This window comes from Rhizobium sp. USDA 3886 (genome assembly GCF_056279785.1).
In genome coordinates, this window is record NZ_JBWCDC010000001.1 from 3595001 (window position 1) to 3710343 (window position 115343).

Annotated in this window: 92 protein-coding genes, 1 tRNA gene, 2 rRNA genes and 3 pseudogenes (2 of these 98 running past the window's edge); 45 read left to right on the plus strand and 53 right to left on the minus strand. The window is 59.8% G+C overall.

Annotated elements, in window-relative coordinates:
• From ACZ9BX_RS18140 to ACZ9BX_RS18160, 5 genes and pseudogenes are all read left to right on the plus strand, one after another.
• Nucleotides 1-2611: ribosomal RNA gene (locus ACZ9BX_RS18140) — 23S ribosomal RNA — on the plus strand; it begins 359 nt to the left of the window's first position.
• Nucleotides 2612-2732: 121 nt separating this feature from the next.
• A 5S ribosomal RNA gene (rrf, locus tag ACZ9BX_RS18145) occupies nucleotides 2733-2847 on the plus strand.
• A gap of 113 nt (nucleotides 2848-2960) precedes the next feature.
• Nucleotides 2961-3037: transfer RNA gene (locus ACZ9BX_RS18150), tRNA-Met, on the plus strand.
• Nucleotides 3038-3327: 290 nt separating this feature from the next.
• Nucleotides 3328-3429, plus strand: a pseudogene (locus ACZ9BX_RS18155) (transposase); the annotation flags it as partial.
• An 18-nt stretch (nucleotides 3430-3447) separates the two neighbouring features.
• On the plus strand, nucleotides 3448-3606 hold the full coding sequence (locus ACZ9BX_RS18160; protein ID WP_476220088.1) for a hypothetical protein: 159 nt from the start codon (nucleotides 3448-3450) through the stop codon (nucleotides 3604-3606).
• Between the two features lie 137 nt (nucleotides 3607-3743).
• Here ACZ9BX_RS18160 and ACZ9BX_RS18165 read toward each other — a convergent pair whose 3' ends face one another.
• Nucleotides 3744-4394: a TetR family transcriptional regulator C-terminal domain-containing protein gene (locus ACZ9BX_RS18165; RefSeq protein WP_476219353.1), complete on the minus strand. Its 651-nt coding sequence runs from the start codon at nucleotides 4392-4394 to the stop codon at nucleotides 3744-3746.
• On the opposite strand from ACZ9BX_RS18165, the gene ACZ9BX_RS18170 reads away from it, so the two are divergent.
• The gene (locus ACZ9BX_RS18170) at nucleotides 4393-4575 is read left to right on the plus strand and encodes a hypothetical protein (RefSeq protein ID WP_476219354.1); all 183 of its coding nucleotides are present in this window, start codon (nucleotides 4393-4395) and stop codon (nucleotides 4573-4575) included. The genes ACZ9BX_RS18165 and ACZ9BX_RS18170 overlap by 2 nt on opposite strands.
• Complete coding sequence (locus tag ACZ9BX_RS18175) at nucleotides 4575-5876, plus strand: amidohydrolase family protein (protein ID WP_476220061.1); 1302 nt, start codon at nucleotides 4575-4577, stop codon at nucleotides 5874-5876. The genes ACZ9BX_RS18170 and ACZ9BX_RS18175 overlap by 1 nt, the downstream gene beginning before the upstream one ends.
• A 19-nt stretch (nucleotides 5877-5895) precedes the next feature.
• Here the strand turns inward: ACZ9BX_RS18175 and ACZ9BX_RS18180 are convergent, their stop codons facing one another.
• The 15 genes from ACZ9BX_RS18180 to ACZ9BX_RS18250 form a co-directional block, all read right to left on the minus strand.
• Nucleotides 5896-6318: a VOC family protein gene (locus ACZ9BX_RS18180; RefSeq protein ID WP_476219356.1), complete on the minus strand. Its 423-nt coding sequence runs from the start codon at nucleotides 6316-6318 to the stop codon at nucleotides 5896-5898.
• Between the two features lie 15 nt (nucleotides 6319-6333).
• Nucleotides 6334-7674, minus strand: coding sequence for a thymidine phosphorylase (locus ACZ9BX_RS18185; RefSeq protein ID WP_476219358.1), 1341 nt, complete (start codon nucleotides 7672-7674; stop codon nucleotides 6334-6336).
• A 3-nt stretch (nucleotides 7675-7677) separates the two neighbouring features.
• Entirely contained in the window at nucleotides 7678-9210 is a 1533-nt protein-coding gene (locus ACZ9BX_RS18190) for an amidohydrolase family protein (RefSeq protein ID WP_476219360.1), read from the minus strand.
• Nucleotides 9211-9220: 10 nt separating this feature from the next.
• The gene (locus ACZ9BX_RS18195) at nucleotides 9221-10039 is read right to left on the minus strand and encodes an ABC transporter permease (RefSeq protein ID WP_476219362.1); all 819 of its coding nucleotides are present in this window, start codon (nucleotides 10037-10039) and stop codon (nucleotides 9221-9223) included.
• Nucleotides 10036-10959, minus strand: a complete 924-nt coding sequence (locus tag ACZ9BX_RS18200) for an ABC transporter permease (RefSeq protein WP_476219364.1) — start codon at nucleotides 10957-10959, stop codon at nucleotides 10036-10038. The genes ACZ9BX_RS18195 and ACZ9BX_RS18200 overlap by 4 nt, the downstream gene beginning before the upstream one ends.
• Nucleotides 10956-12044 carry an ABC transporter ATP-binding protein gene (locus tag ACZ9BX_RS18205; protein ID WP_476219366.1) on the minus strand — a complete coding sequence of 363 codons (1089 nt, stop codon included), beginning with the start codon at nucleotides 12042-12044 and terminating at the stop codon, nucleotides 10956-10958. Before ACZ9BX_RS18205 ends, ACZ9BX_RS18200 begins: the two co-directional genes overlap by 4 nt.
• A gap of 65 nt (nucleotides 12045-12109) precedes the next feature.
• The gene (locus ACZ9BX_RS18210; protein WP_476219368.1) at nucleotides 12110-13288 is read right to left on the minus strand and encodes an ABC transporter substrate-binding protein; all 1179 of its coding nucleotides are present in this window, start codon (nucleotides 13286-13288) and stop codon (nucleotides 12110-12112) included.
• A 378-nt stretch (nucleotides 13289-13666) separates the two neighbouring features.
• Entirely contained in the window at nucleotides 13667-14068 is a 402-nt protein-coding gene (locus ACZ9BX_RS18215; protein WP_476219370.1) for a hypothetical protein, read from the minus strand.
• Nucleotides 14035-14166, minus strand: coding sequence for a hypothetical protein (locus tag ACZ9BX_RS18220; protein ID WP_476219372.1), 132 nt, complete (start codon nucleotides 14164-14166; stop codon nucleotides 14035-14037). The genes ACZ9BX_RS18215 and ACZ9BX_RS18220 overlap by 34 nt, the downstream gene beginning before the upstream one ends.
• Nucleotides 14167-14206: 40 nt before the next feature.
• Nucleotides 14207-18154 (minus strand): alpha/beta fold hydrolase, encoded by a 3948-nt coding sequence (locus tag ACZ9BX_RS18225; protein WP_476219375.1) that lies wholly within the window; start codon nucleotides 18152-18154, stop codon nucleotides 14207-14209.
• Between the two features lie 1028 nt (nucleotides 18155-19182).
• Nucleotides 19183-19332 (minus strand): hypothetical protein, encoded by a 150-nt coding sequence (locus ACZ9BX_RS18230; RefSeq protein WP_476219377.1) that lies wholly within the window; start codon nucleotides 19330-19332, stop codon nucleotides 19183-19185.
• A gap of 457 nt (nucleotides 19333-19789) precedes the next feature.
• The gene (locus ACZ9BX_RS18235) at nucleotides 19790-21001 is read right to left on the minus strand and encodes an NAD(P)/FAD-dependent oxidoreductase (RefSeq protein WP_476219379.1); all 1212 of its coding nucleotides are present in this window, start codon (nucleotides 20999-21001) and stop codon (nucleotides 19790-19792) included.
• 10 nt (nucleotides 21002-21011) lie between these two features.
• Entirely contained in the window at nucleotides 21012-22250 is a 1239-nt protein-coding gene (locus ACZ9BX_RS18240; protein ID WP_476219381.1) for a flavin-containing monooxygenase, read from the minus strand.
• 67 nt (nucleotides 22251-22317) lie between these two features.
• On the minus strand, nucleotides 22318-22896 hold the full coding sequence (locus ACZ9BX_RS18245) for an OsmC family protein (RefSeq protein ID WP_476219383.1): 579 nt from the start codon (nucleotides 22894-22896) through the stop codon (nucleotides 22318-22320).
• On the minus strand, nucleotides 22893-23387 hold the full coding sequence (locus ACZ9BX_RS18250) for a LysR substrate-binding domain-containing protein (RefSeq protein ID WP_476219385.1): 495 nt from the start codon (nucleotides 23385-23387) through the stop codon (nucleotides 22893-22895). The genes ACZ9BX_RS18245 and ACZ9BX_RS18250 overlap by 4 nt, the downstream gene beginning before the upstream one ends.
• Nucleotides 23388-23789: 402 nt before the next feature.
• Between ACZ9BX_RS18250 and ACZ9BX_RS18255 the strand changes: the two genes are divergently transcribed.
• Entirely contained in the window at nucleotides 23790-24746 is a 957-nt protein-coding gene (locus ACZ9BX_RS18255) for an alpha/beta fold hydrolase domain-containing protein (RefSeq protein WP_476219387.1), read from the plus strand.
• Between the two features lie 229 nt (nucleotides 24747-24975).
• On the opposite strand, the gene ACZ9BX_RS18260 is transcribed toward ACZ9BX_RS18255, so the two are convergent.
• The 9 genes from ACZ9BX_RS18260 to ACZ9BX_RS18300 all read right to left on the minus strand — a co-directional run bounded on the left by ACZ9BX_RS18260 (nucleotide 24976) and on the right by ACZ9BX_RS18300 (nucleotide 37794).
• Nucleotides 24976-26310: a glycosyltransferase family 4 protein gene (locus tag ACZ9BX_RS18260; protein WP_476219389.1), complete on the minus strand. Its 1335-nt coding sequence runs from the start codon at nucleotides 26308-26310 to the stop codon at nucleotides 24976-24978.
• The gene (locus ACZ9BX_RS18265) at nucleotides 26307-28544 is read right to left on the minus strand and encodes a glycosyltransferase family 2 protein (protein WP_476219391.1); all 2238 of its coding nucleotides are present in this window, start codon (nucleotides 28542-28544) and stop codon (nucleotides 26307-26309) included. The genes ACZ9BX_RS18260 and ACZ9BX_RS18265 overlap by 4 nt, the downstream gene beginning before the upstream one ends.
• Nucleotides 28545-28561: 17 nt before the next feature.
• Nucleotides 28562-29293, minus strand: a complete 732-nt coding sequence (locus ACZ9BX_RS18270) for a hypothetical protein (protein ID WP_476219392.1) — start codon at nucleotides 29291-29293, stop codon at nucleotides 28562-28564.
• Nucleotides 29290-30552, minus strand: coding sequence for a glycosyltransferase family 4 protein (locus ACZ9BX_RS18275; protein ID WP_476219394.1), 1263 nt, complete (start codon nucleotides 30550-30552; stop codon nucleotides 29290-29292). Before ACZ9BX_RS18275 ends, ACZ9BX_RS18270 begins: the two co-directional genes overlap by 4 nt.
• A complete protein-coding gene (locus tag ACZ9BX_RS18280; RefSeq protein ID WP_476219396.1) occupies nucleotides 30549-31388 on the minus strand; it encodes a class I SAM-dependent methyltransferase in 840 nt (279 codons plus the stop codon). The genes ACZ9BX_RS18275 and ACZ9BX_RS18280 overlap by 4 nt, the downstream gene beginning before the upstream one ends.
• Nucleotides 31385-33640, minus strand: a complete 2256-nt coding sequence (locus tag ACZ9BX_RS18285) for a glycosyltransferase family 2 protein (protein ID WP_476219398.1) — start codon at nucleotides 33638-33640, stop codon at nucleotides 31385-31387. Before ACZ9BX_RS18285 ends, ACZ9BX_RS18280 begins: the two co-directional genes overlap by 4 nt.
• Before the next feature lie 65 nt (nucleotides 33641-33705).
• Nucleotides 33706-34365: a calcium-binding protein gene (locus ACZ9BX_RS18290; RefSeq protein ID WP_476219400.1), complete on the minus strand. Its 660-nt coding sequence runs from the start codon at nucleotides 34363-34365 to the stop codon at nucleotides 33706-33708.
• Between the two features lie 271 nt (nucleotides 34366-34636).
• Entirely contained in the window at nucleotides 34637-36037 is a 1401-nt protein-coding gene (locus tag ACZ9BX_RS18295; RefSeq protein ID WP_476219402.1) for an HlyD family type I secretion periplasmic adaptor subunit, read from the minus strand.
• The gene (locus ACZ9BX_RS18300; RefSeq protein ID WP_476219404.1) at nucleotides 36034-37794 is read right to left on the minus strand and encodes a type I secretion system permease/ATPase; all 1761 of its coding nucleotides are present in this window, start codon (nucleotides 37792-37794) and stop codon (nucleotides 36034-36036) included. Before ACZ9BX_RS18300 ends, ACZ9BX_RS18295 begins: the two co-directional genes overlap by 4 nt.
• Before the next feature lie 196 nt (nucleotides 37795-37990).
• Here ACZ9BX_RS18300 and ACZ9BX_RS18305 point away from each other — a divergent pair, with 196 nt between their 5' ends.
• The 7 genes from ACZ9BX_RS18305 to ACZ9BX_RS18335 all read left to right on the plus strand — a co-directional run bounded on the left by ACZ9BX_RS18305 (nucleotide 37991) and on the right by ACZ9BX_RS18335 (nucleotide 47746).
• Nucleotides 37991-38563, plus strand: coding sequence for a MarR family transcriptional regulator (locus ACZ9BX_RS18305; RefSeq protein WP_476219406.1), 573 nt, complete (start codon nucleotides 37991-37993; stop codon nucleotides 38561-38563).
• 43 nt (nucleotides 38564-38606) lie between these two features.
• On the plus strand, nucleotides 38607-39854 hold the full coding sequence (locus ACZ9BX_RS18310) for a glycosyltransferase family 4 protein (RefSeq protein ID WP_476220063.1): 1248 nt from the start codon (nucleotides 38607-38609) through the stop codon (nucleotides 39852-39854).
• Between the two features lie 180 nt (nucleotides 39855-40034).
• Nucleotides 40035-41516: a DUF6212 domain-containing protein gene (locus ACZ9BX_RS18315; RefSeq protein WP_476219408.1), complete on the plus strand. Its 1482-nt coding sequence runs from the start codon at nucleotides 40035-40037 to the stop codon at nucleotides 41514-41516.
• A complete protein-coding gene (locus tag ACZ9BX_RS18320) occupies nucleotides 41506-44184 on the plus strand; it encodes a glycosyltransferase (protein WP_476219410.1) in 2679 nt (892 codons plus the stop codon). The genes ACZ9BX_RS18315 and ACZ9BX_RS18320 overlap by 11 nt, the downstream gene beginning before the upstream one ends.
• A 39-nt stretch (nucleotides 44185-44223) precedes the next feature.
• Nucleotides 44224-45402, plus strand: a complete 1179-nt coding sequence (locus ACZ9BX_RS18325) for a polysaccharide pyruvyl transferase family protein (RefSeq protein ID WP_476219412.1) — start codon at nucleotides 44224-44226, stop codon at nucleotides 45400-45402.
• A 39-nt stretch (nucleotides 45403-45441) separates the two neighbouring features.
• Complete coding sequence (locus tag ACZ9BX_RS18330; RefSeq protein WP_476219414.1) at nucleotides 45442-46614, plus strand: polysaccharide pyruvyl transferase family protein; 1173 nt, start codon at nucleotides 45442-45444, stop codon at nucleotides 46612-46614.
• A gap of 4 nt (nucleotides 46615-46618) precedes the next feature.
• A complete protein-coding gene (locus ACZ9BX_RS18335) occupies nucleotides 46619-47746 on the plus strand; it encodes a glycoside hydrolase (RefSeq protein WP_476220065.1) in 1128 nt (375 codons plus the stop codon).
• A gap of 273 nt (nucleotides 47747-48019) precedes the next feature.
• On the opposite strand, the gene ACZ9BX_RS18340 is transcribed toward ACZ9BX_RS18335, so the two are convergent.
• The 6 genes from ACZ9BX_RS18340 to ACZ9BX_RS18365 all read right to left on the minus strand — a co-directional run bounded on the left by ACZ9BX_RS18340 (nucleotide 48020) and on the right by ACZ9BX_RS18365 (nucleotide 53890).
• Nucleotides 48020-48307 carry a hypothetical protein gene (locus ACZ9BX_RS18340; RefSeq protein WP_476219416.1) on the minus strand — a complete coding sequence of 96 codons (288 nt, stop codon included), beginning with the start codon at nucleotides 48305-48307 and terminating at the stop codon, nucleotides 48020-48022.
• Nucleotides 48264-49913 carry an ABC transporter ATP-binding protein gene (locus tag ACZ9BX_RS18345; protein WP_476219418.1) on the minus strand — a complete coding sequence of 550 codons (1650 nt, stop codon included), beginning with the start codon at nucleotides 49911-49913 and terminating at the stop codon, nucleotides 48264-48266. The genes ACZ9BX_RS18340 and ACZ9BX_RS18345 overlap by 44 nt, the downstream gene beginning before the upstream one ends.
• 73 nt (nucleotides 49914-49986) lie before the next feature.
• Complete coding sequence (locus ACZ9BX_RS18350) at nucleotides 49987-51309, minus strand: glycosyltransferase family protein (RefSeq protein ID WP_476219420.1); 1323 nt, start codon at nucleotides 51307-51309, stop codon at nucleotides 49987-49989.
• Between the two features lie 69 nt (nucleotides 51310-51378).
• Nucleotides 51379-51975 (minus strand): glycine-rich domain-containing protein, encoded by a 597-nt coding sequence (locus ACZ9BX_RS18355; protein WP_476219422.1) that lies wholly within the window; start codon nucleotides 51973-51975, stop codon nucleotides 51379-51381.
• 44 nt (nucleotides 51976-52019) lie between these two features.
• Nucleotides 52020-52625, minus strand: a complete 606-nt coding sequence (locus ACZ9BX_RS18360) for a glycine-rich domain-containing protein (RefSeq protein WP_476219424.1) — start codon at nucleotides 52623-52625, stop codon at nucleotides 52020-52022.
• 557 nt (nucleotides 52626-53182) lie between these two features.
• Entirely contained in the window at nucleotides 53183-53890 is a 708-nt protein-coding gene (locus ACZ9BX_RS18365) for a GGDEF domain-containing protein (RefSeq protein WP_476219426.1), read from the minus strand.
• Nucleotides 53891-54286: 396 nt separating this feature from the next.
• Between ACZ9BX_RS18365 and ACZ9BX_RS18370 the strand changes: the two are divergent.
• Nucleotides 54287-54508 (plus strand): annotated as a pseudogene (locus tag ACZ9BX_RS18370) (HigA family addiction module antitoxin); the annotation flags it as partial.
• Between the two features lie 113 nt (nucleotides 54509-54621).
• On the opposite strand, the gene ACZ9BX_RS18375 reads toward ACZ9BX_RS18370, so the two are convergent.
• The 7 genes from ACZ9BX_RS18375 to bglB all read right to left on the minus strand — a co-directional run bounded on the left by ACZ9BX_RS18375 (nucleotide 54622) and on the right by bglB (nucleotide 63694).
• Nucleotides 54622-55707 carry an ABC transporter ATP-binding protein gene (locus ACZ9BX_RS18375; RefSeq protein ID WP_476219428.1) on the minus strand — a complete coding sequence of 362 codons (1086 nt, stop codon included), beginning with the start codon at nucleotides 55705-55707 and terminating at the stop codon, nucleotides 54622-54624.
• Nucleotides 55708-55718: 11 nt separating this feature from the next.
• Nucleotides 55719-56771: a carbohydrate ABC transporter permease gene (locus tag ACZ9BX_RS18380; protein WP_476219430.1), complete on the minus strand. Its 1053-nt coding sequence runs from the start codon at nucleotides 56769-56771 to the stop codon at nucleotides 55719-55721.
• The gene (locus tag ACZ9BX_RS18385; RefSeq protein ID WP_476219432.1) at nucleotides 56768-57796 is read right to left on the minus strand and encodes a carbohydrate ABC transporter permease; all 1029 of its coding nucleotides are present in this window, start codon (nucleotides 57794-57796) and stop codon (nucleotides 56768-56770) included. The genes ACZ9BX_RS18380 and ACZ9BX_RS18385 overlap by 4 nt, the downstream gene beginning before the upstream one ends.
• 131 nt (nucleotides 57797-57927) lie before the next feature.
• Nucleotides 57928-59196 carry an ABC transporter substrate-binding protein gene (locus ACZ9BX_RS18390; RefSeq protein ID WP_476219435.1) on the minus strand — a complete coding sequence of 423 codons (1269 nt, stop codon included), beginning with the start codon at nucleotides 59194-59196 and terminating at the stop codon, nucleotides 57928-57930.
• Between the two features lie 84 nt (nucleotides 59197-59280).
• Entirely contained in the window at nucleotides 59281-61764 is a 2484-nt protein-coding gene (locus tag ACZ9BX_RS18395; RefSeq protein WP_476219437.1) for a hypothetical protein, read from the minus strand.
• The gene (gene kduI / locus ACZ9BX_RS18400) at nucleotides 61761-62597 is read right to left on the minus strand and encodes a 5-dehydro-4-deoxy-D-glucuronate isomerase (RefSeq protein ID WP_476219439.1); all 837 of its coding nucleotides are present in this window, start codon (nucleotides 62595-62597) and stop codon (nucleotides 61761-61763) included. Before kduI ends, ACZ9BX_RS18395 begins: the two co-directional genes overlap by 4 nt.
• Nucleotides 62594-63694, minus strand: coding sequence for a beta-galactosidase BglB (gene bglB / locus ACZ9BX_RS18405; RefSeq protein WP_476219441.1), 1101 nt, complete (start codon nucleotides 63692-63694; stop codon nucleotides 62594-62596). Before bglB ends, kduI begins: the two co-directional genes overlap by 4 nt.
• A 115-nt stretch (nucleotides 63695-63809) precedes the next feature.
• Here bglB and ACZ9BX_RS18410 point away from each other — a divergent pair, with 115 nt between their 5' ends.
• Complete coding sequence (locus ACZ9BX_RS18410; RefSeq protein ID WP_476219443.1) at nucleotides 63810-64913, plus strand: LacI family DNA-binding transcriptional regulator; 1104 nt, start codon at nucleotides 63810-63812, stop codon at nucleotides 64911-64913.
• A 435-nt stretch (nucleotides 64914-65348) separates the two neighbouring features.
• On the opposite strand, the gene ACZ9BX_RS18415 is transcribed toward ACZ9BX_RS18410, so the two are convergent.
• Nucleotides 65349-66260 carry a helix-turn-helix domain-containing protein gene (locus tag ACZ9BX_RS18415; protein ID WP_027507863.1) on the minus strand — a complete coding sequence of 304 codons (912 nt, stop codon included), beginning with the start codon at nucleotides 66258-66260 and terminating at the stop codon, nucleotides 65349-65351.
• A gap of 86 nt (nucleotides 66261-66346) precedes the next feature.
• Between ACZ9BX_RS18415 and ACZ9BX_RS18420 the strand changes: the two genes are divergently transcribed.
• The 5 genes from ACZ9BX_RS18420 (at nucleotide 66347) to ACZ9BX_RS18440 (ending at nucleotide 72543) form a co-directional block, all read left to right on the plus strand.
• Nucleotides 66347-67621, plus strand: coding sequence for an ABC transporter substrate-binding protein (locus tag ACZ9BX_RS18420; RefSeq protein WP_476219444.1), 1275 nt, complete (start codon nucleotides 66347-66349; stop codon nucleotides 67619-67621).
• A gap of 77 nt (nucleotides 67622-67698) precedes the next feature.
• The gene (locus tag ACZ9BX_RS18425) at nucleotides 67699-68559 is read left to right on the plus strand and encodes a carbohydrate ABC transporter permease (protein WP_476219446.1); all 861 of its coding nucleotides are present in this window, start codon (nucleotides 67699-67701) and stop codon (nucleotides 68557-68559) included.
• Nucleotides 68556-69398, plus strand: a complete 843-nt coding sequence (locus ACZ9BX_RS18430; RefSeq protein WP_476219448.1) for a carbohydrate ABC transporter permease — start codon at nucleotides 68556-68558, stop codon at nucleotides 69396-69398. The genes ACZ9BX_RS18425 and ACZ9BX_RS18430 overlap by 4 nt, the downstream gene beginning before the upstream one ends.
• A gap of 13 nt (nucleotides 69399-69411) precedes the next feature.
• Nucleotides 69412-70497: an ABC transporter ATP-binding protein gene (locus tag ACZ9BX_RS18435; RefSeq protein WP_476219450.1), complete on the plus strand. Its 1086-nt coding sequence runs from the start codon at nucleotides 69412-69414 to the stop codon at nucleotides 70495-70497.
• 42 nt (nucleotides 70498-70539) lie between these two features.
• On the plus strand, nucleotides 70540-72543 hold the full coding sequence (locus ACZ9BX_RS18440; protein ID WP_476219452.1) for an aldo/keto reductase: 2004 nt from the start codon (nucleotides 70540-70542) through the stop codon (nucleotides 72541-72543).
• Nucleotides 72544-72645: 102 nt separating this feature from the next.
• Here ACZ9BX_RS18440 and ACZ9BX_RS18445 read toward each other — a convergent pair whose 3' ends face one another.
• From ACZ9BX_RS18445 to ACZ9BX_RS18465, 5 genes are read right to left on the minus strand one after another with little or no spacing between them, the layout of a single operon-like run.
• Nucleotides 72646-74160 carry an ABC transporter substrate-binding protein gene (locus ACZ9BX_RS18445; RefSeq protein ID WP_476219454.1) on the minus strand — a complete coding sequence of 505 codons (1515 nt, stop codon included), beginning with the start codon at nucleotides 74158-74160 and terminating at the stop codon, nucleotides 72646-72648.
• A gap of 19 nt (nucleotides 74161-74179) precedes the next feature.
• Nucleotides 74180-75880: a dipeptide ABC transporter ATP-binding protein gene (locus tag ACZ9BX_RS18450; protein WP_476219456.1), complete on the minus strand. Its 1701-nt coding sequence runs from the start codon at nucleotides 75878-75880 to the stop codon at nucleotides 74180-74182.
• Nucleotides 75877-76728 (minus strand): ABC transporter permease, encoded by an 852-nt coding sequence (locus tag ACZ9BX_RS18455; RefSeq protein ID WP_476219459.1) that lies wholly within the window; start codon nucleotides 76726-76728, stop codon nucleotides 75877-75879. The genes ACZ9BX_RS18450 and ACZ9BX_RS18455 overlap by 4 nt, the downstream gene beginning before the upstream one ends.
• Nucleotides 76725-77663, minus strand: coding sequence for an ABC transporter permease (locus tag ACZ9BX_RS18460; RefSeq protein ID WP_476219460.1), 939 nt, complete (start codon nucleotides 77661-77663; stop codon nucleotides 76725-76727). Before ACZ9BX_RS18460 ends, ACZ9BX_RS18455 begins: the two co-directional genes overlap by 4 nt.
• Before the next feature lie 51 nt (nucleotides 77664-77714).
• Entirely contained in the window at nucleotides 77715-78605 is an 891-nt protein-coding gene (locus ACZ9BX_RS18465) for a proline iminopeptidase-family hydrolase (protein WP_132562916.1), read from the minus strand.
• A gap of 128 nt (nucleotides 78606-78733) precedes the next feature.
• On the opposite strand from ACZ9BX_RS18465, the gene ACZ9BX_RS18470 reads away from it, so the two are divergent.
• The 9 genes from ACZ9BX_RS18470 (at nucleotide 78734) to ACZ9BX_RS18510 (ending at nucleotide 88197) form a co-directional block, all read left to right on the plus strand.
• On the plus strand, nucleotides 78734-79516 hold the full coding sequence (locus tag ACZ9BX_RS18470) for a helix-turn-helix transcriptional regulator (protein WP_476219462.1): 783 nt from the start codon (nucleotides 78734-78736) through the stop codon (nucleotides 79514-79516).
• Nucleotides 79517-79569: 53 nt separating this feature from the next.
• Nucleotides 79570-80484, plus strand: a complete 915-nt coding sequence (locus ACZ9BX_RS18475) for a proline iminopeptidase-family hydrolase (RefSeq protein WP_476219464.1) — start codon at nucleotides 79570-79572, stop codon at nucleotides 80482-80484.
• A gap of 185 nt (nucleotides 80485-80669) precedes the next feature.
• Nucleotides 80670-82187 carry a glycerol-3-phosphate dehydrogenase gene (gene glpD / locus ACZ9BX_RS18480; protein ID WP_476219466.1) on the plus strand — a complete coding sequence of 506 codons (1518 nt, stop codon included), beginning with the start codon at nucleotides 80670-80672 and terminating at the stop codon, nucleotides 82185-82187.
• Between the two features lie 42 nt (nucleotides 82188-82229).
• Nucleotides 82230-83309, plus strand: coding sequence for an ABC transporter ATP-binding protein (locus ACZ9BX_RS18485; protein ID WP_476219468.1), 1080 nt, complete (start codon nucleotides 82230-82232; stop codon nucleotides 83307-83309).
• Between the two features lie 9 nt (nucleotides 83310-83318).
• A complete protein-coding gene (locus ACZ9BX_RS18490; protein WP_476219469.1) occupies nucleotides 83319-84389 on the plus strand; it encodes an ABC transporter ATP-binding protein in 1071 nt (356 codons plus the stop codon).
• 2 nt (nucleotides 84390-84391) lie between these two features.
• Complete coding sequence (locus ACZ9BX_RS18495) at nucleotides 84392-85258, plus strand: carbohydrate ABC transporter permease (RefSeq protein WP_132562904.1); 867 nt, start codon at nucleotides 84392-84394, stop codon at nucleotides 85256-85258.
• A 14-nt stretch (nucleotides 85259-85272) separates the two neighbouring features.
• The gene (locus ACZ9BX_RS18500) at nucleotides 85273-86100 is read left to right on the plus strand and encodes a carbohydrate ABC transporter permease (RefSeq protein WP_086995466.1); all 828 of its coding nucleotides are present in this window, start codon (nucleotides 85273-85275) and stop codon (nucleotides 86098-86100) included.
• Between the two features lie 12 nt (nucleotides 86101-86112).
• On the plus strand, nucleotides 86113-86394 hold the full coding sequence (locus ACZ9BX_RS18505) for a DUF2160 domain-containing protein (protein WP_027507881.1): 282 nt from the start codon (nucleotides 86113-86115) through the stop codon (nucleotides 86392-86394).
• A gap of 78 nt (nucleotides 86395-86472) precedes the next feature.
• Nucleotides 86473-88197 (plus strand): ABC transporter substrate-binding protein, encoded by a 1725-nt coding sequence (locus tag ACZ9BX_RS18510; RefSeq protein ID WP_027507882.1) that lies wholly within the window; start codon nucleotides 86473-86475, stop codon nucleotides 88195-88197.
• A gap of 96 nt (nucleotides 88198-88293) precedes the next feature.
• Here the strand turns inward: ACZ9BX_RS18510 and ACZ9BX_RS18515 are convergent, their stop codons facing one another.
• Nucleotides 88294-89061, minus strand: coding sequence for a TIM barrel protein (locus ACZ9BX_RS18515; protein ID WP_476219471.1), 768 nt, complete (start codon nucleotides 89059-89061; stop codon nucleotides 88294-88296).
• A gap of 192 nt (nucleotides 89062-89253) precedes the next feature.
• Between ACZ9BX_RS18515 and ACZ9BX_RS18520 the strand changes: the two genes are divergently transcribed.
• Entirely contained in the window at nucleotides 89254-90789 is a 1536-nt protein-coding gene (locus ACZ9BX_RS18520; RefSeq protein WP_476219472.1) for a phospholipase D-like domain-containing protein, read from the plus strand.
• On the opposite strand, the gene ACZ9BX_RS18525 is transcribed toward ACZ9BX_RS18520, so the two are convergent.
• Nucleotides 90739-91710 carry a lysylphosphatidylglycerol synthase domain-containing protein gene (locus ACZ9BX_RS18525; protein ID WP_476219473.1) on the minus strand — a complete coding sequence of 324 codons (972 nt, stop codon included), beginning with the start codon at nucleotides 91708-91710 and terminating at the stop codon, nucleotides 90739-90741. The two genes, ACZ9BX_RS18520 and ACZ9BX_RS18525, sit on opposite strands and share 51 nt — an antisense overlap.
• 65 nt (nucleotides 91711-91775) lie before the next feature.
• On the opposite strand from ACZ9BX_RS18525, the gene ACZ9BX_RS18530 reads away from it, so the two are divergent.
• From ACZ9BX_RS18530 to ACZ9BX_RS18550, 5 genes are all read left to right on the plus strand, one after another.
• Nucleotides 91776-92588, plus strand: coding sequence for an endonuclease/exonuclease/phosphatase family protein (locus ACZ9BX_RS18530; RefSeq protein WP_084606370.1), 813 nt, complete (start codon nucleotides 91776-91778; stop codon nucleotides 92586-92588).
• A gap of 202 nt (nucleotides 92589-92790) precedes the next feature.
• Nucleotides 92791-94047: an ABC transporter substrate-binding protein gene (locus ACZ9BX_RS18535; RefSeq protein ID WP_132562894.1), complete on the plus strand. Its 1257-nt coding sequence runs from the start codon at nucleotides 92791-92793 to the stop codon at nucleotides 94045-94047.
• Between the two features lie 84 nt (nucleotides 94048-94131).
• A complete protein-coding gene (locus ACZ9BX_RS18540; RefSeq protein WP_476219474.1) occupies nucleotides 94132-95085 on the plus strand; it encodes a carbohydrate ABC transporter permease in 954 nt (317 codons plus the stop codon).
• Nucleotides 95082-96029, plus strand: a complete 948-nt coding sequence (locus ACZ9BX_RS18545; RefSeq protein ID WP_476219475.1) for a carbohydrate ABC transporter permease — start codon at nucleotides 95082-95084, stop codon at nucleotides 96027-96029. The genes ACZ9BX_RS18540 and ACZ9BX_RS18545 overlap by 4 nt, the downstream gene beginning before the upstream one ends.
• A 3-nt stretch (nucleotides 96030-96032) precedes the next feature.
• Complete coding sequence (locus ACZ9BX_RS18550) at nucleotides 96033-97148, plus strand: ABC transporter ATP-binding protein (protein ID WP_476219477.1); 1116 nt, start codon at nucleotides 96033-96035, stop codon at nucleotides 97146-97148.
• 5 nt (nucleotides 97149-97153) lie between these two features.
• Here the strand turns inward: ACZ9BX_RS18550 and ACZ9BX_RS18555 are convergent, their stop codons facing one another.
• Entirely contained in the window at nucleotides 97154-99397 is a 2244-nt protein-coding gene (locus ACZ9BX_RS18555) for a glycoside hydrolase family 2 protein (RefSeq protein ID WP_476219478.1), read from the minus strand.
• 50 nt (nucleotides 99398-99447) lie between these two features.
• Nucleotides 99448-100359 carry an SMP-30/gluconolactonase/LRE family protein gene (locus tag ACZ9BX_RS18560; RefSeq protein ID WP_027507891.1) on the minus strand — a complete coding sequence of 304 codons (912 nt, stop codon included), beginning with the start codon at nucleotides 100357-100359 and terminating at the stop codon, nucleotides 99448-99450.
• Nucleotides 100360-100579: 220 nt separating this feature from the next.
• Between ACZ9BX_RS18560 and ACZ9BX_RS18565 the strand changes: the two genes are divergently transcribed.
• On the plus strand, nucleotides 100580-101797 hold the full coding sequence (locus ACZ9BX_RS18565) for an adenylate/guanylate cyclase domain-containing protein (RefSeq protein ID WP_476219480.1): 1218 nt from the start codon (nucleotides 100580-100582) through the stop codon (nucleotides 101795-101797).
• Nucleotides 101798-101799: 2 nt separating this feature from the next.
• Here ACZ9BX_RS18565 and ACZ9BX_RS18570 read toward each other — a convergent pair whose 3' ends face one another.
• The 4 genes from ACZ9BX_RS18570 to ACZ9BX_RS18585 all read right to left on the minus strand — a co-directional run bounded on the left by ACZ9BX_RS18570 (nucleotide 101800) and on the right by ACZ9BX_RS18585 (nucleotide 105137).
• Complete coding sequence (locus tag ACZ9BX_RS18570) at nucleotides 101800-102582, minus strand: SDR family oxidoreductase (RefSeq protein WP_476219481.1); 783 nt, start codon at nucleotides 102580-102582, stop codon at nucleotides 101800-101802.
• A gap of 92 nt (nucleotides 102583-102674) precedes the next feature.
• Nucleotides 102675-103073, minus strand: coding sequence for a DoxX family protein (locus tag ACZ9BX_RS18575; protein WP_086995433.1), 399 nt, complete (start codon nucleotides 103071-103073; stop codon nucleotides 102675-102677).
• A gap of 99 nt (nucleotides 103074-103172) precedes the next feature.
• Entirely contained in the window at nucleotides 103173-104321 is a 1149-nt protein-coding gene (gene dgoD, locus ACZ9BX_RS18580; RefSeq protein WP_476219482.1) for a galactonate dehydratase, read from the minus strand.
• A 30-nt stretch (nucleotides 104322-104351) separates the two neighbouring features.
• Entirely contained in the window at nucleotides 104352-105137 is a 786-nt protein-coding gene (locus ACZ9BX_RS18585) for a FadR/GntR family transcriptional regulator (RefSeq protein ID WP_476219483.1), read from the minus strand.
• A 292-nt stretch (nucleotides 105138-105429) separates the two neighbouring features.
• Between ACZ9BX_RS18585 and ACZ9BX_RS18590 the strand changes: the two genes are divergently transcribed.
• The 4 genes from ACZ9BX_RS18590 (at nucleotide 105430) to ACZ9BX_RS18605 (ending at nucleotide 110977) form a co-directional block, all read left to right on the plus strand.
• Nucleotides 105430-105861 carry an OsmC family protein gene (locus ACZ9BX_RS18590; protein ID WP_476219484.1) on the plus strand — a complete coding sequence of 144 codons (432 nt, stop codon included), beginning with the start codon at nucleotides 105430-105432 and terminating at the stop codon, nucleotides 105859-105861.
• A gap of 139 nt (nucleotides 105862-106000) precedes the next feature.
• On the plus strand, nucleotides 106001-106609 hold the full coding sequence (locus tag ACZ9BX_RS18595) for a TetR/AcrR family transcriptional regulator (RefSeq protein WP_476219485.1): 609 nt from the start codon (nucleotides 106001-106003) through the stop codon (nucleotides 106607-106609).
• Between the two features lie 57 nt (nucleotides 106610-106666).
• Nucleotides 106667-107803, plus strand: a complete 1137-nt coding sequence (locus ACZ9BX_RS18600) for an efflux RND transporter periplasmic adaptor subunit (RefSeq protein WP_476219486.1) — start codon at nucleotides 106667-106669, stop codon at nucleotides 107801-107803.
• A 27-nt stretch (nucleotides 107804-107830) separates the two neighbouring features.
• Nucleotides 107831-110977: an efflux RND transporter permease subunit gene (locus ACZ9BX_RS18605; protein WP_476219488.1), complete on the plus strand. Its 3147-nt coding sequence runs from the start codon at nucleotides 107831-107833 to the stop codon at nucleotides 110975-110977.
• A gap of 58 nt (nucleotides 110978-111035) precedes the next feature.
• On the opposite strand, the pseudogene ACZ9BX_RS18610 reads toward ACZ9BX_RS18605, so the two are convergent.
• Nucleotides 111036-111948: pseudogene (locus tag ACZ9BX_RS18610) on the minus strand (ROK family protein).
• A 311-nt stretch (nucleotides 111949-112259) separates the two neighbouring features.
• Between ACZ9BX_RS18610 and ACZ9BX_RS18615 the strand changes: the two are divergent.
• The 3 genes from ACZ9BX_RS18615 to ACZ9BX_RS18625 form a co-directional block, all read left to right on the plus strand.
• Nucleotides 112260-112838, plus strand: a complete 579-nt coding sequence (locus tag ACZ9BX_RS18615; protein ID WP_476220067.1) for an exopolysaccharide biosynthesis protein — start codon at nucleotides 112260-112262, stop codon at nucleotides 112836-112838.
• A gap of 117 nt (nucleotides 112839-112955) precedes the next feature.
• Nucleotides 112956-113909 carry a sugar-binding transcriptional regulator gene (locus ACZ9BX_RS18620; RefSeq protein ID WP_476219489.1) on the plus strand — a complete coding sequence of 318 codons (954 nt, stop codon included), beginning with the start codon at nucleotides 112956-112958 and terminating at the stop codon, nucleotides 113907-113909.
• A 144-nt stretch (nucleotides 113910-114053) separates the two neighbouring features.
• On the plus strand, nucleotides 114054-115343 hold the 5' portion of the coding sequence (locus ACZ9BX_RS18625; protein ID WP_476219491.1) for an ABC transporter substrate-binding protein. Its footprint extends 21 nt past the window's final position; 1290 of the gene's 1311 nt are visible here — the first part of the coding sequence; the start codon lies at nucleotides 114054-114056; the stop codon falls past the right edge of the window.

Consider the following 115343-nt stretch of genomic DNA (forward strand, 5'->3'; position numbering starts at 1 on the left):
TAATAAGGTATCTTCACCTGAATAAAATAGGGTGTAAGAAGCGAACGCAGGGAACTGAAACATCTAAGTACCTGCAGGAAAGGACATCAACCGAGACTCCGCAAGTAGTGGCGAGCGAACGCGGACCAGGCCAGTGGCAATTGAAGTTAAAGCGGAACATTCTGGAAAGTTTGGCCGTAGCGGGTGACAGCCCCGTACGCGTAGATACTTTGATTGTCCTAGAGTAGGGCGGGACACGAGAAATCCTGTCTGAACATGGGGAGACCACTCTCCAAGCCTAAGTACTCGTGCATGACCGATAGCGAACAAGTACCGTGAGGGAAAGGTGAAAAGCACCCCGACAAGGGGAGTGAAATAGAACCTGAAACCGGATGCCTACAAACAGTCGGAGCCTGAAAGGGTGACGGCGTACCTTTTGTATAATGGGTCAACGACTTAGTGTAACAAGCAAGCTTAAGCCGGTAGGTGTAGGCGCAGCGAAAGCGAGTCTGAATAGGGCGATTTAGTTTGTTGCATTAGACCCGAAACCGAGTGATCTAGCCATGAGCAGGTTGAAGGTTGGGTAACACCAACTGGAGGACCGAACCCGCATCTGTTGCAATAGATTGGGATGACTTGTGGCTAGGGGTGAAAGGCCAATCAAACTCGGAAATAGCTGGTTCTCCGCGAAATCTATTTAGGTAGAGCGTCGATCGAATACCCCCGGGGGTAGAGCACTGGATGGGCTATGGGGACTCACCGTCTTACTGATCCTAACCAAACTCCGAATACCGGGGAGTACTAATCGGCAGACACACGGCGGGTGCTAACGTCCGTCGTGAAAAGGGCAACAACCCTGACCTCCAGCTAAGGTCCCCAAGTCATGGCTAAGTGGGAAAGGATGTGAGGATCCCAAAACAACCAGGATGTTGGCTTAGAAGCAGCCATCATTTAAAGAAAGCGTAACAGCTCACTGGTCTAAATAAGGGTCTTTGCGCCGAAAATGTAACGGGGCTGAAGCCATGCACCGAAGCTGAGGATGTGTAGCAATACACGTGGTAGCGGAGCGTTCCGTAAGCCTGTGAAGGGACAGTCGTGAGACATCCTGGAGGTATCGGAAGTGCGAATGTTGACATGAGTAACGATAAAGAGGGTGAGAGACCCTCTCGCCGAAAGACCAAGGGTTCCTGCTTAAAGTTAATCTGAGCAGGGTTAGCCGGCCCCTAAGACGAGGCGGACACGCGTAGTCGATGGGAACCACGTTAATATTCGTGGGCCTGGTGGTAGTGACGGATTGCTCAACTTGTAAGGTCTTATTGGATTGATCTTGCAGGGACGCGGTTCCAGGAAACAGCTCCACCGTATAGACCGTACCCGAAACCGACACAGGTGGTCAGGTAGAGTATACCAAGGCGCTTGAGAGAACTATGTTGAAGGAACTCGGCAAATTGCACGCGTAACTTCGGAAGAAGCGTGACCCCATTTTACGCAAGTATGATGGGGTGGCACAGACCAGGGGGTAGCGACTGTTTATCAAAAACACAGGGCTCTGCGAAGTCGCAAGACGACGTATAGGGTCTGACGCCTGCCCGGTGCTGGAAGGTTAAAGGGAGAGGTGCAAGCTTTGAACTGAAGCCCCAGTAAACGGCGGCCGTAACTATAACGGTCCTAAGGTAGCGAAATTCCTTGTCGGGTAAGTTCCGACCTGCACGAATGGCGTAACGACTTCCCCGCTGTCTCCAACATAGACTCAGTGAAATTGAATTCCCCGTGAAGATGCGGGGTTCCTGCGGTCAGACGGAAAGACCCCGTGCACCTTTACTATAGCTTTACACTGGCATTCGTGTCGGCATGTGTAGGATAGGTGGTAGGCTTTGAAGCGGGGACGCCAGTTTCCGTGGAGCCATCCTTGAAATACCACCCTTATCGTCATGGATGTCTAACCGCGGTCCGTTATCCGGATCCGGGACAGTGTATGGTGGGTAGTTTGACTGGGGCGGTCGCCTCCGAAAGAGTAACGGAGGCGCGCGATGGTGGGCTCAGACCGGTCGGAAATCGGTCGTCGAGTGCAATGGCATAAGCCCGCCTGACTGCGAGACTGACAAGTCGAGCAGAGACGAAAGTCGGTCATAGTGATCCGGTGGTCCCGCGTGGAAGGGCCATCGCTCAACGGATAAAAGGTACGCCGGGGATAACAGGCTGATGACCCCCAAGAGTCCATATCGACGGGGTTGTTTGGCACCTCGATGTCGGCTCATCGCATCCTGGGGCTGGAGCAGGTCCCAAGGGTTTGGCTGTTCGCCAATTAAAGCGGTACGTGAGCTGGGTTCAGAACGTCGTGAGACAGTTCGGTCCCTATCTGCCGTGGGTGTAGGAATATTGACAGGATCTGTCCCTAGTACGAGAGGACCGGGATGGACATATCTCTGGTGGACCTGTTGTCCTGCCAAGGGCATAGCAGGGTAGCTACATATGGAAGGGATAACCGCTGAAGGCATCTAAGCGGGAAACCCACCTGAAAACGAGTGTTCCCTATCAGAGCCGTGGAAGACGACCACGTTGATAGGCCGGGTGTGGAAGTGCAGCAATGCATGAAGCTTACCGGTACTAATAGCTCGATCGGCTTGATCGTTCTCATTGACCATGCTCATCAAGGCGCCAAAGGCGCTGATGACCATCGATACGTGTTCAAAACAAAACACGAGTGACAAATCACTCCTGTACCAGCTTCTCAAATAGTTGCGCTTCGCTGACCTGGTGGTTATGGCGGGGTGGCTGCACCCGTTCCCATTCCGAACACGGCCGTGAAACGCCCCAGCGCCCATGGTACTTCGTCTCAAGACGCGGGAGAGTCGGTCGCTGCCAGGTCTGCGAAACGCAACTAACAATCTTCTCAACACGAAACAAACGGCCCTCAGCCAATCAAAACGGGCCGCCCTCAAAGCGGTCCGTTGCGCTTTAAACACAGAACAGAAATATAACGCGGGGTGGAGCAGCCCGGTAGCTCGTCAGGCTCATAACCTGAAGGCCGCAGGTTCAAATCCTGCCCCCGCAACCAAAATTGACAACCAATTCAATGGGCTTCGAGGAAACTCGGAGCCCTTTTTGCGTCAAAAAGCACATAGAACATCGTAACCGCCCGGTTGCCAGTAAGCGATGCATACACCCCATCTGGCGATGGCAGGTCAACGGGTTTATCCGTGACAGAGCGATCCAGGAATTAGCTCAGGGTGTGAACTTCTATGTCTGCTACTGTGTCTGATCATAGAACCTTCCATATGATTGAGGCCGTCGCCGGCCCATTGGAAGGAGCTCCGCGACAAGTGCGGCGACATTGGTCGAAACTTCAAGGCACAGGCTGTGGCCGAGACGGTGCAGCCTGGAGCGAGCGTCTCGGCAGTAGCACGCCGACTTGGTGTTGATCCGTCACAGTTGTTCACGTGGCGTCGCATTGCCTGGCAGAAAGCCATGTCTTTGCGGTCGAAAGCCGAGAAGGGGCAGCAAGCTGCCCAAGCGTTCCCATCTTCCACAGTCGACATCATCATCGGTGATGCGGTAATCCGCACGGGTGCCGAGATCGATGAGGCTCATCTTGCTCGGGTGATCCGTGCGGTGCGCTCCGCATGATCCCCGCCGGTGCGAAGGTGTTTCTGGCAAGCCACCCCATGGACTTCCGCAAAGGTCCCGATAGCCTTCTGTCGCTGGTGCGCGATGCCGGTAATGATCCGTTCAACGGCTCGCCCATCGCGATTGCTGGGTGGGTCTTACCCGGTATGTCGGTTAGGCGGCATCACTCCGGCCAGCACGGTGCGAACAATTGTGTCGGCCGCGATGTCGAAGTCAGCGGGCGTAAGTTTGCCGGTGTTCAACGCGTCGCAGGCGAGCGGCTCGAAATCGCTGTAGAACTGCGTGGCAGCCCACAGAATGATAAAGAAATGCCGTGGGTTGATCATTGCCATGCGTCCCTCGCTCATCCACTGCTCCAGAATCGCGGCGTGCCTATCCGTCGCCAGACGCATGTGAGCGCGATCCTTCTCGCTTAGAAAGCGAGCACCGTGAATGATCTCACTTGCAAAAAGCCGGGATTCGCGCGGATAGTTCCGCGTGTATTCCAGCTTCACCCTGACGTAGTCGCGCAGTGCTTCCGCGGGCTCCCGGTCGGCACGCAGGCTGGACAGGGCGTCGTCCCAGCCTGCGATCAGGTTCGCGATAATGGCGGAATAGACCTCCTCCTTCGAGGCGAAATAGTAATAGATGTTAGCCTTGGGAAGTCCGGCCAGTTCCGCGATTTCGGCGATGCGGGTACCGTCGAAACCTTTGCGGGAGAAGACGTCGGTCGCCACGTGGAGAATGATCCTCATGTTGCGCGCGCGGATCTTCTCGTCGAGTTTGTCAGCCGTCCGGCTCTTGGGCATGCTCTGGCTCATCCTTCTTGCCGCTTACGTGATTTTCAACCGACCGCAGCAATTAAAAAAAATTGACGACTTGGTCAGGTTACCTCTAGCTTGCGCGGATAACAACGACCGGTCCGGCAAGGCAATCGGCGATCCGCTCGATCTAGGGAGCGACACCAACTCAATCTCCGGAGCCGAATGATGACCTTCGACCTTCTCGTCAAGAACGCCAACCTTCCCGATGACCGGACCGGCATCGATATCGCCGTCTCGGGCGGGAGGATCGCCGCCGTCGAAAGCGGCATTACCGCCGAGGCCGGCCGCGTCATTGATGCCGGCGGCAAGCTTATCACCGCACCTTTCATCGATATCCATTTCCACATGGACGCGACGCTGTCGCTCGGGACGCCGCGACTCAATCGCTCCGGGACGCTTCTTGAAGGCATCCAGCTCTGGGGCGAGCTGAAGCCGCTGCTCACCAAAGAGGCGGTTATCGAGCGTGCGCTGCGCTATTGCGACCTCGCCGTTTCACAGGGGCTGCTCGCGGTCCGCAGCCATGTGGATGTCTGCGACGACCGACTGGTGGGCGTCGAGTCCCTGCTCGAAGTGCGCGATCTCGTGAAAGACTATCTCGACCTGCAGCTCGTCGCCTTTCCGCAGGACGGCTTCTTCCGCTTGCCGACCGCGTCGAAGAACCTCGTTCGCGCGCTCGACATGGGGGTCGAGGTGGTCGGCGGGATCCCGCATTTCGAGCGGACCATGGAAGATGGGCGGCTGTCGGTGAAGGCACTGTGCGAACTCGCGGCCGAGCGCGGCCTGATGGTCGACTTGCATTGCGACGAGACCGACGACCCGATGTCACGGCACATCGAAAGTCTCGCTTACGAGACCCAGCGCCTGGGCCTCAAGGGTCGCGTTGCCGGCTCGCACCTCACCTCCATGCATTCCATGGACAATTATTACGCCTCGAAGCTGCTGCCGCTGATCGCCGAGGCGGAAATCCATTGCGTGCCGAACCCGCTTGCGAACATCGTCCTGCAAGGCCGCCACGACACCTATCCGAAGCGGCGCGGCATGATGCGGGTGCCAGAACTGATGGCGTTGGGCGTCAATGTCGCCTTCGGCCAGGATAGCTGCATGGATCCTTGGTATTCGTTCGGCAGTGCCGATATGCTGGAAGTTGCCCACATGGCCGTGCATACCGGTCATATGACTGGCCGTGAGGCGGTGAAGGCCTGCTTTGCGGCGATCACCGAAAATCCCGCCAAGGTCTTCGGCCTCGAAGGCTATGGCCTCAAACCCGGCTGCAATGCCGATTTCGTGCTGCTTGAAGCCCGCGACGCGATCGAGGCCGTGCGGATGAAGCCTAACCGCCTTGCGGTTGTTCGTCGCGGCAAGGTGATCGCCGAGACGGCGCCCCGCACGGCCAGCCTTTCGATCGAAGGCCGGCCGGCGACCGTCGAGCCCTGGCGCTACGCGCCGGTGGAGGCTTCAGCGACGTAAGGATGAGAACGGCGGCGGCTCAGAAATTGCCCATCGAGCCGCCGTCGTTCCAGGCGTAGATCTCCCAAAGCTCATCATCTGGACCGGCAAAATAAGCGCCGCGGGCGTTCCAGACATAATCGTTGGGTTCGCTGTAGAAACGCACGCCCTTTTCCTTCAGCTCTGCATAGGCCTCGTCCACCACTTGCGGCGAGGGTACCCGCACCGCGATGCAGGCCTTGTGCGGTCCTTCCGCCTTGGCGTTCGGCACCCCGGTATTTTCGCTCAAGTGGTCGATCTCCCAGCAGGCGAGCGTCAAGCCGGCGCCGTTGAACTCGGCAAAACCCTCGGCGCGGCGATTGAGTTCGAAACCGAGCTTGCCGACGTAGAAATCGATCGAGCGCTGGGTGTCCTTGACGAGAATACAGATGTCGGTGATCGCGTGGGATTGAGCAAAGGTCATGGCGGGGCGATTCTTTCAGTCGGATGTTGACAGGCGGCCGGTAACGACCGGCCGGCGTTCAGGCCGGTGACGGCCGACGAGGATGGCCGCGGAAATCGCCTCGGCCGCCGTGGCGAAGGCGGCTTCGCCGCGGCAGTGAAGGATGCAGAGCGGCTCACCTTTCTCAACGACGTCGCCGACGTGCACGATGCCGGTCAGGCCGACGTCGTGATCAAGCGCGTCGCTGGCGATCTTCCGGCCGGCGCCGAGCCCGACCATGGCAAGACCGACCGCATAGGCGTCGACCTTCCTGACGAAACCCGAAGTGGGCGAGGGAAGAGGGGACACGAACGGTGCCGGAGGAAAATAGCTGTCGGCGTTCTCAACGAGATCGGCCGGGCCGCCGAGCGCCGCCACCATCCGGCTGAAACGCTCGAGCGCAGAGCCCTGTGCCAGCCGCTTCTCGAGCATGGCGGCCGCTTCTTCGGTGGAAGCGGCAAGGCCGGCCATGGCGAGAATTTCGGCGGAAATATCCATCACCAGCGCCCGCATACGCGGTTCCTGACGGCGGCCGGCGAGAAAATCGATCGCCTCGCGCAGCTGCAACCGGCTGCCAATCGCATCCCCCATCACCTCGTCCATCTCGACGATCGGCGCCACCATGGGCAGGCCGGCGAGGCGCGCGACCGAAATCAGGCTTCCAGCCAGTTCGTCGGCATCCGCATAGGTCGGCATGAAGGCCCCGGAGCCATAGTTGACACTCATGACGAGGCCGGAAACACCCGAAGCGAGCTTCTTCGAGAGGATCGAGGCGGTGATCAGCGGGATCGATTCCACCGTCGCGGTGACATCGCGGACGTAATAGATCGCCGCATCGGCCGGCGCTAGCTTCGTCGTCGGGCCGATGATCGCGACCCCGGCATCCATTACCGCCTGGCGGAACATTTGCGTGGAGGGGGCAATTGAAGCGCCCGGTATCGCCTCCATGAGATCGACCTCGCCACCGGTGTGGCCCAGACCGCGAGCCGAGATCATCGGCATGTGGATGCCGCAGGCGGCGACCAGCGGCGCGAGGATCAGGCTCACCTTCTCGTCACCTGTGCCGCCGCTCGAATGTTTGTCGATGATCGTGCGAGGATCGATGCCGGCACCGGTCCAGTCGATCACCTCGCCGGAATCGCGCATCGCGAGCGTCAGCGCCGCAGTCTCCTCCGGCGCCATGCCGTTCAGGAAGCAGGCCATGGTGAAAGCGGCGATCTGCGCCTCGGAGACCTCGCCGGCGCCGATGCCCTCGACGAAGCGGCGGATGTCCGCTTCGGAAAGGCTCTCGCCGTTCCTTTTGGCGCGGATGATCTGGGCGGGGAGAAAGACCGACATCGCTCAGCCTTCGCGGCGGTTGACGCCGGGCCAGAGCGGCAGATCGCCCTGGTAGCGGCTCATGCCGATGTCCTGGATCGTCGCGCGCCGATACATTTCACGCATGTAGGGTTCGAAGCGGGCGTTCAGCCGCTCAAGTTCCTCATGCTCGGCCAGATAGGCCGGCAGAAGCTCGCGCAGTTCCGCGAAAATCTCCGCCTCATCGATGGTGGTGAGCCTGTTGTCCTCGACGACGACCTGACCATTGACCATCACCAGACGGATGTTCGATCCGTTCTCGCAATAGACGAGATGGTGGTCGAGCCGGTTCATCGGCATGTAGTCGTAGCCTGTGATATCGAGCATGATCAGGTCGGCGCGCTTGCCGACTTCCAGCGAGCCGGTCACGGCATCGAGCATCGCCGTGCGAGCGCCGCCGATCGTGGCGGAGCGGAGCACCTCGGCCGCCGTCACCCAGCGTTCGGTATCGGGCGCGGCGATGTCGTGAAGCAGGGCTGCGAACCGCATCACGTCGAAGATGCGGGCGGTGTCGTTGCTGGAGAGCCCGTCGGTTCCAAGCCCGACATGCACGCCGGCATCGAGCAGCCGGCGGACGGGCGCGATGCCGGAACCGAGCTTCAGGTTGGAAACGGCGTTGTGCGCGACCGAGCACCCGGCCTCTCTCATCATGGCCATGTCTGCGTCGCTAACCCAGATCGAATGGGCGATGGTGGTATTGGCCGTCAGCACGCCAATATCCTTCATGTAGCGGATCAAGCTTCTGCCGTAGAATTCCGGCCCGGTGACCGCTTGCGTCTTCGTTTCCAGCACATGCGTGTGATAGGGCACGCCCTTGTCCCGGGCCAAGTTTACGCAGGCCTGCATCATCTCCACCGAGCAGCGCTGCGGGGCCGAGGCCGAGACCATGAAGCCGAGCCGGCCGGCGCGGCCGTGCTGCGAGCCGAAGACGTCGGCGCAATAGGCCATGTAATCGCCCGCGGTGATCGAGGGGCCATCGACCTCATCCTGTAACGCGGCGGGCATGATCTCCCGGAGATAGGGCATGGTGTCGAAGACATGCCTGTCGATGACGCAGTGGGAAATGTTGGCCCGGATGCCGGCGTCATCATATGCATCGAAGACGCGGGTGAGGCGAGCGATGTCAAAGCCCGGCGGATCGAAAAAGTCGTCGACCAGCGTCGTGACGCCGCCTTTCAGCGATTCCATCGCCGTCAGCAGGCTGCGCAGATACAGCAACCGTTTCGGGATCGGACCTTTCATCAGGATCGGATAGGAATAGAGCATCCAGACTTCGAGCGGCGTGCCCTGGTAGCGCCCCTTGAAGAAAGTCTCCGAGGAATGCAAATGGGCGTTGATGAGGCCGGGCATGATCAACCGGCCGGTCGCGTCGACCACCCGGGCGTCTGCGGGAGCCGCGAGATCCCGATCGACCGCCGCGATGCGGTCGCCTTCGACGAGCACATCGCCTGAGAACGGCGTCGTGCCATGGGTCTTGTCCATGGCGAGAATGGTGGCATTCTTGAATAGAAGCGTCATTGCGTATGCTCTAGCTTTGTTTGTCGGGCCTGCCGACCAGAAGCGGCAGCAGCACGAGTTCGAGGCCGATGAGGACGAGGCAGGAAATGCCGAAGACGATCGTGCCGATGGCGTTCAGCGACGGATCGATCGCGGCGACGAGAACGGAATAGATGGCGACCGGCAGGGTCGGCTGGAACCCGGAGACGAACCAGGCGATGATGAACTCGTCCAAGGAGAAGGTGAAGGCGAGCAGCCAGGCGCCGAAGATGCCGGGCAGGGCAAACGGCAGCACCACCTTGGTGACCGCCTGCCATTCGGTCGCGCCGAGATCCCATGCTGCCTCTTCCAGCGCCGCCGGCATCTGGGCGAGCCGAAGCTGGATGATGGCGAGCGCCGGCGCGGTGATCAGCACGACGTGGGTCAGGAAGACCGCGAACAGCGTTCCCGACAGATGCAGCCGGGCGAGCAGGCCGAGGAAACCAACACCGAGGATCAGCGGCGGAATGAGGATCGGCAGGGTCACCAGCGCCAGGAACGTCGTCTTGCCGCGGAAGGTGAAGCGGTTGAAAGCGTAGGCTGCGAAAAAGGCGATGACCGTCGCGACTGTCGCGGCCGCCGGCGAAACTACTATCGTGTTGCCGAGCGCCTTCAGCAGCGTGCCGTCGGAAAACAGCTTATCATACCATTGCAGCGTGAAGCCCTGCAGCGGAAAGCCGGGGAAACGGTTCTTCTGGAAGGAGAACAGCACCAGCACGACCAGCGGCAGAAACATGAAGGCATAGGCGAGGCCGAGCCAGAGGCAGCCGGCAAGGATCCACGGGTTGCGGCGGTAAGGAGCGGAGTTCACGAAGTCCTCCTGTGTGCACGGTCGGCGGCGACGAAGCCGAACGCCAGGGCAAGAACCATGACGGCGATCAGGATCGTCGCAAGCGCCGACGTCCGCGGTAGGTTGGTGGAGCTCGAATAGTCGGACATGATCATCGAAGCATAGGTGGGCAGCTTGCCGATGATCGAGGCACCGGCGCCGCCGCCCAGCAGATTGCCGGAGAGCGCGTCCCCGAGCGAGACGATCACGGCGAAGCTCGCCGCCGTCAACAGCCCGAAACGCGACAAGGGCAGGATCACGCGGGTGAAGGCCTGCCAGCGCGTGCAGCCCAATTCGCGCGCCGCCTCGATCAGCACCTTGTCGATGGCTAAGATGCTGACATAGAGAATGACGATCAGGATCGGCGCGAGATAATGAATGAGGCCGATGCGGGTGGCGATCTGGGTATAGATGATGTCGATCCGGTAGTCGGAAAGCCCGACCTGTTTCAGCACCGAATTGATCACGCCGTTGCGTGACAGGATGGTTTGCCAAGAATAGAGGCGCAGTACGTAGCTTGACCAGAACGGTGCGATGGCCAGCAGCAGCGCCAGCCGCTGCCAGCGGCCCGGCACGGCGAAGGCGATCGACAGTGCCACCAGGTAGGAGAGGGTGGTCGCAATCGCCGCCGTGGTGATCGCCACCCAGAGGGACTGGACGAGCGCCAGGCCATAGCGCGATTTCGAAAAGAAGCTCGCGAAGATTTCTGCGTAGTTGCCGAAGGAGAAGGCAGGGATGGCCTGGAAATTCTCGACCCGCCAGAATCCGATCCACAAGAGAAAGGCGAGAGGCAACAGGAACAGAACGGCCAGCCACAGGCCGAGCGGCGCGAGAAAGAGGATCTTGAGCGGGCTGTCGTTCGGCGTCTTCAGCCGCTTGGAGGGGGAGGCGGTGTTCGTCATGCGGCTCCCCGGATCAGCGAGGCGTTTTCAGGCGAGAACCAGGCCGAAGCCGGGCGGTTGATCTCGACGGCGAGAACCTGCGGCACGGTCATCTTCACTTCGGTGCCGTCAACCAGGTCGAGCAGGTACACATTGTGGGAGCCGGCGTATTCACGGCCTCGCAAGGTGGCGTCGAGGCGGTTTTCGCCGGCAACGCCGGTGGGGGCCGGCGACAGCTTGTCGGCCTGCACCACCACGAAGACCGGGGTGCCGACTGGCGGCGAATCGTCGGTCCGGACCTCGACCTGGCCATGGCCGCAATGGACGATGACGCGATCATGCGCGACTTCCTGGATGCGCCCGGCAAAGAGATTGTTGGTGCCGACGAAGCGGGCGACGAATTCCGTCTTTGGCCGGGCATACATCTCCTCGGGCGCGTCGATCTGCTCGATTTTCCCCTTGTTCATGACAACCACCCGGTCGGCCATCGAAAAGGCTTCGACCTGGTTGTGGGTGACGTAGATGAAGGCCATGCCGAGCTGCTGCTGGATGCGCCTGAGCTCTCCCTGCATGCGGATTCTCAAATGGGCGTCGAGTGCCGAGAGCGGCTCGTCGAGGAGCAGAATTTCCGGCTCGGTGACGAGCGCGCGGGCAAGTGCCACGCGTTGCTTCTGCCCGCCGGAGAGCTGGCTGATCTTGCGCCCCATGAGATCGGTGAGGCCGACCAGCTCGGCCATGGCCCTTACCCTGCCGGCGACGACCGCTTTGTCGTGCGGCTTCAATGTCAGGCCGAAGGCTATGTTGCCGGCGACGTCAAGGTGCGGGAAGAGCGCGTAGTTCTGCCAGACAAGCCGCGTCGAGCGCAGGTTGACGGGCAGGTTGGAGACGTCCTTGCCGCGGATGTGCAACTGGCCGGAACTGGCGGTCTCCAATCCGGCGAGAATGCGCAGAAGCGTAGTCTTGCCACAGCCGGACGGACCCATGATGGCCACGAACTCGCCGCGACCGACCGTCAGATTGATGCCGTCGACCGCGACGAAATCATTGAAACTTCTCGTAATCGCGACGAGTTCGAGATCTGGGGGCGTTGTCGAGGCGATGGTCATGGAATATCCTGGAAACGAGGAAGGTGCGCCCCGCACTCGCGGGGCGCCTGGGCGGCGGAAGGCGATCAGGCCGTCTTGAACTCGTTGAAGATGTCGATCCACGCCTGTTCCGGCTGGTTGGCCGGCAGGCCGCGCGGCATCGAGTGGTCGATCAGCGTCTCGACAAGCATCTTGCCGGGGTTTTCGGGGTCCGGAACGTAGGACAGCAGCTTCTTCTGGTCGTCGTCCCAGTAGTCCACGATCTTCATGTTCGGGCCGCGCGCCTTGAAGGCCTTGGTATAGACGAGCTTCGACTGCACCTTGGGCGAGGTCATGTACTTGACCCACTCCATGGCGAGATCCTTGTTCTTCGACGCCGAGCAAACGCAGGCCACTTCCTGCCAGCGAATGCCGCCCTGCTTGGGAATCGTCGAAGAGAAATTGTCGTAACCGGCCAGCTTCAGGTCGATATCGAGGTCGCCGGTCGGCGAGGCGACGATGTCGCCGGCAAGCATCGCCTGCGCGATCGGCTGGTTGGAAGAACCGAACATGCCGATCTGCGGCCGCAGCTTGGTAAGGAATTCCTTGACCTTGACCAGCTGGTCGTCGGTGATCGCGTAAGGTGTCTGGTTGCCGGGATTGACGGCGAGGCTGGCATTGCCAAGGTTCGGCAGGTACCAGTCGAACATGCCGATCTTGCCGGCGTATTTCGGATCGAGCAGAGAATTCCAGTCCGCCGCCTGTTCCGCCGACATTTCGTCCGTGTTGTAGGAGATGCCGTAGAAGGAGAAGCGCGTCGGGATCCCGTAGACGGTGCCGTCGGTCTCGCCCTTGGTGGGTGCGAAATCGCGGAACTTCGGATGGTAGTTGGCAAGCTCCGGAATGCCGTCGGTCTTGTAGGCTTCGATCGCCTTGTTCGCCTTCAGCTTCTGGACATACTCGGCGTCCGAAATGATTGCGTCGAATGTGCCGGGCGGCGTCTGGGCGAAGAACTGCAGCATCTGTTCGCCGCCGATGTAGATCTTGAACTCCACCTTCGTCTTATGGAGATCCTCGAACTCGGCGATGACATCCCTCTCTTCGTAACCCGGCCAGCAGAGAACGCGCAATGGCTCGGCGGCCTGTGCCTGCCGTGAGAATATGGTGAAATTCCCGAAGGCGGCGGCCGCGGCAGCGGCGGCCGTAGCCCCCAAAAGCTTGCGGCGCGAAATCTCTGTTTGATTGGACGTATTCGTGGTGTCTGGCAGGCGAGGCTTATTTGACATGTCGTTCCCCTGATGGCGATGGTTGGCACCGATCAGAGAGCAGCAAGTTCTATGCCATGTGATTATCTGATTGATTTAATTGGGTTGTGCTTCTTTTGAGAAAGGTAGCCTTGGAACGGCCAAGGTCAAAAACTGACCAAATGGTCAATTTTTTGACAGTTGTAGAATCATCTGCCGAATACCGACGAGGATCGGTGCTCCGGTCCGCGCGGGGTTTTGCGACGCTACCGAATTATGATGACCAAATCGCTCGGTGAATGTGTCACGACTTGAGCCCGCGCATGAGGCCTCATCGCAAATGGTCGGGCCTCGCTAATGGGAGCATAAGGATTGCGCTGCCACTAAAGATATCAATTCACCCATTTGGGCATCGTCTCCTCAAATCCCTTGAAGACGACAAATTTTACAAGCGTCTGTGCCATCAGGCCCCCGCAACCACTGATACCGACACTCCCGTGAGCCCAGCTCCGGGAGTTTTGTTTTTTGTAGCTTTTCCAATGGCGTGGCGCTCGACCCAATTGAGAATCGTCCCAGTTCGCCGTGCAGCGTCGCGTCGATTTGGCCGCGTTCCGGTCCCGGCGTCAGCACGATCTTCTCGATCAGCATGCGCAATGCCTTCGCCGCTTCTTGCCGCTCGTCGGACCGATTCAAAGCCCCGGTCAGCTTCGCGATCTTCTTGGCGCAAATCGCCGAAGCCGCAGGGAGAATGTCCGGCGTGTCCTCGGGTGCGTCGGCGAGATGGCTTGTTAGCTCGGCCTTGCGCGCTTCAAGCGTATCCATCTCGGCATCTCTGCCTTCATGCTCGCATGGAACATGCCGTCCTTGATGGCTTCGATGATGCCCTGGATCTGCTTCTCGAGAACGCCTTCCTCGTTCAACGTCCGTGCAATCCTGCGCGGCGCGATCCCGGGTTGCGCTCTACAGAAATTCGCGTGCGGCGCGCCCGTCATTGTTGTCGCCGAGACGTTCAATCAGATCCGAGTGGGGCGCAATCCAACCGCGCGCTCCCTCATCGTCTCCGCGTTCGCGTAGGCGCCGCGCCAATTCGATTGATACCCGCAGCTGGCCCATTGCGGAATGCTGAGAAGCCGCGACGTCATTGGCGCGGCGCAGGATCTTTTCTGTTTCGACTGGGCCTATGCCGCAACGACTACGAATTCCGGCCTCGATCTTCAAAATTTCGGCGAGCTGGAAGTAACTTCCGTTGCAGCGTCCGATCTCAAGAGCTGCGGCAATCGCTTTCTCGGCCCCATCCAACCTCCCAGCTAGCGCGGCGCATTCCGCGTAGAGACCGATTAAATAGGGCAGTCCCATTTCGGCTCCTGTTTGGCGAATGGCGGTGATCGCATCATCCATCTGCCGCAAGCCGGCTTTCCGCTCATCGAGCGAAAAACGGGCCCAACCGATCTGGAAAGCGGCTTGACCAACGAAAAGCGGAAGCTGGAACTCCTGAGAAATCTGCAGCTCGCGCTCGGCCGCCTCTAGCGCGTACTGGGGCTCTCCGGCAAACATGTGCAGGTAGCCCAGGCCCCAATATGCCAGAGCCGTTGTCAGTGGATGCTGAAAACGTTCCGCAAGCCCGATCGATTGGTCGCACCGCAGCCGGGCGGTACTTGGATTGCCGGAAAGCCATGCGGAAAGACCGGCGACACAGCGGCTGCACACACCCGGATCGTGGCCGGAGTATAGATACGTCAGCTGATGGTCGCGATCGGGATCATATCGACCGACCCCACGCTCGGCATGCTTGAGCGCATTCGAGACGTCACCCAGAAAGAAATTATTGGACCAGAACATGTGGGCGGTTTCGATCTCGAGACCGGGATCGGAGCGCCCCTTGACCAGGTCGGCGCATCGGCAGGCGAGCTCCTGTGCCGCCGCTGGCTTTCCACTGATCATGTAGTACTGCGCGCGACCGCGCAGCGTCGTGAACAGGCGTGACTGGTCCCCTATTCTCTCGCAGAGCACCTCCGCACGTTCGAATGCCGAAAGGACTTCTCTCGAACCCCAGCCCCGCGCCGCCATGAGAGCGACGCCTTTGGCGAGCTGAAACTCAATTTCGCGCCTTTCTACCTCCGTAATGTCGCGATTGCCCGCCAGTAAACGGATTCCAAGATCCAGGTGAGCCAGCGCAGTGGTATGCGCCGAACGACGGATCGCCTTCCAGGCCGACATCAGCAGATAAGTGGCGGCTTCTTCCCAAAGGCAGCCCTCCTGCGCATGCCGCGCCAAGCGTTCAGCATGCTCCTCGATTCTGTCTGCATAATACGCCTTGAGTTCCGCCAGAGCCGCCCGATGGAGGCCAACGCGTGCGGGCGCGACGATTCGCTTGGAGATCGAATTGCGGATCAGCGTATGCTTGAAGCGGAGGGACACTTCCGGGAAAACCTGCACTTCGATGAGTAAATCTGCTTTCTTTAGAACCTGCAGAGCGGCAGCGAAGCGCGGTCCTGGCAAAGCCGCCAGTTTCTGCAACAGCACTGCTGGGACTTCGCCTCCAAAAATCGACGCAACTTCGGCCACACGTTTGGCGTCGGCGTCGAGGCGCTCGAAACGGGCGTCGATGACCGAATGTATACTCTCAGATATGACAATCTCGAACTCGCCGGCAGGTTGATAGCGGCCTTGCTCGCCCTTTAGTTTGCCGGTCTCGGCAAGCGCGCGGACGGTTTCCTCGAGAAAGAGCGCGTTGCCCTTGCATACCTCCGCCAGATCGGCGCGCAGACGATCGAGTCGCGGATCTTTGCCGAGAAGGTAATCGAGCAGCTCGGCGGTCTCGGCCGCGCTCAGCGCCGAAAGCCGAATTTCCACCGGCCCCGCAGTCGCAAACGCACTGCGGTCATATTCCGGTCGACAAGTCAGGATGAAGAGAATTCGACCGGTGGAGCCCGCTTCCGCCAACCGAATCAGGATCGCCTCGCTCTCGAGATCGATCCACTGCAGGTCCTCGACAAGAAGGACCAGAGGGTTGGCATTTGCGAGAAACAGCAGCAGCGCCACCACGGCCTCCTGCATTCGCCGCGATCGCTCCTTTGCGGGAATTCCCGCCCAGATCGGATCCTGTGCCGGCAATTCCATTACCGCCATGATGGGATCGAGCAGACGTGTGTCAAAACGGCGCTCGCTTTGCGCAAGTAACACCTTTTCAACCGCGGCCGCCGGCGCCTCTGCCTCATCCACTCCGAACAGCCCCTGCAAGACTTTTCGGATCACGACAAAACCATTCTGAAGATCGGTTTCCAGCGCACCTGCTTCCAGGCTCTCGACTTCGCCTTGCGGAATTGCGCCAACGAATTCATGCGTCACGCGTGACTTGCCGAGCCCGGGATCACCGACAACGATCACGGTCTGGCCTTCGCCGCCGTGCGCTTCGCGCCAGGCCTTGTTGAGGATTTGCAAAGGCATCTCTCTCCCTATGAAGGGTGAGAGCTGCCTACGGGACCGCAACTGCCAGCGCGAGCGGCCGCGATTGATTTCGAGGACCTCGTAAACACGCTGGTCGTTCGAAAAATCAGATAGGGTTCGCGGCTCTGCAGGTTTCATGCTGACAAAACCACCGGCCAAAGTATGCGTTCGTTCGGTCGCCACAACGAGATCCCGGCGTAGGGTTTTGCTCAGGGCGCTGGCGATGCTCACCGGTCCGCCGCGCACTTCGAGCGCGCTTGCTCCGAGCACGCGCGCCGGACCGACGATCACGACGCCCGTATCTATGGCTATGCGGATCCTGGTCACGGGTTGGGGCTCACTCCGTGCCGTCTCGCGCAGCTTGAGCGCAGTTCGGCAGGCGAGCACGGCATGGCCTTCTTGGGCGTCGGGCGCTCCGAACGACGCAATGAATTCGCTGTCCGTGGTGCTGAGCACCGTCCCGCCATTCGCTCTGACTAACTCAACAGCCTTCAAGAGCAGAGAATCGATGATTTCAAGTGCTTTTTCCGGGGAGAGTTCTTCCGTGGTCGGAACCGGACTGACGAAGACCGCAGACAGGATCGTCGCGTAGCGCCTGGTGCGCTTGTCGATCGGACCGATCTCTTTGGTTTCGAACACCTGGTTGGCGAAACCCATGGCCTCCCTTATGAATTCCTGAAACGCCGGCTCCCCGGCCATCAAGATATGATTGGAACTGTCCAACTCCACGAAGCGCGCCCCCGGGATTTCACTGGAAAAAGCCAGACCACCAGACAGGGGCGCTACCCGATCGCCTCGCGCATGCAAAACCAGTGTCGGCAAACGCAAATCTTTGAGCCGGGCAGACACGTCGATGTCGGCGAAGGCATTGGACAGTCGCCATGCATTTTCTGGTGTGAGCGTCCGCAACTGCAATTCATTGAACCAGTCCATCTGCATGCGGTTCGCGCCAGGAATGAACAAATTGGTGAATAGCTGACGGAATATGGGATCGTCCTGGCCCCAACCCTGGCGAATGAGGGCTGCGATCGCTTCGCGCCGCCCGATTTCGTTCGCATCGCCGCGTGCGCGCCATCCTCGAACATAGCCGCCGTAAAGGATGAGCCCGGCGACCCTTTCGGGGTGTCGGGACGCGAATTCAACCGATAGAGCGCAGCCTTGCGAAATTCCAAGCAGGACGAATTGTCGGATACCGGCGGCATCGACGACACACTCCAGATCAGCAATGAACGCCTCCAATGAGGTATCCTGCGCCGCGGTGTCGGACAGCCCGTTTAGGCGCCCATCATATCTTACCAGGGTGAAGCCGTCCGACAGTGCGTCGATCCAATGACCCCAAACCGGGCTCTCCCAATCGAATTCAAGATGCGACATCCAGTGTGTTGCGCGCACGATCGCCGGACCAGAACCGCTGACGGCATAGGCGATCCGTGTGCCGTCACTTGAGGTTGCATAGCGCATCGACTGCGTCCTTGCGCCAATCCCGAGCGATGGAACGGCCGTCCAGTTAGCGGAAGGCAACTCCGCTGCGGCTTCACTCGCCGATCGGGCCGCGCTGTCCGTTAGGTCTGCCGACGCGACTTGCGTGACCGATCTGGTTGCCGCCGTCTGACGTGCTCGGTCGTTGATCCTGGTTATCTCCTTTGCGAAGTCCTCCTCGGGAAGCAACTTCTGGAGAGTATGCATGTAGGACAACGCCCGCCCCGGTTCGTCGCCGAGACGATCGATCAGGGTTCGAAGCGTCTTTAGGTGCAGGATTTCCAGCTCGTTGGAACAATAGACCCGCCATGCCTCGAAGGCCGGACAGTGCGGGAGATACAAATCGGCGAGAAACGGCCCTGTGAACGCGGCGGCGATTTCTCCGAGCTGTTCGGTCGTAAGCCCACCAATTGTTTCGGACGAAAGACCCCTGACCAGTTCGTAATCGAGAACAAACGTTCTCGGTTTCAAATGCGCGAAATTGCGGTCGGCCTGCAGTCGCTCCTCGCCGTCTGCATTAAGGATCTGGCGCAGCTTCGATAGGCTCCATCGAAGCGCACCGCGGGGATCGTCCGGGACATCCCAAAACAATTCGCAAAGCCGCTCACGGCGCTGCGGCTTTCCGAGTACCGCAAGATAGGCGAGCAGCGCCCTGGTTTTCCGCGATTGCGGTAGCGAAATCGCTGCCTTATCCCGGTAAACTAAAAAATCTCCCAGAACCGTGATGGCGATATCCACGTTGGCCGCCGATCTTATATTTTATTAGCGAGAACACCTATTGGTCTAGCATTCCAATCGGCAACAATGCGCTTTGCAGCCACGTCTTTGCAACCGAATTTGCGGCACAGTGTTCAAGCCTTGGGGGGATCGGCTCCTTTTCAGGAAGAATTCGATTGCGCGTGGCGGTATGCGGCGGTGATTTCTGCGGCTGCGTGAAGGCGGTTATGTCCTTCTCCATTGAAGCAAGAAGGACGCCTGGCGTCCTTCTTCTTGTCCTGGCCGTTCATCACTTAGCGTTTGCGTGTGATGCCGCTGCTGTATCGGCTGAAATTGACGACGCGGTCGATGTGTTCCCGCACCGTTTCGAGAGAAGGGCCCTTGCGAATGTCTTCCCACTTGAAGGACGACGGGCGAGCATATGTACCGAATGAGATGTTCATGGTTGGCTCCAATGATAAGGCAGCGGTTCTTCCGCGACATTCAAAGCATGCGGCCACGGCGTTGTACCCAGCGTTTGCGCGAGCATGGGAAACGGTATTTCGCAAATATTGAAGAAGGCATGGACCGAGGTTCCGTCTTGGCAGCTGCTGCCGACAGCAGCGTTCATGTTCAAGAACATTGCTCAGCCGCGAGCGCAGCATCGCCATTCATTGAATGGGCGCAAAAAAGCCGGCCGCGCGACGGGCCTGCGCAAGCCGGACCATGGGGGTGACGGGAGCATTCGAGCGCGACGCATAGCTCGTCGCCTAGCGGAAAGGCAGGTATGCCCCAGGGCGTTGAGTTGGTCGTTGCCGGCGTGCCATTTGGTTCATCGTCGCGGACGTCGAGAGCCTTCGGGAAACGATCTCTTCGCCCGCCGCCTTGACGAATTATCACTCTCCTTTTTGGCCGAGGGTGTCAGATTGTTGCGACGGCCGGGCGCCGTGCGACTGTCGCCGCGACCGGGATCACCTCGTCGCGAGCCGATCTGCCGGCTAGCATGGCGATTTCGGCTTTCATGGCGTCGCTGAATCGCTTGTGCCGCTCCGCTAATTCGGCAAGCGACCAATCAAACGCACTGATCGCGTCGGTGGTTTCCAGGATCGGAAAGGCAAGGCTGTCGCGCTCGTTCTGAAAATGCGCCAGTGCGAATTCCGAGTCCGAAAGAATAGCCGAAGCAGCTCCTTCCGCGTCCCTCAGCGCATCCGAAATACCGTGCGAGGTGAGCGGATCTCGGAAGAACCCCGCGTCTCCAACCAGCAACCAGCCCCGACCATGGGCCTCCCGCAACATGCCTTGGGTGCCGCGGAATGCCCTGAGCCTTCCGACATGATGCGCAGCTGCATGCCTGGCGAGGTTCGGCGCCAGGGCCATCAGCGCGGAATGCCAACCCGCCAAGAGATTGCCGCGGAACACCGAGTCGAATCGGCTCGTTGGTACGGAGGCGACGATGCAGGCCAGGCCGTCATTGGTCGGTATCATTGCGCCGCTCACGTCCTGCTGGAAGTACCAGTGGTAACCCGAAGGATCTGGCACGGCTGCATAACCGAAAATGTGAGCGACTGACGCCCGTCCGCACATCAGGGTCGCAGCCTGAACCTTGCGAGCGACCATCGAGCCAAGGCCGTCGGCGCCAACCACGTGGCCGGCTGCAAGCGTCCTGACGCGGCCGTCCGCATCCTTCAGCACGACGCCACGCACCGCCCCGTCGGCGTCGACATTCAGATCCTGTACAGTAACATCATGAAGGATCGTTGCGCCAGCGTCACGCGCGGCATCCACGAGCACGCGGTCGAGCACTGTGCGGCGCGGAGCGATCAGCCCTGGAATTCTCTGATCCGGCCGGATGGCGATCGCAACCTCTTCTTCGCCATAATGGAAGGTGGTGGAGGTGATCACCGGCGCTCCGCCGTCGATCAATGGCTCGAGCAGACCCCAGCGCGATAGTTGCATGACCGCGGGCCTCATCAATGCGTGGGTCGAGAGCGTGTCGCTGCCATAACCCTGACGGTCGACCGCAAGCACGTTCATGCCGCCCTTGGCAAGCAGCAGGGCCATCGCCGCGCCGGCGCAGCGCGCACCGACAATGATGACATCGTAGTATGGTTTGAATGCCGGAACGTGCAGCATGATTACCCCCTCATGCGGCCCTTTGGCCGCGCTGGTCGAGAAATGCGCAAATGGATTTTGAAAGCTCGACGGCGTCCGATGCGACGCCACCGATGAAATTAGAGTCGCGCTTGCGCAGCAGGCGAAACCCCAGGGCATAAAGGCCGGGAATAGCTGTCACACCGTCCCAATGGGCGATTTCGCCATCGGTACCGAGCGCAGGCAGCTTCAGCCAGGGATAGGCTCGTCGATACCCTGTCGCCCACACGATGGTGTTGATAGTGCCGGCCGCCAGAGACAGTCGGGGAGACGCGGTCCGCGACAGATCGACCGGCTTGATGCCGGCATGGGAAGCCCGACGGTCGAGACCGGCAAAGGCGTCAATCCTTGCGAGAAGGTCTCGCTGCTTGACTTCGGCCGACGCGATGCTCGAAGCGAGATCATTCGCGAATGCAATTGTGTCCCCTTCGACCGCTGCCATTCGTCCAACGAGCTTGACGCCAAGGCCCTGCAGCGTTGCCAGATCAATGTTGGCACGATCCGGACGGCCGGTTAGCTGCAGCGACGGCTGACGCCTGCTAGCCTGCGGATTCGCCAGGTCGCGGGTTCGCTCTGCCAGCACGCCCATTCGATCAAGCCACCAGAAAATATCGCGCCCGCGCCAGGTGCGCGGCAGCCGCGTATGTCGGCCGACCGCCAGGGTCACATCACGCCCGCTGCGTCGAATTTCATCGGCGATCTGAACACCAGAGGACGACGCGCCGACCACGAGTACGCCCCCATCGGCTATGGTGAGCGGCGAACGATATGCGCTGGAATGCAAGTTTGTCACAAGCGGATTGATGGCACGTGAGATGTCCGGAAGATTGGGCAGATCGCACTGACCGGTTGCAACGACAACGACCTGCGCGCGCCATATGCCTCGGTCGGTTTCTATCTGGAATCCGGCTGCGCCATGCGTTAGCGAAGTGACGGCAGTCTGCTCCATCACCGGCGCGTCGAAGGCAGCAGCGTAGTCGCGCAAGCGCGCTACGTGCTCATCCCGCAGCATGAACCCATCAAGGTCGTCGCCTTCATAGCGAGCCTCAGGCAGCAGGTTCATCCAGTTTGGCGTGAGCAGCCGCAGCGAATCCCAGGTATGGCTTTGCCAGCGGCCGCCGATCGTGCCGCGTTCGAAGACAAGATGCTCTATACCACGGTTGAAAAGGCAACGGCTCATTGCAAGGCCAGCCTGGCCACCGCCGATGATAGCGACATCGGTCGTATACATGTTGGTCCTCCTTGGTGAGGGGGCGATCCGGCGTTGGACGGCCGGATCGCATGAGGAATAACAAGCGTTACTGCACCGAGGCCATGCCAACCGAGACCCGGACGCCGTTGGTCAGAACGTCGAATACCGCCGACCGCGCCTGCGCCTGATCCAGGATCTGCTGCATCTTTTCTGCGGGCGCGTCGCCTTCGATTTCGAAGTGGATCGCAATGTTCTGGTAGCCGTTGCGGACCTCATCCGATATGCCGAGGATGCCGCGCAGATCGATGTCACCCGCAACGTAGGAGCGCACCTTCGTGAGCTTCACGCCGCGGGCCGCCGCGATATTGGCGATGCCGGCGGTCAGGCAGGTGGCGAGCGCGTGGAGCAGCCATTCGACGGGCGTTGGGCCGCGATCGGAGCCGCAGAGCACCGTCGGATGATCGCCATCGGCGACATAACACTTGATATGCTTCTGCTCGGCGCCAGCACCGAAAAAGCCTTGCATTTCACTGCGGCTGTGGGTGCCCTCGATCCAGTCATTGCGGGCACGGAACTGGAATGTGGCCAGGTCCGGCTGGCCCGCGACGAAGTTGATGGTGCTCAGGAGGGTCGGCGTGTCGACGCCGTTAAGTGGTGGACGGGGCGCCTTGGTCTGCAGATTCATGGTGTTTCTCCCTTGTTCGGTTGGAAAACGCGGGATTTCTTCCCGCTTTGACACCAATTGATTTCTAGGGCGAGCGTTTGAACCACAGTTGGAGCCATAGTTGAATCGAATATGGTGCTGGAAAAAATTGGCGGGAGATTTCGGCCGTCTGCGCGATCGGCCGCCGATCGCGGCGTTCCATATTTGAGGAGATAGTCCGGCGAAGCGCAGATGAGACGGCGACCCTCGGCCAGCTGGCGAACCACAAGGTCGGAGCCAGCCGAAGGGCTGCCACGAATGATGATGTCGACCTGCTCTGCAACCGGATCGACAAGCCGGTCCGTCAGGGTGACGTCCACCGAGATATCTGGAAAGCGCGCGAGGAACGCCGGTATCGCGTGGAGAAGTGTCTGCCGGGTAAAGCCTGTGCTGGAATTTATGCGAAGCAGGCCTTTGGGCGTTCTGCGTGACGACGACACGTCCGCTTCTCTCCGCGCGATCAGGTCGAGCACTTCGCGGGATCGCTCAAAATATGTCAAGATCGCCGTTCTCGAGCGGCGCAAGGCAATCGCTGCCTTCCCGGGAGATGTGGGCCGGTGGTTACGCAAAACCATAAGTCGCTTCGAGGCGGCGGTTCAAAGAAGAGGCCGCTCCAGGTAATATTGGCCAAAGAGAGGCCCGGTCTAGGCAGACGACTGCACAACGTCATGCGTGAACGCTGGACGTGAGTAATAGCTCGGCGAACTGGATAAGCCTCTTCTGTAATTCGGAGTAAGCGATTAGAAATATATCGGTTAAGCGTGGGTATAAATTCGGAGTTGATTTTCAGCATGTTTTTACGCATATTTCTATCATGGATAGTATATTTCAAATATTGAAGTATATTTGTTCCGTAATTGCTGATGGATCGCCGCATGCTCGTATTTTCAGATGAAAATTTGGAGGTGATTCATCGTTCAGGATCATCCCCCTATCTTCTCGTCACCTTTAACGAGATGGAAATGAAGGCGAACGGCAGCCGCTTCTGGGGGCAGCGGTTCTGCGAGAAAGCTGACATTTCGGCGCTTGGCTTCATCAGCCGACGGCCGAACTGGTTTCCGGCGGCGAGCGTCGTCAAGGCGGTCGAGGCGACCGCGCCCATCCTGCGCGCAGCACCGGAGCGGATCCTTTACGGACACTCGCAGGGCGGCTACGCGGCGTTGCGGTACCGAAGGCGCTTCAACGCTGCCGTTGCCATCGCTTTTTGCCCTCAGATCTCGATCGATCCGAAGGCAGTTCCTTTCGACGGCAGGTTTGCACGCCATTTCTCGCCCGACCTCCACGCCAATATGGGGATCGCGCCTGATCACGCAACTGGCCGGGCCTATCTCTTCTTCGATCCGTTCCACGCCGTCGATCACCAGCACGTGGTTCGAATCGCAACGCTGCAGGCGAGGACGCACCTCGTACCGGTCCACATGACAGGCCATGGCACCGTTCGGGCGTTCACTGGAACGGCACGCGCCCTGTCGCTGATTGAAGCCTGCCGCGAAGACGATCTTCCGGGTCTACGCGCTCTGGCTCGCGCAGCCCGAGTCATGGCGCCGATGCGACCCTATCAGATCGCTGTGACGGCGATCGCCCGGCACCGGGCCTGGGCCGACCGGTTTCATGCACGCTTCGGCTCGGCTTTCTCTCCGGTCGAGCGAGCAAACTTCCTCTATCATCGCGCCAACCGCCACATTCGCGACGGTGAGCTTGCGACGGCGCGGACCATGCTTGTGGACGCCATGACATATCAGCCGGAAAATTCTGGTTTCGCCCGCCGGATGGCGGAACTGGACGGCCGTATCGCACGCCGCCTCGGGGCGGATGACGCCGCGCATTCGTGATCCGAATGTTGCCGAGCCTACTCGACAAGATTGCCTTGCTGAAGAGTGACAGCCTATCTCAGGTCCAACGCTCTTGGATGCCGGCAGCATCCTTGTTCCAAACCGGCAGCGGGGATGATGGTCTTGCGGACTTTCGTGTGCATGTAGGGTGCCCTCCATGCGACCTTGCGAACGGTTTCTCAAGGGTTTGGTTGACCGATCCTCCCTTGGTCGAAGCCCTTTCAGCGCTTCACAAGGCGAGCGTCGTTAAAGCGAGTGCCCGAGAAGCGGGGCTCTCGGTCATCGCGGCATCTAGCTTCCGCTGCAGCAGCGCGCGATAGAGTTTGACGTGTTCTTGCGCGCAGGCGAGGCGGTCGGCGGGCTGTCGCATGGAAACGCGGAGCCGCTCCCAGATTTGGCTATCACCCAAGACTTCGACGATGCGGTCCGCGAGATCCTGGCTGCTGCCTGCGCGAAAGTGCAGGCCATCTTTTCCTTCACGCACCTTCTCGGCCATCCCGCCGATGTCGGAGCAGATCATCGGCCTACGATGGAGCAGGGCCTCCTGGATCACGATGGGCGAGTTTTCCCACCAGACGGACGGCAGAACCACCCAGTCGACAGAACGCATGAGACGCGGCACGTCCGCGTTCTGGTAAGCGCCGTAGAAACGGACGCGGTGGCCGGCGTCTGCGATGAGCTTCTTCATCCGCTCCTGGAATTCGATCGGTTGTCGCTCGAGGTTGCCGCCGAAGATCATCAGGCAGGAGTCTGCGCCCCATATCTCCTTCGGGATGCGCGAAACAGCGTCGATCAGAAGGTCGGCCCCCTTGAACGGCGTCATTTGTCCGAAATAGGCAAAGCGGTTGCGGCGCGGGTTGGGACCTTGCGCTTCTCGCCCGGGCGCAGCTGTTTCCACGGCAATGCCGTTCTCGATCACGCTGAGCTTGTCCTTTTCGATGCCCCATGTGACGTAGCGCTCCGCCAGAAACCGGCTGGGGGAGACGAAAGCGTCGGCAAGGCCAAGCATCCCGCGCGCAAACAACTCCCGCTTCAGGAAGCGTGAGACGGGGATGTCGGGAAAGCAGCCGTGGCAAGCGACGGGGGATGCTGTTTCGCAGAGCTGACCGGAAGGCCGTTTCACCATCTGCCCGTGATTGTGGCAGATCGACAGGTACTCGTGGAACGTGACGAGTATGGCCGCGTGCGGAAATGCTTCTCTAAGGGCGTAGAGGGCTTCAAGGCCAATGCCTAGAACATGATGGAAATGCACGACATGGGGCCTGAGATCGCGCGCGAAACGCAACAGGTCTCGGCTGATTGCCTGGGTATCGCCGTTGGACAAAAAGAAATGGTCGTAGTTGTCCGCGTGGAACAGCAACTCATCCTCGGCAAGGCGAAGGCTCATCAGCGCGGACGAGGCATGCCGCGGGACCGGATGGCCGACCCGGGCTAGGTAAACCGATTGCACGTTCGGCAATGCGTTCAGGCCGCGATGCAGGTTGTGAGAGGCGATTTCCGCCCCGCCGAGCGAAACCGTCGGGTGCGCATGCGAGACGACAAGGACGCGAAGCTGCTCGTTCATGCGGGCCTCTTTTCCGGGTGCTTTTCAACGGTGAGGATAGGCAACCATTGCCTCTTGAAGATCTTTCGATCGATCTCTTCCACCAGAGCCGCCATCACCGGACTATCACCGTTGCGTGCATCGTCGCAGCCCCACATCTGCACCGATGGCAGCAAATAGGAGTCAAACCCGGAGCGACTGAGACGGAGGCCGAGATCCAGACCCTTTTCCTGCGCGCCCAGATAGCCGCTGGAACAGCCGCCGGCGCGCAACAGGGCATCGCGGGGCATGACGCAGCACTCGAGCGAGGCCGCCGCGATACGGGTCAGCTTCATGTCGGTAACCGCTTTGAGAGGATATCCCGTATAGCGGCCCACGACTGGTTCGTCGCAGTTGCCGTCATCGATCCAGCTTCCCGCCCAGCGAATGGAATGGTCCTCGTAAACCAGGACGGGCGAGACGACGCTTCCTTTGAGCGTCGCGGCCCTGGCCAAGAGCTTGCCATACCAGCCTTTCCCGTGCGGGATCAGTGAGGCGGAGAGCGACACGACCGTTTCACAGGAGAGTGCTTGCGTGCCGGCTTCCAGCATGTCGTAGACGTCGCCTGTTCCCTTCGCCGATACCAGCCTGGCCGAAAGGCTATAGAACCGCGCGAGTTCCCTGAGGCGAGCAGCCTGCCTGCGAAAGCGCTCTGCGGGCATGGCGATCACGATCGGCGTGCGCCGAGTCTCCGGATCGAGCGCAAGCAAGGCCAGCAGCGGGGAAATGTCCTCCTCGCCCTCCCCGGCGCCGATGACGATCGGTGGGCTGTTTTCCTCATCGAAGGAGCCGGCATCGAGGATTGTCTCGATAACCGGTGTTAACCTTCCGGATTGTCCGAGGAACGGGACAATTTGTGAATCGACTATCGCCGGCAGCGCACAGTTTGCGGGATCGATGGAGCCGATCTGGCGCAATGCCGCCAAGCGCGCAGAAACCCGCGTTGGTTTCACTGGCAGAAACGCACGGCGCGAATCGTGCAGCGTTAGTTCGAAGTAGAGGGGCGCACCAGGATCTTCATTCGGCAATTGGGCGTGGGCGATGAAGCCATGCGCGCGCTGTTCGCTCCGAAGGCTCGGTGTGAAGTGCTGCTGGTCGTCGAAACTGTCCGTGACATCGGGGCGATCAAAACGCGTCCAGCGTTCATCGAGGCGAGCCGCGGCATCGCATCGACGCAGTCTTACCGTTGCGACGTGGCCGTCAGGGTCATAAAGCCAGCCGGAGACGAGGAGGTTTCCTCCATCGGCCTCAAATGTGCTGTCTACTCCCATTCGGACGGGATACGGCAGGCTGGAGACGGTTTCTTTGCCCTCAAAGCTGTTGGCGGCTGCTCGCAGGGACAGGAGCACGTCCGGCGCGCCATGGGTCCGCAGCAGAATCGATCGGATATGTTCGGGCGTTTCCAGCGGGCCGGCGATGCGCTTTCGGGGGTGGACCGCAACATACCTCCAACCGGCGCGCCCCCGAAAAACCAGACCTTCGATGTCGAGAGCGAGAGCAGCCTGACTGGCCTCGAGAAGGCCGACAAAACCAGAGGCGCCATCGGGAGCGTCCGGGCGAGGAAAGATGGCGATACCGCACTCCGCGACCACCGGTGTCACATTGCCGACCACGGACACCCGGCAAGGCCCCGGCGCCATGCCGCGGCTCCAGCCCTGCAGGAACGTCGCGCCATCATGGCTCTCACCAATCAACTCGATAAACCCATCGCTGGCGTGGGCTGACTGCAAAAGCGCGGTTATGGTCAAAAGTCTCCGGCGGCTGACACTGCCGACCATCAGAGCGTCCACGAGCCGGTCGAGGACTGCGGCTGACTGAGATCCCGCAGACTCGACCACAAGCGCGGCTGCTTCCTCCGCGGAGGTAAGCCGGGGCGTAAAGATGTAGCGCGCGCCCGTCTCCTCCTCTCCGAACCGGATCGTGCTCATGGCTAGGTCCGTGCCCACCGCCGGAAGGAGCGCCGCGAAGCCGTGCTTGGCCCGCGGTGAGGATGCGGCCAATGGCCATTCCGAGACAAACAAGCTTGGCGTGACTGTTTGATCCTCACCGAGGCCGACTACCACGTCGCCGGCCGTGACACGGCCGAGGCCGATGATCAGCAAGGTTGTCTCATCGACGCGGCAGCCGGTAACCCTTCCAGAGCGTATTGCCCTGCTCGCCGCATGCCCGCCTGCCGAGGGGCTAATGACAGCGGGGGATTGTTCTCTAACCAGCACGCTTTACCCTCCCTGGATCAGATTCTGGCAACCAGCGTAAGGCTGGCGCCCGCGGCAAATCCCACGAGAACGAACAGCAGCAGCAGCAGGGGCTTTATTTCGCCGCTCGCACGCTTCCGCACCGTATTCAGGTTCTTCTCCATTCCTGCTACAACCCCATCCAGCCGCATCAGGTGGACATCGAGATCATTCAGCCGTTGGCTGATATCCACCTTGAGGCTTTCGACCGCGTTGCTGACATCGGTGAGGCCGGCGGTCTCGGTCTTGTCGGCATCGATTTCCGGTGTGCGCTGCAGCGAGCGCTGTGAGACCTGCAACTGCCGCTGCGCCGCCATCAGCAAATCGAGCTTATCGAGCACTTTCGCCAGCGGTGCGGCGATAAGAGCCTCGGCCGCCTGCTCGTTTGGCTGGGGAACGCGCAGGGCCTGCTCGGAACCGCTTCCATTTCGCGCCATGACGACAATATCGTTCGCCCGAGACTGGACGGGATCGGGCAGCGCGATTTCAAATGCGTGTTTGCCGTCGCCGATACCGTTGCGCCGCAGGTCGGGACGATTGCGGTCGGCAACAGTCTCGGCAATCACCTTGCCATCGAGGAGGACACGAATGGTCAGCCGTTGATCCGGCGCCATCGGGTCGAATGCCCAGCCGAAGACCCTGCCCATGTCAACGGCATCCACGCGGCCGTTCATCGGCTTGGCGTTGTCCTGTTCGGATGCGGCATCCGGTCGTTCAGCGGGACTAATCATAAGCTCTCCTGTGCCTGAACCGGTGCCGTCTCCATCCGCTTGAGGTAGCGGCGGGCGGTCGTGTCGATGTCGTCGGGCTTGCGGGCGTTTTCGGAGAGCTGGCGCAGCAGGTTCGGCTCTTCCGCCATGTTCCGCATCGCCGCGGCGAGCGCTCGGGGATCGTTGGGTGGAACAGTCAGGCCGTTGACGCCATGCTCGATCATTTCAGCCATTCCCCCGATGTTGCTGGCGATGACCGGACGGCCTTGAGCCTGGGCTTCCTGAATGACAAGCGGCGCGTTCTCCCACCAGACGGAAGGAACTATGGTGCAGTCGACCGCGGCCACCAGATCGCCAATATCTTCGCGTCGATAGGGGCCTCGGGACTGCACGGATTCTGACGTTTCGGTAAAGCGCCGATTGATCTCATCGACGAAGGCCTCGCTCTGGAAGGGCGCTCCGCCATGGACGCGGAGTTCGAAATCAAGGCCATCGGCCAGAAGCTGACGCGCCGCCTCGAGCAATACCGTCACCCCTTTCCAGGGGTTGAGATTGCCGAAATATCCGAAGACCGGCTTCCCGCCCTGGAGCAGATCTCTTCGTACGCTGGCTTTGCGGGCGGGGATGCCATTGGGAATGACGCTGATCGTATCTTCGTCCAGTCCCCACTGCACGAAGCGATCCCGCAAAAAGGCGCTTGGCGAGACGAAGTGGTCAACCGTGCTCAACAGGGCCTTCAGGTGGCGTTCGCGCAAGGCAAAGCGATCGAGCGGAATGTTCTTGAAGCAGCCATGGCAGCGGTCCGGGCTGGCCTGGTGGCAAAGCTCCTTGCTGCCAGTGCGCACCATCAGGCCGTCATGGTGGCAGATGGGGTAGTAGTCGTGGAGTGTCATGACGATCTGGCAGTCGGGCAGGGTACGGCGGACGATGTGGGGGAATTCGGCGCCAAGCAGCAGCATGTGATGGAGATGAACCACATCCGGCCGGAAATCGCGCAGCAGCTCCGCTATGTCCGGCACAACACCATAGAGGTCGATCTGGCTCATGAAGAAGCGGTCGAAATGTCCGGACCACAGCAGGATTTCGTCTCCCGCCGAGCCGATGCTCTGGAAGCTCGTGCCTGGTCTGGCTTCGCGATGGATTTGGTTCGTGGCACCGAGAAACAGGGCTTCGTGCCCCTCGCGCTGGTAGGCACGAAACAAGTCGTGAGCAAATATCTCCGTTCCACCCGGGTGAAGGGACGGATGGTTGTGGGCTGCCACCAGAATGCGCTTGCTCATCGACCGTTTACCCGGCGCTTCGCCACGATGAAGTCCTGATGGTGGCCCGCGTTGGTGCCGCGCCAATGGCCAAGCGATTTCAGAGCGACGGAGAGGCCGGCCCGTTCGAGCGCCTTGTCCAGAAAGCCGTCTTCGAAACCGACCGCGGCAAGCGGTGGCTGGTTGGGTACGAACCAGCATGGGCTTTCGCCATAGCGGCGGAAGGCGAGACGCGGATCGCGCCGCCCATGTTCGTTTGCCGCCGCGATCCGGTCGACCACAAAGGCGGTCATGAACAGGCGCCCGCCGGGTGACAGGATTCTGCGGACCTCAGCGAGGTAGACAAGGACCTCCGCGGGCGGCAGATGAGTGACCAAGGACGTCATGATGACGAAGTCGAAATGGTGATCCGGAAAGGGAAGCCTCAGGGCCTTGCCGCTGACCTTGCCGTTCGGATTGTAGAGCTCGTGCGCGATATCTAGTCGCTGGAAGGCGAAATTGGAGTACGCGGGAGTGATCGTCCGCTGACACCAGTCGATGCCGCCCTCGACCGGATCGATGCCATCGTAGCGGCTCGTTTGCGGATCGAGATACTGGGTGAGCGGCACGGCCATCCGGCCGATACCGCAGCCGATGTCGAGCACGCGGGCCTCTTCGCGCAGGCCGCCGATACGGATGAAGTGCCCGAGGAATTCCGCGCCTATCGCACGAAAATCACCGTCACCCACGAAGACATTGGTGGGTTCCGGCTGCGGCAGAAAACGGTTGCCCCGAACGGCTTCAAGCAGCCAGCGAACACGATCCTCATCGACCAGTCGTGCCGGCTTGGGAGGGTGCACGAGTGCTACCTGTGTCACGCTGCGTTCCTTTCCCGGATTTTCGCATTTGTGGCGGCGGGGCGATCTTGATCTCTGCCGAATTGGTTCGCCATCAAGTCGGTGATGTCGTCTTCCCAGCGTTGCGTGTGCAGCCATGAATTGTATTGGCTGGCAACGCCGCGCATATAGTCCTGGCTACGGCGGATCGAGCGGCGCTCGAAATGATACAGGCACGCGGCGGGCTCATAGGCGATCTGGAGCCCGAGACGGCGGATCTTGAGGCAGAGGTCACTGTCCTCGTAGTCGCCGATCACGTAGTCCTCGGTGAAGCCGCCGACACGCTCGTAGATGACCCTGCGGGTCACGAGGCAGGCGCCGGTGACGCCGGGAACCTCGCGGGCTTGTTGGGCGGGAGCATAGTCGCCGGGCATGCCCTTGTTGAAATGGTGGTTCAACCAGATCCCGCGCTGGTCGCGGCCAAAATACAGGCCGGCATGCTGCAGCGATCCGTCTTCGAAGAGCAGTTTCGGGCCGATGGCGCCCAGCCTGCTGTTTTCCAGCAGCGGCCGCGACAGCACCTGAAGCCAACCTGGTCCCTTTGGCACGACATCCGAATTGAGCATGACCAGAATGGCGCCGCGGGCAAAACGTGCGCCGGCATTGCAGGCCCGTGCATAGCCGCTGTTGCGGTTCATGACGACCAGTTTCATCGGCAGCCCGTGCAGGAGGTGCAGGCCACCCAGCAGGTGCTCCGTCTCATCCTGGATTTCCGGTGAATCGAGGACAAAGATGATCTCGGCATTGGCGACGAGCCACGGATCGGTGGCCATTCCCGACAGTTGGAAGCGCAGGAAATCGAGAACCTTGTAGAGGGGTACGACAATCGAAACGAGGGGTGTGGTTTCGGGCAGGCTGTAGTCCTTCGCGGAATCGACCTCTATGGTCTTGCCTAATCGCCGTTCTATGTCCTGCAGGGCGGGCGCGAGGATCGTGCGGAAGGCACTGTCGACCGCATGCTGTGGCGGCACGGCGCGCAGGACATGGTTTCGTTGTGTCGCGGGCTCGAAAGGCTGCGGCGTCGGTATCAGCGGCCTGACCGCTCCCGAAGCAAGGCGCATCTGAAATCGCGGTTGCAGGAGCGGCCCAGGGGATTCCGACAGCGGGACCCAGGCAACGAAACCGGTCACATCGGTCTTACTCTTCTCATCCTTCCCTTGCGCCCATGCCGGAAATTCGTAGCTGTTGCCGTCGAGCGGCACGGCCGTGCCGTCCTCTTTGACGTAGTCGATGCCGGCGAACGCGGATGACGGCGCGTGGAACCAGCCGCCGGCCAGCAGACCGTCGTCGAGCGCCAGAGCGAGATCGACCTCACCGGATGGATGCATCGATGACTTGGCAATCCGACTTGTCGCCAGTGGTGCACGAACTTGAAGGTCGATCGCCGTGGCGGCGCCGCTTTCCGGCAACGTGGCGAGTCGACGGACAATCATTTCGCGCAGTTCCACCGCCTCGGGGTTTTTGCCCCACCAACTCTGAAGGTTGGGATGGCGAGGCTTGCCGTGAGCAAGCTGGCGAATGGCGATGCCATTCTTGCTCAGGAGCACGATGAGAAACGGAGGGGAAGGGGAAGGCGCCTCTGCGATGAAATGGCACGATTGCAGGGCGTTTTTCGCGTTGCGTCCGAGGACAAGCCTTACGGCCATGCGTGTAATCGAAGCTGCGCCGATCGCATAGACCGATGTGATATCGCCCAGATCCGGATTGATGGCCGTCTCAATCAGATGGCGTCCTTGCGCAATCTGGCAGACGATGCTGGCTGCCTGCGGTTCGGGCACGAGCGCGTGAAGGGCGTCTTCGACCACCATGGTGAAAAGATGGTCGCTGGCGATGCGGAAGGCGCTTCGCCACACGGTCAGCAGGTTGTTGACAAACTTGATGCGGGCATCCGGCGCGAGATCCGCGAACAGTGCCTCCACATCGAGGGGCGCGAGCGTGCGCGCCGGCTGCATCACGATGGTTTCGGCGGTGCTGCCGTATTCTGTGCAAATGCCCACACTCACCGGATGCTTTTCCGGTCTCATCGCCCAGAACATTCGTTGCCTTCCGTCGCCAAGCGGCAGCATCATGCTGACGAGCGGTACTGGCGACTGGTCCATGGACAACAGGCACTTTGTGGTGGCGGGAAGGGACGGGGGAAGATCCCAGATAAGGAGGGCCAGCTCCGCGCCGAGCCGAAAGATCTTTGCGTTTCTGAAGACGCCAGTGGCGCCTGTCGATTCGTCGAACGTCACACGCTACCCCTCTGGATCGGAGTTGCGCGCCCAACGGGAGGAGGCAGGGCGCGCAGAAGTCATATTCAGTGAACGGTGAAGTAGTTCTCGGGATTGGCATGGATGTCATCGGCATCGACATTTACCAATGTGAGCGTATCGCCATGGCCGAGATCCACGACGACATTGCCGCCGACCTGCGTGACACGCGAGGCCAGGTCTTCGGGCGAAGACACGTCGAGGCCATTGATGCCCTTCGAGATCTGCAGCAGATCCTCGCCAGCGTTAAAGTCGAGGATGACGTCATTCCCGCCGCCGCCGTCGAAGACGAAGATGTCATGGCCAGCACCGCCCGCCAGGACGTCGTTGCCCGCACCGCCATCGATGATGTCGGCACCATTACCGCCATAAAGTATGTCGGCGCCCTTGCCGCCGGACAGGAGGTCGCTTCCCTGTCCGCCGAGCAGGGTGTCGTTGCCCTTGTCGCCATACAGAAGGTCATCACCCCAGCCTCCGACGAGGTTGTCATTCCCGTTTTCACCGTTCAGCAAGTCATTGCCCTCGCCGCCGAACAGGGAATCGTTTCCCTTTCCGCCGAACAGCAGGTCGTCTCCGTCACCACCGAACACGAGGTCGTGCCCGTTGCCGCCGCTCACGAAATCATCGCCCCCATGGGCGCGAATGAAGTCGTTAAAGCGGGAGCCGAACAGGGCATCGTCGTATGCTCCGCCTTCCAATGTGGCCATCTGCCTCTCCTCTTCGGATTGATATTCATGCGTCTCGGCGCCGGGTGCGACGATTTCGCGCTTGAACTGTGCGCTGCAATAAAACGAAGTGCAAGCATATCGGAAGCTAAAATGTCATATCTTGAGAAATATATTTCCCAAATTGAGTCTTATTGGCACATTATTTCAATAGTTTCCGGAATTATAAAATAATATACATGTACATTACTTGGGAATAACTTCAAAATTTGAAACAATTTCTGCTATGCAGCATTCCATTTCATCTGGGAATCTAGTCTTCCCTGAACGCGCGATTGAAGCTCTCGAGGACGGGAGAGGTGAGGTAGTCGATCGCACGGCGTGACTCGTGGACGATCAGCACCTCCGCGGGCATGCCGGGATAGAGGCGGACATCCGGATTTGTCTTGAGCGATGCCGGATCGAGTTTGGCGCGCGCGACGAAAAACGCACTGTTTGACTTTTCATCTACCGACTGGTCCGCGGCGACATATGTAATGGTGCCTTCCATCGGCAGGCGGGAGCGTTGATTATAGGCTGTCAAACGGACTTGCGTACGCGAGCCCACGGCGATGCTGTCGATGTCGCGAGGATTGACGCGCATTTCGACCAGCAGTGGCTCATTTTCCGGAACGATCTCGAGCAACGGCTGGCCGGGCGTGACCGCGCTGCCAGGGGTGCGCAGCAGGATGTTGGCGATGATGCCATCCTGCGGAGAGCGAATCTCAAGGCGCCGCAGCACGTCCTTCGAAGCGGTGATCTGCTCTTCGACGTCCGCGAGATCGATGCGTGCCGTGGTGATTTCGCCGGCAATCGTCGACTGAAAGTCACTTTCGATCCCGGTGAGCGCAAGCTGTGCTCCTGCTGCGGCTTTTTCTGCCTGGGCCTTGTTGCCGACGAGTTCGCCCCGTTCCCTCGCAAGCTCGCTTAGCTTGGTGTCGATCTCGATGAGTTGCGTGCGCGGTGCCGCGCCTTTTTTCACCAACGTTTCCGTCGCCGTCCGGTGCTCTTTGATGAGATCGATTTGCTGGTCGGTCGCCTGGATCTGGATGCCGAGCGACGTTGCTTGTTCGAGGTGCTCCTCGATGGTCTTTTGCTGGACCTCGACGCGTCCGACCTTGGTCTCGTGCCGCTTTTCGAAAAATATCGTCTCCGCCTTGACAGCGTCATCGACCGTAGCGTCCCGGGTGTCACCCAAATCGCGCGGAAAGCTGATTTGCGGCGTGTCAGTCTGCTCGGCTTTCAATCGCGCCAGTTTCGCGATCAGGCCAATGCGTCGGATTTGGAGCGACTGCAGGCTGGAGCGGGCGCGCGTATCCTCCAACGCGATCAGGGGCTGCCCGGCGGAAACCTTGTCGCCCTCCTGAACAAGCAGTCGGCTCATCACGCCGCCTTCGAAATGGCTGATAGACTTTCGCTTCGAATCGACGATGACCGTGCCGTTGGCTACCGTCGCGCTGCTGAGCTCGACCGAAAAGGCCCAGGCAAAAAATCCACCGAAGGACACAAGGATCGTGGCGAGCCCCGCAACGACAAGACGACGGAGCGGTGAACGGTTATCAAACCGGTCGAATTCCAAGTTCGACGGGCCGAGATCCCGCGAAGCCGGCTGATGCTGCTGGAGGCGACGTTCGGCGAGATCGGGCCGGACCGCAAGGGGGGTCTTTTCAGTCATATCGCGGCTACCTCGCGGTGTGGTTCGCCCGGCATCGTGGTTGTAACCACGGCCGTTCGCGGTCCGAACTGTGTGACGCGACCGTTTTCCAGCACGAGCAGCTTGTCGGCGACCTGCATGATGGCTGGCCTGTGAGCGATTAAGATAACGATGGCGCCGTCGTCGCGCGCACGCTGGATCGCGCGGATAAGGGCACGCTCGCCGATCGAGTCCAGGTTTGCGTTCGGCTCGTCGAGTACGATGAGGCGAGGCTGGTTGTAGAGGCAGCGCGCCAACGCTATGCGCTGCCGCTGCCCTCCGGAAAGGGTCAGATGTCCGTCGCCGACGGGTGTGTCGTAACCGAGCGGCAGGCGTCCGATCATCTCGTGGATGTCGGCCAATCGCGCCGCCTCCAGCACCTTGTAGGGATCGCTGTCCGCCATTCGCCCAATGTTTTCTCGAATGGTGCCTTCCAAAAGCGAGACGGATTGCGGCAGATATCCGACCACCTGACCGAACGAGCCACGCTCCCACAGATAGGTATTGTTGCCGTCGAGGAAGACGCCGCCGGACGTGGGGCGCAAGATGCCGACCAGCAGCCGCGCGAGTGTCGACTTGCCGGCCGCGGAGGGACCGATCACGCCCAGAACCTCGCCCGGAGAGAGGGAGAAAGAAATGCCCTTGATGATGGGCACATCCAGCCCGGGAGCTGCGTAGACGAGCTTATCGACCACGATGTCGCCCGACGAATGCGGCGTGGGCATCGTCTGGCGGATTGCAAGGTCCGCCTTGAGAAGGGCCTCGAGGCGACGCCAGCCAGCGATCGCTAGCACCCATTGCCGCCAATTCTCGATAATTGAATCGAAGGGGATCAGGAGGCGCCCGACAAGAATGCTCGATGCCATCATCGCGCCGGGCGTGACTTCCTGCTCCAGCACCAGATACGCGCCGGCTGCCAGGGTCATGATCTGGATGGAATAGCGCAGGCTACGGGTGATGGACGACATCGCCTTGCTCCTGCACCCACTCGTTTCAAAGGCGGTGAGAGCCTGCAGTTGAAGGGCGCGCCAACGATTTGCCAGAGCTGGCAACATGCCCATCGCCTCGATGGCCTCGGCATGTCGCAGCGAAGCGCCGATCCTGGACACGGCCTCGATATTTGTTTGGTTCGCTTCCTTGGTGAGTTGATGCGTCAACATGTCCGTGACCAGGCCGCCGCAAATGAGCAGTGCGGCGGAGACGGCTCCGATAAGACCAAAAAGCGGATGCAAAAGGAAAAGGGCGCCGAGGAAAATCGGTGACCAGGCAGCGTCTAGGGGCGCACTGACCGCTGACGAGGTCAGGAAGCTTCGCAATTCTGCGATGTCCCGAAGCGACTGGGTCGCGCGCGACAGGCCCTGATCGACAGAAGCCTGAACGGCGGCCGCCAGGACAGGCATGTTCAGCCCACGCACGAGCGCGCTTCCGATGGCTTGGAAGGAGAGGGCACGGATGAATTCCAGGACACCGAGCACCACAAGGGCGCCGACAGCCAAGATAGTGAGCATTGCAAGTGTGTCCATGCTCTGACTGTTGAGTACCCTTTCATGAACTTGCAGCATGAACAGAGGCATCGTCAGTTGTAATATGTTCATACACACGCTTAGTGCAGTTGCATAAAGCAACCCGGACAAAAATACACGCTTTGCTTGCAGAATCAGCAACCTTGGGCTGTCTTGTTTTTGGCCTCCCCCGGTTTGCCCCTTGCTTCTTGTCTCATTTTGAACCGCATCACGCATGAAAATTTGCCTCGAGTTAACTTTAGAACCATCTGTTGTAGGACAGATTTGGTTGTAACTGAGCGTAAGGATAGTATTGCTTCGACCAATCTGGCACATAACAACGGGATTGTGCAAGCTCATGGTGATCGACGGTGATGAGCGTATTTGAATATTACTTCAAGTTTTGAAGTATTTCCTTGAAACGGAGAGTCGAATGAAAGAAAATGATGTGTTCAGTTTGCCGGTAGAACTGAATGACGATCTGAGTCTTCGTCTGAGCCAGACAGCACAAACAGACCCCCGGCTTCCTCAGGGTACCGAGCTTGGGGACCTCCAACAGGTTACGTATTTCGAGCTCGCTCGCCTCATGGAGCGGGCAAGCCGGCGCTTTTCGGGCCTGATCCGTGCGGAGCTGACCAAGCTTCGTGTAGACGATATCGGGCCGGCGCAGGCGATGATTCTGCTGGCAATCGGCGATTCGGAACTGTCGGTCGCCGAGCTTCTGGATCGTGGGCATTATGTCGGCTCCAACGTTTCCTATTATCTGAAGCAGCTTGGCGATGGCGACTACATTGATCGCGTTGCCTCCCAGCGCGACAAGCGGTCCGCCCGCATCAAATTGACGGAGAAGGGGCGGCAGCTCAGGGCAAATCTCCGCGACGCGGCGATGGCCTATGAGCGCGCGGTGAATCGTGGCGACCTGGAACAGCGGATGCTTGAGACGGCTTTCCAGACGCTGCACCAGCTCGAACTGGCCTGGGGCAGCGCTTCACGGTACGGCGTCTAAGCGGTGAGTGATGCCGCGCACCTGGCAACGGCGGACTAACGCGATGCACGTGGCGTTTGTTCATCGACGGGGATTCGGTCAGTTCGCTGCCTTGGCCGCTCAGCTCGTGCAGGCGGGCAATGAGGTCAGCCTCATCACTGAGACAATAGACCAGAAGATCCCATCCGTTCGCGTCGTTCGACATCGAGCGGAATCGGGCCCGCGCGCAGATCCGCATATGGCCCGACACATGGGTACTCCCGATCACCATGCGCGAATCGGCCACCGCGTCGCCGAAACGCTCGACGCCATGGTGCGGCAAGGGCTGGTACCCGACGTTGTCGTTGGCCATATCGGTTGGGGAAGCATGATGTTCTTGAAGGACGTGCTGCCGCGGGTGCCCGCATTGGGGTATTGCGAGTTCTTTTACCGATCGGAAGGGGCGGACATCGGGTTTTCCCCCGACGATCAGCCCGATCTGGAGACGCGCAAGAGGCTGCGGCTGCGCAACATCGCGCAGCTCCTGTCCCTTGAGGCCATCGAGGCCGGCATCAGCCCCACCCATTGGCAGAGAAGTCTGTACCCCGCCGACGCCCGGGGGCGCATTTCGGTCTGTCACGAGGGGATCGATACGGCGCGGTTTCGACCGGACCCAACAACTTCGGTCAGGCTTTCGGACGGGCGTGTGCTCAGCGCCGGTGGTTCTCCCATTGTCACCTTTGTCGCGCGCGACCTTGAGCCGTATCGTGGATTTCCACAGGTCTTGGAGGCTGCCGCCAAGGTTGTGCGCCAACGCCCCGATGCTTTGTTCGTTTTCGTCGGAGGAGGTGGCATCAGCTATGGTGTGCCGCCGCCCGGCGGCGGGGCGTGGAAGGATCACCTCCTCAAATCCCTGGATATACCGCGGGAGAATATCCTCTTTCCCGGCGCGGTGCCGCATTCGGTTTTGCGGCAGCTTTTCCAGATCTCGGCGGCGCACCTCTACCTGACTTATCCGTTCGTTTTGTCGTGGTCGATGTTGGAGGCGATGGCGTGCGGCGCCCTGGTCATCGGATCGGACACCGCGCCCGTCCAGGAGGTTATACGCTCCGGCCGGAACGGCCTTTTGGTGCCGTTCTTCGATACGGACGCACTCGCGGAGGCCGTTCTCGGCGCCCTGAAGAGTCCCGAACGCCATTTTGGGATGCGTGCAGCGGCGCGCCGGACGATCGAGACGCGTTTTCGACTGACGGACTGCCTTGATCGTCAACAGAATCTTCTTGAGAAATTGACCGGAAAATCACTTCGCCGCAATGCAGAAATGAATGCATGATTATTACTTTGATTTTTAAAGTATATATGAAATGTTTTTCTTTGTGGCGGCTAAACTTTATTATTGTGCACTGCAACGTTAGTTGTTAGGCTCCCTATATGGCCCGGAATGATTTGAATAAATATCTGATTATTCGGCGTCTTTGCTTTTTGCTCCGAGATAATTCTTCAGAGGCCGCGCGTGCAAGAATTGACGTCTTCCGGCATTGGGAAACGACTGGTGACGAGAAAGCTAATAGCGGCATCGGGCCGGGATCGATTATGCTTCGAAGGCAGCGATATCGAGCATCTGGTTGTTTACCTTGATGTTGATGGGCATCCTCCGGCGACATTGCAGAATGCTTTTCCATTGATCGCCGTCACCTTTTCCGAAGAGGGTGAGGCGGATTTGCGGGAGCGTCTGGCGCTGCTTGGACCACTGGGAACTGTCCCCGCGGTTCCCATACAGCGGCTTGATCCCGCAAATAAGTCGGACAGTTTTCCGCTTCTGCGGGCGCTCACCGAGGGCGGCGTCGGCCGGCTTGCCCGGTATAGCGCCTCAATCACTTCGGAGCTTGCGATCCTGCGCCGGGAACGCGAAACGCTGCTGGAAAACTACCGGGCGCTCGAAGATGCGTTCCAGGCGCGAAACTGGGAGCCGGTTTCTGAGATTTTTTCCCACGATCCCTACGGCGATCCAAAGGACGAGGGGATCGGGCAGTTGCTTGCCGCCGCCTTTGTCGAGCAACTGCTGCCGATATCCAGCCTTGGCGTGGCAGGGTTCGCCCTTCACCTGCACTCGGTGCCGAGGATCACCGGAGAGCTTGTCGTCGCATTGAGCTACCTCGAGAGCGGCGAAGGGGTCGCCGAGTGGATCGTACCGTATGCGCAACTCGTGCCGAACTGGAATTTCTTCTCGCTGCCCCGGGCGTGCGGAGGGGCTGCGCGTACGCTTCGGCTGCGGATCTCCGCGACCGGACCGGAGACCGTCGGCCTTTCGCTCGGCTATCCGATCGCCGGCGAGCGCTATTCGGCGCGGTCGGAACTCCCGCATCCGGATCTCGACCTGCGCCCGCTGGCGTTCAAAGTGTTTACGGGACTGCCGGGAGTAAAACCCGCCAGAACACCCAACATGATTGCGCCCAGCAGCCTGCTCGAAGGCCAGTACACTGTCGATTATCGCCTGGCGGTCGATACGTTGAGGCAGATCGCGGACGTTTCGGTCACGCCGATCGTCCCGGAATTCCAGACGGTGCGCTTCCTCGAGCATGAGCATGCTGTTGTCTGCCACCCGTTGCCGAGTGGCATATCGGCAGGCGCGGTCAGTCGCGCCGTCGAGCCCGGAACGATATCTTTCTCGGCGAGCGCCTTTATCGATCATCCGGAAGGTCAGCCCGCGGCGGTCAGCTTCCTGCTCGCACCGACGAATTCAAATGCGCGTTCCGAAGTGGCCGAGGTTGCGCGAAAGGGCGCGGCCAAACCGTCGGCATTCTTCAGCGGATGGCGTGAAGTCAGCTCCAGTGAGGTCGTCAACATCAACATCCAGCTGGACGAGCCGGCACGCGGCCCGATGGACCTGATGATCCTCAGCCGCGCGGTCACGGATTCGGTCGATTTCTCCTGGCTCAAGGTGTCTGGCTTCAGGCTGGTCAAACAGTTTACGGAGGCCGCCGATGTCCAGTAACAGGGAGCCAACGGACCTGATCGCCGTGGCCATGCCCCTTTACGGTCACGCGGCACTTGCCCTGGAGGCGATCGAGTCGGTATTTGCCTCGAATGTTAGCAGCTGCCGGATCGTCATTGTCATCTCGGTCGACGGCGATCCACGGCACGAGACGTTCGATCAACTGTTACTCTACGCCGCGGTCCATTCTTCCGTCCATGTCGTGTTCGGCCAGAACGCCGGTCCGGGTGGCGCGCGCAATCGCGCGATCGACTTCGTTCTCGAGCGCTTTCCAGAGACGAAGGCTGTCTATTTCCTCGACGCCGACAATCGCGTCCTTCCCGGCACCATCGAGACGCTTTACCGGCACCTCCTCTCCAGTGGCTGCGGGTGGGTCTACACGAATATCGACACATTTTCGGTAAGCTGGCGCGCCCACTACGGCAACCGCTATTCACGACTGGTCCACTGCATCACCGACAACATCTGCGATACGGGATCGATGATCTCGATCGATGTTTTTCAGCAAGGCGTCCGCTTCAACGACGACAGGCAGAACGGCTTCGAGGATTGGGAGTTCTGGCTGTCCTGCATCGAGCATGGTTTCGTCGGCACGCCCTGCCATGACACGGTCTTCGAATACAGGCTGAGGGCGGAGAGCCGCTTCAAGGAGGCCAATCGAGACCGCGCCACGTCGGTAAGCTTCCTGCGCAAGCGCCACAGGCCGCTGTTCCAGCGCCCGATGCTGGTGGATTTCGAGCATGAGGAGTGCCCGCGCTACCTGTTTGCGCGAACGGAAGATACGGCGATCTCCTTCTTCACTGATCCTACCAAGCCACCGACGATCCTTCGCCTCGACGACATCATCCCGGCGTTCTGGGGCAATATCGGCGAGCCTGACAATGAACATTTCCCGCCTTTCCTCGTCGCCGGAAGCGGCGCGGCGCTCGACCTTCTGCGGCGTTCGCGCATGCTGCCGAACGTGCTTGCCCATCTTGAGCGCCTGAGCGAGAACAGCAACGTCGTCTTCGTCCAACTCGCCAACGATGCCGCCCAGCGCAAGATCGAGCCGATCGTTCATGGGGCGGGCGGACAAAAAATCGGCCCCGCCGATCTCGTTTTCCTTTCGATCCGGCTCGTCCAGGAGGTGGTCCAGAACAATGCTGTGGACTGGTTCGCCTCGATCGGGAGCCAGCAGGTATGGCCGACATCGACCGTTCTGAAAGTGCACTTCCCTTTTCCAAGGAGCCTCCCGCGCCGCTCTCTCATCACGCCTCAGCAGGTGATGATCAATTGCGTCAACGCAATTGCCATGAGCCCCCTGCGCGAGACGGCGGGCAGGCGGTGGACGTGGCGTCCCGCTCGGCTCGTGCCCTACACTGATCTCTACAAAGCGTTGCGTAAGGAAGTCGGAGGATCACCAGTCCTGCCGCTCGGCCATAGCGAGGGCAAGCGGACCGTGGCGCTGCTCGTGCCGAATGCCTCGTTCGGCGGAGCCGAAAAGGTCGTCTATGCAGCCGCCCGGGAATTGAAGGCGGCGGGTTATGAAACTCATCTCTTCGTGCTCGGCACGTCCCGGATGGATGTGATCGATGAATTCGATTCCAGCTTCGACTACATTCACTTCTGGGACGCGGGAATTCCGGCCTGGGGAGGGTCGGGCTCCTTCCTGGGACAGGATTTCATCGACGAAGGGCATTCGGTCGACTGGGAGGCGCTGAAGGGACAGCTTTCCGGCTTCGACCTGGTCATCAACAACCACGTGATGGCCGTCCATCCCCTCATCGCGCGACTGCGCTCCGAAGGCACGCGCACGGCCTGCTATCTTCACGTCGTGGACAACACGGCCTTCAAGAGGCCTGCCGGTCAGCCCTTCGCAGCGATTGCCCATGAGCATTGCTACGACGCCTTCCTAACCTGCTCCGAACAGCTCAAGATCTATCTGCACAGCTACGGCGTCCCCCACGAGAAAGTCTTCGCCGTCGCGAACGGAGCGAGCTTCTCGGTACCGCCCAAGGCCCTGGCGGAGGTTCTGGCCGTCAGGCGGATCGAGCGCAGGGATGACCGCTTGCGGCTTCTTTACATGGGCCGGTTCGATCAGCAGAAGGGTATCGACCGGCTGGCGGCAGCGCTCGCGGAACTGCGGGCCTCCAACGTCGATTTCGAAGCCCGGGCCATCGGGGGGGAAATCCTCGCCGATTCCAGGGTCTCCTGGAGCGAACGGCTGAAGGACCTGGGCGTCGACGTGCGCTCGCCCGTCTTTGCGAGCAAGGATCTGATCAAGGCGCTGGGCTGGGCCGACGTTCTCGTCATGCCCTCACGATGGGAGGGCGCGCCGCTGATGATCGCCGAGGCGCAACAACTCGGCTGCGTGCCCATCGCGACCGCGGTCGGCGCGGTTGACGAGCTCATTTCCGACGGCGAGGACGGCATACTCATCAACGCGCCTTCCGATCCTCAGGTGGTGAGGGAGCTGGCGCGGATCATCGAAGAGGTCTCGCGCAATCGCGAGAGGCTCGCTCCGCTCATGGAGGGCTGCATCAGGACCGCCGCACGCCGGTCATGGGCTTCCTCTTTCTCGGATTTTATCTCTTGGAGCGATCGGTCCGTGAAGAATTCGTCACTGTCCCGCGCTGCGGTCTTTCGCGAGCAGGCGGCGGCAAATCCCGTGGTCGCGGCAATTGGCTGATTGCCGCGCCGCTTCTTTGAAACAGAAAGGTCTAGTCGAATGCGTCCGCGAATTCTCGTGACGGGTATTCCCGGTCACTACACGCGCCTTGCCAACGGCGCCCACGGCCTGTCCGTCTCCTATGCGGAGCGGCAGAAGCAGCCGGAAACGAAGGAGGAGTTTCTGCAGGAGCTGCGCAACATCAGCAATACCGGGAACTACCTCATCGGTGAGGGCGCCCTGCATGCGCTCGCGCCACATGCGAAGCAAGTTCCCTTCTGGCATCTCTACAATTTAAGCAAGAACGGCAATGGGTTCGACGAGTTTAACGCCAACTTCGACATCTGCGTCTTCACCTGCGCAAACCTCTTGCGCAAGGGACTTTCCGCGGACGCAGAGGCGGATGTCCTAAGCCGGCTCAACATGCCGATCGTCATGCTGGGCATCGGCCTGCAGAACCGCAAGGACCTTGAGAACAATCTTCCGGAGGGAACGAAGCGACTTCTGGCCGTCCTAAAGGAGCGTGAGCACTACTTCCTGACACGCGGCTACGAGTCCGCCGGCTTCTTGAAGGACCAGGGCTTCTCCTTCGTGCGCCCGACCGGTTGCCCTTCCGTCTATTTCATGCCGGCCAACATGCGCCGGTCCATGAGGAAGCTGCCGAGCGTAAACATCGGCAAGGCGCGGACAATCTTTTCAGGCTATCTCGGCGGCGATCAGGATGCGATCCTCGATGCGAATGCGCTGGCCCCGCCGGACACCGTGCCGCAATATGTGGTGCAGGACGAGTTCCTCCACTTCGATATGAAGGTGGAGTCTAACGACGAGGGACGCGTCTATGATTCCGCATCGGGCCTGATGATCGGCGATCTGGCCTATCCCGGCACTGAGCGGGAGAAGCAGCGGTTCGAGTTTCGCACCTTCTTCGACACCAACCAGTGGCGCGCCTGGGCTTCGTTGATGGACTTCAATTTTGGCCGTCGTTTCCACGGCTCGATCATCGCCATGCAGGCGGCCGTGCCGAGCCTGATGGTGGCGGTGGACGACCGCATGCGCGAGATGCTGGGCTTCACCGGCCTACCGGCCGTCGACATCACCGACGTCGACAAGGCAGAGAACCGGGCCGAGTTCGTGGCCGATCATCTGGCAAAGCTCAACACGAGCGAACTTGTCGACCGCTATTCGGACCGCGAGCGCGCCTTCCGCACCACGCTTCGTGAAATCGGCATCGGTCTATAGCGGCCTGAGGGCCATCACTTTTCGGTTCAGAGGACAGTTATGCGTATTTTGCTTACGGGCATTCCATCCTATTTGCAGCGGACGATTGCGGACGTCTCAGGCACGACCGTCATCCATCGGCCCTATTTCGACGAAACCAGGACCAGGAAGGACCTGATCTCGCAGGTCAGGAAGATCGCCAACACCGGCAACTATCTGATCGGCGAAGGAGCGGCTGAGAGCCTGCGCGGTCATGACGTCACCTATCTGCCGTTCTGGCATCTCGCCAACAATCGGGACTCGAACGAGCTTTACGAGCGCGTGAACCGCGAATTCGATTTGTGCGTCTTCGCCTCCGCTAATCTGCTGCGTCCTGGCTATTCCGCCGATCTCGAAGCGGAAATCTTCGCGAAGCTGAAGATGCCGGTTGTGGTGATGGGCATCGGCATCCAGCGCAAGGAAGGCCTCAAGGATCAGCTGCCGGCCGGCACGATCAAGTTCCTGGAGGTGCTGAGGAACAAGGAAAGTTTCTTCCTCACGCGTGGCTACTTCACCGCCGAATTCCTCAGGGAGCAGGGGATGAAGTTCGTCAAGCCGACGGGTTGCCCGTCGCTCTACTTCTCGCCGAACGACATGAAGCGTTCGCTTTCGGCACTTGCCAATCCGGGACTGGCGGAGGCCCAGAGGATCGTCTTCGGCGGCTATCTCGGTAGCGTTGCCGATACGATCGTCGATGCTCATGCGCTGCTCAAGCCCGACAGCGTGGCAAGCTATGTCGTCCAGGACGAAGTGGTTGCCTACAGCCTCTCCCTGACAGGTGACGATAATGACATCGTCTATGATCGCGCGAGCGGGCGCATTACGGGAGGGACGGAGTACAAGCATTCGGAGAAATGGCAGCGGAAATACGAGCTGCTGGTCTATTTCGATACGAACCAGTGGCGCGGAGCGATGTCCGCGCGCGATCTCTGCTTCGGCCGCCGCTTCCACGGCTGCATCATCGGCATGCAGGCCGGCACGCCTGCCCTCATGATCGCGGTCGATGACCGCATGCGGGAGATGCTGGAATTCATCGGCTTCCCCTATATCGAGGCAGCTACCTGGAACAGGGAGGCGGACAAGCGCGCCTATCTCGCCAACTTCCTCGGCAAGATCGACACGCAGGCCGTGATCGACCGTTATTCCGCTTGCGAGGCGAATTTCCGCAATGCTCTGGGGCAGATCGGACTTTGAGCGGATGAGGGTGGTGGCGCAAACGCGCGTGCGCCTTGCTTGCGCGCTGGCAGTGCTCTTGGCCTTTGCCCCGGCGCTGCCGGCGGGCGCTGACGAAGTGCTCTCCGATCGTATCGGAATCAACCGCGTAAACCTAGCCTGGCTTTCCCGCGGCGATCAGGAGCGCGTACTGAATGAAATCGTTGCAAGCGGTATCACCCATGTCCGGCTTTCGCTTTCGAGACCGGTGGACAAGAGCATCGAAGCGCTCGAAATGGCGGACCGGCGGGGGCTGAAAATCCTCCTCGAGATCCAACTCGGCAACAAGGATTATTATCCCGCGGAGGCGCGTTCTCGCACCGGTTTCGGCCGCATCTGGGATGTTCAGCGGCTTTCGGATCTCGATCTCGATCTCTACCGAGCGCAGTTGCGCTCGGCGCTTCGCCGCATTGACGAACTGGGTATCCGCATTGACGCCGTCGAGCCTGGAAATGAAATAAACTACAGCGCTTACAACGGCGACCTCGTCGTCTATGAAAAACCTGGGCGGCAGACGCCGCGCAACGTTTCGGAAGTTGCAAATCGCTCGGCCCTCGAACGCGGGCTCGACGCATATGTCGGCGCCCTCCGCATCACCCGGGAAGAATTGCGGGCGACGGTCTATAGCCGCGACGCGCTTCTCATTTCGGCAGGACTTTCCGACGTCGGCACTGGCGAGGCCGACCGCCGCGGCATGGAACGGCTCGAACCCGGCGAGTTCATTTCACTCCTGCGGAAGCGGGGGATCGATGCGCTGGTCGATGGCTACGGCATTCATGTCTATCCGGGACGCAAAGATGACGCGGCGCTTGCACGCTATGTGACGACGCTTCTCGACTTTTGCCGGCCTGAAGGGGAAGGCAAGCCGTGCTGGGTGAGCGAATGGGGCATTGCCAACACCGCGCTTTCCTGCCCGGTCGATGATCGCGAGCGGGAAGTGGCGGTCCGTGCCGTGCGTCGCAGCTTCGCGGAGCTGATGGAGAAGGGAAGGCTGAAAGCGGCCTTCTACTATGACTGGGACACCCAACCGGTCTACAGCGTCTGGCGCTGCGGCGCCTTGAGCCCGGCCGGCGTTGCGGCCACCGAAGCGAATAGCGGCGGGGCAGCGAGATGACGGGTCAAATCTGTCCGTTCCCCGTAGCCGAGGTCCGCGCGGCCGCGATGGGAAACGGTGACGGAAGGTCGGCGGATACACGACTGGTTGCATTCCCTGGCCCTGCTAAGGATAAGACGACGTCCGCCGGAGGCAGCTCTGGTCTAAAGACCATAAAGCCCGTTTATTCGCGGCAGACCCTGGCTAGTGTCTGTCCACAAACGGTAAGTTACTGAAATTATCGCAGGAATCGCGATATTTGAACAAGCAAAGCCCGGCGGTTTCAGGTGCACTTTAGATCAAGCCATTGATTCTAAAGACAAACCCGCAACCGCCGGAGCCGACAATGCGCCAAGAACGCAAATTCATAATGCCCGCGCCGAAGCCTTCCAGAGGACGCACGCACGGTGACAGCTGCCATAAAAACGGGCGTCTGACATTCCCCAGAGAGATATTGACGGTGATGCGATGGCCGGTAGCCGGCGCGCCGCGATACGAGTTCCACGCTGCGCCGACTTCTTTCCAAGAGCCGTCGGTATCAGCCTTTTGAATTGCCGTCGCCCGAATGACCTTCGTGCTCAAGAGTTACGACCTCGTCGGCTATCGATGCCACTTGCTGATCATGCGTGATGAAGAGCACCCCCCGCTGCGAAGAAAGCACTCTGATCAACCGCAGAATCTCACCCTTGGTCTTTTCGTCCAGCGCTGATGTTGCTTCGTCAAAGATGAGTATGTCCGCATCGCGATAGATCGCCCTGGCTATAGCCAATCGCTGGCGCTCGCCACCGGAAAGTTTCAGCCCCCGCTCACCGATTTCGGTGTCGAAGCCGTCCGCCAGACCTCTAACCAGCTCTTCGATTTCGGCCGCTCTTACGGCCGCCCACAATTTCGCGAGATTTGGCTCGTTGCTTAAACTGATATTGAAACCAAGGCTCTCGCGAAACATGACGGCGTCCTGAGGGACAACCGCGATCTTTCGCCGAAGCTTAAGGCCATCAAGTCGACCAACGTCTACGCCATCCAAGAGAATTCGACCTTCATTCAAAGGCAAGGTCTTCAGAATTAGGCGTACAAGCGTCGACTTTCCGCTCCCCGATCGTCCGAGCAAAGCCGTGATTTTTCCCCTTTCGACGTGCAGGGTCGCGCTCCGAAGTGCATGCCTGCCGTCCGGATACCTATAGCCCGCACCCTCTATATCGAGCCGCGAAATCCCACTCACCGCTTGCAGGGAGCCTTGATCCGGATCCTTTTCTTCCGCGAACACGTCCAGGAAACGCTTCACCGCTTCGAAGGATTGCCGCGTGTCGCGATAGGAGAAGCTAAATCCCTCTAGAGTCCGAAAGAGCTGCAGGATGTAGGTGTTCGTCAGCACGAGCGCCCCCACAGACAGCTCGTTGGAAACAACGCGCATCGCTGAGAGCCAAACGGCGGATGCAAAACCCAGCAGCAGTACGGCCGACAATGCAATGCCGAGAAACCCACGGCTGAAATAGAACGTCCGAAAGCGTGCGTGAACTTCACCAAGCCGGTCGCGGTAAGACTTGACCACCGCCTCTTCAATGACGAGCGTCTTGACTCCTTCGGCATTCAATATGGCATCGCCGGCCGTACCTTGCGCGTCGATTGAGGCGTTCAAAGCGATCTTGAGCCGCCGGCTTGCGAGTTCGGCGCCGAAAACGAGCGCCACTGCATAGAGTGCGATCGTGGCGAGGACGATCAGGGAAACATCGGCATCAACGAACGTGAAAAAGGCTATTGAGGTTATCAAGACCTCGAACAACAACGGAGAGAACTGCGTGAAAAGCATTCCGCTAAGCGTTTGAATCCCCCCGAGCCCCTGCCCGACAATGGAATCCAGACGCCCCATGGATCGGTTGACGTGAAAGCCGACCGGAAGATCTAATACATGTCGGAGATAAACCTCGCGGACAGAATTGAGGATCCGGTTTTCCGCCGGCTGGTAGATCAGCCAGCGTTGCTCGACGAGAAACTTGGAGAGCGCCAGTGCCAGCAGCGCAAAGACGACGAAGCTCAGCGCCTGGTGCCCCGGGAACTCCTTGCTCGAGAGCGCATCGATGGCCTTCGAAAAGAGAATGGGTGAAAGTGCCTGCAAGATACTTGCGAGGAATGACAACCCCACGCTCAGGAGCAGAAACACGAATATGGTACGACCGCTCTGAAGCGCCACGATAGAGCGGAGCAGTATCTTTGCCGTCGATGTTCGATCGACGGCCTCAGAGGATTCAATCGCTGTTTGTGACCTATGCGATGGCCGCTGTGCGACGTTCATTTCCCACCAATCCTTCCGCGATTTCAACGATCGGATCTCTAGCCGGCGCTCGCGCCTCCAAAACGCGTGAGAGCGCCCGACTGTGATGGCTCAGGCATTGCCTCAGTTCCGAACTCCCGAGCAGATCTTCAATCCCCTTAGCCAACTCGAAGGTGTTCTGCGGGTCAGGCACTCTCAGGACGTTGATGCGGTCCACGAGTTGACTACGGAAATAGACCTTTTCGTATATTTCTCCACTCAGGATTAACGGCGTCGCACATGCGATGACTTCCCTGGGAACTTGCGGCGTATGAAACGATATCGGAAACCGATTCTCGAGGAAAGCGACGGCGGTGCACGACCGGATGAAGGCCGGGACGAGCCATGGGGCCACCGGAGGCAGTAGAATTGACCGGCCGCGAAGGTTGTGCTTCTGGCTCACGTAATGGAAGGCGTGGGCGAACCTGTTGGGCGTGGCGCTCCATAGAGCTCGATAGGAAACTTTGATTCCTCTTCCCACGAGAGTGTCGAGCGCATCAATCAGATTATAGGTGCCCTTCACCTCCGCGATTTTTCCATATGAGCCGACGGCAGGGTCTTGGCTTTCCAGGCCGGCACGGTTCCAGGCAACAAGCGCGCGATAGGTCTCGGTCTCGAAACCGTAATGAGAAAACCACTCCTCGGCGCGATCGACCATCGCGGGCAGGTCAAACTGTTCTTCATTGCTATAGAAGGACGAGGGCAGGGCCCGCCCTTTGGCCCGGATGATCGCGTTCTCCTTCACGCCGGTGCTTTTCAAAATATCCTCGGTATCTGGATTCTTGCCGGTGATGACGGCGGCCGATTGCGACAGGCATCTGTCATAGAGGATGCCCAAACTTGGGATGTTACGAAGCCGCCCCAGGTCACTTCCGGCATGCCTTAGGATGACGGGAACATCATCCAATTGCCCAAGCAGGGATGCAGCCACGCCATAGGGCTCAAGGTACCATCCAATGATGACGTCGGGTTTCGTCCGTCCGATACTTGCCAGCCCCGAGCCCAGTAACTGGCTGACGAAGGGCGGCGCCCACGGGATATAGGAGTGGGCCGGGATGTTCTCGCAATTATGGACATTTCCGCCTTTCTGCAAAAAAACATCGAGTACTTTGTCGTCGCTCAGCAGCATCTGGCGGAAGCCATAGCCCATCTCGCTTGCGTTGGAGATGACGTCGATGGAATGACCGGACTCAAGAAAGTCGCTTGCGGCAAACCATGTGCTGCGGGAAACGCCTCCTTGAATCGGCGGGATCTTTCCAAGCAGAAGTACATGCATGCTTTCAATCCTCCCAACCACATTCACGCCGGCTGAGACACCAAGGTGAATGGGTCCCAAACAAACGTGTCAGTTCACGGTGCAGCTATGGCCGGTGCAACTGTTACAACCGCTGCAGCCTGTGCAGGCAGCCACATCAGTGTCGTTGCCGGTCGGCCGAGGCCAATAGGCCGATGGCGCCGATTCGTTGAACACCGCCTCATAGTCGGCCAGGAATGCGAGGTAGTGGTCGAAGGTGCTCGCCAACATCTCGCCTTCGACTTCCGGAACGTGATGCAGGAAGCGGCCGGCGACAGCATCGCAAAAGGCGGCATAATCGCGGGTGAAGATCACGAATGTATGCCAGAGCTCGTCGACAGCACCCGTCATGCCGTAGAACTTGCCGTGCTGCGCCGCCGTTGCGCAGAGCGCCAAAAAGCGCAGCATCTCGCGCCGATGGTCCTGGGCGATTTCTACCGACAAGCCATGTTGTTTTCGATAGCGGGCCAGCACCGGCTTCAATTCGAAGCGTTCGGCGATGTTGTTCCGGCGCAGCGCGTCCGAAGCGAAGCCTGGAACCGTGGGCACGTAGCCGATCGAGTTCGACGGTAGTGTGAGGGCAATCGAGATGTGAGCAGACGCGGCATCATTGGCGACGCTTTGGTCAGTGATAACCTCTTGGGGCATTGCTTGGTCTCCTGAATTTAGGATATCGTTTGATGGGATTCCGTCTAGTTCACAGTACAAGACCCCCCAGATCCACAAGAGCTGCAGGCGCTGCAGCCCTTGCAGGCGGCAGCTTCGGGATCGTTGCCGGTCGGCCGAGGCCAATAGGCCGATGGCGCCGGTTCGTTGAACACCGCCTCATAGTCGGCCAGGAATGCAAGGTAGTGGTCGAAGTTGCTCGCCGACATCTCGCCCTCGACCTCAGGAACGTGATGCAGGAAACGGCCGGCCACGGCATCACAAAAGGCGGCATAATCGCGGGTGAGGATCACGAATGTATGCCAGAGCCCGTCGACAGCACCCGTCATGCCGTAGAACTTGCCGTGCGGCGCCGCGGCCGCGCAAAGGGCCAAAAAGCGCAGCATCTCGCGCCGATGGTCCTGGGCGATTTCCACCGATAGGCCATGCTCCTTCCGGTAGCGGGCCAGCACCGGCTTCAATTCGAATTGTTCCGCGATGTTGCTCCGGCGCAGCGCGTCTGCGGTAAAGCCCGGGATTGTGGATGCGTGGCCATGCCGAATGTTGGGATTGTCGATTTCCTCCAGCCCGGCCAAGGGAAATACCGGAAGGCGCGCGAAGGTCTTTTCATTTGGGTTTAGGTCTTCGGTCATTTGGAATCCTCCTTTCCTGGCGCTGAAATGATCAGCACGCAGCGGAGAATTTTGTTATTCTGCGGCGAAAGAAGGGCATTCTCTCTGATATATTCAGAATATATTCAAGCTATATTATCATTATGTATCTAGATATTTTGATCCATCTCAACGTATACTTTATACGTTTCTTTTAGTCTTTGCATATCTATTTTGTGAAAATCACGATTAAGCCAGGCCGGCATCTCTTGCCTGAAACGCGCCTATGGCTTGGCGCGCTGCACCGGGCGTGGGCTCGACCACTCCAAGACTTATGTCTGATCCCTCGGTAGTCGCTTACAATCTCGCCCTCCTCGCCCGCCTCAGATCGCTGACTTCCCATGTCGCCAGCCGAAACCGGACCCGCGAAACGCCGGCAGTTACCAATGCGCGCATTTCCACCAGAAATCCTCGCCGCCCAAATTTGCACCCATGAGCCACACCGCATGGCTTCAAAGCGGCCGCCAAGCAGAACCCAACGTGCTGCAAGCACAAGAAAACCAGCCGTTTATGGATGGAAACTAGCTAAAGCCTCTCGTTCACGAGAACAGCTCCCGGAATAGGGGTGGGCCAGCTTCTTCCTCCGCGAGGGCGGCGCGGTTAGCAGCCTCGCGGAGTGCCTGAAAGTCGGCCTGGTCCTCGAGCCTGGTACCGCCAAGCCGCACCGTCACCGATATCTGGCGCTCTTGTCCGGCTGTGAACGTGGTCTCCTGCACCCGCGCGCGGATGCGCTCGCAGATGTTGCTGGCATTTTCCGTTGTTGTGCCGGGCAAATAGATGCCGAGTTCGTCGGAGGCAAGGCGGGCGACGAGATCACCATAGCGCAGGGAAGAATGTACGATCCGAACAATCGATTGAAGCAGTGTATCGGCCCATTGCGGACCATAGCGACGACTGATCTCATCGAAATTACCGACATTGAGAACGAGCATGACGCCATCCGGGTTTTCCGCGCCGCTCACGCGCCTGCGGTCTATGGCTTGCTCGACTGAGTTCACAAATTCGCTGGCGCGCAATGTATCCGTGACGGGATCATGACGGAGCGCATACTGAAGTTCTTTTTGGGTATCACGAAGCGCTTCGTTGCGCAGACGGATTGCCAATTGAAACCGAAATGTGACAGCAGCCGATATTAACGCCACGGCGGTCAATTCCACCCAAAATGGAGGTTCGGGAACAAGCAGGCTCAGTGCCCAAACGACCACGGCCGCTCCAGTCGCAGAGGCAAGGGCGCGGAGCGTTGACATCTTGATATGCGGGGCGATTACGGCCTGGCGACAACGAAATTGCAGAGTCATCGGTTAACGGAGCTTTTGCAGTGGTCGCTATCGTTAAGGGCTTCGGTGAAATACCAGGTGAATAAATCCGATGGCATTTTAGCAATGGGCCACGAAGAATTTGATCGTCACGTGATCGAGATCACGGCCTACGAGGCCAGGCCAATGAGCTCGTTTAAAAAACATTCGCACCTTCTGCGTTAACGCCGGGAGTATTTGCTTCAATCACAGAAAACCGTGGAGGCCTGCGGCTCGATTGCCATAGGGTGAAAATTTACAAATCTCAGCGCCATCAGGCCAACCAGTTCCAACATAAATCGCTCATCATAGCGAGCTAATTAACCACCAAGCGCAAGCCGGCGACTGTCGGCCGAGGCTATGGGCGTGCAGCGCAAGCACGTCAACGAGTTGTGCGGGAACCGCAGGAACGTGACCGCCGCAACGGCGCTCATCCTTGCCCGCGTCTTCGGCAACAGCCCGGACTTCTGGCTCAACGTGCAGCGGCGCAACGATCTTCGGGAGGTGATGAACACGCCCAAGGAGCGCGAGCGAGTCGAGCGAGCGCGCCCGTTGAAGCACGCGGCATGAGCGGCGTTACGGATCGGCGACGGATGGTCAGTGTTTTACCCGTTCTATGTGCCGCCGTTGCACCTGTCCGGAGATTTATGGGGCCATTACACAGAGCGACTTTTCCGGAACGATCAAACAGCGTTATCAAGGCGCAGGCCCTTCTCGTTGAACAGATGAAGCGGTGCGGCCGAGAGCGACAGGCGGAGCTCGCTCCCAATCGCCAGGTTGTGCTGGCCAGGTGCGACCACCAGAACCTTCTGCCCGGCTATATCGGCATGGATGACGGTTTCCGAGCCGAGCGCTTCCACAAGCCTGATCTTGGCCGGAATGGCGGTCGGCTCGCTGCCAACCGCAATATGGTGGGGGCGCACGCCGACCGTGACCCGCGCGCCTTGGCTGAGATTGGTGTCGTTGACCGGAAGCTCGATCCGTTGCCCGCCGGGCAACGCTGCAACGGCTCTGCCGGACTGCACGGATTCGACCGTTGTTTCGAGGAAATTCATGTGCGGCGAGCCGATGAAGCCCGCAACGAAGCGGTTGGCCGGTGAATTGTAAAGTTCGAGCGGCGTGCCGACCTGCTCGATCCGGCCGGCGCGCAGCACGACGATCCGGTCCGCCAGTGTCATCGCCTCGACCTGGTCGTGGGTAACGTAGATCATTGTCGCCGAAAGCCGGGCATGGAGTGCTGCAAGCTCAGCGCGCGTTGAGCCGCGCAGCTCGGCGTCGAGGTTGGACAGCGGTTCGTCGAGCAGGAAGGCGACTGGCCTGCGCACGATAGCGCGACCGATCGCGACACGCTGGCGCTGGCCGCCAGAGAGCTGGCCCGGTCGCCGGTCGAGATAGGCCTCTATCTCCAGCATGCGCGCGGCTTCGCCGATACGCTCGGCGATCTCCGCCTTAGGCATCTTGGTGTTTTCCAGGCCGAAGGCGAGGTTCTGGCGCACGCTCATATGCGGATAGAGCGCATAGGACTGGAACACCATGGCAAGGCCGCGGTCGGCGGCCGGGATAGTGTTGACCACCTTGCCGTCGATGGCGAGTTCGCCGCCTGTCGGTTTTTCCAGCCCGGCAATCATGCGAAGCAGTGTCGACTTGCCGCAACCGGAGGGTCCGACGAAGACGACCAGTTCGCCGTCCTTGATCTCCAGGTTGATGCCATGGAGCACGTCCACTGCCCCGAAGGATTTCGTCACATTGGTGAGCTTAATATGACCCATGACGGCCTCCTCTATTTCAGTCCGGTTCCGGCAATGCCGGTGGTGATGAAGCGCTGCAGGAAGATGAAGACGAGGACGACTGGGATCATCGTCACCACCGTCATCGCCAGGATGAAATGCCACTGCACATTGAGCTCGCCGGAATAGATGCTGAGGCCAACCTGCAGAGTATAGAGTTCCTTGCGCGATAGCACGATCAGCGGCCAGAGAAAGTCGTTCCAGCGCCAGACCACGGAGAAGATCGCAAGAACGGCGAGCGCGGGGGCGGTCAAGGGCAGGATGATGCGCCAATAGATCTGCCATTCCGACGCCTTGTCCATGCGGGCCGCGTCGATCAATTCGTCGGGAATGGTCAGCATGTACTGGCGCAGGATGAACACGCCGGTTGGCGTCGCCACGGTCGGCAGGATGACGCCCCAGAGGTTGTTGAAGAGGCCGAGCGCCGAGACGATCGAATAGAGCGGCACCATGATCACCGAGAGCGGCACCATCAGAGTGGCAAGGATGAGCAGCATGGCAAAGGTCCGGCCGCGAAACTCGTATTTGCTGAGCGCAAAGGCCGCCATTGAATTGACCACGAGCGTAATCAGCGTTGCCGTTACCGTGACGAAGACGGAATTCCACAGATAGCGAACGAAATCGAAATGGGTGAAGGGTTCGGTATAGTTCTCCGAGGCGAACGACATTTCGCGGACCGGGGTGCGGTGCGAGATGTTGACCTTGACGATCTCGCCCGGTTTCTGCGGATCGACCATCTGGCTCACGATGCCGATGCGCCGGACTTCGGCGAGTGTCGCCTTGCTGCCATCCGGCAGCGTGACGTTGTAGAGATCGAGCGGTTTGTCATAGCCTTCAACCGTCACTTTCTGAGTGACGTAGGGCAAGATGGTCGGCGGGAATTCGGCAAGGGCTGCCGGCGACTTGAATGACGAGCCTACGAGCCAGACGGCCGGGCCGAACATGACGAACAGGCCGCCGACGAGCCAGACCCAGGTGACGATATCCGTCCAGTGCCAGCCCTTGCCGCCCTTGCGGCGCAGGATGAATTCGGCAACGCGGCTCATTTGCGGGCTCCCTTCTTCTCACTGGAGCGGCTGAGGCCGAGCTGCATCAGCGTCAGCACGACGAGGACGACACCCATGAGGATCGAGGCCGCCGCGGCAAGCCCCGGATTGCGCAACTGCGTGGCAAAGCCGGTCTCGTAGATATACTGGGTGAGGTAGAGCGTGCTGGTGCCCGGTCCGCCGCCCGTCAAGACGTAGACTTCATCGAAGATCTGCACGGCCTTGATAAGGACGAGGACGACCACGACGAGCAGGTTGGGCGCAAGCAGCGGCATGGTGATGCGTAGGAACGCCCGCGTCGGCCGGGTGCCATCCATTTCGGCGGCTTCGTAAAGATCCTTCGGGATCGCCTGCAGGCCGGCGAGCAGGATCAGCGTGTAAAAGCCCATATGCGCCCAGATCGACACGCCGATCGTGGCGGCAAAGGCCCAGTTGCGATCGTTCAGCCAGGCATAGGGATCAAAGCCGAAACCGTAGAGGCCGAAGTTCATCAGGCCCTGGCGCTGCAGGATCCATTTCCAGATCAGGCCGACAACGACAGGCGACAACAGCACCGGAAAGAAGAACACCGCCCGCCAGAAGCTGCGCGCGGCTAGCTCACGGTTGAGGATCAGCGCGGTCACGAGCGAGACGGCGATCATCAGGGTGACCTGGATGACGACGAACCAGCCGGTATTGCTGACGGCCGTCCAGAACGTGTCTTCGGCGCAGCTATTGGCATTGAGATAGTTCGTGCAGTCGAACAGCCGAGCATATTGATCGCCGCCGACGAAACTGCGATCCGGCAGGAAGAGGGCAGTCCCACCGGTCATCGAATAGGCGAAGTTGATGAAGAAGGGCAGAAGCACGAAGATGCCGAAGATCAGCATGTTTGGCAGCAGGAAAAAGGCCGCCATGCCGCTGATCCCGGTGACCCTTTGCAGCCACCGCAGGGGCGCGTCAATCAGCCCCATCGCGAAGCGCACCGGCGTGAGAACGACTTCGCCAATACCGGAGCCCGTTTTTCCGGGAACATCTGCATTCATTGCCCACCTCCCTGCGGCAGGTGGAAACTTACTCGTTTCCAGCTGCTGTCGCAGTTTGCAAATTGCTTCTCAAGACATGCAAATGGGAGGCGAGCGGCGACGCAGTTTTGCTGCCACCGCTCGCCTCACTGTTAGCGGCCAGAATCTTTGACCTTGGCCGCGATGTCCGCATCGATACGGGTGTAGGCTTCGGCCACCGGCATTTCGCCCGCCGCTGCCTGGCTCACTCGGGTGACCAGCGCCGCATAGTAGGTGTCCGACCAGAACCAGCCGGGCAGCTTTCGGGCGATATCGGAAAGCGAGCCGGTCGCCCCGACGAAGATGTTCAGGGCGGCCTTTGCCTGTGCATCGTCAGTCTTGAAATCCAGACCCTTTTCGACCACGCCCTTGTGCGCAGGCAGGAACAGCGTGCGTTCGGAAAATTCCTTCACGATGTCTTCGCGTGCCAGATAATCCATGACCTTGGCCACTTCGGTCGGATTCTTGGTGTATTTGACCGCGACCAGCCCAGCGCCGCCGGTCATGCCGGTGCAGTTTGCCGGACCACAAGGGCTGCCGGTTGCGACCCAGTCGAAGTTCGAGCCGATCTTGGTCGAGAAGTTCGGGACCTGCCAGGAGCCGGAATAGTAGTAGGCAAGCTGGCCGTTGATGAAATCGTCGGCTCCGGCGCGGTAGGTCGAGCCAGCTGCAGACACCCAGACGTCCTTGCTCATCGTTCCGTCGCCGACCCAGCCGACGAATTTTTCGATGAACGCCTTGGCGCCGTCATCCAGCGGAGCGGGCTTTCCGTCGGCACCGATGTAGTTCGAGCCATAGGCTAGGATCGGTCCGCTCAAGCGGTGACCGGATCGGTCAAGCGCCATGGCGAAAGGCAGCTGCTGGCTTTCGGCGACCTGCTTGGAGGCCTTGGCCCAGTCGTCCCAGGTCGCATCCTTGCTCGGCAGGGCAATGCCCGCCTGGTCGAACAGCGTCTTGTTGGCAAAACCGCCGGCAAGCGTGATCTGCGTCATGAAGCCGGAAATCTGGTTGGACCCATCCGGACGCATCCAGTCGGCCTGAGCGCCGAAATTCGTGTCCCAGTAGGCGGCGTCGGCGACCAGTGGGCGAAGATCGAGCCAATGCTGGCTCATTGCCTTCAGGTTGGTGACGCGGGCGATATCCGGACCGTCGCCGGCTTCAAGCTGCACTGGCAGCTGTTCGCGCACGACCGTGTAGGACACGTTGTCGAGCACGACGTTGATCCCGGGATTTTCCTTCATGAAGCGGTCGAGCAGGTCTTTTAGGACCTCGCCCTCGACGCCATCGGAATACCACATGATGCGGACGTCGCCGGCGAGTGCCGCCGTCGACGTCAAAAGCCCGACGGCAAGCGCCGCCAGCAGTGTTCTGGTCTTTCGCATTGTCTTCCTCCTCTTCAGTGCACGAGCCCTTCTCCCGCTCGCAGGTAAACGTCGCGCCGGTTTCTCCTACCAGGCGCTTCGCTATCAGTTGGCCGCCAGCATGGCGACCTCGCCGGCAACCGTGAAGTCCTTGGGCGAAACGGTGCGGCCCTCGGCCTCGACCGAACCGTCGGCGCGAAATGTTACTGTGCCGTAGTCCGGGTCCTCGATAGCGAGCGAGCCGTCTTCCTTCTCCTCGACCGCAAGAGCCGCGAACCGGGCTTCCACCGCGGCAAGGGTGGGGGCCTCGCAGACCCGAACGATCCAGCGGGTTTTTCTGCCGTATTGGCGCAGTTCCGCATTGGCGGATGGACCATCCTTGATTGCAACGAGATCGGTGCTGCCGCGCAGCATCATCGCGCCGTTCCCGCAGCGCGCCAGCGCAAGGGTTCCATTGACGCTGCTCTCGTCGAACTCGCCAACAGGAAACCAAGCATGGGTGAAATCCGGCTGCTCTTCAAAGGTGGAAAAGTGAAGTACCGCTAGCGCTCGGTACTGGTGGGCGCGAGGGAGGGTGCCGCAACCGCCCCAAAAGGACGGCCGACCGTACCCGAACTGAATTGTTTCACCGGGATGGTTGATCCAGACGGTCGCTTCTGGCCGCTCGCCGAGCCGCAGATGCAGCACGGTTTCCTGGTACCCCCATTCGTTCCAGCGGTAATGGGCAGCAGACCCCATGGCGAAATCGCGGCTCTTATAGTGATAGAGCGCTGCGAACCTGTTTTCACCTTGCGCGAACCGCCATTCCTGATGCTCGTCGGCTTGATGGCAGGCGACCATGCCAAGGTTTTCCGGCACGGTCAGACCATTGTCGCGCAGACATACGGCGAGCTGCGGCAACGCGTGCACGCGGCGGCCGTACCAGCCCTTGCCCCAGAGTAGACGGGCAACACCCGAAAGCTCCAGAGAACGGCCGGCGCAGAGCGTGTGTTCGTAGGAACGCCCTTGCGCTGCCGTCACCATGCCGTGATGCGCCGAGCGGCCGATCACTTCGCACAGGCGAACGATGCCCTTCTGCGCGCGCTCGGCGATGTCGGCATCGGGCGACAGGGCGGCGAGCGCGGTCAGCCCCTTGAGGTCGATCGGGAAATAGGGGGCGGAGTTGAACTCCGCCATTTCCCAGGCTTCGAAATGGTCGAGCCAGGCGCGAACACGGGCAGCACCAACGGCGCTCTGCTCGGCGCCTGTGCGGCCGGAGCGGGCAAAGGTCTTGTCGGCCAGAAGACGTCCGGCGAGATAGGCGGAGGTGTGAAACAGCAGTGCGTGGTTTTCCGAGAAATACCATTGCACATCGTTGCCGGGCTCATCCATCCAGTAGCGGAAACCGAGGATAGCCTGATCGATGCGGGCGCGTGTCGCCTCGCCGATGTCCTTGCCCCAGACGGTGCGCGACCAGATCAGCGGAACAAGCGAGAAATCCGCGCAGTCGTGGCAATCCTCGATCGAAGGTAGGATCTCCTCGATCATCGCATCGGTGTCGGCGCCACTGCGGCCGCTTGCCAGCCGCGCAAAGGCGCGGACGGTATCGCGCTCGGAGAATTCCGAGATTTCGTCCAGCGTTTCGGTGATCCGCTCGGCAAGTGCTGCCGGTGCTTCGCCCTGACGGCCGGCATGGCAGATCTCGACGCCGAGCGAGCGCGAGGCGACGAAGCCGCCGGCCTTCAGCGTGATGCGGAAATGACGGAAGTCCGCGGGTGCGTTTTCCGAGGGGCCGATGACCAGATGCGCATCGCCGGCCTTGAGCACGAAGTCGTAGTCGAAGCGCTCGGTCGACATGAAGTCGCCTTCGACGGCGACGTTGACATCGACATCCACCGACAAAGGCTCGGCGAGAAGCAGCGTGATGTCGCCTTCGAAATAGGCCGTCTTGTCGAAATGCATGCCTTCGAGGGCGGCCTCGATTGTCTCGGCGATCTTGCCTTCGATCGGCACGGGCACGGTGACGTTTGCCGGCGGTCCGTCGAGATAATCAAGCTGGAAGAAATAGCGCGCATCGCGTTCGGCCAGATCGTCGAAGAAGATGGTGACCTCGTTCAGTCCTTCTTCCAGCGGAAGGTCGAATTCAGCCTTTGCCTCGAGGTTGCGGCTATAGGGCGCCATCCAGCCGGTCTCGTTGCCATTCAGCCAGAGAACTGCGCCGCCACAGGTACCGAGGCGGAACTTTGCCGTCCCGGCTTTCTCGGCAGCGATGAATGTGCGGGCAAAGGTGGCAAGTCGCGTCGGGCGGAACCAGAAGCCGGAGAGATCGAGCCGCGGCGAGCCGAAAGGCAGCCACCAGCGCGACGCGTCGAACGCGCCGCGCACGTCCGGCCGCTTGCCGCGATAGGTTTCGGCGAAGATCGTGCGGCAGGGATATTCGTGCGGGATGAAGTTCTTATGCTTCGTCAAGAAGAAGAACGGGTCCATCTCACCCTTCATCGGGGCGTCGGGAACGTCGAAACGCTCCTCGGCGATCGCGCCGAGCTGCCAGTAGCGGATGGCTTCGCCGGGGTTAAGCTCACGGTCCATAAGTGATCTCATCGGGCTCATTTCAGTTCCGCTAGGGCCACCGGGGCCACATCGTTATATTCCTGGTTTTCTCCGGTCATGCCCCAGACGAAGGCATAGGGGCCGGTGCCGGCGCCCATATGGATAGACCAAGCGGGTGACAAGACGGCGTCGCCATTGGCGACGATGAGGTGACGCGTTTCTTCCGGGCGGCCCATCAGGTGGATGATGCGATCTTCCGTCGCCATGTCGAAATAGCAATAGGCTTCCATCCGGCGCTCGTGCACATGCGGCGGCATGGTGTTCCAGACGCTGCCCTCGGCAAGATCGGTAATGCCCATCAATAGCAGGCAGGACGGTGTCACCTCGGGATGAATGTACATGGCGAGCCGTCGCTTGTTCGATCGGCGGCCGTCTCCCAGATCGATAGCCTTCGATTCCGCCTTCTTGATCAGCCGGTGGGGGATGTCGGAGCCGGCGGGCACCGAGTTCATGTAGAACCGGGCGGGGTTCCTTCCCGAGAGGCTCGCCATCGCAATCTCGCGCGCACCGCGGCCGAGATAGAGCACGTCGCGGTTTTCCAGCGTGAAGGACCGCCCGTCGACGGTCACGGTGCCCGTGCCGCCGAGATTGGCAATGCCCATTTCGCGGGCAGACAGGAGATAGGGCGTGCCGATCTCGGCGCCGGAGCCGAAGGTCACGCTCTGGGAAACCGGCATCGCACCGCCGAGAAGAAGGCGATCGACATGCGTATAGGTGAAATTGACAGCGTCCGGCAGGAACAGGTCCGTCATCAGGAAGGCGCTGCGGAGCTCCTCCGTATCATAGGCTTTGACGTCTTCTGGTGCCGCGCCATACAAAATCTTCATCGTCACGCTGCTTGTCCTTCGGTGCCGACATGCTGCAGGCCTTCGGAGAGGCACAGGATTGCCAATGCCTGGCCGTAGCCGGTCGGTTGAATGGGGATATCCTTGTAGAACTGGAGATCGTGACCCATGCGTGTGCCGTAGGAGACGTTGAGCACGGTGCCGGTCTCGTCGATATTGTCCATCACCACCTGCAGAGCTTTCAGCCCGGCTTCACGCCATGCCGGCGTGCCGAGCCCGAGACGATAACCTTTCAGAAGGCCGTAGCCGATGCCAGCCGTAGCGGAAATCTCTTCGTAGGAGGTGGGATCGTCGAGCAGGGTGCGCCAGGCGCCGGACGGAGCCTGAAGCGCGAGCAGCGCATCGACCTGCGCCACGAGAACACCCTGCAGAAATTCTTTCACCGGCGTGCTGATCTCGGCGAGATCGAAGAAATCAAGTAGTCCCGCCGTGATCCAGGCATTGCCGCGCGCCCAGCGCGCTTCGGCAAAATTGTGGCGTCCGTCAAAGGTCCAGCCGTGGAACCAGAGGCCGGTATGGGTGTCAGCGAGGTAACGCGTGTGGACGAGGAATTGCCGAGATGCCTCAACGACCAGTTCGGGCCGACCGCTTGCCTGGCCGTAGGATGCCAGGAACAGGGCGACCATATAAAGGGTGTCGTCCCAGAGTTCGTTGTCGTTGACCTTATCGGAGACGTGATGCTCGAAACCGCCTTCCGGCGTGCGGCCCATGTCCGACATCACGCGGTTTGCCCAGTCGTCGAGGACCTGCTGCCAGCGGGGGTCGCGGGTCTTGGCCCAGAGCACTGAAAGGCCGAGCATCGGCGCGGTGGTGTTGACGTTGAGTTGCGGCAGGCCCGCCTCGATGCGTGCCTGGTACCAGCCTTCGATGAGCTGCTGCAGATCGCGGCGGCCGGTGAAAAGCCAGAGCTTGATCAGGCCATAGAGGCCGACGCCCTGCGGCCACTCCCAACTTTCGAAACTGATGTAGTCGCCGGCGGTTCCGTCGAGATTAGGTTCATGGAAGCGACCGTCGTGCTTCAGGCCGGTCGTTCCGGCGACAAGGCGATCGAGACCATCGCGAATATCGCGGCCATTCGGGGCCATAGTATTCCTCCCAACCTGTCCGCTCTTCGGCGGTTTCGCTGCCAAAATAAAGCCACGGGATTTTTTCTTGCGCAACCTGAAAATTTTTCTCATGATTGCGGCGAGGAGACGAGGGATGACCGTCAAACCATTGCCGGGCAAACGCGGAAAGAAGAGCAAGCGTGTGCGTCTGGAAGACATCGCCGAAGCCTGCGGTGTTTCGCTGAGCACCGCCTCGCGTGCTCTTGCGGGCGAAAAAGGCGTCCGGCCGGAAATCCGCCAGCAGGTGCTCGAAGTCGCAAAAATTGCCAATTACGTCATTCCAACCGCGGTTGCGGGGCAGAAAGTCATTCTCGCCGCATCGAGCGCTGCCATGATCGACTACGTGCGCAACCAGTTCACGCTCTATGTCCTGGAAGGCTTGAAGGATCGGGCGCAGGCGCTCGGGCTCGAAATCATCACGCGGCCAATCGCAGGCAGACACGATGAACTTGCCGTTCTGAAGGAGGCGCTGGATGATCCGCAGGTTGCCGGCCTGCTGTTTCTCACTGTCGATGACGAGGGCATGCTTGCCGCCACGCGCGGCTTTCACAAGCCTGTGGTCCTTCTCAACAGCGACGATCCGTTCATGCGGCTTTCCAGCGTCACGCCCTGCAACCGCTCAAGCGCGCGGCTCGCCGCCGATCACCTGATCGATCTCGGCCACGAGCGTATCCTGTTCCTGATGCGGCCCGGCCGGCGCACCATCGAAAGGCGCTACGAAGGCTGGAAGGACGCCCTGCTGCATCGCGGACTACCCTTCGACGAGGGTCTCATGGTGCCTGTCGAAGACTGGCTTCCGGAGCTTGCCGCCAAAGCGGTCGCGGCGCGCATCGCTGCCCGCGGGCTCGATTTCACCGCCATACTGGCCGCCGGCGACAGCCTCGCCGTCGGTGCGATGATGGGTGTCCAGCAGTCCGGGCTTACTGTGCCGGGCGACGTTTCAGTGATGGGTATGGACGATCTTCCGCAGGCGGCCTTCCTCAATCCGCCGCTGACGACCATGCATATCCCAATGCGCGAGATCGGCTCGGTGGCGCTCGATCTGCTACGCGACAACCTCTCCAGCCTGCCCATGCCGCCGCGTCGCGTGGAACTTGCCTGCCATCTCGTTGAACGCGCGTCCACCGCTCGGTGCCGGCCTGTTTCAATTCACCAGATTTCTATGGATAGTCAGGATCGAGAGAGCTTTCCTCACTGACGGCGAATATTGGCAAGCCTCCGTGGTTTCAAGCCCCCGCAACAGATACACAATGTGCGACCCGAAGACATAGGTAACAGATCGTACCTAACACTTGGGTGACAACCTCGTGCCGAACGGGTTGTCGACCGTTTGCAAGTCATCTGCTCCAGATCGATATATCCCAGATCATGTGCATGAAGCTGACGAGCCAAATGCCGTACCGGCGAAGGCCTCTGAAGCAGGAAAGGCGGGGCGTGCGCTGGCATCCCCGCGCCAGCCGCAACGGCCCGGCGCAACTGCTGGATTGGGCGCGCCGGTTTTGATTAGCGCTCGTTGGTATAACCTTGCTGTTGGTTAGAGCTGCGAATCCTTCACAGGACGGCATCAACGCTCGGTAATCAGCGGGCCTTTTGTTGAGTGGGAATACGATCCCGGGTGGACGACACCCGAGGCTTAGTTTGCCACTGTGTTGCCGCACGTTGCCAGGCGGATGTCTCTTCGGAAGTCCGACGGTGACATGCCTGCGATGTGGCGGAAGGATTTGTTGAAGGCGCTGATGGAGCCGAAACCGCTGTCCATCGCCACCTGAAGCACATTCGCGTCGTCGGCCATCAGCAACGCCTGGGCGCGTGAAAGGCGCAGCAGATTGAGGTATTTGCTGAGCGTCATCCCGGTCGATTTCTTGAAGACGTTCATTGCGTATTTCGGATGCAGATCCGCAGCGCGGGCGATATCGACGGTGTCGATGTCCTCCATGAAATTGGCGGCGATGAAATCGCACATCCTGACTATGCTGCGCGACGATTGCGCATGGGGCTGTTCGGCCTCCGTTCCGCCGTAGCCGACAGCCGTCATCGAATAGGGTTCGAATGCGATGCGCTCGATGCGGAGCAGCAACTCGTCGACGGCATGTTGCGCTTTTGCTGGATTGCCAGAGTTGGCGTAGCGGGACCAGCGGGAGAAGTTCTCTTTGTCTGCGGCGTCGGTGGCGGACGTCAGCAGCGTCGAGCCCTTCATCAGCCTGCTGGAGATTTCAGCAGGCAGGCGAAGACGGAAGAAATAGACAAGCGGCAGATGGGCTCCCGCATAGAGCGAATCGTCGGAGGATTCATCCATCTGATGCGGCTGGCCGCCCCAGAAGAGGCACATGTCGCCGGCCCTGAGCGTCATTTCGTGGTCGTTCATGCGGTAATGCACGATTCCGCGCATGATGTAGTTCACTTCCACCTGCGCGTGCCAGTGCGGCATGACCATGACCGGCGGATGGGCGTGGAACATCTGCAGCGTTGTCGGCAGGCCCTCGATACTGCTCGCACCCGGCTGATAGATGGCTCTGCTGGCAACCTTACTTTCCGCCAAATTCATATTCCCTTTTTAGGAGACAGGGGCTCCCTTGCATATAACTTAGCCACGTTCGCTAAAGGACGGCAATTGAAAAGGGAGGATTTTCAATGCGCTTCAAACTTATCGGTGCGACCGCTGCGGTCGCGCTGCTGGCTTCCGGTTCCGCATTCGCGCAGTCGGGCAATCTCACCATCTGGAGCTGGAACGTCGCCGCATCGGCGCTGAAGTCCACGCTCGAAGGCTTCAACAAGCAATATCCGGATATCAAGGTCACGGTGGAAGACCTCGGGAACGCGCAGGTCTTCGACAAGACGCTTGCCGCATGTGCCGCAGGCGGCGACGGGCTGCCCGACATCGTGACGATCGAGAATTTCGAGGCGGAAATCTTCTGGAACCGCTTCCCGGACTGCTTCGCCAATCTGAACGAACTCGGTTATACGGCGGAAATCCAAGCGAAATTTCCTGACTTCAAGCGCACCGAGCTAGAGGTCGGTGATGCCGCCTATGCGATGCCGTGGGATTCCGGTCCGGTTGCCGTCTTCTACCGCCGTGACTTCTATGAAAAGGCCGGCGTCGATCCGGCAACGATCAAGACCTGGGACGATTTCGTCGCCGCCGGCAAGAAGATTTCCGAAGCCAATCCCGGCGTCGTCATGGCGCAGGAAGATTTTAACGGTGGCAGCGGATGGTTCCGCATGATCGCCAATGAGCAGGGCTGCGGCTATTTCTCGACCGATGGCCAGACAATCACCATCAACAAGCCCGCCTGCGTCGCAACCCTCGAAAAAATCAAGCAGATGAAGGATGCCGGCACAGTGACGGCAGCGAATTGGGACGAGGCAATCTCCTCCAACACGGCCGGCAAGGTTGCGAGCCAGGTGTCTGGCGGCTGGTATGAAGGCACGATCCGCTCCACTTCGCCTGCTCTCACCGGCAAATGGGGCGTTTACATGATGCCGAGCCTCACTGCCGACGGCCCGCATGCCGCTAACCTCGGCGGTTCGTCGCTGGCGATCAACGCCAATTCCGAAAGCAAGGAGGCGGCCTGGGCCTATCTGAATTATGCGCTGGCTACCAATGAAGGCCAGGTCACGATGCTGAAGTCCTTTGGCCTCGTCCCTTCGCTGCTGTCGGCCGTACAGGATCCTTTCGTCAACGAGCCGCTGCCTTACTGGGGCGGGCAGAAGGTCTGGGCGGACATCCTTTCGACGCTGCCGAAGATCGTGCCGAGCCGCGGGACGGCGTTCCAAAGCGATGCGGACGCGATCTACAAGGCAGTGCAGACGAAGTATATCGCCGGCGGCTATCCGGACGCCAAAGCGGCGCTTGACGACGCGGCCAACCAGATCGCCTCGGCGACGGGCCTTCCGATCACCGAATGAGCAACTGGCCGGGCGCCTGGTTAGCGCCCGGCATTTCACCTTCAAGGTGGCTCGTTTCGCTTGTGAGGAGGATATAAATGCCATTCAGGACCCGGAGCGCTTATGTGTTCCTTGCGCCCTATCTTCTGGTCTTCGCCACCTTCTGGCTTTGGCCGATTATCAATTCGTTCCTGATCTCGTTCCAGAACACCCGCATCAATCCCTGGAAATACAGCTTTCAGGCCAATTGGGGACGCCTCTTCGGCGATCCGGCTTTCTATAACGCGCTCTATAACACGCTGATCATCCTGCTCATCCAGGTGCCGGTGATGATTGCGCTCGCGACCGTCATGGCGGTACTTTTGAATTCGCCGCTGCTGAAAGCGCGGCCTCTTTTCCGCTTCGCTTTCTTCGCACCCGTCGTCGTCGGTGAGGTTGCTTATGCTGCGGTCTTCCGGCTGATGTTCAATCTCGATTTCGGCATCATCAACAAGATCATCGCTGCGACAGGCCTTAACCCTGTTTCTTGGTTCGACAATGCGAATGCGGCGATGGCCGTCATCATCATCGCAGTCACCTGGCGCTGGGCGGGCTATAACGCCATTATCATTCTGGCGGGCCTGCAATCGATCCCCGATGATGTCTACGAGGCCGCGACGCTCGACCGTGTTAACAAGATTCAGCAGTTCTTCCACATCACCCTGCCGCTCCTTAAGCCGATCATCCTCTTCTGCGTGGTGCTGTCGGTGATCGGTACTATGCAGCTTTTCACCGAACCGTTCCTCATCACCAATCGCGGTGGCCCAGGCGGCGGCACGGAAACGCTCGGCCTGCTTCTCTACCGGCAGGGCTTCACATCACTGAATTTCGGATACGCATCGGCGATAGCCTACACGATAGCCGCGCTGGCGATTGCAATTTCGCTGTTTAATTTGTGGGTCGGGAGGGAGCCGAAATGAGGTCGAGGTCCAAGTCGCAATCTCTCTTGATACGCAAGATCGCGCTGCATGCCGCTCTGACGCCGCTTGCCGTCATCTGGCTCTTTCCGCTCTGGATGATGTTCGTCTTCTCGACCATGCCCGACAACGGCATCTTCAGCCCGGACATCGTGCTGTGGCCGTCAACAAACTTTGTCGAGAATTTCAGGAACCTGCAGGCCGATACAGATTTTCTGAGGGCGATGTTCATCTCGATCACCGTCGCGATCATCTATACCATCCTGTCGGTGATGCTGACATCGATGGCCGGCTGGGCGCTTGCGCGCTATAGGTTCATCGGCCGCTCCGTGGTCACAGCCATCATTCTTGGCACGATCACCTTGCCTTTCGCCGTTGTCGTGATCCCGCAATTCATCATGGTGGCGCGCGAATTCAAGCTGGCGAACACCTGGGTGGCACTCATCGTCCCGCCTCTCTTCAATTCGCTGGGCGTGCTCTTCATGCGCCAGTCCTTCTCGATGATGCCGAACGAGCTTTTCGACGCCGCCCGCGTCGAAGGCGTCAAGGAATGGCAGATATTCCTGCGCATCGCCTTGCCGCTTGCCCGTCCGACGATGGCGGCGCTGTCGATCATTCTCTTCCTCCACTCGTGGAACAATTATCTCTGGCCGCTGCTCATCAACTCCCGGCCCGGCATGATGACAGCGCCGGTGGCGCTTGGAACGCTGATCGGCCTCACCAAGGTTTCCTGGGGCGGCATCATGGCGGGTGCGATGCTGCTGACCGCACCGATCCTCGTCGTTTTCGTGCTGTTGCAGCGTCATTTCATCGCCGGCATCGCGGCCGGCGCAATCAAATAACAGGGGAGGCCGAATGGCAGAGCTTTCACTCAGGAATGTTGTCAAACGCTTTGGTGTCTTCGACGTGATCCACGGCGCCAATCTCGACGTGAAGGACGGCGAGTTCGTCGTCTTCGTCGGCCCTTCAGGCTGCGGGAAATCAACGCTGCTGCGGATGATCGCCGGTCTTGAAGATATCTCAGCTGGTGAGATCACGATCGGCGGCAGGGTCGTCAACAATGTCGAACCTGCCGATCGCGGCATCGCCATGGTCTTCCAGTCCTATGCGCTCTACCCGCATATGACGGTCGCGGATAACCTCTCCTTCGGCCTGCGTATGAACGGCAACCCGAAGGCGGATACCGAGAAACGGGTGCGCCACGCCGCCGAGATCCTGCAGATCAAGGAATTAATGGAACGTCGTCCGAAGCAACTCTCCGGCGGCCAGCGCCAGCGTGTTGCGATCGGGCGCGCCATTGTTCGCGAGCCGGAGGTCTTCCTCTTCGATGAACCGCTGTCGAACCTTGACGCAGAACTGCGCGTGCAGATGAGGGTGGAAATCTCGCGGCTGCACAAGCAGCTCGGCACGACGATGATCTATGTGACCCACGACCAGACGGAGGCGATGACGCTTGCTGACAAGATCGTCGTGCTGCGTGCCGGCAAGATCGAGCAGATCGGTGCGCCGCTCGATCTCTACGACGATCCTGCTAACCAGTTCGTTGCCGGTTTCGTCGGTTCGCCGAAGATGAATTTTCTGGCGGCGGAAGTTGTTGAAAGAGACGCCTCGAGCGCGACCGTTGCCGTGACCGGGGACAGGAACGTCCGACTGACGCTGCCGGTTTCGGCCGTAACCGAAAAGGGCGCGCAGGTTACCCTCGGCGTGCGGCCCGAGCATTTTGCCGACCAGGGCAGCGGCGATGCCGACCTGACCGTCGCGGTCGACGTTGCCGAGCACCTCGGCAATACCAGCTATGTCTATGCGACCGCTGCGGGCGGCCAGCCGCTCATCATCGAACGTCCGGAATCCCGCTCTGCCGCCGATCGCGACACGCTTACCGTCGCAGTTTCCGCAAAACGCACCTTCCTGTTCGACAGCGCAGGCAATCGCTTGCGCTGACGAAATCCGCTCCCAAGACGAAGATACGAAAGAGGAATAGCCATGAGTTCAGAGCAACCGATCCGCTGGGGCATCATCGGTCCCGGCACCATCGCCCGCACCTTCGCAGACGGCATCGCGCATTCGCGGACCGGCAAATTGGTGGCTATCGCGAGCCGCAATCCGGAAAAACCCGGCCTCGGCGACGGCTTTCCCGGTGCCCGCATCGTCAAAGGCTATGATGCGCTGCTGACCGATCCGGAGATCGATGCCGTCTATATCGCCACGCCGCACACCGGCCATGCCGAATGGGCGATTAAGGCAATCCGCGCTGGCAAGCACGTGCTGGTGGAAAAGCCGATCGCGCTTTCGGCCTTCGATGCGGATGCGATCTACTATGAAGCGAAGAAGGCCGGCGTCTTTGCCGGCGAGGGCTTCATGTACCGCCTGCATCCCCAGACGGCGAAGATCGTCGAATTGGTGAAAAGCGGCGTGATCGGCACGGTGCGGATCATCCGCTCAAGTTTCGGCTTCAACATGGGCAGCTTCAAGCAAGAGCATCGGCTCTTCGCCAATGACAAGGCGGGCGGCGGCATTCTGGATGTCGGCGGCTATCCGGTTTCGATGGCGCGGCTGATCGCCGGAGCGGTTGAAGACAAGCCTTTCCTCGAGCCGCAGAAGGTTTCCGGCGTGGCGCACCTCGGCCAGTCGGGCGTCGACGAATGGGCCTCCGCCGTTCTGAAATTTCCGAACGGCATCATCGCCGAAGTCTCCTGCTCGATCATGGCGCAGCAGGACAATACGCTGCGTATCATCGGCTCCGAAGGCCGTATCGAGGTCAAGGATTTCTGGTTTGCCTCAGGTCACAAGGGCGGCGTCGGCAAGATCGAGATATTCAAGGGCAATGAACAACAAGCGGTCGAGGTGAAGGAAGACCGCTGGCTCTATTCCTTCGAAGTCGACGCGGCTGGAGATGCAATCCGAGCCGGCGAGAAGGAGTTCACTTCGCCGGGCATGAGCTGGACCGATTCCATCGGCAACCTTCGCGTTCTCGACCAATGGCGTGCCTCGGTCGGCCTCGAATATGGGGTCGAAAAAGCATCAAAACGCACCGCGAATATTGCGGGTGGGACGGTCCGGCGAGGCGACAGCGTTCCGCGGCGTCAGATACCAGGCATCTCCAAACCCGCCTCCGTCGTGACGCTCGGATTCGAGTTCTTCCCGAGTTTTGCAGCCGCCTCGCTGACGCTCGATGCCTTCTACGAGGCGGGCGGCAACATCTTCGACACGGCTTATGTCTACGGTGGCGGCAAGACGGAGAGCATCTTCGGCGATTGGCACACGAGCCGCAACGTTCCGCGCGAGGAGATCGTGCTGATCGGCAAGGGTGTGCATTCGCCGCTCTGCTATCCGGACATGATCGCCACGCAGCTCGATCAGTCGCTCGACAGGCTGAAGACGGACTACGTCGATATTTACTTCATGCATCGTGACAATACCGGCGTTCCGGTTGGCGAGTTCGTCGATGCCATGGATGCGGAAGTCAACCGCGGCCGCATCCGCGGGATTTTCGGCGGCTCGAACTGGACGCGCGAGCGCATGGACGAGGCGATGGCCTATGCGGCAAAGAACGGCAAGGAAGCGCCTGCTGCTCTTTCCAACAACTTCTCGCTCGCTGAAATGCTCGATCCGATCTGGGCCGGATGCGTCGCAGCTTCGGACGATGATTGGAAGAAGTGGCTGAACGACAAGCAGATTCCGAACTTCGCATGGTCGAGCCAGGGCCGCGGCTTCTTTACCGACCGGGCGGGACGCGACAAGCATGACGACGAGGAAATCGTCCGCTGCTGGTATTCCGACCGCAACTTCGGGCGCCGTGACCGCGCGATTGAACTCGGGAAGGAGCTCGGCCGCAACCCGATCCATATCGCGCTCGCCTATGTGATCGCCCAGCCGTTCCCTGTCATTCCGCTGATCGGCCCGCGCACAATCGCCGAGCTGGAAGACAGCCTTTCAGCACTCGACATCAAGCTTACGCCCGAGCAGGTGAAGTGGCTGGAGGGCTGACGAACGAGAAAAGCGCGGGGAGGTAATCTCTGCGCCGCGACTTCCCGACTAATTGGGCGCCGCCATCCAGTGGAGTGGCGGCGTTTAAATTGCAGCAATCGATCAGTTCTTAACCGTATCTTCCAGGAAGAAACGGCCAAGCGGGTTCTGGTAGAAGTTCTCAATGTGCTTGCGGGAGACGTTGATGTACGGGCTGTAGTAAAGGTCGATCCAGTTGACGTCATCCTTCGCCATCTTTTGAAGATCGACATACATCTGCTCGCGCTTCTTTGGATCGATCTCCAGACGTGCCGCGGCTACCAGTTCCTTCACCTTTTCGTTCTTGTAGTTGGTCAAGTAGTTGTTGTTGGAGTCGTGCCCGAGCACGAAGGTCGTCTTCTGGTCCGGATCGAGAATGTCGTTTGTCCAGTAGTTGACCGAGATGTCGTAATCGCCGGCGACCGTCATATCCCATTCCTGGCTTGGATCGACTTTCTGCAGGTTGGCGATAATACCGGCCTTCTGAAGCTGCTGCTGGACCAGAACGGCGGTCTGTTCGTCAACTTCGTCGCCCGCGCGGATCAGATAGTTCAGCGTTAAGCCTGATGCGCCGGCTGCCGCCAACATCTCCTTGGCCTTTTCCGGATCATAAGAGCGCTGCATGTTGTCTGCGTAATAATAGAGGGCGCCCTTCGGGACATAAGAATTGGCGACGGTTCCCTGGCCGAAGGTCACGGCGTCGACGATGGCGTTCTTGTCGATCGCCATATCGAGTGCCTGGCGGACTTCCTTCTTGGCGAGTGCGCCGTGCGCATGATTGATCAGCAGATGGTCCTCGCGGGTCGAGGCATCGATAGTGACGGTAAGGTTCGGGTCCTTCTTGAGTTCTTCGACACGGGAGAAGGGCACGAAGATCGCGGCGTCGAGCTGGCCGGCCTGGACATTCAGCATGCGCGTGTTGTCGTCCGGCACGGAGATCCATTCGACGCCATCGAGCTTCACTCGATCCGCCTGCCAGAAATAGGGGTTTTTCTTCAGGATGATACGGTCACCGCGGCGCCACTCGTCAACCACGAAGGCACCGGATGCGATTGGCTTTTCACCGTAAGCATCGGAGCCCATTTCTTCCATGCCTTTCTTCGAGATCACCGAGGCGTTCGGAAGTGCCAACGTCGAAAGAAATGGTACGGAAAGGTTCTTGAGCTTGACGGTCAGCGTGCGGTCGTCGGTTGCGACAGCCGTGTCGACGACCTTGTACGAGTCGCTCCAGAGCGATGTCTCATCATCGCGAATGCGCAGCAGGCTATAGGCGGCATCCCCGGCCGTCAGCGGTGAACCATCGGAGAATTTGGCATCGCGGATCTTAAACGTATAGGTGAGGCCGTCGTCGGAAACGGTCCAGCTTTCGGCAAGGCCAGGCTCCAGCTTGGTTCCCGTCTTGTCGACACGTATCAGCACGTCATAGACATTCGAGAAGACCCAGTTGTCTATGTTCTGCGCCGTCTTGATCGGATCAAAAGTGGTCGAGTCTTCGCGACGCCCGATGGTTAGAACCCCGGCTGCGTCGGCATAGCTTGCACTTAGCGTGAGGCCGGCCAAGATGGCTGCTAGCCCGACTATCTTCCATTTGTTTGTCATGCGTTTGTTCCCTTCGTTGTTATGGCATGCATTTGGCTGGCTGAAGCGGTGTGGACTGCGGCTCGTCGTGGCGCATCCCGGCCCGCAGCAACGGCTTGTCCGGATCGATATCGGGAATGGCGGCAATCAGGGCTGCGGTATAGGCATGCTTCGGCCGCGCGAAGACCTCCTCGGAGGATCCTTCCTCCACGATCTCCCCCTGATACATGACGACGACGCGCTCGCAGAGATTGCGCACGATGGCGAGGTCGTGAGCGATAAAGATCAGCGTCAACTTCATCTTTTCCTTGAGTTCGCGGAAAAGATCGATGATCTGTGCCTGGATGGTGACGTCGAGAGCCGCCACGCACTCGTCGGCGATGATGAGCTTCGGGTCGACTGCGAGCGCCCGCGCGATTCCCGCGCGCTGGCACTGGCCGCCGCTCATACTGCGCGGCTTGCGATCGGCGAATTCGCGCTCCAGTCCGACGAGATCGAGCAATTCGCCGATCCGTGCCGGGATGTCCGCTGCCGCGATCTTGCCGTGCACCTTCAACACTTCGCCAAGCATGCTGCCAATCGTCAGTCGAGGATTGAGCGCGTTATAGGGATCCTGGAAAACCATCGCTGTCTCGCGGCGCAGTTTGGCAAGGCCGGCGGCCTTCTGCTGTGCGATGTCGATGCCGTCAAACGTCACATGTCCGGAGGAGATCGGTGCGAGTCCCAGAACTGCCCGTGCGAGCGTACTCTTGCCGCTGCCGGACTCTCCAACGATGCCGACAGTTTCGCCGGGCATTACGCGCAGGCTGACACCGGAGACGGCACTCACGCTCTTGCCGCTTCCCTTGAAAAGGCTGCCGCCGACTTTGAAGCATACATTCAGGTCGTCGACTTCGAGAAGAGGTTTGGTGACGCTGCTCGCCTTAATTACCTCGGCAGGAGCGGAGTCGGGCATGGACGGGTGGCTGTTGATCAGATTGGTCGTGTAGGGATGCTGAGGCTTGGAAAGGATCGCACGTTTCGGCCCCTCCTCGAGCAGCTTGCCACCGCGAAGCACGGCAATCCGGTCACAAGTCTGGGCGACGATGCCGAGATCGTGGGTGATGAGAATGATGGAGAGGCCACGCTTGTCGCGTATTTCCATCAGCAGTTTCAGGATTTGAGCCTGGATCGTTACATCCAGCGCCGTAGTCGGCTCGTCGGCGATCAGGATTTTCGGATTACATGAAAGCGCGACACCGATCATCGCACGCTGGCGCATGCCGCCTGAAAATTCATGCGGATAGCTATCATATTGCCGAGCCGGGTCAGGAAAGCCGACTTGGCTCAGAATTTCCGTCGCGGCAACGCGCGCGCCTCGCGCATTCAATCCATGATGATAGCGGATGCCTTCAGCGATCTGGTCGCCTATCCGCATGACCGGATCGAGATGGCTTGTCGGATTCTGGAAGATCATCCCAATTTCGCTGCCGCGAACGGCCAGCATCTCGGCGTCGCTGACCTTCGTCAGATCGCGGCCTTCGAGGAGAACAGACCCACCTTCGATCCTGAGAAGCGACGACGGCAGCAGCCGCACCAGCGAACGGCAGAAAAGGCTTTTACCCGAACCGCTTTCGCCGACGAGACCGAGGATTTCGTCCTTGCCGAGATCAAGCGACACGGCGTCTATCAGGGTGCGTGTACCGGTGTCGAGATGGCCCCTGATGGTCAGGTCGCGGACGGAAAGGACGGGGGCGCTCATTCGTGGACCCCAAGCAATTCGCCGAGCCCGTCGCCAAGCATGCTGAAACCGAAAGCAAGGCAGACGATGGAAAGGCCGGGAAAGAGCGTGATCCACCAGGCCGTCGTGATGAAGCTCTGGCCTTCCGCGACCATGACGCCCCACTCGGCAAGCGGAGGCTGTACACCAAGGCCGAGATAGCTGACGGCCGCGCCGCTCAAGAGCACAAGCGTCGCATCCGACATCGAAAAGACAATCGACCCGGCGACCGCATTCGGCAGCAGATGGCGGAACATGATGCGGAAGCGGCTGAAGCCGAGGCTGACGGCAGCGATGGCGTAATCGGCGATCTTAAGCGTCAGCATTTGAGCCCTGATCAGCCGCGCATAGGAGACCCAGCCGACCAAGGCCATGGCGATGTAAAAGCTCCCCAAGCCCGGCCCAAGAATGGCGATGATCGAGAGCATCAGCACCAGGAAGGGAAATGCGAGGATGATGTCGACGAGCCGCATGAACAGCGCATCGACCGCGCCGCCGAAGAAGCCCGCGATCGTGCCGACGGCGGTCCCGATCAGGAACGGAAAGAGGACGCCGATCACCGCGATCTGCAGGTCGATCCGTGTGCCCCAGATGACGCGCGAAAGAATGTCCCGACCGAAATTGTCCGTGCCGAACGGATGGAGAAGAGAAGGTGATTGGAGACGAACATCGGCATTCTGGAGGATAGGATCATAGGGCGCAATGAGAGGCGCGCCGATCGCGAGCAGAAGGAAGAACAGCAATATGCCGCCGCCGATTGCGAGCGCGAGCCGCTTGCCGAAAAACCGGCGCCAGCTGAAGGGGGAGGGCTCGATCGCCTGGACGCTCATAGCTTCACCCTCGGATCGGCGGCAACCGTCACGATGTCGGCGATGAAGTTGACGAGTACGGTGGCGCACGCGAAAACCATGGCGACACCCTGGACGACCATATAGTCGCGGGAGAAGATGGCACGCACTAGCAACTGTCCCATGCCGGGCAGTGCAAAGATGCTTTCCAAAACGACCGTTCCACCGATCAGCCAGCCGACATTGACCGCCAGCAGGTTGATTGTCGGAACCAAGGAGTTCGGCACAACGTGGCGCCAAAAGACGATGCTTTCCGGCATTCCGCGCGCCCGCGCCGCCGTCGCGACATCCGACTTCAGGGCTTCGACCATTGCAGCACGCAGGCTACGAGTCAGTACTGTGGAGAGGGAAAGCGCAATGGTGAGGCTCGGCAGGACGAGATGCGCCAGTTTATCGCCGATGCTACTGCCATAGCCGGAAACTGGCAAAACGCCAAGTTGGACGCTGAAAAGAATGATCAGCATTAGCCCCAGCCAGAAAGGGGGAAAGCCGATGCCGAAAGTCGAGATAATGCGAACGACATGATCCGGCGCCCGGCCGCTGTTGCGAGACGCGATCGCGGCCACGGGAATGGCGATTGCAACCGACAGAATCACGCTGGATATCACGAGCGCCGTCGTTGGTTCGATGCGCGTCAGGATGAGTTGGAGAACGTCTATCTTGTAGAGGATGGACCTGCCCATCTCACCATTTGCGAGATTTTTGAGAAAATAGAAATATTGCAGCCAGAGAGGCTGATCGAGCCCGTATTGTGCGCGGACGTTCGCGAGGGCCGAGGGCGTGGCGCGGGCGCCCAGGATGACACGCGCGGGATCTCCTGGAATAAGTCGCACCAGAATGAAGGTGATGACGCTGATGCCGAAAATGACCGGCAGGAATTGCAGCGGTCTTGTCAGAACGAACTTATAGCGATGCATGGCAGCGATCGCCCTCCTGCCTTCGTCCGGTTTTGATCGCGTCTTCTCGCATCAGTCCGCCCTATGACGCGAGAGGAAACCGAGAAGTGCGGGATAGTAGTCTCCGGGATTCTCATAAAAGGGCATATGGCTTGCGTTGGCAAATACCTTGAGTTCGGCGTCGGGCAGCGCAAGCTTCATACGCAGCGCGCACGCGGGTGTCAGTTCGTCATGTTCGCCGGTTGTGATCAGCACCGGGACTTTAATGCGATGGAGGTCGGGAATGCGGTTCCAGTCCTTCAGATTGCCGATATAGAGAAATTCATTCGGTCCCTGTATCGTCGTGTAGGGTCCCATATTCCAGTCGTCGAGCGACCGGCGCACCGGCACCGGCCATTCCGGCAGGCGGCAGACGTGCCGATAGTTCAGGATCGTTACAGCGGCCAGATATTCGGGATGATCGTAGGTTCCCTGCGCCTCATGCTTCTGCATCATCGCGACGGTTTCGGGACCGAGTGCGGCTCTCAGCCGCTCCAGCTCGGAGACGAGGTGCGGCATGTCGGCAACGGTATCCTCGAGAATGAGTGTTCGAAGATTTTCAGGGTAGGTGAGGGCATAGTCGATAGCTAGCCAGCCGCCCCAGGAATGACCAAGCATGTGGACCTTGCCAAGGCCGAGTGCTTTCCGCACTGTCTCGGTTTCCTCGACATATCGGCCGATCGTCCAAAGCGAGGCATCCTCCGGCCGATCAGAGAAGCCGGTGCCGAGTTGGTCGAACGTGACGACGCGATAGCCTTGATCGATGAGGCAGGAATGCGCCTCACGCAGATAGTCACAGGGAAGGCCGGGGCCGCCGTTCAGGCAGAAGACGGTCTCACTGCCGTTGCCGAGACTATAGGCGACCACGCGATAGCCGTCGACTTCCACTTCAAAGCGGTCGTCTGGCTCTATCTCTCGCCACATTATGGCTCTCCAGCAAAGATTTTACTTGCTCAACATTTGGGCGTGGCTAAATTTTTACCAGAAGAGGCGAACCAGGCTAGCTATAAGAAGTGATAGGTCGCCCCAAACGTTGCGCCGCGAGGTTCGTTATGCTCGACGAAATTGGAACGATCAGACGGCAGTTCACCGCTCATTCGACTTTGGATGGCCGGATCGATCAAGTGTTCGAAGCAATGAAACACCTGGGCTACGAAGCGCTGATCTATGACTATACGCCGGTCGCCTTCGATCTTGACGGCGAGATCATGATTCCGTCGCTTCTGAAACTGCGCAATATTTCAGAGGACATGCACGAATACTGGTGCAATCGCGGCTACTTTCGCATCGATCCGGTTCAGCAGGTAGCGCTCCGCACATCGGCTCCCTTCTTCTGGAACTATGATGCGGACGCCGACACGCTCATCAGACGCTTCATGAGCAGGGATACGGAACCGGTCGCGCGCTATCTCGGCGAGCGGGATATGTCGACAGGCGTCACTGTTCCCGTTCATATGCTGCATGGCGACTACGCGACAGTGACAGGCATACGTTTCGGGGCCAAACGGGATTTCGAGATGGATGCTCTGCGCTATATCGCGGATTTCAGTCTTCTCGCCCACGTTTTCCATGAAACCGCTTACGGGCTCTTCGATGCAGAGGCACGCAGCGTCGGCAAGATCCGGCTGACCGAGCGCGAGCGCGAATGCCTGCGCCATTCCGCGGAAGGCTATTCCGCCAAGGAGATTTCCCGCATTATCGAGCGTTCGGTTCCGACGGTCGTCATGCATCTCAATGCCGCCGCCAAGAAGCTTGGTGCTAAAAACCGTACCCAAGCGGTGGTGCGTGCCACGCATTACCGTATGCTTGAAGACCAGCCATCCTATAACTTGTGATAGCTGCCGCAGGCCCGAACGCCACGTTATGTTTCCATCGCCCCTAGCAACAGATGGAGAATGTCGTGGCTGCTGTGATGTCGAAGGAAGCCTATTTGCCCTTTCGGGAGTATAGCACTTGGTTTCGGGTTACAGGATCGCTCGATAGTGGCAAGCTGCCTTTGATCGTGGCCCATGGCGGACCAGGATGCACGCATGATTACGTCGATTCCTTCAAAGATATATCCGAGCTCGACGGCCGTCCGGTCATCCACTACGACCAGCTTGGAAACGGCAATTCGACCCGTCTGCCGGAGAAAGGTCCGGATTTCTGGACAGTCGCTCTTTTCCTCGAGGAACTCGACGCGCTGCTGGGGCACCTGGGCATTCACGAGCGCTATGCCTTTCTCGGCCAGTCCTGGGGCGGCATGCTGGGTGCCGAACATGCCGTGCGCCGGCCAAAGGGTCTCAAGGCGCTCATCATCGCCAATTCGCCGGCCAACATGCATACCTGGGTCGCGGAAGCCAATCGGCTGCGCAAAGAGCTGCCTAAGAAGGTCCAGGATACGCTGCTGCAACATGAGCTGGCCGGCACACTTACCGACCCGGACTATATTGCCGCCTCGCGGGTCTTCTACGACCGCCATGTCTGCCGCGTGGTGCCCTGGCCACCCGAAGTGGCTCGTACTTTCGCAATCATGGACGAGGATAGCACGGTCTATCGCAACATGAACGGTCCGACGGAGTTTCACGTTATCGGTACGATGAAAGATTGGACGATCGAAGATCGCCTCGATCAGATCCACGCTCCCACGTTGGTGATTTCCGGGAAATACGACGAAGCGACGCCAGAGGTGGTCAGGCCGTATTTGGAGCGCGTTCGCGGCTGCGAGTGGGTGCTCTTCGAAAATTCCAGCCATATGCCGCATGTCGAGGAAAAAGAGCTTTGCCTTGCCACGATATCCCGCTTCCTCTCACGGCATAATTGAGCGGTTGAGGCCAGCCGTCAGGCAGTCCAATAGCCTCTATTAATCGCCGAGCTGGTGCGCCGAGCTACCCTCCATTAGTATGAGAAGCATTCGTTTGACACGCGAATAGTTTTCGTTTTAACTTCAATCACTTTCGAATTGCGCGCTGGACGCAAATCGAATCCGGCACACGGGGAGGGGTTAAAGTGGGCCAAACATATCACGACCTCTTCGTGATAGGCGGTGGGATCAACGGCTGCGGCATTTGCCGGGATGCTGCTGGGCGCGGCTATTCGGTGGCGCTGGCGGAGATGGGCGACTTTGCCTCCGGGACGTCGTCCGGGGCGACGAAGCTGATCCATGGGGGCCTACGCTATCTCGAGCATTACGAGTTTCGGCTGGTGCGCGAATCGCTGATGGAGCGCGAGATCTTGTGGGCGATGGCGCCGCACATCATCTGGCCGCTGCGCTTCGTGCTGCCCTATCAAAAGGGCGGTATCCGGCCGGCCTGGCTGATTCGGCTTGGGCTGTTTTTCTACGACCATCTCGGCGGCCGCAAGCTTTTGCCGCCGACCGCCGTGCTGAACCTGCGCCGCGATCCAGCGGGCCGGCCGCTGAAGCCGGTGTTTGCCAAGGCCTTCGAATATTCCGATGGCTGGGTCGACGATGCCCGCCTGGTGGTGCTCAACGCCCGCGACGCTGCCGACCGAGGGGCGCTAATTTTGCCGCGCACCAAGGTGGAGGCGGCGCGCCGTAAGAACGGCCTATGGGAAATCGACGCCTGCGACATGCGGACCGGCGAGACCAGCCGGCATCAGGCCCGCATGCTGGTCAATGCTGCCGGTCCGTGGGTCGATCAGGTGCTGCGTGCAGCCCTTGGCGAAACCGAGGCCCGGCATGTGCGACTGGTGCAGGGCAGCCACATTGTCGTCAGGAAGAAGTTCGAAGGCCCGCGCGCCTATTTCTTTCAGAACCCCGACAACCGTATCATCTTCGCCATTCCCTATGAGGACGACTTCACGCTGATCGGCACCACCGACCGCGACTACACCGGCGATCCGCAGGATGTGCGGATCTCTGACGAGGAGACCGGCTATCTCTGCGCCGCCGCCAGCGAGTATTTCCAGGCGCCAGTGCATCCGGAAGACATCGTCTGGAGCTATTCAGCAGTGCGTCCGCTCTATGACGACGGCGCCTCGAAGGCGCAGGAGGCGACGCGCGACTACGTGCTGAAGCTCGAGGGTGGAGCGGACGAGGCGCCGCTGCTCAATGTCTTCGGCGGCAAGCTGACCACTTACCGGCGGCTGTCGGAGCACGCGCTGGAGAAGATCGGCGAGACGATCGGCGCCAAGGGGCGCCCCTGGACGGCAAAGAGTCATCTGCCGGGCGGCGATTTTCCGGTCGAGGGCTATGCGGTGGAGGTGAACAGGCTGCGGGCCAACTATCCATTCCTGGCAGAGGCCCATGCCCGCCGGCTTACCCGCCGCTACGGCACCCGGGCCACCGAGCTGCTCGGCCAGGCGAAATCCATCGCTGATCTCGGCTGCTGTTTCGGTTCCGATCTCTACGAGGCCGAGGTCCGCTATCTCGTCCGTACCGAATGGGCCGTCACCGCTCAAGACATCCTGTGGCGCAGGACGAAGAAGGGGCTATATCTATCAGCGGATGAGGTACAGAAATTGGAGGAGTACATGGCCGTGATCCCTGCGAACCTTGCGGGATGAAGCGGCATGTCGTCCCCGTCGTGAGGAGGCACGGGAACCGGAATGCTTGAACTGCGGAATGCCGCCAAGATGGTGGGTGGCGAATACCATATTCACCCGACCGATCTGACACTTGAACGGGGTACGCTGAACGTCCTGCTTGGACCGACGCTCTCCGGCAAGACATCGCTGATGCGTCTCATGGCTGGACTTGACCGTCCAACCAGCGGCTCCATCCATTTCGACGGTGCCGATGTGACCGGCGTGCCGGTGCAGAAGCGCAAAGTCGCGATGGTCTACCAGCAATTCATCAATTACCCCGCATTGACGGTCTATGAGAATATCGCCTCGCCGCTCAGGATCGCTGGCCGGGACGCGAAAACGATCGACGCGGAAGTGCGCAAGGCTGCCGACCTCCTGAAACTGACACCCTATCTCGAGCGCACTCCGCTCAATCTGTCGGGCGGGCAGCAGCAGCGAACGGCGCTTGCGCGCGCCCTTGTCAAGAACGCAGGTCTCGTGCTGCTCGATGAGCCGCTTGCCAATCTCGATTACAAGCTGCGCGAAGAACTGCGCCAGGAACTGCCGAGGATATTTTCCGAATCGGGTGCGATTTTCGTCTATGCGACGACGGAACCCTCGGAAGCCTTGCTGCTTGGCGGCAATACCGCGACTCTCAATCAGGGACGCGTGACGCAATTCGGTCCGACGATTTCCATCTATCGACGCCCCGCCGATCTGGTGACGGCCAAGATCTTTGCCGATCCGCCGCTGAATTTCATCACGGTTTCGAAAACAGGCGCGAGCCTCCAACACAATGGCCAGATCGGCATTCCGGTGCCGGCACATCTTGCAGCGATTGCGGACGGCCCGGTCACGATCGCGTTTCATCCGCACCATCTTGCCTTAACGCCGCAGACTAAGGATGCGCCTAAGCTTCGCGGCAGGACGCAGATTTCCGAAATTACCGGTTCAGAGAGCTTTATCCATCTGGATTACAGCGGCGTGCGTTGGGTCATGCTGGCGCACGGCATTCACGATATCGAGCCTGACACGGAGATCGACGTGTTCCTGGACACGCGTCATTTGATGGCGTTCGGCGAGGACGGCCGCGCCATCGCCGCCACGCAGCTGGCGGCATAGGGGGATAGAATGGCACGAATCACGCTCGACCATATCCGCCACGCCTACGGACCCAATCCGAAGACGGACGAGGACTATGCCCTGAAGGAAGTCGATCATGAGTGGACCGACGGCGGCGCCTATGCGCTTCTTGGACCATCAGGATGCGGAAAGACGACGCTTCTCAACATCATCTCCGGCCTGCTTCAGCCTTCGCACGGGCGCATACTCTTCGGCGGCCAGGACGTAACGACGTTATCGACGCAAGCCCGCAACATCGCGCAGGTCTTCCAGTTCCCCGTCATCTACGACACCATGACGGTCTACGACAATCTCGCCTTTCCGCTCCGCAACCGCGGCGTTGCCGAGGCCGAAGTCGATCGGCGCGTTCGCGAAATTCTTGAGATGATCGATCTTGCGGACTGGGCCAAGCGCAAGGCGCAGCGGCTTACGGCCGATCAGAAACAGAAAATTTCGCTTGGCCGCGGTCTGGTGCGAAACGACGTCAATGCAATTCTCTTCGACGAGCCGCTGACCGTCATCGATCCGCATATGAAATGGATGCTGCGGTCGCAATTGAAACGGCTGCACAAGCAGTTCGGTTTCACGATGGTCTATGTGACGCATGACCAGACGGAGGCGCTGACCTTCGCCGACAAGGTTGTCGTCATGTATGAGGGAGAAATCGTGCAGATCGGCACGCCGGCCGAACTTTTCGAACGCCCGAGCCACACCTTTGTCGGCTATTTCATCGGTTCGCCGGGCATGAACGTGATGCCGGCAGAAGTTTCAGGCAATCTCGTGAAAGTCGGCAGCGAGACGATCAATCTCGGCTATGCACCGAAAACGGATGGTGCGGTCAAGATCGAACTTGGCATCCGCCCCGAATTCATCCGTCTCGGCCGCGAGGGGATGCCCGTTTCGATTTCGAAGGTCGAGGATATCGGCAGGCAAAAGATCGTTCGCGCGCGGTTTGCGGATCAGCCGATTGCGATCGTCGTGCCGGAAGATGTTGAAATTCCAGCGGATGCGCGCGTCAGCTTCGATCCGGATGCGATCAGCATCTACGCCGGTTCGTGGCGTGTCGGCAGGGAGGGCTGATCATGGAAAAGACCTGGAACAACAAGGCTTGGTTTCTCGTCCTGCCGGTATTGCTGCTCGTTGCGTTTTCGGCGGCCATTCCGCTGATGACGGTCGTGAACTATTCCGTTCAAGACACGTTCGGCAACAACGAGTTCTTTTGGGCCGGCACCGACTGGTTCGATGACATCCTGCATTCCGACCGCTTCTGGGAGGCTCTGCAGCGAAACCTGCTGTTCTCCTTCATCATCCTGGCGCTTGAAATTCCGCTCGGCATCTTCATCGCGCTCAACATGCCCAAGAAGGGCCTCGGCGTTCCCGTCTGCCTGGTGCTGATGGCGCTTCCCCTCCTCATCCCATGGAACGTGGTCGGCACGATCTGGCAGGTCTTTGGACGTGTCGATATCGGGCTGCTCGGCCACACTCTGGAGGCGATGGGGCTGGACTACAACTATGTCCGCGACCCTATCGATGCGTGGATCACGATCATCGTTATGGACGTCTGGCACTGGACCAGCCTCGTCGTGCTGCTCTGCTATGCCGGTCTCGTTTCGATCCCGGAGGCCTATTACCAGGCTGCGAAGATAGACGGCGCTTCGCGCTGGTCCGTCTTCCGTTATATCCAGCTGCCGAAGATGAAGCGCGTGCTGCTGATCGCGGTGCTGCTGCGCTTCATGGACAGCTTCATGATCTATACCGAACCCTTCGTCGTCACCGGCGGCGGACCGGGCAATTCCACGACATTCCTTTCCATCGATCTCGTGAAGATGGCGGTCGGCCAGTTCGATCTCGGGCCTGCAGCCGCGATGTCGATCGTCTATTTCCTGATCATCCTGCTGCTCTCGTGGATTTTCTACACGGTCATGACCAGCAGCGACGCGAATTCTTGAGAAAGGGGAGGGCCATGGAAACGACGATGAAATACAAGCCAGCCGGCAACTTCTCCTGGGTTGTCTCGACGATCTACATCATCTTTCTGCTGCTGCCGATCTATTGGCTCATCAATATGAGCTTCAAGGAGAATGCCGAAATCACCGGCGTCTTCTCGCTCTGGCCGCAGAATCCGACGCTCAGGAACTACCGGGTGATCTTTACCGATCCTTCCTGGTATAATGGGTATATCAATTCCATCATCTACGTGGCGATGAACACGGTGATCTCGGTGCTTGCGGCGCTGCCGGCGGCCTACGCCTTCTCCCGCTACCGTTTTCTCGGCGACAAGCATCTGTTCTTCTGGCTGCTGACGAACAGGATGGCGCCACCCGCCGTCTTCGCGCTCCCTTTCTTCCAGCTCTATTCGGCGTTCGGCCTCATCGACACGCATATCGCCGTTGCTCTAGCGCATTGCCTCTTCAACGTGCCGCTGGCGGTCTGGATCCTGGAAGGCTTCATGTCGGGCGTGCCAAAGGAAATCGACGAGACGGCCTATATCGACGGCTACTCGTTCCCGCGCTTCTTCGTGAAGATCTTCATGCCGCTGATCGCAAGCGGGATCGGCGTCGCAGCCTTCTTCTGCTTCATGTTTTCGTGGGTCGAATTGCTGCTTGCCCGCACGCTGACGACCACGGCCGCAAAGCCGATCTCGGCGATCATGACGCGCACGGTTTCAGCGGCCGGCATGGATTGGGGCGTGCTGGCTGCTGCCGGTGTGCTGACGATCGTGCCGGGCGCGCTCGTCATTTATTTTGTTAGGAACTACATCGCCAAGGGCTTTGCTCTTGGACGCGTTTGAGGGGAGATCGGCATGAATTTTTCCTGGATGGCGTGGACGCTACCCACGGCACTATTCTTCCTGACGATCCTCGTGCTGCTGATTGGCATGAGTGTATGGGAGTATTTTGCGCCGGGAGGCTCGCCGCGGGTCGGCGTGCTGCGTTTCGAAACGACGCGCGGGGACCGGCTCTTCATTTCGCTGCTCGGTGCAGCATTCATTCATCTCGCATGGCTGGGCCTTGTCGGGCCCAACCTGTGGTGGGCTCTTGCCCTCGCCGTAGTCTACGCCATCGGCGTGTTCCGCTACGTGTGACGGCAGGGTAATACAGATGGCTGGGGTACTGGCCGCCTGAGACGTGAAGACTGCAATCGCAAACCCTGGGAGGATATTATGCGACGGCATTTACTAGCGACAACAGCAGGCATCTTGCTGGCCATGGCGGGCTCCGCCTATGCCGGCATGGATGAAGCAAAGGCATTTCTGGACAAGGAAGTCGGCGATTTATCGACGCTTCCCCGCGCGGACCAGGAAAAGGAAATGCAGTGGTTCGTTGATGCGGCAAAGCCTTTCGCCGGCATGGACATCAAGGTCGTCTCCGAAACGATCACCACGCATGAATATGAATCGAAGGTACTGGCACCGGCCTTTACCGCAATCACCGGCATCAAGATCGCCCACGATCTCATCGGCGAAGGCGACGTCGTTGAAAAACTGCAGACGCAGATGCAGTCGGGCGAAAACATCTATGACGCCTATGTCAACGACTCCGACCTGATCGGCACCCATTGGCGCTATCAGCAGGTGCGTAACCTCACGGACTGGATGGCGAACGAAGGCAAGGACGTTACCAATCCTGGCCTCGACATCGCCGACTTCATCGGCACCTCGTTCACGACCGCGCCGGACAAGAAGCTCTACCAGCTTCCCGACCAGCAGTTCGCGAACCTTTACTGGTTCCGCTACGACTGGTTCAACGACGAGAAGAACAAGGCCGACTTCAAGGCGAAGTACGGCTACGATCTCGGCGTGCCCGTCAACTGGTCGGCTTACGAGGACATCGCCGAATTCTTCACCGGCCGTGAAATCGACGGCAAGAAGGTCTTCGGCCACATGGACTACGGCAAGAAGGACCCGTCGCTCGGATGGCGGTTCACGGACGCCTGGCTCTCCATGGCCGGCAATGGCGACAAGGGCATTCCGAACGGCTTGCCGGTCGACGAATGGGGCATCAAGGTCGACGAGAATTCGCGTCCTGTCGGTTCCTGCGTTGCCCGCGGCGGCGACACCAACGGTCCGGCTGCGGTCTACTCGATTTCCAAGTACCTCGATTGGCTGAAGGCCTACGCGCCGCCGGAAGCACAGGGCATGACCTTCTCGGAGTCCGGCCCGGTTCCGGCCCAGGGCAATATCGCGCAGCAGATCTTCTGGTACACGGCGTTTACGGCGGATGCCGTCAAGAAAGGCCTGCCGGTTGTCAACGAGGACGGCACGCCAAAGTGGCGTATGGCTCCGTCGCCGCACGGCGTCTACTGGAAGAACGGCATGAAGCTCGGCTATCAGGACGTCGGTTCCTGGACGCTCATGAAGTCGACTCCGGAAGACCGCGCGAAGGCAGCATGGCTTTACGCGCAGTTCGTGACGTCGAAGACCGTCGACGTGAAGAAGAGCCATGTGGGTCTGACGCTCATCCGCGAAAGCTCCATCCGGCACGACAGCTTCACGAAGCGCGCGCCTGAGCTCGGCGGTCTGATCGAGTTCTATCGCTCGCCGGCCCGCGTGCAGTGGTCGCCGACCGGTACGAACGTGCCGGACTATCCGAAGCTGGCACAGCTTTGGTGGCAGGCGATCGGCGATGCGTCGTCGGGCGCTAAGACCGCGCAGGAAGCCATGGACTCGCTTTGCGCCGAGCAGGAAAAGGTACTGCAGCGCCTGGAACGCGCCGGCGTCCAGGGCGATATCGGCCCGAAGCTCGCCGAAGAGCAGGATCTCGAATACTGGAACAAGGATGCCGTCGCCAAGGGCAACCTCGCTCCGCAATTGAAGGTCGAGAACGAGAAAGAGAAGCCGGTAACGGTCAATTACGACGAACTGGTCAAGAGCTGGCAGTCGAACTGATCGTCATCGGGGAGCGGGCCGGAAGAACGAGGCTTCCGGCCCGCTCCGCAACTGCTATTGCGGCCATATTCGTGCGCATGCCAAGAGGCGGCGTCTCTATGAAAGCGCGCCGATTGCATTCCTGACGGCCGCAGCACTCAACCGCCGCGGTTTGTACTCGAGCCCCACTCTCCCTTCATACCCTTCCTCAAATAGCCAGTTGAGGCGGTGCGGCAGATCGATGCGGCCGGAGCCGGGTTCGTTACGGCCCGGGTGATCCGCGACGTGGACATGGAACACGCGCGAAATCCGGTCGCCGATCACATCCTCCGTTCGCTCATCCATCACGGCCGAATGGTAGATATCGTATACGATTCCGATTTCGGGGCGCTCGACCTCGTCGGCGATGTCGAGGCCTTCTCGGGTGGATTCCAGAAAATGGCCGATATGGTCGATGCGGGTATTCAGTGGCTCGACGCCGAGGCGCACGCCCGTGCCCTTCAGAATATCGGCGCCGGCACGCAGCGCGTCCGTCAGCGCAAGGCGCTGCTCCTGCCGCGAGCGGCCGGGAAGATCGTCACCTGCCTGTGCAATGAGGATGGGAGCGCCGATCTGCTGTGCGGCTTTGACCGAAGCGGCCAGTCCTTCTAGCCACTTTTCCTTGTTGGCGGAATCTGTCAACGGAATCATCGGTTCTGTTACGATGCTGGATACGGCGAGGCCGGTTTGCTTGAGGGTAGCGGAAATGGCGCCGAGATCCTTGTTCGTCCAACGCCAGAACTCGATTGCCGGCAAACCGGCCCTCTTGGCGCGATAGATGCGGTCTTCGAAACGGTCACCGGGTTCGACGAACAGCCATTCGATGCAGGCTGAGTATTGGCGCATAATGAATCCCTCCCTGGTGCCTTAGCAATGCGCCAAATGCCCTGTAGCGGCAAAGCGGATTTTAGCGACGTTCATCGCATCGAACAGATTGCGGCGGCATCAGGATAAACAACCGGTGCTTTTGCTCCATCCGGGAACAAGCCACCTGTTTCGGGCGTTTCCAGCGCATAAATTCAAGGCGTTGGACAGCGAATGACCGACTTTCGAGCCGTATCCGATAACCATAAGACAACCAAAGCAATTGATTATATCACGACGGTCGCGCGCCGGGGCCGCCCCGCTCTTCCGGCCATTCCGGGCGGCATTATCCGCAAGGGACGGAACGTCTGGCGAACTGGCAAAGCGGATAAGGTGGCTTTTCTCATTGACGGCGCTGCCTATTTCGCGGCGCTCGATGAGGTGCTGCGGCAGGCGAGGCATTCGATCTGGATCATCGGCTGGGATCTTGATCCCGACATCCGGCTGAAGCCAGATCAAAACCCGGAGACGCTCGGCGAACTTCTGCTGAGGCTTGCCGATGACAATCCAGGGCTGCAAATCCGGATATTGATCTGGGGCATGGGGCCGGTTTATTCCGGCAAATCTTTGAAGCTTTTTAAAGGAAGCGGCTTCTCTACACATCCGCAGATCAGCCTGCGTTTCGATCTGAGCCATCCTTTGCGTGGCTGCCACCATCAGAAACTGGTTTCCGTTGATGACAGCATTGGTTTCCTCGGTGGTGTAGACCTGACCGCCCGGCGCTGGGACGAGCCGGACCATCGCGCCGACAACCCCCTTCGAAAAGCTCCCGACGGGGTGCCATACGATCCTGTTCACGATATACAATCGATGGTCTCAGGCAGCGTTGCCCGGCTGATCGGCGACGTGTGCCGGCGGCGGTGGAAGCAAGCGACCGGCAAGCCAATCGAGCCCGCTCCGGAGAGCGGCGTGCCATGGCCGCGTACATTCCCTCCGGAAATGGAGAAGGTGACGGCGGCGATTGCTCTCACCGAGCCCGGACTGATCGGTAAACGTGGGCGCTTCGAAGCCTTCGGGCTGACGCGCGATGCAATAAACAGCGCAAGGAAATACGTCTATATCGAGACCCAGTATCTTGCCTCCTTCGGCGTGGCGAGGGTGATCGCGAAACGCCTCAAGGAGGCCGATGGCCCGGAGATTGCGGTTCTGGTCACGAAGAGTTCGCACGGACTGATCGAAAAACTGATGATGGGCCATAACCGCGACCGGCTGATCCGCAGGCTGAAGCGCATCGACCGCTACGACCGGCTGCACGTGATGTACGCGGTGGTACCGGACGGGAAGGGCGGCGAGCAGGAGATCGTCATCCATTCGAAGCTTATCATCGTCGACGACCGTTTCATTCGCATCGGCTCATCGAACCTCAACAATCGTTCGGAAGGGCTTGATACCGAATGCGACCTGGCGATCGAGGCGGAAAGCGCTGCTCAGCGGCAGGCGATAACGTCACTTCGCCACCGGCTGATTGCCGAGCATCTCGACGCGACGGCCGATGCCGTAAGAGACATCGAAGCGGCGAAGCGGTCGTTGCTCAAAGCCATAGCGGCGCTGAATATTCGCGAGCGCGGCCTTCGTCACTTTGCGATCGACATCGCGCGAGGCGAGACGTCGCCGGTCATCGGAACTGCTTTCGTGGATCCGCGGCGGCCTTACCGGCCGCTACAGAAGCTGCGTCTGCGCGTGAGTCGACTGTTGAGAGCGATCTTCTGACGAAACCTGCTTTCGTTTCGGGATGACGGCCTCGCTGATTGCGAAGACCGGCAGGCCGATCAGCAGCGGAATTAGAAAGTAAATCGCCCTGAATGCCACCAATGCGCCTATCGAAGCGGCTCCGGGCAGGACATAGCTGACTGTCGCCTCAATGACGCCCAAACCGCCAGGCACGTGGGCGATGAGGACCGCGATATTGGCAAGCACGTACGCCGTGGCCGTCTGCACGTAGCTCGTCTCGCCTTGGGCGGCCAGCATCTGATGCAGGCAGGCTGCGACGAAGACGAAGTTCAGTGTGCCGATGACGACCTGGCCCAATGCGAGCTTCGGGCGCGGCATTTCGAAGGACCATTTCCAGAGATGCAACGGCGTGCGGATGACGACGGACAGAACGATATAGACCGCGGGGAGGCTGAGACAGACGCAGCCGAGGGCGAACAGACCGGCCGGGCTGAGTTTCAGGAGATTTGCGGCATCCTCCGGATTGATGAGCAGGACGATGCCCGCAAGGGTTGAAAGGCCGATGCCGACGGTCGCGCCGCAAAACAGGATGACCTTCGCAACCTCCTCGGCATTCAAGCCCCAGCGTGAATAGAAACGGTAGCGCACAGCGCCGCTGCTGAGCGCCGCAAGGCCAAGATTATGGCCGATCGAGAGGCTTGTGAAAGAGGTAAGGGCAGCCTTCGGATAGCTCAGCGGTTTGCCTGCATAGCGGAGCGCCATCCAGTCGAAGCCGGTCAGGCAGAGATAGGAAGCGGCCGCGAAGCCGAGGCTACCGAGAATACGGGTCCCCGGTATTGCGCGGATCGATTCCATGACATCGCTCAACGTGTAACGGCTGAAGACCCTATAGAGTAGATAAGCCGCAAGCATCAGGCAGAGAACGAGAGCTGCATTGATAAGCACGCGCTTGATGGACATGAATGCGCCGTTTCGTTGGAGTCCCGGAGATGGAACGAAACAGGCTGAAAGCAAGTTCCCCCGGGATGAGCACATTCTCCTCTGTTCTGCCGGGATCAACCGGCAAGGAATTGAAAATCCTGACCTACAACGTGCATAGCTGCGTCGGCACCGACCGGCGGATCGAGCCGGCGCGCATCGCCGATGTGATCGCGGAAACCGGCGCGGATATAATTGCGCTGCAGGAACTGGATGTCGGCCGCAAACGCACAGGCAGCATCGACCAGGCTCACATGATCGCCTCGCTTTTGAAGATGGAATCGCATTTCCATCCGGCGCTGCATGTCGAGGAGGAGCAATATGGCGATGCCATTCTCACTGCGATGCCGACCCGGTTGATGAAAGCCGGGCCGCTGCCCTCGGTAGGCGAGATGCGGGGGGCGATATGGGTGCAGATCCAAATAGGCGGAATTCATCTGAACCTGCTCAATACGCATCTCGGCGTCCGTGGCATCGATCGGGTGCGGCAAGTGACGACGCTGCTCGGCAAGGAGTGGATTGGAAGTCAGAAATTCCAGGCGGCTCCTGCGATCATCTGCGGCGATCTCAATGCCGTCCCGTCATCACCAGCCTACAAAATGCTGGCTCGACATTTCCGCGATACGCAGTTGCTTGCTGCGCGGCGTCCGCGCCCGACCTATCCTTCCCGGCTACCGATCCTGCGGATCGACCATATTTTCGTATCGGACGGGCTTGGCGTGACATCTGCGACAGTTACCGCGACACCGCTCGTGCGCCGGGCTTCGGATCACTTGCCGCTTCTGGCGACCATCTTACCGGGTGCAGCCATCAAGCGAAGGGAAATGTCGTTTCAAGCAGTGGCCGGAAGCGGCCGCTGAAGTCAATTATTTTCAATAATTTATACAACAAAGCCCGATTTTTCTCACGACTCGAGAAAGACTTGACGCCGTCCGCTTTATAACGCTTTAAATTGTCAACCGTGACTGGGAGAGTTGCGGGGCATGTCTGTCGCTTCGATTGCGGGAGACATCGGCGGACGAGGAGGGTCTCGCCGCTTTACTTGCGAACGGGAGGAATATCATGCGCAAGTTTTTGGGCACGGCAGCCGTTGCTGCCGTGATGATGGCAGGCACGGCAGCCTACGCGGCCGACGTGAAGGAGGTCCAGATGCTGCACTGGTGGACGTCCGGCGGTGAGGCTGCGGCGCTCAACGTGTTGAAGGAGGACCTCTCCAAGGAAGGCTTTGCCTGGAAGGACGTGCCGGTGGCCGGCGGTGGCGGCGATGCTGCCATGACCGCGCTCAAGGCCATGGTTGCGGCGGGCACCTATCCGACCGCCTCGCAGATGCTCGGCTATACAGTGCTCGACTACGCGCAGGCAGGTGTCATGGGCGATCTAACCGAGACCGCGAAGGCGGAAGGGTGGGACAAGTCTGTTCCCGCGGCTCTTCAGAAGTTCTCCGTCTATGACGGCAAATGGGTTGCTGCTCCGGTCAACGTGCACTCGGTCAACTGGCTTTGGATCAACAAAGCCGTCATGGAAAAGATTGGTGGGACTGAGCCGAAAACCTTCGACGACCTGCTCGCGCTGCTCGAAAAGGCCAAGGCTGCTGGCGTCATTCCGCTCGCGCTTGGTGGCCAGAACTGGCAGGAAGCGACGATGTTCGATTCGATCGTGCTCTCCACTGGCGGGCCGGAATTCTACAAGAAGGCCTTCAACGACCTCGATGAAGAGTCGCTGAAATCAGACACGATGAAGAAGTCCTTCGACAACCTTGCCAAGATCAAGGAATATGTCGACCCGAACTTCTCCGGCCGTGACTGGAACCTGGCGACCGCCATGGTAATCAAGGGCGATGCACTTGTTCAGGTCATGGGCGATTGGGCCAAGGGCGAATTCGTGGCGGCGAAGAAGACGCCGAATACGGATTTCCTTTGCTACCGCTTCCCGGGCACGGACGGCAGCGTGATCTACAACTCCGATATGTTCGGCATGTTCGATGTGCCGGATGACCGCAAGGCCGCGCAGGTCGCGCTTGCCACAGCCACGCTCTCCAAGAGCTTCCAGTCGGCCTTCAACGTCGTCAAGGGCTCGGTGCCTGCGCGCACCGACGTTCCCGATACCGACTTTGATGCTTGCGGCAAGAAGGGCATTGCCGACCTCAAGGCTGCGAACGAAGGCGGCACGCTGTTCGGCTCGCTGGCCCAGGGCTATGGCGCTCCTCCAGCGGTTGCCAATGCTTACAAGGACGTCGTGTCCAAATTCGTTCATGGACAGATCAAGACGTCTGATCAGGCCGTGGAAGAGCTCGTCAAGGCAATCGACGACGCCAAGTAAGCTGCTGTCGGTCAAGGATCCTTCCCCCGCGCATGCGGGGGAGGCGTTTTTGTCACAGATACGGCCCTGGGAGGGGACGATTTTATGAACACTGTCGCGACCCCCGAGATCAACGTGAAGTCGGAGCGCAGAATAGGCAATTCCATCCGCTCCCGCATGCAGGATGTCCTGCCGAAGATCGTGCTGGCGCCGAGTTTCGCCGTCACCGTGATCTTTGTTTATGGGTTCATCGTCTGGACCGCCTATCTGTCCTTCACCAATTCCAAAACATTCCCGTCCTATGCGCTGACAGGACCGCGCGCCTATCAAAGGCTATGGCGCTGGACGTTTGAGACCGATCCGCCGTCGAGCTGGTATACGTCGATCACCAATATGGGAATTTTCGGCCTTCTCTATGTCGGAATCTGTCTGGCGCTCGGCCTGTTCCTGGCAATTCTGCTAGACCAGAAGATCCGCGGCGAGGGATTGCTGCGGCCGATCTACCTCTATCCGATGGCGCTTTCCTTCATTGTCACAGGCGTTGCCTGGAAGTGGTTTCTTGATCCTGGACTCGGCCTTGAGCAGACACTGCATCAATGGGGCTGGACGAGTTTCCATTTCGATTGGATCAAGAACAAGGATTTCGTCATATATACCGTGGTGATCGCCGGCGTCTGGCAGGCTTCCGGTTTCGTCATGGCGATGTTTCTTGCGGGTCTGCGTGGTATCGACGGTGAGATCATAAAAGCCGCCCAGATCGACGGGGCATCGACCTTGCAACTCTACAGGCGCATCGTTATCCCAATGCTGCGACCGGTCTTCCTTTCGGCCTTCATCGTGCTCGCCCATATGGCGATCAAGTCCTATGATCTTGTCGTCGCGCTGACGAGCGGCGGTCCCGGGGGTTCGGCCTGGCTGCCTTCCAATTTCATGTATGAATACACGTTCAAGCGAAACGAAATGGCCGTCGGCTCGGCGAGCGCAATCATCATGCTGATGACGATCTCGGCGATCATCGTGCCCTATCTCTATTCCGAACTGAGGGAAAAGGCGCGATGAGTACCGTTACCTCTTCGGCAACTGCCATAGCGCGAGGCGGCAATGGCCGCCGGTGGGTCAGTCGCACCGTCATCTACGGCCTGCTGCTGATCTTCGCGATTCTTTATCTGATGCCCCTCTTCGTGATGCTGGTCACCTCGTTCAAGACCATGGACGAGATCCAGAACGGCAACATGCTGGCGTTGCCTCAGTCGCCGACCTTCGATCCTTGGTTGAAAGCCTGGGGCGAAACCTGCGTTGGCCTGACCTGCGCCGGCATCAAGGGCTATTTCTGGAACTCGATCAAGATGGTCGTTCCTGCCGTGGCGATCTCCACCATCATGGGCGCGCTCAACGGCTATGTGCTGACCAAATGGCGCTTTCCCGGCGACAAGCTGGTGTTCGGCCTGATGCTTTTTGCCTGCTTCATTCCGTTCCAGTCGGTACTGCTGCCGATGGCGACGATCCTCGGTGCACTCGGCCGCTTCGGTGCCACGCTTCAGAACGCCACGGGCATGAGCTTCGGCTTCGGCAATCCGACTGTCAATCTGGTCTTCGTGCACGTTGTTTACGGCTTGGGCTTCACGACGCTGTTCTTCCGCAATTTCTACGAGGCCTTTCCGACTGAACTGGTCAGGGCCGCACAGGTTGACGGCGCCAGCTTCTTCCAGATTTTCCGTCGCATCATGCTGCCAAATTCGCTGCCGATCATCGTCGTCACAGTGATCTACCAATTCACCAATATCTGGAACGACTTCCTGTTCGCTTCCGCCTATGCCGGTACCGGTGAATCCATGCCGATGACGGTGGCGCTCAACAATGTCGTGAATACCTCGACCGGTGTGGTCGAATATAATGTCAACATGGCCGCTGCGATGATCGCCGCCGTGCCGACGCTCATCGTCTATGTCCTCGCCGGCCGCTATTTTGTGCGCGGTCTGATGGCGGGCGCTGTCAAAGGGTAATCCATGGCTTTCCTTGAAATATCCGGCCTAAAAAAGCGCTTCGGCGCCGTCGACATCCTTAAGGGGATCGATCTGGAGCTTGAAAAAGGCGGCTTCCTCGTGCTGGTTGGCCCATCCGGCTGCGGCAAGTCCACTTTGCTCAACACTATTGCCGGCCTGGAGTCGATCACCTCGGGCGATATTCGCATCGATGGCCGCAGCATTAACGGTCTTCATCCCTCTAAGCGCGACATCGCCATGGTGTTCCAGTCCTATGCTCTTTATCCGAATATGACGGTCGCGGGAAACATCGCCTTCGGCATGGAAATCCGCAAGGTGCCGAGAGAGGAGCGCGAAAAGGCGATCACGGAAGTGGCCGACATGCTGCAGATCGGTCATTTGCTCGACCGCAAGCCAAGCCAGCTTTCCGGCGGCCAGCGCCAGCGCGTCGCCATGGGCCGCGCGCTGGTGCGCAATCCGCAGGTCTTCCTTTTCGACGAGCCGCTATCAAACCTCGATGCGAAGCTGCGGGTCGATATGCGCACAGAGATCAAGCGGCTGCATCAGCGTATGAAGACGACGATCGTCTATGTCACGCATGACCAGATCGAGGCGATGACGCTGGCAACGAAAATCGCCGTCCTGAAAGATGGAGTGCTGCAGCAATTCGGCACGCCCGCTGAGATCTACAACAGGCCGGCCAATATCTTCGTTGCCGATTTCATGGGATCACCGGCGATGAATCTTCTCAACGCCACAGTGGAAACCAGCGCCGGCGGCCTGCAGGTCTCGCTCGACCGGCCGAATGGTGCGGCGCTGAAACTGCCGGTTCCGGCTGGCAACAACGGTCTGGCCACCTATGCCGGCAAGAAGGTGATTTTCGGCATTCGTCCGGAAGCGCTGACCGATCCAGACGGCGCCGACCGCAAGGCAAAGTCGCTGGCGGAAGGCGATTGTGCGATCGAGGTCGTCGAGCCCGCCGGTTCGGACACTTTCGCCGTGACCAAGCTTGGCGGCAAGTCGGTCATCGCGCGGCTGCGCGCCGATGCCGGTATTCAGCCTGGCCAGAGCACCCGCCTTGCCTTCAATCTCGACAAGGCGGTGTTCTTCGATCCGGAGAGCCAACGCCGGATCGCGTGACGTCGTCAGACGGCCGTTATATGTACGGTGACGGATGCAAAGCGGGACGAAGCTGCCTCCACCGTGATGTTGCCGGTGAGTCCGGTTGCTTCCAGCCAGCAACCAGCCGTGCCGCCCCGCAGCGGAACAGTGGAGGGGCCGATGATCTTGGCCGGACCATCGACGCGCAGTGTCACGCTGTCATGCAGGAAGGGAAGGCGCTGGCCATATTGGTCCAGCGCACGGATGATGACGCGCGTCGTGTCGCGCTCGCGGGCTTTCAGCGATCCGCTGTCGGCTGCCACTTCGAGCGTCGTCGGCAGCGGATCGGCAGCAAGCCGTAACCTGGCAACGGGCTGGCCATTGATATAACCCGTAAAATCCCCGTCGAGCCATTCAATCCCCCATGTGCCAAGCTCATCCGCCGTGAAAAGCCGATGATCCAGCACGACAGGCGGGTGAGGCAGATGCGGGTAGTTTTCACGATCGGGGCCGATGCGCTTGGTGATCGAGCCGTACGTCAGCTCGACTTCATCGCAGTTCGTAAGAATGATCAGCGGCAGGACGCCGCCAATATTGCGTTCCCCGCGAGCCCAGAAGGTCACCGGCTTCATGATAATCTCGTCGGACGGATCGCACTGGCTGGAATACACATAGGCGGCGAATTTCGGCTCGCGGAACATGTCGAGCACGCCGTGATAGCAGATGCGGTCGCCCGAGCCGAAGTCCTTGTGGGTGTTGTAGTCGAACATGCACCAGCCGATCGCACCTGAAATATCCGGATCGCTGTAGACGGCGTTCAGCACCTCAAGGTGACGGCGCACATGCTCTGCCTGGCGGGCTTCCTGATCGTAGATCTTGGTCGGATGCATATGGCCGTTGAACTCGGTGATGAGGTACGGCACCTTGCGATCGAGACCGGTGTTCTCCTGCTGGCTGCGAAGTGCCGTGCGCGGGCGGTTGGCGCCTGGCAGTTCCTCGTTGCCGAGGATGAAGTCGTTCATCGTATAGACGTCTTCGAGCAGTTCGCTTTCCGTGATGTAGCGCACGCCGCCGGTCTGGCGGGTCGCGTCGAGATCGCGGGCGAGCCGGTTGGTCTCGACGTAGAACTCGTGACTATCCTGCGATTCGTTGATGCGCACGCCCCAAATGACGATCGACGGGTGGTTCCAGTCGCGCTCGATCATGCGGCGGACGTTGCGGATCGATTCCTGCTGCCACTCCGCATCACCGATATGCTGCCAGCCGGGAATTTCCTCGAAGACCAGAAGGCCGATGCGGTCGCACTGGTCCAGGAACCATTTCGACTGCGGATAGTGCGAAGTGCGGACGATATTGCACTTCAGCACCGATTTCATGATATCGGCATCGCGCTCCTGCGCCGAGCGGCCGGCCGCGTAGCCGACATAAGGAAATGCCTGGTGGCGGTTCAGGCCACGCAGCTTCAGCGGCTTGCCGTTAAGCAGGAAGCTGCTCGCTGTGAACTCGGCGGTGCGGAAACCGAAATGCGACGACAGGCGGTCGGAGCCGTGGCTAGTTTTCAGGTCGACGGCGATCTCATAGAGCGTCGGGCTGGAAATATCCCAGAGCGAAATGTCCGTCAGGTTTTCGAAGGAAAGCGTCACGTCTTCGCCCGTCGTATCGCCGCTCGCGGTTGCGATGACGGTGCCGGATGTATCCTTCAGTGAGGCAGTAACCGTGCCGAGAAAGGCAACGTTTTGCGAGTTGGCGAGATCGCAGCGGACACGGACGGATTTGACGTCGGAGAGGACATCTGTCGTTTCAATCTTGAGATTGCGGATCGAGACGGCGCCGGTGACTTTAATCCAGGCGTCGCGATAGATACCGGCATAGGTCAGATAATCAATACGGCCGCCGAAGGGTGGAATTGCGGGGTTCTCGCTGCCGTCGACCTTTACGGTGATCAGGTTGTCGCCCTTGAGAACCTTGCCTGTGAGGCGGGCCTCGAAGGGCGTGTAGCCGTCCTTGTGGGCGATGATCTCTTCGCCGTTCAGGTAAACGACGCTATCGGCCATGGCGCCATCAAAGACGATCGACACTTCGCGACCTTCGAATTCCGGGAGCCAGCGCAAGATCTTCTGATAGGTAAAGGCGCGCTGATAGAGCTTCTCGTCAAAATAGTTGAAGGGCAGTTCGACGGCAGTGTGCGGCAGGCTGACGCTTGCCGTGCCATCGAAGGCATCGAGAAACTGCTGGCCAAAGCCTTCGTGGAAACTCCAGGATTCATTGAACGAGACGACGGACCGCATCCCGGACTCCTCTTCAAAGCATGTCTGATTGGTGCGACTAGCAACGCCGCTTACGGATACTGTGCGCCATTCGTCGTCGTGTAGATCGAATAGAGCGATTGCGTTGCGGTGATGAACAAGCGGTTTTTCTTCTGGCCACCGAAGGTGACATTGGAAACGGTCTGAGGCACCTTGATCTTGCCGAGCAAGGTACCGTCCGGCGCGAAGCAATGGACGCCATCGGCGGCACTGCTCCAGAGATTTCCGCTGACGTCGAAGCGGAAACCGTCCGGTATGCCGTTGTCGATCGAGCAGAAATAGCGGCTGTTGGCGAGCCTCTTGCCGTCGACCACGTCGAAGACGCGGATATGGCGCGGCACGTCGTGATCGGCAGAGCCGGAGTCGGCGATGTAGAGTTGCTTTTCGTCAGGAGAGAAAGCAAGGCCGTTCGGCTGGATAAAATCGGTGGCGGCGGCTTCGACTTTGCCGCTTTGCGGATCGATGCGGTAGACGTTGCGCGTCTCCTGTTCCTGCTCCGATTTGTAGCCTTCGTAATCGGACTTGATGCCGTAGCTGGGGTCCGTAAACCAGATGGCGCCGTCGGACGCGACGACGACGTCGTTCGGCGAGTTGAGGCGCTTTCCCTGATAGCTGTCGGCCAACACGGTGATCTTGCCGTCAGGTTCCGTACGCGTGACGCGACGGCCGCCGTGTTCGCAGGAGATCAGACGGCCCTGACGATCGCGGGTGTTGCCGTTGACGTAGCTTGATGGCGAGCGGAAAACCGAGACGCCGCCATCCGGTACCCAGCGCAGCATGCGCTCGTTCGGGATGTCGCTCCAGATCAGGCAATTGAGATCGGAGAACCAGACGGGACCTTCCGCCCAGCGGCAGCCGGTATAAAGTTCCTCCAGCTTAGCGCTTCCTGCAATCAGGTTGCGGAAGCGGTCGTCACGAATGTCATACAGGATATCTTGCGACACTGATTGGCTCCTCCCCAAAGCGATATAACGTTCTTCGTAAACATAAACGGCGATGCGTGCCATAGCCAGGCGCGGCAAATGCGCCGGCCTCATGCCATTTTTCAAAGCTGCGGCGGATGCGGCGATCCGTCATGTGCGTCTCACTGGCCGTTGAACGGAGGTTTGTCTTTCCCTAATGGGTGAATTGGGGGTACAGCTTTCAGGAGTGAGGATCGGCAGCATGGAATACAGCGATATCGGAACGGTCGCCGCATGGCTGACGGAGCAGGGGCTGAAGGGTGCCTCCGAAGCCGAGCTGCTGGCCGGCTTTTGCAATTCCTGCCGCGAATTCGGCCTGCCACTCGATCGCGGCATGGCGCTCATGGATACGCTGCACCCGGTGCATGAGGGCCGCGCCTTCCGATGGGACAGCCAGGAGGAAATCGAGACCGAATTCGAATACGGCCCGACCGGCGAGGGTAGTGCGCGGGACAATTGGCTGCGTTCGGCTTTCTACTATCTCTGGTCTGGCAACGAGAACGAGGTTCGCCGCCGTATCGGCTTCGGCGACCCGGCGGATTTCGTCATGCTCGACAAGATGCTCGAAGACGGCCACACCGATTTCGTCGCCATGGTACACCGCTTCGCCAAGGCCGGTACGATCGGCGAGATGGATTGCTTTTTCTCGCATTTTGCAACCCGGCATCCGCAGGGCTTTTCCGACCACGATCTCGCCATCTTGCGAAAGCTAGTGCCAGTGCTGGCGCTGGCGATCAAGTGCATCGCGCTCGGCCGCATCGCACGGACGATTGCGGAGGTTTACCTTGGCGAGGATGCGGCCCGGCAGGTGCTCGAGGGAAAGATCATGCGTGGTAAGTCCGAGCGGATTTCCGCGGTGCTCTGGTTCTCGGACCTTCTCAATTACACCAAGATATCCGATAGCGCGCCGCCGGAGGAAATCCTGCCGATGCTGAATGCTTATAGCGACGTGGTGATTTCGGCCATTCACGAGGCCGGCGGCGACGTCCTCAAACTTATCGGCGACGGTGTGCTCGCTATCTTCAAGGCAGATTCACCGTCGGATGCCTGCTGTGCGGCGCTGAAGGCGGAGAAGCTCTTGCGCGGCAAGCTTGCGGCGCTGAACGACGAACGCGCCCGCGATAACCGGCCAACAACCGACGTCTATCTTGGCCTGCATATCGGTGATGTCTTCTACGGCAATATCGGCAGCCAGGAACGGCTCGACTTCACGGTCATCGGTCCGGCAGTCAACGAGGTCAGCCGCATCGCGTCGATCTGCCGGTCGGTCGATCTCAACGTGCTGATGTCGTCGGATTTTGCCGCCGCGATTCCGGGAGCTCAGAGCAGCGGACTCGCCTGCATCGGCCGCTATGCGCTTCGTGGCGTCAAGCGAGCGCAGGAGCTTTTCACACTGGAAACTGGGCGCCTTGGCGGCTGACCCTAGCGCAGCAGACCTTGGCCACCATCGATCCAGATCGGCGTGCCGGTGATGTGATGCGAGCGATCGGCGGCAAGAAAGAGGATTGTTTCGGCAACGTCTTCGCTGTGGCCCGCCTCTCCTCCCGTGATCGGAATTTCGCCTTCCGGCCAGACAACCGGGATTCCCGCCTCGTCCCGGTGACGGCTGCTTGTATTGTCGTTGATGTTGGTGTCGATGGCGCCTGGGCAGACGGCATTGACGCGGATTCCATGCTTGCCGAGCTCCAGTGCCAGCTGCTGCACCATCGCCACCTGGCCGGCCTTCGTGACGGTATAGGCAGTCGCGCCCGGCGTCGTGAAGGTACGCGTCCCATTGATCGAGGAGACGACGATGATCGAACCGCCGCCATTCGATTTCATATGCGGGACGGTGAGATGGAGAGTGAGGTAGGTACCGCGCAGGTTGACGGCCATGGTCTTGTCCCACTCCTCCGGCTTCAGGTCGTCGACAGGAGCCCAGACGCCGTTGATGCCGGCATTGGCAACGACGATGTCGATGCCGCCGAACTTACCGAGAAGCGCTTCAACTGCTCCGCGCATCTGGTCTTCGTCGCTGGTGTCGGCCGTCAGCGAAATCGACTGCCCGCCTGCGGAACGGATTTCGTCGCGGGTCTGATTCACCTCGTGGCCGGTGCGGCTCAAAACGGCAACCTTGGCGCCTTCTGCGGCGAGCTTCAGCGCGGTCGCCTTTCCGATGCCGGAACCCGCGCCGGTGACCAATGCGGTTCTTCCCTGAAGTTCCATTTTCGCCAATCCCTCATTCGGTTTGCGTTAGGGCAATGTTCGGGTGGGTGTATGGTTCCGGTGCGAGTGCGAAGTTATCTGGCTGGCAACCCCTACAGTCTCACCAGGCTGCGGCGGATCGCCCACTTCTCCGGTCCATGCGCGGCGGCAAACAGCAGTCCGGCCAGGAACGTGAAGTGGTCGATGAAGAAGCCAAATTCTGCCTGGTTGCCCGCCCAGCGCGACGGGCCATGAAAGGCGAATGCGAGGAAGATGACATAAATGCCGGCAAGCAGGCTTGCTTCGGTAAAGAAGGCGCCGGTTATCAAGGCTAGCGCCAAAGCTATTTCGAAGAAAGCTGCTACCCATGCCAGGGCGCCGGCCATCGGAAAACCGGCGGAGGCGATATAGGTTGCGGTGGCGCCGACGTCGGCAAATTTGAAGCCGGCCGCCATGAAGAAGACGAAGCTGAAGATGATGCGGGCGACGATCACTGCGATTGCTCGTGTCATTTGAAATTTCCTCCTGTGAGCTTTCACAATGACGGTTAGCGCGCATGGCTTCCTACATGCTGCAACAAAAAGGGCCGCTCGATGTGACCCTGTTGGTTCTCACCATTCGGCGAAACTGCCGTCGGCATGGCGCCAAATCGGGTTGCGCCAGCGGTGGCCCTGCTTGGCACGTTCGACGACATAGGCCTCGTCGACTTCGACGCCGAGTCCCGGTCCCTGCGGGATCGAGACGAAACCATCGGCGTATTTGAAGACTTCCTTATTGGAGATGTAGTCGAGGATATCGTTGCCCTCGTTGTAGTGGATGCCGAGGCTCTGTTCCTGGATGAAGGCGTTATAGCTGACCGCATCGACCTGCAGGCAGGCGGCAAGCGCGATCGGACCGAGCGGGCAATGCGGGGCAAGCGCTACGTCATAGGCTTCCGCCATCGCCGCGATCTTGCGGCATTCGGTGATGCCGCCGGCATGCGACAGGTCGGGCTGGAGAATGTCGACGTAGCCGTCTGAGAGCACCGACTTGAAATCCCAGCGCGAATAGAGCCGCTCGCCAAGCGCGATCGGCGTCGAGCAGTGATTGGCGATTTCCTTCAATGCTTCCCGGTTTTCGGAGAGTACCGGCTCTTCGATGAACATCAGCTTGTACGGCTCGAGTTCCTTAGCAAGAACCTTGGCCATCGGCTTGTGCACGCGGCCGTGAAAATCGACGCCGATGCCGATATGCGGACCGATCGCCTCGCGGATAGTAGCAATGGTCTCGACAGCCTTCTCAACCTTCTCGTTGGTATCGACGATCTGCATTTCTTCGCAGCCGTTGAGCTTGATCGCCTTGAAGCCGCGTGCGACGACCTCCGTGGCGTTGCGCGCAACGTCCGACGGGCGGTCGCCGCCGATCCAGCTGTAGACCTTGATCCGGTCGCGCACCTGGCCGCCGAGCAGCGAATGGATCGGCTGGCCGAGTGCCTTGCCCTTGATGTCCCAGAGCGCCTGGTCGATGCCGGAAAGCGCGCTCATGTGGATGGCGCCACCGCGATAGAAGCCGCCGCGATACATGACATTCCAGTGGTCCTCGATCAGGAACGGATCCTTGCCGATCAGGTAGTCGGCAAGCTCGTGCACGCAGGTCTCCACGGTTAGCGCCCGGCCCTCGACTACCGGCTCGCCCCAGCCGATCACGCCCTCATCGGTCTCGACCTTCAAAAATAGCCAGCGCGGCGGAACGATATAGGTTGTCAGTTTCGTGATCTTCATGGGTCCAGGCCTCATTCTTCTCGTGTTGCTCTAAGCGGCTCGGCCGGCATTTCCAATCATGATTGGGGTTCTGCCGATCGTCTTTTCGATGGCGGCAAGATCGCGCATCGCAAGATCCAGCGTCCGGTTGGCGCACTCGCGTGCCCTTTTGCGGTCGCGCATTCGGAGTGCCTCGACCAGTTCGCCGTGAACGGCTACTGCGTCCTCGCGGCTTTCGACCGTGACGTTCGAGGCGTGAAGGACATATTTCGCCGCGGCGTGAATGGCGCTCGAAAGTCGCCGAAACACCTGGTTGTGGCTCGCGGTCAGCAGCGCCGAATGGAACATGACGTCGGCATCGGTGAAGCTTCCCGGATCGTTGGCGGAATCGCGCATCTGCCGCCAAGCGCTGTCGAGATCGGCAATCTCCTGCGCCGTTGCGCGCACGGCCGCATATTCGGCTGCCGCAGGCTCGATGGTACGCCGCGCTTCAAGGATGCAGCCGAGCAAGTCGAAATTCTCGATATATGGTCCCATCCATTCGAGCACGTCGGCGTCGAGGATATTCCAGTCGTGCTTATCGCAGACGGTGGTGCCGATGCGCGGCTTGCCACGCACGAGACCTTTGGATTCCAGGATTTTCAGGGATTCGCGAATGACCGTGCGGCTCACGCCGTAGATTGCACAAAGATCGTTTTCGCGCGGCAGCGGTAGGCCTGCCGGATAACGGTCTGAACAGATATCCTGCGCGATCGAGGTCGTGACATTCCGGCGGACGCGGGGGCGGCGCTCGATGCGCGGGTTTTCACCCTCACCCTGCTGCTCGATGGAATCCACTGTCCTCTCCGCCTCTCACCTGCGGTGCAAACCGAATCCTATTGAAACTCCAGTTTGCCTTGTGACGTGCACAATCTACCATTGCTACAATCATCATACGAAGGCAATTTCTTGGTATGATGATTTATCGTGCCGTCAGGTGACCAAAGGTCATTTTCGGACCGATTTTCTTACAGCCGTCGCCTTCTGAGGATAGAGCATTATATTGCCGTTCGAGAGGCTTTGGCCTCTCTGCGGCGGGAAGCGGCGCAAGTCCTTTCCGGAAGGAGCTCAATCGAAACAGGAGGACGGCATGCAGATCAATCGCATAGGTTCGGCCCAGTGGTCCGGCGGTCTCAAAGACGGCAAGGGACGGATATCGACGCAGAGCGGCGCGTTGAAGGAATATCCCTATGGTTTTGCAAGCCGCTTCGAAGGTATTCCAGGCACCAATCCGGAAGAACTGATCGGCGCTGCCCATGCCGGCTGCTTCACCATGGCGCTATCGTTGATCCTCGGCGATGCGGGGCTTACGGCCGAAGATATGGAGACCACTGCAAAGGTAACGCTCGAGAGCGTCGAAGGCGGCTTCGCGATTACCGCAATCCATCTGTCGTTGACCGGCAAGATTCCCGGCGCCGACCAGGCGACGTTCACTGAGCTCGCCAATAAGGCGAAGGCAGGGTGCCCTGTTTCCAAGGCGCTTTCCGCCGTCCCGATCACACTCGACGTCAAGCTGGGCTGATTTCCGCAATTATTGATTGCGAATGCCGCGACCCGAAGCCGCGGCATTTTTTTCGGCAGAACATTGACAAGTGGCGCCTGATATTTTACGACTGACGAAATACGAAAATCGTCAGTCGTAAGTAAGGCTCTGAAAACGCATGAATGACACCGCAGAAAACATGCTGGACAGCACCCGTCAGGAAAATGTAACGCGCATTCTCGACGCGGCAGAGCGGCTGTTCCGGCACTATGGCTACAGCAAGACGACGGTTGCCGATGTGGCACGCGACCTCGGCATGTCGCCGGCCAATATCTACCGCTTCTTCGCCTCCAAAGTGGAAATCCACCAGGCGATCTGCGGCCGCATGCTGGCTGCCAGCTACAAGCAGGCTTACGACATCTGCCATTTGCCGATCAGTGCATCGGAGCGCCTGCGACGATTTGTGTATGGCCAGTATCAGATGACGCTCGACACCATGCTTGATGAGCAGAAGGTGCACGAGATGGTTGTCGTCGCGATCGAACGCGACTGGCATGTCATCGAAAGGCATGTCGACAGCATTCATGAACTGATTGCCGCCGTGATCCGCGAAGGGATCGCAGCCGGTGAATTCGCCGAGCAAGATGCCGATGTTGCTTCACGCTGCTTCGGTGCGGCCACCGTGACGCTCTGTCATCCGCAGATGGTGGCGCAATGTCTCGCCAAGACCAACCGCGCGACGGTTGACGAACTCATCGAGTATTCGATCAGAGCGCTTAAGAAATAGCCCGACGGTAAAGCCGCCGCGCCTCCCAACATAGAAACGATTTCAGGAGTGCGAAAGATGATTTCGCTGAAGACCGTCAAGTTGCCGTCCGTCGCCAGTTTCGCGCTCCTTGGCGCCGTTGCATTCGCCGTTTCGGGCTGCAGCGATGAGAAGAAGGCTGAGACGAAGGAAATCGTCCGGCCCGTCAAGGTCGTGGAGATTGCGAAGGCCGGCGAGACGCGCGCCCTCGACTATTCCGGCGCCGTAAAAGCACGTACCGAGATGAATCTCGGCTTCCGTGTCGCTGGCAAGATCACGGAACGGCTCGTCAATATCGGTGATCGGGTGAAGCCCGGGGATGTGCTCGCGCGCATCGACTCCACGGATTATCAGCTCGCTGTGAAGACGGCTGAAGCCAACTTGGCTGCGGCCGAGAAGGGCGTGCAGACGGCAGATCTCGCCAACAAGCGTGCCGGGCAACTCTTCGACAAGAATGTTACACCAAAATCGCAGCTGGAGCAGGCTTCGCTTTCCTACGACCAGGCCGTTTCGACGCGCGATGCGGCGATGTCCTCGCTCGATCAGGCCAAGAACCAGGTAAGCTACACAGACCTGAAGGCCGATCAGAACGGCATCGTGACCGCAGTCAGTGCGGATACGGGCCAGGTCGTCGCCTCCGGGACGCCCGTCGTCACCGTTGCCGTCGACGGCGAGAAGGAAGTCCAGGTCGCGGTGCCGGAAAACGATATTGCCGAATTCAAGCCCGGCAAAACGGTGAAGGCAACCTTCTGGTCAGATGACAAGCTGGTGCTCGACGGGAAGGTTCGTGAGGTTTCGGGCAGCGCCGATCAGCAGTCCCGGACCTTCTCCGTCCGCGTCAGCCTGCCGAATGATCAGCGTGTTCTCCTCGGCATGACGGCGACGATCGAGGCGGATGTCACGAATTCCGATCCTTATGTCGCAGTGCCCTTGAGCGCGCTTGCCGAGAAGGATGGCAAGAAGATGGTCTGGGTGGTTGACCGCGATGCGGCGACCGTGCACGCCCGCGAAATTCACGTCGGCGATTTCATCGGCGACGGTGTCAACGTCACCGAGGGCCTCAAGGCCGGCGATCTCGTCGTTGCCGCCGGTACGCAGTTCATGACCGAGAACCTGAAGGTCTTGGTGCCGGGCCAGCAGTCGGCTTCCGCCGAGCCTGCCGACACCGTCCAGTAATTGCTGTCCAAGAGAGGGAAGACTGTCATGGACAACACAACCACTGAAAAACGCCCCTTCAACCTGTCGCGTTGGGCTATCGGCCATCCGAGTATCGCGCGCTTCCTCTTCGGCTTGATCATAGTCACCGGTGCGCTCGGACTGATGCGCATGGGCCAGAAGGAAGATCCGGACTTCACCTTCCGTGTCATGGTTGTGCAGGCCCTATGGCCGGGCGCATCCATCCAGGAAATGGAGGATCAGGTCGTCAACAAGATCGAGCGCAAGCTGCAGGAAACCCCACATCTCGATTTCGTTCGCTCCTACACCCGTGCCGGCAGCGCGATCATCACACTTCAGGTCCAGGGTGATACCAACGCCGCGGAAGTGGCGGACGCCTTCTATCAGGTGCGCAAGAAGGTCGGCGATATTTCGAACGAACTGCCGGAAGGCCTGCTTGGGCCCTATTTCAATGACGAATTCGGCGATACTTTCATCACGCTTCATTCAATCAGCGGCGACGGCTACTCCTATCCGGAACTGAAGAAATTCGCGATTCAGGCGCGCGACATGCTGCTTTCGACGCCGGGCGTCGAGAAGGCCGTCATCATCGGCGACCAGCCAGAAAAGATTTATATCGACGTTTCGTCCAAGGCGCTTGCCGAACGGGGGCTAACAATCCTCGACTTGCAGAATGCCATCAAGGGCCAGAACAATGTCGATCCCGCAGGATCCGTCGATACCGGCCTGCATTCGGTGCGCATTTCCGTCGAAGGCGATGTAAAGAAGGTCGAGGATATCCGCGAACTGCGCCTGCGCTCCGGCAATCAGGTGACGCGTCTCGGCGATATCGCCACCGTCACCTCCGGTCTCGAAGACCCCTATCAGCGCAAGTACCGCTTCAACGGGCACGAAAGCGTGCAGGTTGGCGTGGTTATGGCCAAGGGCTTCAAGGTCACGGATGTCGGCAAGGCCATCGAGGCGACCTACCAGCGCTTCGATGAATCTCTGCCCTATGGCGTTTCCGTCGACCAGATTTCCAACCAGCCGGATGTGGTGACGGACGCCATCAGTGAATTCATGCATGCACTTGGCGAAGCATTGATCATCGTGCTGATCGTCTCGTTCCTGTCGATCGGCTGGCGGTCTGGCCTTGTCATCGCGATCGCGATTCCGCTCGTGCTGGCTGCTACTTTCGCCATCATGTACGAAATAGGCATCGACCTGCAGCGCATCTCGCTCGGCGCACTCATCATTGCGCTTGGGCTCTTGGTCGACGATGCGATGATCGTCGTCGAGATGATGGAACGAAAACTGGAAGAGGGCCTGGTGAAGATCGAAGCCGCGAGCTTCGCCTATTCCTCGACCGCCTTCCCGATGCTGACCGGCACGCTGATCACTACGGCGGGCTTCATTCCCGTCGGCTTTGCGGAGTCGACGGCCGGCGAATATGTGCGCTCGCTCTTCTACGTGGTCGGCATCGCGCTCGTCGTCTCTTGGTTCGTGGCGGTCTATTTCACGCCGTGGCTCGGTTACATGATCCTCAAGCAACGCAAGCACGCTGGCGAGCATCATGATGTCTTCGATACGCGCTTTTATCGCCGCCTTCGGACCACCGTCGCCTGGGCCGTGCGCCATCGCATCATCGTGCTGGCCGCCACGCTCTTCACCTTCGCCACGAGCCTCTGGGCCTTCCAGTTCATTCCGCAGAACTTCTTCCCGCAGTCCTCGCGCCCTGAGATCCTCGTCGATCTCTGGTTGCCGGAAGGCACCAGCATCAAGGAAGTCGAGACGCAGGCAAAGGCGCTCGAAGCCAAGATGATGGATGACAAGGACAAGAAGTTCGTCGCCACCTATATCGGCGAAGGCGCGCCGCGCTTCTTCCTGCCGCTCGACCAGCAGCTTCGCAATCCGAACTTCGCGCAGCTCCTGATCATCGCCAATGACGAGCCTGCCCGCGAGCGGCTGATCGTCAAGCTGCGCGGCATCCTTGCGGAAGATTTTCCGTCCATTCGCAGCAAGGTCGACCGTCTCTTCCTTGGTCCACCGACGGGCTGGCCCGTGCAGATGCGCGTCATGGGGCCGGATCGCCAGGAGGTTCGCCATATCGCCGATCAGGTGAAGGCGAAGTTTGCAGAGAATCCGCAGCTCGGCGCCGTCCACGACGACTGGCTGGAGCCGGTGCCGGCCATGAAGCTGGTGATCGATCAGGATCGCGCCCGCGCTCTTGGTGTTACCTCGCAGCGTGTCCGTCAGACGCTGGAGGCGGCGATGTCCGGCGTGCCGCTTGACGACTTCCGCGACGGCGAAGAGACGGTCTCGATCGTCGCCCGCGAGCCGGATTCCAGCCGTTCGCTGCTATCGGCTGTCAATTCGGTCTATGTCCCGACAGACTTCGGCGGCTCCGTTCCGGTCGCGCAGGTCGCCAAGGTCGTCCCGGCTATGGAACAAGGCGTTGAATGGCGGCGTGACCGTCTGCCGACGATCACGGTTCGCGGAACGCTGCCGGACGGCATTCAGCCGAACGACGTGGCGATGAAGATGTATGCCGATATTCAGGGCCTGCGCGACAGCCTGCCTGCCGGCTACAAGATCGAAATCCAAGGCGGTGCGGAAGATGCTGCCGAAAGCCAGGCCTCGATCGCAGCCAAGGCGCCGATCATGCTCGTCGTCATTGTTCTGCTCTTGATGGCGCAGCTGCAGCACTTCGGCAAGGCGATGCTGGTGCTGGCCACCGGCCCGCTCGGCATCATCGGTGCTGCCGCGGCGCTACTCATTAGTGGTGCACCCTTCGGCTTCGTCGCGATCCTAGGCGTTATCGCGCTGCTCGGCATCATCATCCGCAACTCGATCATCCTCGTCGATCAGATCGACCAGGACATCAAGGCGGGCATGCACCGGCAGGAGGCGATCGTGGGTGCGGCCGTGCGCCGTTTCCGGCCGATCATGCTGACGGCGCTGACGGCGGTCCTGGCCCTCATCCCGATCTCCCGCGGCGTCTTCTGGGGTCCGCTCGCCTACGCGATGATGGGCGGCATTCTGGTCGCGACCGTGCTGACCATTCTCGTGCTGCCCGCCGGCTATGCCCTCTTCTTCGGCCGCGAGCCGAAGGCGACGGACGCCGAGGCCGAATTTGCCAATGCCAACCAGGAAGAGGCGGAAGACCATCGTCCGCCGGCATTGGCGGCAGAGTGAAAATGGCGCGGTGAAAGCCGCGCCATTTTCATCTTTTTGATCAACCCCAAAAACGCTCTTACGCCGCTTCCGCTTTCAAGCCCAGGAGAGCTGCGCCGATGAGGCCCGGCTCTAAACGGCATTCGCTGCGCACGATCAGGGGCCGGTCGAACTTGCGTAGCGTGCGGCTTCTCACGGCCTTGTCGAGTTCGGCAAGCAGCGGCTCGACATTGGAAAGTCCGCCACCAACTGGCACGATGGTCGCGCCGGTGATATTGATCGTGAGCGCCAGGGGTGAGGCGACGAGATCGGTATAGACGTCGATCGTGCGCGTTGCGTTTTCCTCACCCCGTTGCCATTGCGCGATGATCTCCTCGCTCGTGAAGTCAAGGTTGTGCAACGTCTTGTGAAGCCGCTCCAGGCCGCGGGCGCCGCCGACGGTATCGACACAGCCGTTCTGGCCGCAGCCACACCGAAAGGCTGGGATTTTCACAGGAGGATTACCGGCTTCGGAGGCGAGGATCGGGCCATGACCCCATTCGCCAGCAAAGGCCGCCCGATGCATTGACGAGCCGGCCATCGGAAACAAGCCCGCCACCGACGCCGGTGCCGAGGATCGCGCCGAAAACAATGCGGTGGCCTCGTCCAGCGCCGAGCTCGGCTTCTGCCATGGCAAAGCAATCGGCGTCGTTGGCAATCAGCACCGGAAGACCAAGTTCGGCCTCCAGATCAGCCGCAAGGCTGCGGTTGTGAATGCAGGGAATGTTGGCGCAGGTCAGCCGCTGTGTGTCGGGATCGACAACACCGGCAATCGAGAAGGAAAGGCGCGAGGGCGTTTCACCGGTTTCGGCGATGATGCTGCGGATCGTCTCGGCGAAAGCGGCGAAATCATCTTTCGGCGTCGGGCGGCGGCCAAGCGGGACGATGTCCGTTTCAGAATGCGCGATGCCGCCCTTGATTGCCGAACCGCCGATATCGAATGAGATGATCATGTTATCCGCCGTCTCGAAAGTTTCCGCGTCTGCTCGCACCCTTCGGGCGGATTTGCAAGTCCTGTGCCGGCAGGTTCACCTTGCTTCAGAGGGTCAAGCGAAGGGTGCCGGCGAAAAATAGTCATGTAATGGCCGTGATCCAGAACTGGCACGGCCATGATGGCGGCGCATTCGACAGAGAAGATTCACACTGGGATGGTATCAGTCGCAAGCCGACGAGCCGGGATGCAATGACAATCGAGGGAATGGAGAGATCACGCAGGCATTTTGTCAGGGGTCCACGCCCTAAGGGGCGGCGGCTTTCTGCTATCCTGAGGCAGCTTGCGGGTGACAGAAGCCGTGAGCGCATTTCAATCGGCGATCTTTTCGAGGTGATGGGAGACCGCGCGACCGGCGCGCTGATGCTGGTCTTTGCCATTCCTAATCTGGTGCCGACGCCGCCGGGAACCTCCGCAATCCTCGGCGCGCCGCTGCTCTTTCTGGCCTCGCAGCTGACATTCGGGCTGAAGCCATGGTTGCCGAAGGTAATCGCCGGCCGCTCGATAAGGCGCGAGGATTTCGAAGTGATCGTCTCGCGCATCCACCGTTGGCTCGCCTTTGCCGAACGCATGCTGCAGCCGAGGCTTTCCTTCCTCGTAGAGCCGCCTGCCGAATATCTTGCGGGCTTTCTCTGCCTGGTGCTTGCGATCATCCTCACGCTGCCCATCCCGCTCGGCAATATCCTACCGGCCTTCGCCATCTGCCTGTTTTCTTTCGGCATATTGGGCAGGGACGGTCTCTTTTCGCTGTTCGGAATGATCATGGCCGGGATTTCGCTGACAGTAGTCGGCGGCGTGATCTACGGCCTTATCAAGGCTGCGATCTTCTTCGTCACAAATTGGTTCGCCTGAGCGAATTTTCGCCCACACGACCGTTGCATTTTCTCAATGCACTCGACTTTTGCTCAATTTTGTTCTGATCTGGCGCTGCGCAGACTCAGAGAACATTCATACACGCGGTAGACCTCAATGGCGAAAAGAACCGAGACATCGGGACGGCTGGACGACGCAGCGCGTGCAGGTTGGCTTTATTACGTGGCTGGCCGTACGCAGGACGAGATCGCCTCTGCGATGGGTATCTCGCGGCAATCGGCGCAGCGGCTGGTGTCGCTGGCCGTCGCCGAAAAACTCATCAAAGTGCGGCTCGATCATCCGATTGCTGCCTGCCTTGAGCTTGCCAACCAGCTGCGGAAGAAATTCGACCTCAAGCATGTCGAGATCGTGCCGAGCGATCCGGGGTCTTCATCGAGGACAGTCGGCATCGCCGAAGCGGCGTCAGCCGAGATTGAGCGCTGGCTCAAGCGGCCGGATCCGATCGTGCTCGCCGTTGGAACCGGCCGTACGCTGAAAGCTGCCGTCGACCAGCTTCCGCTGATTGAGTGTCCGAACCATCGCATCGTTTCGCTGACGGGCAATATCACCCCGGACGGTTCGGCCGCCTATTACAATGTCATCTTCAGCATGGCGGATGCGGTGAAGGCGAGGCACTTCCCGATGCCGCTGCCGGTGCTCGTCACCTCGGCGGAGGAGCGCGAATTGCTCCATGGCCAGCAACTCGTGCGCTACACGCTTGCGATAAGTGCCCAAGCCGATGTGACCTTCGTGGGTATCGGCGAACTGGGCATCGACGGCCCGCTTTGCGTCGACGGCTTCCTGGAGAAGGACGAGATGATGGAGCTGATGCGCGAGGGCGCGATCGGCGAAATCTGTGGCTGGATTTTCGACGGGGAGGGCAGGCTTCTCGATAATCCGATCAACGAACGCGTCGCGTCGGCTTCGATTCCTTCACGCGAAACCTCGACAGTCATAGGAATCGCCAAAGGCAAGCGCAAATTCAAGGCGATAAGAGCCGCAATCGTTGGCCGTCAGATCAATAGTCTGATCACCGATGAAGAGACAGCTGAGTTTTTGCTCAGTATTTGAGCAAAAATTATAATGTTTTAAATCAACAGGATAGCCAGTCATTTCGCTATTGCAGCAACGATTTCAATTGACATTCCGCACCCAGTGGTGAGTAATTGCCCATGAGCAAAGCGAATGCTCATACCCATCTTCTGGGAGGAAGATATGACATTGAGAACTATTCTGCTGGGCGCCTGCTCAGCATTGGCGTTTGCCGGCATGGCTTCGGCCGAAACGCTGACGATCGCGACCGTGAACAACGGCGACATGATCCGGATGCAGAAGCTGACGGATGACTTCAAGGCAAAGAATCCCGACATCGACCTTGAATGGGTTACCCTCGAGGAGAACGTTTTGCGCCAGAAGGTCACGACCGACATCGCGACCAAGGGAGGCCAATACGACGTTCTGACGATCGGCACTTATGAAGTTCCGATCTGGGCAAAGCAGAACTGGCTCTTGCCGCTCGACAACCTCGGCGCCGACTACGACGCCGACGACCTGCTGCCGGCAATCCGCAGCGGCCTGACCGTAGACGGGAAGCTCTATGCTGCGCCGTTCTACGGCGAAAGCTCGATGGTCATGTACCGCAAGGATCTGTTCGATGCCGCCGGCCTGAAGATGCCCGACGCGCCGACCTGGGATTTCATCGCTGACGCTGCGAAGAAGATCACCGACAAGGACAAGGGAATCTACGGCATCTGCCTGCGTGGCAAGGCCGGCTGGGGCGAAAACATGGCCTTCCTGACGGCGATGTCGAACTCGTTCGGCGCCCGCTGGTTTGATGAGAGCTGGAAACCTCAGTTCGACCAGCCGGAGTGGAAGGACACGCTGAGCTTCTACGTCGACTTGATGAAGGAAGCCGGCCCTCCCGGCGCTTCGTCGAACGGCTTCAACGAAAACCTGGCGCTCTTCCAGACCGGCAAGTGCGGCATGTGGATCGACGCTACCGTCGCGGCTTCCTTCGTCAGCAACCCGAAGGAATCAAAGGTTGCCGACAAGGTCGGCTTCGCACTGGCCCCGGACAAGGGGCTCGGCAAGCGCGGCAACTGGCTGTGGGCCTGGAGCCTCGCTATCCCGGCGAGTTCGCAGAAGGTCGAAGCGGCCGAGAAGTTCGTCGCCTGGGCAACGGGCAAGGACTACACCAAGCTCGTCGCCGAGAAGGACGGCTGGTTGAACGCCCCTCCCGGGACGCGTACCTCTCTGTATGAGAACGCGGAATACCAGAAGACCGCACCCTTTGCGAAGATGACGCTGGACTCGATCAACGCCGCTGACCCGACCAAGCCGACCGTCAAGCCGGTCCCCTATGTCGGCGTTCAGTTTGTGGCGATCCCGGAGTTCCAGGGCATCGGTACGGCCGTCGGCCAGCAGTTCTCCGCGGCTCTCGCCGGCCAGCTCTCGGTCGAACAGGCCCTGCAGAGCGCGCAGCAACTGACGACCCGCGAAATGACC

What these genes read in the sequence shown, in the direction of transcription:
- ACZ9BX_RS18395 (WP_476219437.1), bottom strand. Translation starts at nt 61,764, where the DNA reads ATGAGCCCGATGAGATCACTTATGGACCGTGAGCTTAACCCCGGCGAA.
- ACZ9BX_RS18210 (WP_476219368.1), bottom strand. Translation starts at nt 13,288, where the DNA reads ATGTCAAATAAGCCTCGCCTGCCAGACACCACGAATACGTCCAATCAA.
- ACZ9BX_RS18215 (WP_476219370.1), bottom strand. Translation starts at nt 14,068, where the DNA reads ATGGATACGCTTGAAGCGCGCAAGGCCGAGCTAACAAGCCATCTCGCC.
- ACZ9BX_RS18485 (WP_476219468.1), top strand. Translation starts at nt 82,230, where the DNA reads ATGCTTGAACTGCGGAATGCCGCCAAGATGGTGGGTGGCGAATACCAT.
- ACZ9BX_RS18435 (WP_476219450.1), top strand. Translation starts at nt 69,412, where the DNA reads ATGGCAGAGCTTTCACTCAGGAATGTTGTCAAACGCTTTGGTGTCTTC.
- ACZ9BX_RS18505 (WP_027507881.1), top strand. Translation starts at nt 86,113, where the DNA reads ATGAATTTTTCCTGGATGGCGTGGACGCTACCCACGGCACTATTCTTC.
- ACZ9BX_RS18275 (WP_476219394.1), bottom strand. Translation starts at nt 30,552, where the DNA reads ATGAGCAAGCGCATTCTGGTGGCAGCCCACAACCATCCGTCCCTTCAC.
- ACZ9BX_RS18260 (WP_476219389.1), bottom strand. Translation starts at nt 26,310, where the DNA reads ATGAACGAGCAGCTTCGCGTCCTTGTCGTCTCGCATGCGCACCCGACG.
- ACZ9BX_RS18545 (WP_476219475.1), top strand. Translation starts at nt 95,082, where the DNA reads ATGAGTACCGTTACCTCTTCGGCAACTGCCATAGCGCGAGGCGGCAAT.
- ACZ9BX_RS18490 (WP_476219469.1), top strand. Translation starts at nt 83,319, where the DNA reads ATGGCACGAATCACGCTCGACCATATCCGCCACGCCTACGGACCCAAT.
- ACZ9BX_RS18420 (WP_476219444.1), top strand. Translation starts at nt 66,347, where the DNA reads ATGCGCTTCAAACTTATCGGTGCGACCGCTGCGGTCGCGCTGCTGGCT.
- dgoD (WP_476219482.1), bottom strand. Translation starts at nt 104,321, where the DNA reads ATGAAGATCACGAAACTGACAACCTATATCGTTCCGCCGCGCTGGCTA.
- ACZ9BX_RS18205 (WP_476219366.1), bottom strand. Translation starts at nt 12,044, where the DNA reads ATGACCATCGCCTCGACAACGCCCCCAGATCTCGAACTCGTCGCGATT.
- ACZ9BX_RS18460 (WP_476219460.1), bottom strand. Translation starts at nt 77,663, where the DNA reads ATGCATCGCTATAAGTTCGTTCTGACAAGACCGCTGCAATTCCTGCCG.
- ACZ9BX_RS18430 (WP_476219448.1), top strand. Translation starts at nt 68,556, where the DNA reads ATGAGGTCGAGGTCCAAGTCGCAATCTCTCTTGATACGCAAGATCGCG.
- bglB (WP_476219441.1), bottom strand. Translation starts at nt 63,694, where the DNA reads ATGGCCCCGAATGGCCGCGATATTCGCGATGGTCTCGATCGCCTTGTC.
- ACZ9BX_RS18385 (WP_476219432.1), bottom strand. Translation starts at nt 57,796, where the DNA reads ATGAATGCAGATGTTCCCGGAAAAACGGGCTCCGGTATTGGCGAAGTC.
- ACZ9BX_RS18415 (WP_027507863.1), bottom strand. Translation starts at nt 66,260, where the DNA reads ATGAATTTGGCGGAAAGTAAGGTTGCCAGCAGAGCCATCTATCAGCCG.
- ACZ9BX_RS18520 (WP_476219472.1), top strand. Translation starts at nt 89,254, where the DNA reads ATGACCGACTTTCGAGCCGTATCCGATAACCATAAGACAACCAAAGCA.
- ACZ9BX_RS18255 (WP_476219387.1), top strand. Translation starts at nt 23,790, where the DNA reads ATGCTCGTATTTTCAGATGAAAATTTGGAGGTGATTCATCGTTCAGGA.
- ACZ9BX_RS18240 (WP_476219381.1), bottom strand. Translation starts at nt 22,250, where the DNA reads ATGTATACGACCGATGTCGCTATCATCGGCGGTGGCCAGGCTGGCCTT.
- ACZ9BX_RS18575 (WP_086995433.1), bottom strand. Translation starts at nt 103,073, where the DNA reads ATGACACGAGCAATCGCAGTGATCGTCGCCCGCATCATCTTCAGCTTC.
- ACZ9BX_RS18305 (WP_476219406.1), top strand. Translation starts at nt 37,991, where the DNA reads ATGAAAGAAAATGATGTGTTCAGTTTGCCGGTAGAACTGAATGACGAT.
- ACZ9BX_RS18565 (WP_476219480.1), top strand. Translation starts at nt 100,580, where the DNA reads ATGGAATACAGCGATATCGGAACGGTCGCCGCATGGCTGACGGAGCAG.
- ACZ9BX_RS18190 (WP_476219360.1), bottom strand. Translation starts at nt 9,210, where the DNA reads ATGACGCTTCTATTCAAGAATGCCACCATTCTCGCCATGGACAAGACC.
- ACZ9BX_RS18170 (WP_476219354.1), top strand. Translation starts at nt 4,393, where the DNA reads ATGCTCTGGCTCATCCTTCTTGCCGCTTACGTGATTTTCAACCGACCG.
- ACZ9BX_RS18595 (WP_476219485.1), top strand. Translation starts at nt 106,001, where the DNA reads ATGAATGACACCGCAGAAAACATGCTGGACAGCACCCGTCAGGAAAAT.
- ACZ9BX_RS18455 (WP_476219459.1), bottom strand. Translation starts at nt 76,728, where the DNA reads ATGAGCGTCCAGGCGATCGAGCCCTCCCCCTTCAGCTGGCGCCGGTTT.
- ACZ9BX_RS18570 (WP_476219481.1), bottom strand. Translation starts at nt 102,582, where the DNA reads ATGGAACTTCAGGGAAGAACCGCATTGGTCACCGGCGCGGGTTCCGGC.
- ACZ9BX_RS18515 (WP_476219471.1), bottom strand. Translation starts at nt 89,061, where the DNA reads ATGCGCCAATACTCAGCCTGCATCGAATGGCTGTTCGTCGAACCCGGT.
- ACZ9BX_RS18600 (WP_476219486.1), top strand. Translation starts at nt 106,667, where the DNA reads ATGATTTCGCTGAAGACCGTCAAGTTGCCGTCCGTCGCCAGTTTCGCG.
- ACZ9BX_RS18225 (WP_476219375.1), bottom strand. Translation starts at nt 18,154, where the DNA reads ATGCGCTATGCAACCTCAAGTGACGGCACACGGATCGCCTATGCCGTC.
- ACZ9BX_RS18470 (WP_476219462.1), top strand. Translation starts at nt 78,734, where the DNA reads ATGCTCGACGAAATTGGAACGATCAGACGGCAGTTCACCGCTCATTCG.
- ACZ9BX_RS18620 (WP_476219489.1), top strand. Translation starts at nt 112,956, where the DNA reads ATGGCGAAAAGAACCGAGACATCGGGACGGCTGGACGACGCAGCGCGT.
- ACZ9BX_RS18325 (WP_476219412.1), top strand. Translation starts at nt 44,224, where the DNA reads ATGCGTCCGCGAATTCTCGTGACGGGTATTCCCGGTCACTACACGCGC.
- ACZ9BX_RS18425 (WP_476219446.1), top strand. Translation starts at nt 67,699, where the DNA reads ATGCCATTCAGGACCCGGAGCGCTTATGTGTTCCTTGCGCCCTATCTT.
- ACZ9BX_RS18235 (WP_476219379.1), bottom strand. Translation starts at nt 21,001, where the DNA reads ATGCTGCACGTTCCGGCATTCAAACCATACTACGATGTCATCATTGTC.
- ACZ9BX_RS18540 (WP_476219474.1), top strand. Translation starts at nt 94,132, where the DNA reads ATGAACACTGTCGCGACCCCCGAGATCAACGTGAAGTCGGAGCGCAGA.
- ACZ9BX_RS18335 (WP_476220065.1), top strand. Translation starts at nt 46,619, where the DNA reads ATGAGGGTGGTGGCGCAAACGCGCGTGCGCCTTGCTTGCGCGCTGGCA.
- ACZ9BX_RS18510 (WP_027507882.1), top strand. Translation starts at nt 86,473, where the DNA reads ATGCGACGGCATTTACTAGCGACAACAGCAGGCATCTTGCTGGCCATG.
- ACZ9BX_RS18440 (WP_476219452.1), top strand. Translation starts at nt 70,540, where the DNA reads ATGAGTTCAGAGCAACCGATCCGCTGGGGCATCATCGGTCCCGGCACC.
- ACZ9BX_RS18350 (WP_476219420.1), bottom strand. Translation starts at nt 51,309, where the DNA reads ATGCATGTACTTCTGCTTGGAAAGATCCCGCCGATTCAAGGAGGCGTT.
- ACZ9BX_RS18270 (WP_476219392.1), bottom strand. Translation starts at nt 29,293, where the DNA reads ATGATTAGTCCCGCTGAACGACCGGATGCCGCATCCGAACAGGACAAC.
- ACZ9BX_RS18500 (WP_086995466.1), top strand. Translation starts at nt 85,273, where the DNA reads ATGGAAACGACGATGAAATACAAGCCAGCCGGCAACTTCTCCTGGGTT.
- ACZ9BX_RS18590 (WP_476219484.1), top strand. Translation starts at nt 105,430, where the DNA reads ATGCAGATCAATCGCATAGGTTCGGCCCAGTGGTCCGGCGGTCTCAAA.
- ACZ9BX_RS18465 (WP_132562916.1), bottom strand. Translation starts at nt 78,605, where the DNA reads ATGTGGCGAGAGATAGAGCCAGACGACCGCTTTGAAGTGGAAGTCGAC.
- ACZ9BX_RS18310 (WP_476220063.1), top strand. Translation starts at nt 38,607, where the DNA reads ATGCACGTGGCGTTTGTTCATCGACGGGGATTCGGTCAGTTCGCTGCC.
- ACZ9BX_RS18555 (WP_476219478.1), bottom strand. Translation starts at nt 99,397, where the DNA reads ATGCGGTCCGTCGTCTCGTTCAATGAATCCTGGAGTTTCCACGAAGGC.
- ACZ9BX_RS18445 (WP_476219454.1), bottom strand. Translation starts at nt 74,160, where the DNA reads ATGACAAACAAATGGAAGATAGTCGGGCTAGCAGCCATCTTGGCCGGC.
- ACZ9BX_RS18535 (WP_132562894.1), top strand. Translation starts at nt 92,791, where the DNA reads ATGCGCAAGTTTTTGGGCACGGCAGCCGTTGCTGCCGTGATGATGGCA.
- ACZ9BX_RS18300 (WP_476219404.1), bottom strand. Translation starts at nt 37,794, where the DNA reads ATGCGTGATGCGGTTCAAAATGAGACAAGAAGCAAGGGGCAAACCGGG.
- ACZ9BX_RS18495 (WP_132562904.1), top strand. Translation starts at nt 84,392, where the DNA reads ATGGAAAAGACCTGGAACAACAAGGCTTGGTTTCTCGTCCTGCCGGTA.
- ACZ9BX_RS18180 (WP_476219356.1), bottom strand. Translation starts at nt 6,318, where the DNA reads ATGACCTTTGCTCAATCCCACGCGATCACCGACATCTGTATTCTCGTC.
- ACZ9BX_RS18605 (WP_476219488.1), top strand. Translation starts at nt 107,831, where the DNA reads ATGGACAACACAACCACTGAAAAACGCCCCTTCAACCTGTCGCGTTGG.
- ACZ9BX_RS18390 (WP_476219435.1), bottom strand. Translation starts at nt 59,196, where the DNA reads ATGCGAAAGACCAGAACACTGCTGGCGGCGCTTGCCGTCGGGCTTTTG.
- ACZ9BX_RS18230 (WP_476219377.1), bottom strand. Translation starts at nt 19,332, where the DNA reads ATGAACATCTCATTCGGTACATATGCTCGCCCGTCGTCCTTCAAGTGG.
- ACZ9BX_RS18525 (WP_476219473.1), bottom strand. Translation starts at nt 91,710, where the DNA reads ATGTCCATCAAGCGCGTGCTTATCAATGCAGCTCTCGTTCTCTGCCTG.
- ACZ9BX_RS18185 (WP_476219358.1), bottom strand. Translation starts at nt 7,674, where the DNA reads ATGTCGGTCTTTCTCCCCGCCCAGATCATCCGCGCCAAAAGGAACGGC.
- ACZ9BX_RS18175 (WP_476220061.1), top strand. Translation starts at nt 4,575, where the DNA reads ATGACCTTCGACCTTCTCGTCAAGAACGCCAACCTTCCCGATGACCGG.
- ACZ9BX_RS18355 (WP_476219422.1), bottom strand. Translation starts at nt 51,975, where the DNA reads ATGCCCCAAGAGGTTATCACTGACCAAAGCGTCGCCAATGATGCCGCG.
- ACZ9BX_RS18475 (WP_476219464.1), top strand. Translation starts at nt 79,570, where the DNA reads ATGGAGAATGTCGTGGCTGCTGTGATGTCGAAGGAAGCCTATTTGCCC.
- ACZ9BX_RS18530 (WP_084606370.1), top strand. Translation starts at nt 91,776, where the DNA reads ATGAGCACATTCTCCTCTGTTCTGCCGGGATCAACCGGCAAGGAATTG.
- ACZ9BX_RS18375 (WP_476219428.1), bottom strand. Translation starts at nt 55,707, where the DNA reads ATGGGTCATATTAAGCTCACCAATGTGACGAAATCCTTCGGGGCAGTG.
- ACZ9BX_RS18320 (WP_476219410.1), top strand. Translation starts at nt 41,506, where the DNA reads ATGTCCAGTAACAGGGAGCCAACGGACCTGATCGCCGTGGCCATGCCC.
- ACZ9BX_RS18290 (WP_476219400.1), bottom strand. Translation starts at nt 34,365, where the DNA reads ATGGCCACATTGGAAGGCGGAGCATACGACGATGCCCTGTTCGGCTCC.
- ACZ9BX_RS18245 (WP_476219383.1), bottom strand. Translation starts at nt 22,896, where the DNA reads ATGAATCTGCAGACCAAGGCGCCCCGTCCACCACTTAACGGCGTCGAC.
- ACZ9BX_RS18200 (WP_476219364.1), bottom strand. Translation starts at nt 10,959, where the DNA reads ATGACGAACACCGCCTCCCCCTCCAAGCGGCTGAAGACGCCGAACGAC.
- ACZ9BX_RS18160 (WP_476220088.1), top strand. Translation starts at nt 3,448, where the DNA reads ATGTCTTTGCGGTCGAAAGCCGAGAAGGGGCAGCAAGCTGCCCAAGCG.
- ACZ9BX_RS18380 (WP_476219430.1), bottom strand. Translation starts at nt 56,771, where the DNA reads ATGAGCCGCGTTGCCGAATTCATCCTGCGCCGCAAGGGCGGCAAGGGC.
- ACZ9BX_RS18360 (WP_476219424.1), bottom strand. Translation starts at nt 52,625, where the DNA reads ATGACCGAAGACCTAAACCCAAATGAAAAGACCTTCGCGCGCCTTCCG.
- ACZ9BX_RS18295 (WP_476219402.1), bottom strand. Translation starts at nt 36,037, where the DNA reads ATGACTGAAAAGACCCCCCTTGCGGTCCGGCCCGATCTCGCCGAACGT.
- ACZ9BX_RS18365 (WP_476219426.1), bottom strand. Translation starts at nt 53,890, where the DNA reads ATGTCAACGCTCCGCGCCCTTGCCTCTGCGACTGGAGCGGCCGTGGTC.
- ACZ9BX_RS18165 (WP_476219353.1), bottom strand. Translation starts at nt 4,394, where the DNA reads ATGCCCAAGAGCCGGACGGCTGACAAACTCGACGAGAAGATCCGCGCG.
- ACZ9BX_RS18450 (WP_476219456.1), bottom strand. Translation starts at nt 75,880, where the DNA reads ATGAGCGCCCCCGTCCTTTCCGTCCGCGACCTGACCATCAGGGGCCAT.
- ACZ9BX_RS18330 (WP_476219414.1), top strand. Translation starts at nt 45,442, where the DNA reads ATGCGTATTTTGCTTACGGGCATTCCATCCTATTTGCAGCGGACGATT.
- ACZ9BX_RS18410 (WP_476219443.1), top strand. Translation starts at nt 63,810, where the DNA reads ATGACCGTCAAACCATTGCCGGGCAAACGCGGAAAGAAGAGCAAGCGT.
- ACZ9BX_RS18550 (WP_476219477.1), top strand. Translation starts at nt 96,033, where the DNA reads ATGGCTTTCCTTGAAATATCCGGCCTAAAAAAGCGCTTCGGCGCCGTC.